General features: G+C 68.6%; 110 protein-coding genes and 1 tRNA gene (2 of these 111 running past the window's edge). 53 read left to right on the top strand and 58 right to left on the bottom strand.

Annotated features, from left to right (window positions below; genetic code table 11):
- Both ACQEU1_RS23830 and ACQEU1_RS23825 read right to left on the bottom strand, forming a co-directional pair.
- Nucleotides 1-393, bottom strand: partial view of an MFS transporter gene (locus ACQEU1_RS23830; protein ID WP_433205665.1) — the 5' portion only. It extends 1,095 nt beyond the left edge of the window; only the first 393 of its 1,488 coding nucleotides appear in the window; its start codon is at nt 391-393; its stop codon lies beyond the left edge, outside the window.
- A 4-nt stretch (nt 394-397) separates the two neighbouring features.
- Nucleotides 398-1,150 (bottom strand): glutaminyl-peptide cyclotransferase, encoded by a 753-nt coding sequence (locus ACQEU1_RS23825; RefSeq protein ID WP_433205663.1) that lies wholly within the window; start codon nt 1,148-1,150, stop codon nt 398-400.
- Nucleotides 1,151-1,208: 58 nt separating this feature from the next.
- Between ACQEU1_RS23825 and ACQEU1_RS23820 the strand changes: the two genes are divergently transcribed.
- Both ACQEU1_RS23820 and ACQEU1_RS23815 read left to right on the top strand, forming a co-directional pair.
- Nucleotides 1,209-1,982 (top strand): DUF3027 domain-containing protein, encoded by a 774-nt coding sequence (locus tag ACQEU1_RS23820; RefSeq protein ID WP_433205660.1) that lies wholly within the window; start codon nt 1,209-1,211, stop codon nt 1,980-1,982.
- Complete coding sequence (locus ACQEU1_RS23815) at nt 1,979-4,753, top strand: sacsin N-terminal ATP-binding-like domain-containing protein (protein WP_433205657.1); 2,775 nt, start codon at nt 1,979-1,981, stop codon at nt 4,751-4,753. Before ACQEU1_RS23820 ends, ACQEU1_RS23815 begins: the two co-directional genes overlap by 4 nt.
- On the opposite strand, the gene ACQEU1_RS23810 is transcribed toward ACQEU1_RS23815, so the two are convergent.
- From ACQEU1_RS23810 to ACQEU1_RS23800, 3 genes are read right to left on the bottom strand one after another with little or no spacing between them, the layout of a single operon-like run.
- Nucleotides 4,719-5,984 carry an MFS transporter gene (locus ACQEU1_RS23810; RefSeq protein ID WP_433205654.1) on the bottom strand — a complete coding sequence of 422 codons (1,266 nt, stop codon included), beginning with the start codon at nt 5,982-5,984 and terminating at the stop codon, nt 4,719-4,721. The two genes, ACQEU1_RS23815 and ACQEU1_RS23810, sit on opposite strands and share 35 nt — an antisense overlap.
- 58 nt (nt 5,985-6,042) lie before the next feature.
- Entirely contained in the window at nt 6,043-6,468 is a 426-nt protein-coding gene (locus ACQEU1_RS23805; protein ID WP_433205651.1) for a MarR family winged helix-turn-helix transcriptional regulator, read from the bottom strand.
- A gap of 40 nt (nt 6,469-6,508) precedes the next feature.
- The gene (locus ACQEU1_RS23800; RefSeq protein WP_433205648.1) at nt 6,509-7,942 is read right to left on the bottom strand and encodes an NCS2 family permease; all 1,434 of its coding nucleotides are present in this window, start codon (nt 7,940-7,942) and stop codon (nt 6,509-6,511) included.
- A gap of 16 nt (nt 7,943-7,958) precedes the next feature.
- Here ACQEU1_RS23800 and ACQEU1_RS23795 point away from each other — a divergent pair, with 16 nt between their 5' ends.
- The gene (locus tag ACQEU1_RS23795; protein ID WP_433205645.1) at nt 7,959-8,225 is read left to right on the top strand and encodes a DUF2530 domain-containing protein; all 267 of its coding nucleotides are present in this window, start codon (nt 7,959-7,961) and stop codon (nt 8,223-8,225) included.
- Here the strand turns inward: ACQEU1_RS23795 and ACQEU1_RS23790 are convergent.
- The gene (locus tag ACQEU1_RS23790) at nt 8,222-8,407 is read right to left on the bottom strand and encodes a hypothetical protein (protein ID WP_433205642.1); all 186 of its coding nucleotides are present in this window, start codon (nt 8,405-8,407) and stop codon (nt 8,222-8,224) included. The two genes, ACQEU1_RS23795 and ACQEU1_RS23790, sit on opposite strands and share 4 nt — an antisense overlap.
- A gap of 65 nt (nt 8,408-8,472) precedes the next feature.
- Entirely contained in the window at nt 8,473-8,940 is a 468-nt protein-coding gene (locus ACQEU1_RS23785) for a DUF6247 family protein (protein WP_433205639.1), read from the bottom strand.
- Between the two features lie 50 nt (nt 8,941-8,990).
- Between ACQEU1_RS23785 and ACQEU1_RS23780 the strand changes: the two genes are divergently transcribed.
- Complete coding sequence (locus ACQEU1_RS23780; protein WP_433205636.1) at nt 8,991-9,767, top strand: ABC transporter permease; 777 nt, start codon at nt 8,991-8,993, stop codon at nt 9,765-9,767.
- Between the two features lie 134 nt (nt 9,768-9,901).
- Here ACQEU1_RS23780 and ACQEU1_RS23775 read toward each other — a convergent pair whose 3' ends face one another.
- Nucleotides 9,902-10,525, bottom strand: a complete 624-nt coding sequence (locus tag ACQEU1_RS23775; protein ID WP_382442737.1) for a superoxide dismutase — start codon at nt 10,523-10,525, stop codon at nt 9,902-9,904.
- 86 nt (nt 10,526-10,611) lie between these two features.
- Here ACQEU1_RS23775 and ACQEU1_RS23770 point away from each other — a divergent pair, with 86 nt between their 5' ends.
- The 3 genes from ACQEU1_RS23770 to ACQEU1_RS23760 all read left to right on the top strand — a co-directional run bounded on the left by ACQEU1_RS23770 (nt 10,612) and on the right by ACQEU1_RS23760 (nt 13,702).
- Complete coding sequence (locus tag ACQEU1_RS23770; protein ID WP_433205632.1) at nt 10,612-12,264, top strand: ABC-F family ATP-binding cassette domain-containing protein; 1,653 nt, start codon at nt 10,612-10,614, stop codon at nt 12,262-12,264.
- Nucleotides 12,261-12,671 carry a hypothetical protein gene (locus ACQEU1_RS23765; protein WP_382442735.1) on the top strand — a complete coding sequence of 137 codons (411 nt, stop codon included), beginning with the start codon at nt 12,261-12,263 and terminating at the stop codon, nt 12,669-12,671. Before ACQEU1_RS23770 ends, ACQEU1_RS23765 begins: the two co-directional genes overlap by 4 nt.
- A 65-nt stretch (nt 12,672-12,736) precedes the next feature.
- Entirely contained in the window at nt 12,737-13,702 is a 966-nt protein-coding gene (locus ACQEU1_RS23760; RefSeq protein WP_433205629.1) for a hypothetical protein, read from the top strand.
- Between the two features lie 12 nt (nt 13,703-13,714).
- Here the strand turns inward: ACQEU1_RS23760 and ACQEU1_RS23755 are convergent, their stop codons facing one another.
- Entirely contained in the window at nt 13,715-15,211 is a 1,497-nt protein-coding gene (locus tag ACQEU1_RS23755; protein WP_433205626.1) for a glutamate--cysteine ligase, read from the bottom strand.
- Nucleotides 15,212-15,420: 209 nt separating this feature from the next.
- On the opposite strand from ACQEU1_RS23755, the gene ACQEU1_RS23750 reads away from it, so the two are divergent.
- Nucleotides 15,421-16,212 (top strand): TrmH family RNA methyltransferase, encoded by a 792-nt coding sequence (locus ACQEU1_RS23750; RefSeq protein WP_433205623.1) that lies wholly within the window; start codon nt 15,421-15,423, stop codon nt 16,210-16,212.
- A gap of 7 nt (nt 16,213-16,219) precedes the next feature.
- Here ACQEU1_RS23750 and ACQEU1_RS23745 read toward each other — a convergent pair whose 3' ends face one another.
- The 3 genes from ACQEU1_RS23745 to ACQEU1_RS23735 all read right to left on the bottom strand — a co-directional run bounded on the left by ACQEU1_RS23745 (nt 16,220) and on the right by ACQEU1_RS23735 (nt 20,979).
- Nucleotides 16,220-16,831 (bottom strand): DUF2537 domain-containing protein, encoded by a 612-nt coding sequence (locus ACQEU1_RS23745; RefSeq protein ID WP_433205620.1) that lies wholly within the window; start codon nt 16,829-16,831, stop codon nt 16,220-16,222.
- Between the two features lie 570 nt (nt 16,832-17,401).
- Nucleotides 17,402-19,243 carry an ABC transporter ATP-binding protein gene (locus ACQEU1_RS23740; protein WP_433205617.1) on the bottom strand — a complete coding sequence of 614 codons (1,842 nt, stop codon included), beginning with the start codon at nt 19,241-19,243 and terminating at the stop codon, nt 17,402-17,404.
- A complete protein-coding gene (locus ACQEU1_RS23735; RefSeq protein WP_433205614.1) occupies nt 19,240-20,979 on the bottom strand; it encodes an ABC transporter ATP-binding protein in 1,740 nt (579 codons plus the stop codon). The genes ACQEU1_RS23740 and ACQEU1_RS23735 overlap by 4 nt, the downstream gene beginning before the upstream one ends.
- 157 nt (nt 20,980-21,136) lie before the next feature.
- Here ACQEU1_RS23735 and ACQEU1_RS23730 point away from each other — a divergent pair, with 157 nt between their 5' ends.
- On the top strand, nt 21,137-21,361 hold the full coding sequence (locus ACQEU1_RS23730) for a hypothetical protein (RefSeq protein WP_382442508.1): 225 nt from the start codon (nt 21,137-21,139) through the stop codon (nt 21,359-21,361).
- Here ACQEU1_RS23730 and ACQEU1_RS23725 read toward each other — a convergent pair.
- The 8 genes from ACQEU1_RS23725 to ACQEU1_RS23690 form a co-directional block, all read right to left on the bottom strand.
- Nucleotides 21,348-21,770: a hypothetical protein gene (locus ACQEU1_RS23725; RefSeq protein ID WP_433205611.1), complete on the bottom strand. Its 423-nt coding sequence runs from the start codon at nt 21,768-21,770 to the stop codon at nt 21,348-21,350. The genes ACQEU1_RS23730 and ACQEU1_RS23725 overlap by 14 nt on opposite strands.
- 45 nt (nt 21,771-21,815) lie before the next feature.
- Complete coding sequence (locus ACQEU1_RS23720; RefSeq protein WP_433205608.1) at nt 21,816-22,214, bottom strand: hypothetical protein; 399 nt, start codon at nt 22,212-22,214, stop codon at nt 21,816-21,818.
- Nucleotides 22,208-22,618, bottom strand: a complete 411-nt coding sequence (locus ACQEU1_RS23715; protein ID WP_433205605.1) for a hypothetical protein — start codon at nt 22,616-22,618, stop codon at nt 22,208-22,210. Before ACQEU1_RS23715 ends, ACQEU1_RS23720 begins: the two co-directional genes overlap by 7 nt.
- Nucleotides 22,619-22,660: 42 nt before the next feature.
- Nucleotides 22,661-23,071 carry a hypothetical protein gene (locus tag ACQEU1_RS23710; RefSeq protein ID WP_433205602.1) on the bottom strand — a complete coding sequence of 137 codons (411 nt, stop codon included), beginning with the start codon at nt 23,069-23,071 and terminating at the stop codon, nt 22,661-22,663.
- Nucleotides 23,068-23,430, bottom strand: coding sequence for a hypothetical protein (locus ACQEU1_RS23705; RefSeq protein WP_433205599.1), 363 nt, complete (start codon nt 23,428-23,430; stop codon nt 23,068-23,070). Before ACQEU1_RS23705 ends, ACQEU1_RS23710 begins: the two co-directional genes overlap by 4 nt.
- A 16-nt stretch (nt 23,431-23,446) precedes the next feature.
- On the bottom strand, nt 23,447-24,379 hold the full coding sequence (gene sepH / locus ACQEU1_RS23700; protein ID WP_433205596.1) for a septation protein SepH: 933 nt from the start codon (nt 24,377-24,379) through the stop codon (nt 23,447-23,449).
- Between the two features lie 101 nt (nt 24,380-24,480).
- Nucleotides 24,481-25,635, bottom strand: a complete 1,155-nt coding sequence (locus tag ACQEU1_RS23695; RefSeq protein ID WP_433205593.1) for a sensor histidine kinase — start codon at nt 25,633-25,635, stop codon at nt 24,481-24,483.
- The gene (locus tag ACQEU1_RS23690) at nt 25,632-26,291 is read right to left on the bottom strand and encodes a response regulator transcription factor (RefSeq protein WP_433205590.1); all 660 of its coding nucleotides are present in this window, start codon (nt 26,289-26,291) and stop codon (nt 25,632-25,634) included. Before ACQEU1_RS23690 ends, ACQEU1_RS23695 begins: the two co-directional genes overlap by 4 nt.
- 89 nt (nt 26,292-26,380) lie before the next feature.
- On the opposite strand from ACQEU1_RS23690, the gene ACQEU1_RS23685 reads away from it, so the two are divergent.
- The 4 genes from ACQEU1_RS23685 to ACQEU1_RS23670 are packed head-to-tail and all read left to right on the top strand — an operon-like array spanning nt 26,381 to nt 29,728.
- Nucleotides 26,381-26,890: a hypothetical protein gene (locus ACQEU1_RS23685; protein ID WP_433205587.1), complete on the top strand. Its 510-nt coding sequence runs from the start codon at nt 26,381-26,383 to the stop codon at nt 26,888-26,890.
- Nucleotides 26,891-26,898: 8 nt separating this feature from the next.
- Nucleotides 26,899-27,939, top strand: coding sequence for a peptidoglycan-binding protein (locus ACQEU1_RS23680; RefSeq protein WP_433205584.1), 1,041 nt, complete (start codon nt 26,899-26,901; stop codon nt 27,937-27,939).
- The gene (locus ACQEU1_RS23675) at nt 27,936-28,586 is read left to right on the top strand and encodes an ABC transporter ATP-binding protein (RefSeq protein WP_433205581.1); all 651 of its coding nucleotides are present in this window, start codon (nt 27,936-27,938) and stop codon (nt 28,584-28,586) included. Before ACQEU1_RS23680 ends, ACQEU1_RS23675 begins: the two co-directional genes overlap by 4 nt.
- Complete coding sequence (locus tag ACQEU1_RS23670) at nt 28,583-29,728, top strand: ABC transporter permease (RefSeq protein ID WP_433205578.1); 1,146 nt, start codon at nt 28,583-28,585, stop codon at nt 29,726-29,728. The genes ACQEU1_RS23675 and ACQEU1_RS23670 overlap by 4 nt, the downstream gene beginning before the upstream one ends.
- Before the next feature lie 64 nt (nt 29,729-29,792).
- Here ACQEU1_RS23670 and serC read toward each other — a convergent pair whose 3' ends face one another.
- The 5 genes from serC to ACQEU1_RS23645 form a co-directional block, all read right to left on the bottom strand.
- Nucleotides 29,793-30,920 carry a phosphoserine transaminase gene (gene serC / locus ACQEU1_RS23665; protein ID WP_433205575.1) on the bottom strand — a complete coding sequence of 376 codons (1,128 nt, stop codon included), beginning with the start codon at nt 30,918-30,920 and terminating at the stop codon, nt 29,793-29,795.
- A 379-nt stretch (nt 30,921-31,299) separates the two neighbouring features.
- Entirely contained in the window at nt 31,300-31,902 is a 603-nt protein-coding gene (locus ACQEU1_RS23660) for a response regulator transcription factor (RefSeq protein WP_433205572.1), read from the bottom strand.
- Nucleotides 31,899-32,954 carry a sensor histidine kinase gene (locus ACQEU1_RS23655; protein ID WP_433205569.1) on the bottom strand — a complete coding sequence of 352 codons (1,056 nt, stop codon included), beginning with the start codon at nt 32,952-32,954 and terminating at the stop codon, nt 31,899-31,901. Before ACQEU1_RS23655 ends, ACQEU1_RS23660 begins: the two co-directional genes overlap by 4 nt.
- Nucleotides 32,933-33,748 carry an ABC transporter permease gene (locus ACQEU1_RS23650; protein WP_433205566.1) on the bottom strand — a complete coding sequence of 272 codons (816 nt, stop codon included), beginning with the start codon at nt 33,746-33,748 and terminating at the stop codon, nt 32,933-32,935. The genes ACQEU1_RS23655 and ACQEU1_RS23650 overlap by 22 nt, the downstream gene beginning before the upstream one ends.
- On the bottom strand, nt 33,745-34,569 hold the full coding sequence (locus ACQEU1_RS23645) for an ABC transporter ATP-binding protein (RefSeq protein WP_433205563.1): 825 nt from the start codon (nt 34,567-34,569) through the stop codon (nt 33,745-33,747). The genes ACQEU1_RS23650 and ACQEU1_RS23645 overlap by 4 nt, the downstream gene beginning before the upstream one ends.
- A 144-nt stretch (nt 34,570-34,713) precedes the next feature.
- Here ACQEU1_RS23645 and ACQEU1_RS23640 point away from each other — a divergent pair, with 144 nt between their 5' ends.
- The 8 genes from ACQEU1_RS23640 to ACQEU1_RS23605 all read left to right on the top strand — a co-directional run bounded on the left by ACQEU1_RS23640 (nt 34,714) and on the right by ACQEU1_RS23605 (nt 43,965).
- A complete protein-coding gene (locus ACQEU1_RS23640) occupies nt 34,714-35,313 on the top strand; it encodes an urease subunit gamma (protein ID WP_433205560.1) in 600 nt (199 codons plus the stop codon).
- Nucleotides 35,310-36,992 (top strand): urease subunit alpha, encoded by a 1,683-nt coding sequence (locus ACQEU1_RS23635; protein WP_433205557.1) that lies wholly within the window; start codon nt 35,310-35,312, stop codon nt 36,990-36,992. Before ACQEU1_RS23640 ends, ACQEU1_RS23635 begins: the two co-directional genes overlap by 4 nt.
- Nucleotides 36,989-37,600, top strand: a complete 612-nt coding sequence (locus tag ACQEU1_RS23630; RefSeq protein WP_433211703.1) for an urease accessory protein UreF — start codon at nt 36,989-36,991, stop codon at nt 37,598-37,600. The genes ACQEU1_RS23635 and ACQEU1_RS23630 overlap by 4 nt, the downstream gene beginning before the upstream one ends.
- Nucleotides 37,563-38,225 (top strand): urease accessory protein UreG, encoded by a 663-nt coding sequence (ureG, locus tag ACQEU1_RS23625; RefSeq protein WP_433205554.1) that lies wholly within the window; start codon nt 37,563-37,565, stop codon nt 38,223-38,225. The genes ACQEU1_RS23630 and ureG overlap by 38 nt, the downstream gene beginning before the upstream one ends.
- Before the next feature lie 53 nt (nt 38,226-38,278).
- The gene (locus tag ACQEU1_RS23620; RefSeq protein WP_433205551.1) at nt 38,279-38,980 is read left to right on the top strand and encodes an urease accessory protein UreD; all 702 of its coding nucleotides are present in this window, start codon (nt 38,279-38,281) and stop codon (nt 38,978-38,980) included.
- A 155-nt stretch (nt 38,981-39,135) separates the two neighbouring features.
- A complete protein-coding gene (gene pdxH / locus ACQEU1_RS23615) occupies nt 39,136-39,792 on the top strand; it encodes a pyridoxamine 5'-phosphate oxidase (protein WP_433205548.1) in 657 nt (218 codons plus the stop codon).
- Nucleotides 39,793-40,708: 916 nt separating this feature from the next.
- Entirely contained in the window at nt 40,709-42,643 is a 1,935-nt protein-coding gene (asnB, locus tag ACQEU1_RS23610; RefSeq protein WP_433205545.1) for an asparagine synthase (glutamine-hydrolyzing), read from the top strand.
- Nucleotides 42,644-42,702: 59 nt separating this feature from the next.
- A complete protein-coding gene (locus tag ACQEU1_RS23605) occupies nt 42,703-43,965 on the top strand; it encodes an MFS transporter (protein ID WP_433205542.1) in 1,263 nt (420 codons plus the stop codon).
- Here the strand turns inward: ACQEU1_RS23605 and ACQEU1_RS23600 are convergent.
- Nucleotides 43,949-44,743: a hypothetical protein gene (locus ACQEU1_RS23600; protein ID WP_433205539.1), complete on the bottom strand. Its 795-nt coding sequence runs from the start codon at nt 44,741-44,743 to the stop codon at nt 43,949-43,951. The genes ACQEU1_RS23605 and ACQEU1_RS23600 overlap by 17 nt on opposite strands.
- 79 nt (nt 44,744-44,822) lie before the next feature.
- Between ACQEU1_RS23600 and ACQEU1_RS23595 the strand changes: the two genes are divergently transcribed.
- Complete coding sequence (locus ACQEU1_RS23595; RefSeq protein WP_433205536.1) at nt 44,823-46,217, top strand: APC family permease; 1,395 nt, start codon at nt 44,823-44,825, stop codon at nt 46,215-46,217.
- Between the two features lie 4 nt (nt 46,218-46,221).
- Here the strand turns inward: ACQEU1_RS23595 and ACQEU1_RS23590 are convergent, their stop codons facing one another.
- A complete protein-coding gene (locus tag ACQEU1_RS23590) occupies nt 46,222-46,938 on the bottom strand; it encodes an AAA family ATPase (RefSeq protein ID WP_433205533.1) in 717 nt (238 codons plus the stop codon).
- Nucleotides 46,935-47,711 carry an MBL fold metallo-hydrolase gene (locus tag ACQEU1_RS23585; protein WP_433205530.1) on the bottom strand — a complete coding sequence of 259 codons (777 nt, stop codon included), beginning with the start codon at nt 47,709-47,711 and terminating at the stop codon, nt 46,935-46,937. Before ACQEU1_RS23585 ends, ACQEU1_RS23590 begins: the two co-directional genes overlap by 4 nt.
- Nucleotides 47,712-47,749: 38 nt before the next feature.
- Here ACQEU1_RS23585 and ACQEU1_RS23580 point away from each other — a divergent pair, with 38 nt between their 5' ends.
- Together ACQEU1_RS23580 and ACQEU1_RS23575 are read left to right on the top strand one after the other, a co-directional pair.
- Nucleotides 47,750-48,634, top strand: coding sequence for an aldose 1-epimerase family protein (locus ACQEU1_RS23580; protein WP_433205527.1), 885 nt, complete (start codon nt 47,750-47,752; stop codon nt 48,632-48,634).
- A 478-nt stretch (nt 48,635-49,112) separates the two neighbouring features.
- Nucleotides 49,113-50,321: an amidohydrolase gene (locus ACQEU1_RS23575; protein WP_433205524.1), complete on the top strand. Its 1,209-nt coding sequence runs from the start codon at nt 49,113-49,115 to the stop codon at nt 50,319-50,321.
- Here ACQEU1_RS23575 and ACQEU1_RS23570 read toward each other — a convergent pair.
- Nucleotides 50,318-51,457 carry an acyl-CoA dehydrogenase family protein gene (locus ACQEU1_RS23570; protein WP_433205521.1) on the bottom strand — a complete coding sequence of 380 codons (1,140 nt, stop codon included), beginning with the start codon at nt 51,455-51,457 and terminating at the stop codon, nt 50,318-50,320. The two genes, ACQEU1_RS23575 and ACQEU1_RS23570, sit on opposite strands and share 4 nt — an antisense overlap.
- An 83-nt stretch (nt 51,458-51,540) precedes the next feature.
- Here ACQEU1_RS23570 and ACQEU1_RS23565 point away from each other — a divergent pair, with 83 nt between their 5' ends.
- From ACQEU1_RS23565 to ACQEU1_RS23550, 4 genes are all read left to right on the top strand, one after another.
- A complete protein-coding gene (locus ACQEU1_RS23565; protein ID WP_382442474.1) occupies nt 51,541-52,131 on the top strand; it encodes a TetR/AcrR family transcriptional regulator in 591 nt (196 codons plus the stop codon).
- Between the two features lie 5 nt (nt 52,132-52,136).
- On the top strand, nt 52,137-53,069 hold the full coding sequence (locus ACQEU1_RS23560; protein ID WP_433205517.1) for a carbohydrate kinase family protein: 933 nt from the start codon (nt 52,137-52,139) through the stop codon (nt 53,067-53,069).
- Nucleotides 53,070-53,294: 225 nt separating this feature from the next.
- Complete coding sequence (locus ACQEU1_RS23555; RefSeq protein WP_382442472.1) at nt 53,295-54,608, top strand: citrate synthase; 1,314 nt, start codon at nt 53,295-53,297, stop codon at nt 54,606-54,608.
- Nucleotides 54,609-54,729: 121 nt separating this feature from the next.
- The gene (locus tag ACQEU1_RS23550; protein WP_433211700.1) at nt 54,730-55,935 is read left to right on the top strand and encodes a cryptochrome/photolyase family protein; all 1,206 of its coding nucleotides are present in this window, start codon (nt 54,730-54,732) and stop codon (nt 55,933-55,935) included.
- On the opposite strand, the gene ACQEU1_RS23545 is transcribed toward ACQEU1_RS23550, so the two are convergent.
- Together ACQEU1_RS23545 and ACQEU1_RS23540 are read right to left on the bottom strand one after the other, a co-directional pair.
- Nucleotides 55,925-57,109 (bottom strand): ABC transporter permease, encoded by a 1,185-nt coding sequence (locus ACQEU1_RS23545; RefSeq protein WP_433205513.1) that lies wholly within the window; start codon nt 57,107-57,109, stop codon nt 55,925-55,927. The two genes, ACQEU1_RS23550 and ACQEU1_RS23545, sit on opposite strands and share 11 nt — an antisense overlap.
- The gene (locus ACQEU1_RS23540; RefSeq protein WP_433205510.1) at nt 57,106-58,014 is read right to left on the bottom strand and encodes an ABC transporter ATP-binding protein; all 909 of its coding nucleotides are present in this window, start codon (nt 58,012-58,014) and stop codon (nt 57,106-57,108) included. Before ACQEU1_RS23540 ends, ACQEU1_RS23545 begins: the two co-directional genes overlap by 4 nt.
- 129 nt (nt 58,015-58,143) lie before the next feature.
- Here ACQEU1_RS23540 and ACQEU1_RS23535 point away from each other — a divergent pair, with 129 nt between their 5' ends.
- From ACQEU1_RS23535 to ACQEU1_RS23525, 3 genes are read left to right on the top strand one after another with little or no spacing between them, the layout of a single operon-like run.
- Nucleotides 58,144-58,596 carry a YbaB/EbfC family nucleoid-associated protein gene (locus ACQEU1_RS23535; protein WP_433211697.1) on the top strand — a complete coding sequence of 151 codons (453 nt, stop codon included), beginning with the start codon at nt 58,144-58,146 and terminating at the stop codon, nt 58,594-58,596.
- Between the two features lie 19 nt (nt 58,597-58,615).
- Nucleotides 58,616-58,924, top strand: a complete 309-nt coding sequence (locus tag ACQEU1_RS23530) for a type VII secretion target (protein WP_433205507.1) — start codon at nt 58,616-58,618, stop codon at nt 58,922-58,924.
- Nucleotides 58,921-60,606 (top strand): WXG100 family type VII secretion target, encoded by a 1,686-nt coding sequence (locus ACQEU1_RS23525; RefSeq protein ID WP_433205504.1) that lies wholly within the window; start codon nt 58,921-58,923, stop codon nt 60,604-60,606. The genes ACQEU1_RS23530 and ACQEU1_RS23525 overlap by 4 nt, the downstream gene beginning before the upstream one ends.
- Nucleotides 60,607-60,663: 57 nt before the next feature.
- Here the strand turns inward: ACQEU1_RS23525 and ACQEU1_RS23520 are convergent, their stop codons facing one another.
- A complete protein-coding gene (locus ACQEU1_RS23520; protein ID WP_433205501.1) occupies nt 60,664-62,049 on the bottom strand; it encodes a glycerol-3-phosphate dehydrogenase/oxidase in 1,386 nt (461 codons plus the stop codon).
- Nucleotides 62,046-62,621 carry a TetR/AcrR family transcriptional regulator gene (locus ACQEU1_RS23515; RefSeq protein ID WP_433205498.1) on the bottom strand — a complete coding sequence of 192 codons (576 nt, stop codon included), beginning with the start codon at nt 62,619-62,621 and terminating at the stop codon, nt 62,046-62,048. Before ACQEU1_RS23515 ends, ACQEU1_RS23520 begins: the two co-directional genes overlap by 4 nt.
- On the opposite strand from ACQEU1_RS23515, the gene ACQEU1_RS23510 reads away from it, so the two are divergent.
- The gene (locus tag ACQEU1_RS23510; protein WP_433205495.1) at nt 62,620-64,182 is read left to right on the top strand and encodes an FAD-binding oxidoreductase; all 1,563 of its coding nucleotides are present in this window, start codon (nt 62,620-62,622) and stop codon (nt 64,180-64,182) included. The two genes, ACQEU1_RS23515 and ACQEU1_RS23510, sit on opposite strands and share 2 nt — an antisense overlap.
- A 78-nt stretch (nt 64,183-64,260) precedes the next feature.
- Here the strand turns inward: ACQEU1_RS23510 and ACQEU1_RS23505 are convergent, their stop codons facing one another.
- The 11 genes from ACQEU1_RS23505 to ACQEU1_RS23455 all read right to left on the bottom strand — a co-directional run bounded on the left by ACQEU1_RS23505 (nt 64,261) and on the right by ACQEU1_RS23455 (nt 73,226).
- Entirely contained in the window at nt 64,261-65,268 is a 1,008-nt protein-coding gene (locus ACQEU1_RS23505) for an NADP-dependent oxidoreductase (RefSeq protein WP_433205492.1), read from the bottom strand.
- A gap of 82 nt (nt 65,269-65,350) precedes the next feature.
- Complete coding sequence (locus ACQEU1_RS23500; RefSeq protein WP_433205489.1) at nt 65,351-66,064, bottom strand: GNAT family N-acetyltransferase; 714 nt, start codon at nt 66,062-66,064, stop codon at nt 65,351-65,353.
- Entirely contained in the window at nt 66,065-66,508 is a 444-nt protein-coding gene (locus ACQEU1_RS23495; RefSeq protein ID WP_433205486.1) for a hypothetical protein, read from the bottom strand.
- On the bottom strand, nt 66,508-69,324 hold the full coding sequence (locus tag ACQEU1_RS23490) for an FtsK/SpoIIIE domain-containing protein (RefSeq protein ID WP_433205483.1): 2,817 nt from the start codon (nt 69,322-69,324) through the stop codon (nt 66,508-66,510). The genes ACQEU1_RS23495 and ACQEU1_RS23490 overlap by 1 nt, the downstream gene beginning before the upstream one ends.
- On the bottom strand, nt 69,324-69,575 hold the full coding sequence (locus tag ACQEU1_RS23485; protein WP_433205480.1) for a hypothetical protein: 252 nt from the start codon (nt 69,573-69,575) through the stop codon (nt 69,324-69,326). Before ACQEU1_RS23485 ends, ACQEU1_RS23490 begins: the two co-directional genes overlap by 1 nt.
- On the bottom strand, nt 69,575-69,835 hold the full coding sequence (locus ACQEU1_RS23480; RefSeq protein WP_382442458.1) for a hypothetical protein: 261 nt from the start codon (nt 69,833-69,835) through the stop codon (nt 69,575-69,577). Before ACQEU1_RS23480 ends, ACQEU1_RS23485 begins: the two co-directional genes overlap by 1 nt.
- A 239-nt stretch (nt 69,836-70,074) precedes the next feature.
- The gene (locus tag ACQEU1_RS23475) at nt 70,075-70,506 is read right to left on the bottom strand and encodes a hypothetical protein (protein ID WP_433205477.1); all 432 of its coding nucleotides are present in this window, start codon (nt 70,504-70,506) and stop codon (nt 70,075-70,077) included.
- A 16-nt stretch (nt 70,507-70,522) separates the two neighbouring features.
- Nucleotides 70,523-70,999, bottom strand: coding sequence for an alpha/beta hydrolase (locus tag ACQEU1_RS23470; protein ID WP_433205474.1), 477 nt, complete (start codon nt 70,997-70,999; stop codon nt 70,523-70,525).
- Nucleotides 71,000-71,602 (bottom strand): DUF4232 domain-containing protein, encoded by a 603-nt coding sequence (locus ACQEU1_RS23465; protein WP_433205471.1) that lies wholly within the window; start codon nt 71,600-71,602, stop codon nt 71,000-71,002.
- 66 nt (nt 71,603-71,668) lie between these two features.
- A complete protein-coding gene (locus ACQEU1_RS23460; RefSeq protein WP_433205468.1) occupies nt 71,669-72,613 on the bottom strand; it encodes a gamma-glutamylcyclotransferase in 945 nt (314 codons plus the stop codon).
- A gap of 268 nt (nt 72,614-72,881) precedes the next feature.
- Entirely contained in the window at nt 72,882-73,226 is a 345-nt protein-coding gene (locus ACQEU1_RS23455; protein WP_433205465.1) for a winged helix-turn-helix transcriptional regulator, read from the bottom strand.
- A gap of 74 nt (nt 73,227-73,300) precedes the next feature.
- Between ACQEU1_RS23455 and ACQEU1_RS23450 the strand changes: the two genes are divergently transcribed.
- On the top strand, nt 73,301-74,059 hold the full coding sequence (locus ACQEU1_RS23450; protein ID WP_433205462.1) for an SDR family oxidoreductase: 759 nt from the start codon (nt 73,301-73,303) through the stop codon (nt 74,057-74,059).
- A gap of 168 nt (nt 74,060-74,227) precedes the next feature.
- Here ACQEU1_RS23450 and ACQEU1_RS23445 read toward each other — a convergent pair whose 3' ends face one another.
- From ACQEU1_RS23445 to ACQEU1_RS23425, 5 genes are all read right to left on the bottom strand, one after another.
- A complete protein-coding gene (locus ACQEU1_RS23445) occupies nt 74,228-75,178 on the bottom strand; it encodes a LysR substrate-binding domain-containing protein (RefSeq protein ID WP_433205459.1) in 951 nt (316 codons plus the stop codon).
- A gap of 211 nt (nt 75,179-75,389) precedes the next feature.
- Entirely contained in the window at nt 75,390-76,664 is a 1,275-nt protein-coding gene (locus ACQEU1_RS23440) for a PhzF family phenazine biosynthesis isomerase (RefSeq protein WP_433205456.1), read from the bottom strand.
- 15 nt (nt 76,665-76,679) lie between these two features.
- On the bottom strand, nt 76,680-78,074 hold the full coding sequence (locus ACQEU1_RS23435) for a hypothetical protein (protein ID WP_433205453.1): 1,395 nt from the start codon (nt 78,072-78,074) through the stop codon (nt 76,680-76,682).
- On the bottom strand, nt 78,071-79,870 hold the full coding sequence (locus ACQEU1_RS23430) for a dynamin family protein (RefSeq protein ID WP_433211694.1): 1,800 nt from the start codon (nt 79,868-79,870) through the stop codon (nt 78,071-78,073). The genes ACQEU1_RS23435 and ACQEU1_RS23430 overlap by 4 nt, the downstream gene beginning before the upstream one ends.
- 218 nt (nt 79,871-80,088) lie before the next feature.
- A complete protein-coding gene (locus ACQEU1_RS23425; RefSeq protein WP_433205450.1) occupies nt 80,089-80,985 on the bottom strand; it encodes an IniB N-terminal domain-containing protein in 897 nt (298 codons plus the stop codon).
- A gap of 221 nt (nt 80,986-81,206) precedes the next feature.
- On the opposite strand from ACQEU1_RS23425, the gene ACQEU1_RS23420 reads away from it, so the two are divergent.
- The 3 genes from ACQEU1_RS23420 to ACQEU1_RS23410 all read left to right on the top strand — a co-directional run bounded on the left by ACQEU1_RS23420 (nt 81,207) and on the right by ACQEU1_RS23410 (nt 87,021).
- Nucleotides 81,207-82,430, top strand: coding sequence for an Hsp70 family protein (locus ACQEU1_RS23420; protein WP_433205447.1), 1,224 nt, complete (start codon nt 81,207-81,209; stop codon nt 82,428-82,430).
- A gap of 2 nt (nt 82,431-82,432) precedes the next feature.
- On the top strand, nt 82,433-84,748 hold the full coding sequence (locus ACQEU1_RS23415) for a LuxR C-terminal-related transcriptional regulator (protein WP_433205444.1): 2,316 nt from the start codon (nt 82,433-82,435) through the stop codon (nt 84,746-84,748).
- Nucleotides 84,749-84,945: 197 nt separating this feature from the next.
- The gene (locus ACQEU1_RS23410) at nt 84,946-87,021 is read left to right on the top strand and encodes an EAL domain-containing protein (protein WP_433205441.1); all 2,076 of its coding nucleotides are present in this window, start codon (nt 84,946-84,948) and stop codon (nt 87,019-87,021) included.
- Here ACQEU1_RS23410 and ACQEU1_RS23405 read toward each other — a convergent pair.
- From ACQEU1_RS23405 to ACQEU1_RS23390, 4 genes are all read right to left on the bottom strand, one after another.
- Nucleotides 86,996-87,493: a DUF2165 domain-containing protein gene (locus tag ACQEU1_RS23405; protein ID WP_433205438.1), complete on the bottom strand. Its 498-nt coding sequence runs from the start codon at nt 87,491-87,493 to the stop codon at nt 86,996-86,998. The genes ACQEU1_RS23410 and ACQEU1_RS23405 overlap by 26 nt on opposite strands.
- 61 nt (nt 87,494-87,554) lie before the next feature.
- The gene (locus ACQEU1_RS23400) at nt 87,555-91,349 is read right to left on the bottom strand and encodes a hypothetical protein (RefSeq protein ID WP_433205435.1); all 3,795 of its coding nucleotides are present in this window, start codon (nt 91,347-91,349) and stop codon (nt 87,555-87,557) included.
- 260 nt (nt 91,350-91,609) lie between these two features.
- Nucleotides 91,610-92,509 carry an LCP family protein gene (locus tag ACQEU1_RS23395; protein WP_433205432.1) on the bottom strand — a complete coding sequence of 300 codons (900 nt, stop codon included), beginning with the start codon at nt 92,507-92,509 and terminating at the stop codon, nt 91,610-91,612.
- A 46-nt stretch (nt 92,510-92,555) separates the two neighbouring features.
- A complete protein-coding gene (locus ACQEU1_RS23390) occupies nt 92,556-93,497 on the bottom strand; it encodes a nucleoside hydrolase (protein WP_433205429.1) in 942 nt (313 codons plus the stop codon).
- 60 nt (nt 93,498-93,557) lie between these two features.
- Between ACQEU1_RS23390 and ACQEU1_RS23385 the strand changes: the two genes are divergently transcribed.
- The gene (locus ACQEU1_RS23385; protein ID WP_433205426.1) at nt 93,558-94,010 is read left to right on the top strand and encodes an N-acetyltransferase family protein; all 453 of its coding nucleotides are present in this window, start codon (nt 93,558-93,560) and stop codon (nt 94,008-94,010) included.
- Nucleotides 94,011-94,030: 20 nt separating this feature from the next.
- Nucleotides 94,031-94,510: a hypothetical protein gene (locus tag ACQEU1_RS23380; protein WP_433205423.1), complete on the top strand. Its 480-nt coding sequence runs from the start codon at nt 94,031-94,033 to the stop codon at nt 94,508-94,510.
- 232 nt (nt 94,511-94,742) lie between these two features.
- Here ACQEU1_RS23380 and ACQEU1_RS23375 read toward each other — a convergent pair whose 3' ends face one another.
- On the bottom strand, nt 94,743-95,303 hold the full coding sequence (locus tag ACQEU1_RS23375; RefSeq protein ID WP_433205420.1) for a hypothetical protein: 561 nt from the start codon (nt 95,301-95,303) through the stop codon (nt 94,743-94,745).
- A 546-nt stretch (nt 95,304-95,849) separates the two neighbouring features.
- On the opposite strand from ACQEU1_RS23375, the gene ACQEU1_RS23370 reads away from it, so the two are divergent.
- The 3 genes from ACQEU1_RS23370 to ACQEU1_RS23360 are packed head-to-tail and all read left to right on the top strand — an operon-like array spanning nt 95,850 to nt 98,200.
- Nucleotides 95,850-96,458, top strand: a complete 609-nt coding sequence (locus tag ACQEU1_RS23370) for a hypothetical protein (RefSeq protein WP_433205417.1) — start codon at nt 95,850-95,852, stop codon at nt 96,456-96,458.
- Nucleotides 96,459-96,474: 16 nt separating this feature from the next.
- The gene (locus ACQEU1_RS23365; protein WP_433205414.1) at nt 96,475-97,620 is read left to right on the top strand and encodes a DUF262 domain-containing protein; all 1,146 of its coding nucleotides are present in this window, start codon (nt 96,475-96,477) and stop codon (nt 97,618-97,620) included.
- A 16-nt stretch (nt 97,621-97,636) separates the two neighbouring features.
- Nucleotides 97,637-98,200 carry an HD domain-containing protein gene (locus ACQEU1_RS23360; RefSeq protein WP_433205411.1) on the top strand — a complete coding sequence of 188 codons (564 nt, stop codon included), beginning with the start codon at nt 97,637-97,639 and terminating at the stop codon, nt 98,198-98,200.
- On the opposite strand, the gene ACQEU1_RS23355 is transcribed toward ACQEU1_RS23360, so the two are convergent.
- On the bottom strand, nt 98,185-98,655 hold the full coding sequence (locus ACQEU1_RS23355; RefSeq protein WP_433205408.1) for an NUDIX hydrolase: 471 nt from the start codon (nt 98,653-98,655) through the stop codon (nt 98,185-98,187). The genes ACQEU1_RS23360 and ACQEU1_RS23355 overlap by 16 nt on opposite strands.
- Before the next feature lie 10 nt (nt 98,656-98,665).
- On the bottom strand, nt 98,666-99,409 hold the full coding sequence (locus tag ACQEU1_RS23350; protein WP_433205405.1) for a DUF5919 domain-containing protein: 744 nt from the start codon (nt 99,407-99,409) through the stop codon (nt 98,666-98,668).
- 158 nt (nt 99,410-99,567) lie between these two features.
- Between ACQEU1_RS23350 and ACQEU1_RS23345 the strand changes: the two genes are divergently transcribed.
- The 10 genes from ACQEU1_RS23345 (at nt 99,568) to ACQEU1_RS23300 (ending at nt 107,409) form a co-directional block, all read left to right on the top strand.
- A complete protein-coding gene (locus tag ACQEU1_RS23345; RefSeq protein WP_433205402.1) occupies nt 99,568-100,023 on the top strand; it encodes a hypothetical protein in 456 nt (151 codons plus the stop codon).
- 15 nt (nt 100,024-100,038) lie between these two features.
- Nucleotides 100,039-100,227: a hypothetical protein gene (locus tag ACQEU1_RS23340; protein ID WP_433205399.1), complete on the top strand. Its 189-nt coding sequence runs from the start codon at nt 100,039-100,041 to the stop codon at nt 100,225-100,227.
- Nucleotides 100,227-100,487, top strand: a complete 261-nt coding sequence (locus tag ACQEU1_RS23335; RefSeq protein ID WP_433205396.1) for a hypothetical protein — start codon at nt 100,227-100,229, stop codon at nt 100,485-100,487. The genes ACQEU1_RS23340 and ACQEU1_RS23335 overlap by 1 nt, the downstream gene beginning before the upstream one ends.
- Nucleotides 100,474-100,734, top strand: coding sequence for an AMED_5909 family protein (locus tag ACQEU1_RS23330; protein WP_433205393.1), 261 nt, complete (start codon nt 100,474-100,476; stop codon nt 100,732-100,734). Before ACQEU1_RS23335 ends, ACQEU1_RS23330 begins: the two co-directional genes overlap by 14 nt.
- A gap of 511 nt (nt 100,735-101,245) precedes the next feature.
- Complete coding sequence (locus tag ACQEU1_RS23325) at nt 101,246-102,616, top strand: FtsK/SpoIIIE domain-containing protein (RefSeq protein ID WP_433205390.1); 1,371 nt, start codon at nt 101,246-101,248, stop codon at nt 102,614-102,616.
- 26 nt (nt 102,617-102,642) lie between these two features.
- Nucleotides 102,643-104,217, top strand: a complete 1,575-nt coding sequence (locus ACQEU1_RS23320) for a replication initiator (RefSeq protein ID WP_433211691.1) — start codon at nt 102,643-102,645, stop codon at nt 104,215-104,217.
- 12 nt (nt 104,218-104,229) lie between these two features.
- Complete coding sequence (locus ACQEU1_RS23315; protein WP_382380253.1) at nt 104,230-104,439, top strand: helix-turn-helix transcriptional regulator; 210 nt, start codon at nt 104,230-104,232, stop codon at nt 104,437-104,439.
- Nucleotides 104,436-105,095, top strand: a complete 660-nt coding sequence (locus tag ACQEU1_RS23310; RefSeq protein ID WP_433205385.1) for a hypothetical protein — start codon at nt 104,436-104,438, stop codon at nt 105,093-105,095. The genes ACQEU1_RS23315 and ACQEU1_RS23310 overlap by 4 nt, the downstream gene beginning before the upstream one ends.
- The gene (locus ACQEU1_RS23305) at nt 105,092-105,832 is read left to right on the top strand and encodes a tyrosine-type recombinase/integrase (protein ID WP_433205382.1); all 741 of its coding nucleotides are present in this window, start codon (nt 105,092-105,094) and stop codon (nt 105,830-105,832) included. Before ACQEU1_RS23310 ends, ACQEU1_RS23305 begins: the two co-directional genes overlap by 4 nt.
- A 158-nt stretch (nt 105,833-105,990) precedes the next feature.
- Nucleotides 105,991-107,409 carry a hypothetical protein gene (locus ACQEU1_RS23300; RefSeq protein ID WP_433205379.1) on the top strand — a complete coding sequence of 473 codons (1,419 nt, stop codon included), beginning with the start codon at nt 105,991-105,993 and terminating at the stop codon, nt 107,407-107,409.
- A gap of 325 nt (nt 107,410-107,734) precedes the next feature.
- On the opposite strand, the gene ACQEU1_RS23295 is transcribed toward ACQEU1_RS23300, so the two are convergent.
- Nucleotides 107,735-107,810 (bottom strand) — tRNA-Arg (locus ACQEU1_RS23295).
- Between the two features lie 271 nt (nt 107,811-108,081).
- Between ACQEU1_RS23295 and ACQEU1_RS23290 the strand changes: the two genes are divergently transcribed.
- Nucleotides 108,082-108,819, top strand: a complete 738-nt coding sequence (locus ACQEU1_RS23290; RefSeq protein WP_433205376.1) for a hypothetical protein — start codon at nt 108,082-108,084, stop codon at nt 108,817-108,819.
- 10 nt (nt 108,820-108,829) lie between these two features.
- The gene (locus tag ACQEU1_RS23285) at nt 108,830-109,567 is read left to right on the top strand and encodes an FkbM family methyltransferase (protein ID WP_433205373.1); all 738 of its coding nucleotides are present in this window, start codon (nt 108,830-108,832) and stop codon (nt 109,565-109,567) included.
- A gap of 55 nt (nt 109,568-109,622) precedes the next feature.
- On the opposite strand, the gene ACQEU1_RS23280 is transcribed toward ACQEU1_RS23285, so the two are convergent.
- Nucleotides 109,623-112,808, bottom strand: the 3' portion of a protein-coding gene (locus tag ACQEU1_RS23280; protein ID WP_433205370.1) for a penicillin acylase family protein. The gene runs 15 nt beyond the window's last position; 3,186 of the gene's 3,201 nt are visible here — the last part of the coding sequence; the start codon falls outside the window, past its right edge — the gene reads right to left on this strand; its stop codon occupies nt 109,623-109,625.

The raw sequence follows: 112,808 nt of genomic DNA, 5'->3' as shown, positions 1-112,808 counted from the left end.
CTTGGACTCGGCGGACGCGGCCGAGAAGAACAGCGTGTTCGCCAGCGCCACGGCCATCGCGGCGTCGGCGGCGTAGTTCATCATCACCGCGTAGGTGACGGAAGTCATGCCGGACTTGCCGGCGCCGTCCGCGTGCGCCGCCCGCCGGAACGCCGCCACGGCCTGCGCGGAGATCTGCTTGCTGCGGAACCACGCCACGCGCGTGACGGTGAGCTTGCGCGGCGGCTTCGGCGTCGGGGTCGTCTGCTGGTCGGAGTTGGGCAGCGGCCGGGTCTGCTGGGGCGGCGGCTGGAAACCGTGCTCGGACGGCACGCCACGGCGCTCCCGCGGCCGGTACTCGTCGTCCTGCCACGGGTAGCGCCTCGGAGGCTGGTCCTCGCGGTCGCCCGTCACACCGTCAATCCTGCCCCATCCCGTTGAACCTCACTCGGAAGATGGTCGGCCAGTTCTTGCCTGTGACCAGGAACTCGTTGGTTCCCGGGATGTGCGCGATGCCGTTCAGCACGTCCACGTCGCCCGAAGGCTTCAACGACGACAGGTCGTAGGTGTTCAGCACCTGACCGTCACCGGGGTCGATCCGCACGATCTCGTCGGTCTTCCACACGTTCGACCAGATCTTGTCCCCGACGCACTCCAGCTCGTTCAACTGCGTCAGCGGCTTCCCGTCCCGCGTGACCTGCACGCTTCCGGTCTCGGCGAACGTCTTCGGGTCGCGGAACGTCAGCTTCGCGGTGCCGTCGCTCATGACGAGCCGCTTGCCGTCGTCGCAGATGCCCCAGCCCTCGCCCTCGTAGGAGACGCGGCGCTTCTCGTCGAGCGTCTTCCGGTCGCGCTCGATGGCGACGCCGTTCTGCCACGTGATCTGCCAGATGGTGTCGCCGACGACGGTGATGCCCTCGCCGAAGAACTCGGGCGGCAGGTCGACCTCCTTCTGGACGTTCCCGGTCGCCGGATCGAGGGCGCGCATCGTCGACTCGCCCTCGAGGCCGGTGCCCTCGTAGAGGACGCCGTCGACCAGTTCCAACCCCTGGGTGAACGCCGACGTGTCATGCGGAATCTTTTGCAGAACTTCTACCTGCGGTTTTGCTGGCTCGGGAGAAGAACAGGCGGCCAAGACCGCGACGAGGACCAGCCAGACGGGTGAGCGCACCCAACGGAGGGTGGCACGAGTTTTCGTCCCGGCGAAGTCCTGCGGCACAATTCAGGTCGTGAACGCCACGCAACTGCTCGCCGACGCCGTTGACCTCGCCCGCGAAGCAGCGCAGGACGAAGCCGGGTTGGAACGCGTCGGTGCTCACGTGGGGGTGCTCGGCGAGGACGAGTACTCCGTCACGCACCTCTTCGACGCCGAGCACGCCGGCTACCGCGGCTGGACCTGGGCGGTGACCGTCGCCTACGCGGGCGAGGGCTCCCCGGTCTCGGTCAGCGAGGTCGTGCTGCTGCCCGGTCAGGACGCGCTGGTCGCCCCGGAGTGGGTCCCGTGGAGTGAACGGGTCCGCGCCGGTGACCTGGGCGTCGGCGACCTGCTGCCGCCCCGGGAGAACGACCCGCGCCTGGTCGAGGCGTACGTGCAGTCCGACGACCCCGCCGTCGAGGAGGTGGCGCTGGAGATCGGCCTCGGCCGCACCCGCGTCCTGTCCCGCGAGGGCCGCCTGGACGCCGCCGACCGCTGGGCGACCTCCGACTTCGGCCCGCGCTCCGACATGGCCCGCAGCGCCCCCGCGCACTGCGGCACCTGCGGTTTCTACACCCGCGTCGCCGGTGCGTTCGGCTCGGCGTTCGGCGTGTGCGCGAACGAGATCGCGCCCGCCGACGGCCACGTCGTGCACGTCGAGTACGGCTGCGGCGCGCACTCGCAGGTCGAGGTCGAGATGGGCTCGATCGTGCCCGTCGCGGACCTGGTCTACGACGACGCGCAGCTCGAGGTCGTGGAGGCCGAGCCGGCCGCGGAGACCGTCGACGCGGCGAGCGTCTCGGAGTGACCGATCCGTTCGGCACCGAGGTCCTGCGCGCCTCGGTCCTCGCGGCGTGGCGTGGTTCGCCCACCCGGTTCCGCGAGGACGCCAACGCCGAGGAGGACCTGCGGCTCGGCGGCTACCGCGACCGGCTGCTGGTCGAGCTCGCCCAGAACGCGGCCGACGCGGCGGGCGACGAGCCGGGTGTGTTGCGGATCACGCTGGTCGACGGTGAGCTGCGCGCCGCGAACACCGGCGCCGCGCTGACCGAGGCCGGTGTCGCCGCGCTGGCGTCGCTGCGCGCCTCGTCGAAGGAGTCCGGCGTCGGCCAGTTCGGCGTGGGCTTCGCGGCCGTGCTGGCGGTGTCCGACGCGCCCCGCGTGATCTCCACGTCCGGCGGCGTCGAGTTCTCCGCCGAACGCACCCGTGCCGAGGTGCCCGAGCTCGCCTCCGAACGCGGCGGCGACGTGCCGGTGCTGCGCCTGGTGTGGCCGGTCGCCGAGACCGTGCCGGACGGCTTCACGACCGAGGTCAGGCTGCCGCTCAAGGTCGACCTGTCGCTGGACGACCTGGCGGAGGAGGTACCCGACCTGCTGCTGGCGTTGCCCGGCCTGCGCCGCATCGAGGTCGGCGCCGAGTCCTGGGAACGCTTCGTCACCGCGGACGGCGTGGTCACCGTCGGTTCCGCGCGCTGGCTGGTCGAACGCGCGGTCGGCGAGCTGCCCGCCGAGCTGGTGCAGGGCGTCGAGCACCGTCCGCAGTGGACCGTCTCGTGGGCGTACCCGCTGGACGAGCCGCTGGGCGAGGACGTGCTGCACGCGCCGACCCCGACCGACGAACGCCTGTCGCTGCCCGCCCGCCTGATCGCCACGCTGCCGGTCGAGCCGTCGCGCCGCCGCATCTTGCCCGGCCCGGCCGCCTGGTCGGTGCTGGACGCCGCCGCCGAGGCCTACCCGGAGCTGGTCGCGCGGGTCCCGGCGATCGAACGCACCGCGCTGGTGCCGTTGCCCGGCTTCCCGCTGTCCGAAGTGGACGATCGACTCCGCGCGGCGCTGCTGCGCTCGTTGCGCGCCTCGGCCTGGCTGCCGCTCGCCTCCGGTGAGTGGATCGAACCGTCCCGGGCCCGCGTGCTCGACGTCGGTTCCGAGGAACTGGTCGACCTGGTCGAGGACGCCCTGCCGGGCCTCCTGGACGCCGAGCTCTCCGCACCCGTGCACGCGAAGGCGTTGGCAGCGCTGGAAGTTCCGCGCGTGACGACGGCCGAGGTCGTCGCCGCGCTGGCCGGTGTCTCCGGCGACCCTGGCTGGTGGCGGGACGTCTACGCCGCTTTCGCGCCGCTCGCCGAGGTCGACCCGGACGTCCGCGAGGCGTTGCAGTCGCTGCCCGTGCCGCTGGCCGACGGCCGCACGGTGACGGGCCCGCGCACCACCCTGATCGCCGACGAACCGCTGCCCGGCCTGCGCGTCGTCCACCCGGACGCCGTGCACCCGCTGCTGGTCCGCCTGGGCGCCGTCGAAGCCGGCGCCTCCGAGCTGCTGGCCGACCCTTCGTTGCGCGAGAACGTGGCGCGCTCGCTGGAGGACGCCGAGGCGGGTCTCGACGGCGAGGACCTGATCGAGACCGTGCTCCGGCTGGTGGACCGCGCGGCCGTGCGGGCGGGCGAGGAACCGTGGCTAGGGGCGTTGGCCCTGCCCGACTCGTCCGGCGAGTGGCACCGCGCCGACGAACTGCTGCTGCCCGACTCGCCGCTGGTCGGCGTGGTCGAGGCGGACGCGTTCCCGTTGCTGTCCAAGGAGATCGCCGAGACCTACCCGAGGGCCGCTCTCGTCGCCGTGGGCGTCGTCGACGGCTTCTCCCTGGTGGTCGACGACGAGCCCGCCGGTGCCGACCACGACCTGCCGGACGAGTCCGCGTGGTGGTCGTCGACCCCGGACGAGCCCCGCCGGGTCGTGGCCGTGCGCGACCTCGACCTGGTGTCCGACTGGCCGGCCGCACTCCGGCTGCTCGCCTCCGACCCGGTCACCTGGCGCGCCGTCACCGAGCCGGACGGCTACACGGGCTGGTGGATCGCCCGGCACGCGTCGCTGGCGGGCAAGGCCCCGCGCGAGTACCGGCTCGCCGACGCGACGTTGCTGGACGGGCTGTTCGACACGGTCCCTGATCTTGAGCTGGCGGAGCACGTGCTGCGCGCGGCCGGCGTCCGGTCCAGGCTGGAGATCTGGGACGACGACGATGCCGAGTTCGTGCTGGACCGCCTCGGCGACGAGGACCGCGTGATCGCGGACGCCGTCGTGCTGCGCGCCTACGCGGCGCTGCCGGAGGGCGACTTCGCGCCGCCGGAACGGGTCCGCGTGCTGTCCGGGACGGTGGCCGCGGCGGACGACGTCGTGGTGCTGGACCACCCGTGGCTGATGGGCGTCGCGCCGGCCTCGCGAGTGCTGCTGGCCGACGGCTCGGAAGAGCTGGCCGACCTGCTGGACCTGGCACTCGCGTCCGAGGAGTTCGACGGGTCACCGGACCACGTCGGCGAGGTCGTGCAGTGGCGTGATCTCGGGGCCGTGCGCAAGGCGTGCGAGCTGCTGGAGGTCGAGCTGCCGGACGGTGTCGTCGTCGTGCACGACTCGTTGTTCGTGGACGGTCAGCGGGTCGAGTGGTGGATGGTCGACGGCGTCCCGCACGCCGCGGACACGCCGGAGGGGCTCTCGCGGGCGCTGGCGTGGGTGGCGGAGCGGTGGGACGACCGGCACGCGTTCGCCGCGCTGATCACCGATCCGACGGCTGCAACTCTGCTGGGCTGATCTCGGCGGGTTCCGCCACGCGCCTGCGCAGGCGCGGCTTCGCGATGTCGCCGCGCCGCACCAGGATGATCCACGCGGTGATCGTCACGAGCATCGACACGGCACCGCCGATGATGATCGGCGCACGGCCGTTGATCTCGCCGAGCCACCCCATCAACGGCCCGCCGACGGGGTTCCCGCCTAGGAACACCAGCATGTAGATGCCCATGACCCTGCCGCGCATCTCCGGCTCGACGGCCAGCTGGATGGTGGCGTTGGCGGTCGTGTTGAACGTCATCATCGCGACACCGACCGGGATCATCATCAACCCGGTGAGCAGCATCGTCGGCATCATCCCGGAGATGATCTCCAGCACGCCGAACACCACACCGGACCCGATGAACACGGTCATCTTCGGCGTCTTCCGCTTGGCCGCCAGCGTGGCGCCGGCCAGCGTGCCCACGGCGATCAGCGTCGACAGGAGCCCGTACGCGTCGGCGTCGCCGCCGAACACGTTGCGCGCCACGATCGCCAGCGTCATGTAGAAGTTCATGCCGAACGTGGCGATGAAGAACACCAGCAGCATGACCGTCAGCAGGTCCGGGCGGCTGCGCACGTAGCGCAGGCCGGACAGCAGCTGGCCCTTCTCGCGGGGCAGGGGATCGGAGCGCATCAGCTGCTTCGTGCGCATCAGCCAGATGCCGCCGACCACGCCCACGAAGCTGATGGCGTTGGCGAGGAAGACCCAGCCGGTGCCGATGGCCACGATCGTCACGCCCGCGATGGCCGGGCCGATGATCCGCGCGAGGTTGAACATCATCGAGTTGATCGCCACGGCGTTGGTCAGCTGATCACGCCCGACCATCTCGACGACGAACGACTGCCGCACAGGTGTCTCGACGGCCGAAAAGGCGCCGAGCAACAGGCACAGCAGGTAGACGTGCCACAGTTCGACAACCCCGAAGACGTCCAACAAGCCCAACGCCAGCGCGCAGAGTCCGAGCGCGGACTCCAGCCAGAGCAGGAGCTTGCGCTTGTCCATGCGGTCGGCGAGGACGCCGCCCCACATCGAGAGCAGCAGGACGGGCAGGAACTGGAGCGAGGCCGCGAAGCCGAGAGCGACGGGGGAGCCGTTGGACAGTTCCAGGACCAGCCAGTCCTGGGCCACGCGCTGCATCCACACGCCGACCAGCGAGATGATCTGGCCGGAGGCGTACAGGCGATAGTTGTATATGCCTAACGATCCGAACATTCCGGTACGACGAGGTGGCGGACTTGCTGCTCCACCACCCGCGTAACCCGTCACGTTCTTACTGACCCGCCATCCTGTCGATGATGTCGGCGGCCCGTGTGAGCAGTTCCCGTTCCTCCGGGTCCAGCTCGGCCAGCCGCTTGTCCAGCCACGCTTCGCGGGCCGTGATCTCGTCCTCCAGGTACGACAAGCCTTCGCGCGTCAGCTCGACGATGGCTTGACGGCCGTCGGTGGGGTGCGGGCTGCGCGTGGCGAACCCGAACTCCTCCAGGGCGGCGATCACGCGCGTCATCGACGGCGGCTGCACGCCTTCCTTGGCCGCTAGTTCCCCTGGGGTCAGCGGTCCGCACTTGTGCAGGGTGGACAGCGCTGACACCTGTGTGAGCGACACCGACGAGTTGGTGCGCTGCGCCCGCAGGCGACGGTTGAGGCGAACGACGGCAAGCCTGAGCCTGCTCGCCAGTCCGTGCTGATCGGTCGCCACGTAGTTAGCATACCTCACGAAATAGTTTCCTGCCGAAAGGTCAGCTCAGCAGGCTCTGGATCGGGCCCAACGAGAAGTAGACGACGAAAGCGGCCGCCACGATCCACATGAGCGCGTGAATTTCGCGAGCTTTGCCCGTCAGCGCCTTGAGCAGCACGTAGCTGACGAAGCCGGCGCCGATGCCGTTGGCGATCGAGTACGTGAACGGCATGACGACGATCGTGAGGAACGCCGGCAGGGCGATGGTGAAGTCGGTGAAGTCGATCTCGCGGACCTGCATCATCATCAACGCGCCGACGATGACCAGCGCCGGTGCGGCCGCCTCGATCGGCACGACCTCGTAGAGCGGCGTGAAGAACATCGCCAGCAGGAACAACACGCCCGTGACGACGTTGGCCAGACCGGTCCGCGCGCCCTCCGCGATGCCGGACGCCGACTCGATGTAGACGGTGTTGGACGAGCTCGACGCGGCGCCACCGGCGACGGCGCCGAGGCCGTCCACGAACAACGCCTTGCTGACGTTCGGCAGCTGACCATCTTTGTCGATCAGCCCGCCCTCCTTGCCGAGACCGGTCATCGTGCCGACGGTGTCGAAGAAGTCGGTCAGGACCAGCGTGAAGACGATGAGGGCTGCCGCCAGCGCCGGGATCCGCGTCCACGCGCCGAACGACACCTCGCCGAGCAGGCTGAGGTCCGGCACGCCGAAGACCTGGTCGGGCAGCGCGGGGTAGCCGAGGTTCCAGCCCTTGGCGTTGACGCCCGCCGACGGCCCGGCCTTGACCAGCGCTTCGAGCACGATCGCGAAGATCGCCGTGGCGACGATGCCGATGAGGATCGCGCCCTTGACCCGCCGCGCGAACAGCACGCCCGTGAGCACCAGGCCGACCACGAACACCAGCGTCGGCCAGCTCGCGATCGACCCGTTGATGCCGAGCCCGACCGGCACGGTGGTGTTGGCGGCGTCGGGCAGGCGGCGCACGAACCCGGCGTCCACGAGCCCGATGAAGCAGATGAACAGGCCGATGCCGACGGCGATCGCGGCCTTCAGCTCGTTCGGCACGGCGTTGAACACCGCGGTCCGCACGCCCGTGACGACCAGCAGCAGCACGACCAGGCCGTTGACGAGGATCAGGCCCATCGCCTCGGGCCAGGTCACCTTGGCGGCGACGCTGACCGCGACGAACGAGTTGATGCCGAGCCCAGTGGCCAGCGCGAACGGGTAGTTGGCGATCAGTCCGAAGAGGATGGTCATCACGCCGGCGACCAGCGCCGTCACCGCCGCGACCTGCCCGACGGGGAGGATGTTGCCGAGCACGTCGGGGTGCGAACCGGGACCCGACGGCGCGAAGCTGCCGATGATCAACGGGTTCAGCACGACGATGTAGGCCATCGTGAAGAACGTCACGACACCACCGCGGACCTCGCGCGCCACGGTCGACCCGCGCTCGGAAATCTTGAAGAACCCGTCCAGCATCTGGTCTCCTATCGATGTGTCCGAACGCGACTCCACCCCACCGCACCCGCCGGCGCTGCCGCACAGGCTGGCAGACCCCGTGCCCGTCGTGCTGGGTGGTACCGCGCTGTGGTTCCTCGGTTTCCTGGTCGTGCTGATCTTCGACCGCGAGGACGGCACCCTGCTCTGGACGACCCTGTCCGGCGGCCTGCTCGGGATCATCGGGTACGGAGTCTTCTACTGGCAACGCCGGGCAGCGAGGCGAGGGTCACGCGGGGCCCAGCAGGGCCTCGAAGACGCCTAGTCCGTCAGCTTCGGGTGACCGGTACCAGCACGGGTGACCCACACGGTCTTCCGTTCTTCTAGGACGACGAACCAGATGCGTCCGCCGGCGGTGACCTCGTACTGCCACTGGTCGCGCTCGACGCCGTCCACGTCCAGCCGAGCCAGATCGCCCTTGAGGCGATGGTGGCGAGTGGTGTTCACCTTGGGAGAGGTAGGGCTCTCCATGAGGTGGCGCGACACGATCGCCGCGTATGGCTGGCAAATGTTCACTCGTCTTCTGACGGGGGGACGGAGTCGAGGTCCCGGGTGGTGATCGGGGTGGTGAGTGCGCGGTGCAGGTCCGGGTCGGCGTGCACGATCGCGGTGTTGGCCCACTCGTGCACGGTCTGTCCGAGCAAGGACCATTGACCGAGATCAGCAGACGCTTGGATGGCCTGCACGAACTCCCGCACGAACTCTGCTCGATCAGACTCGGGCAGCACGGCGGTCCAGGGGAACTCGTCCTTCAGCGCGTCCGCGATGACATCAGGCCCGACGTGGCGGAACACCGAGCGCAAGGCGCGAGCGGCCATGAGTGCTCCGCTGTGCCGATTGGCGTGTTGGTCGGCGCGCACCAGGAGGAGGTCGGCTCCGTCCCGTCGTTTGACCCGCACCTCATGCTGCTCTGCGATGGCCGCGACGCTCTTCGGGTCGCGTTGCAGTTCGCTCCACTGCACTTCGCTGACAATGCTCACTTCAACAAGTCTGAACTTAGTCTGAATTGAAGGCAACTGCACGATCGGGTGTGATCACGACCATGGTTCTCGTCGCCGACTGGGTCCGGCTGCTGATCGTCTGCGTCGCCTTCGTGGCCGCCGCGGCCGCGATCACCCACTTCACCGGCCTCACCAGCCCGAAGCCGTTCCTCGGCGCCGCCGCCCGAGGCGTCCTGCAGCTCGCGGCCGTGTCCGCCGTGATCACGTTCGTGCTGACCCACCTGGGCCTCACCTGGGCGTTCCTGGTGCTGATGGCCGTGGTCGCCACGGCGACGTCCGCGAGCAGGACGGGCACCGGCCGCAGGGGCGTCTGGGTGGCCGCCGCGATCCTCGTGGGCACGGTCCCGGCGCTGGGGTTGCTGCTCGGCATCGGTCTGCTGCCCGTCCAGGGCATCGCGCTCATCCCGGTCGGCGGCATCCTCATCGGCGGTGCGATGACCGCCACCACGTTGTCTGCCCGCAGAGCCCTCGACTCGCTGCACGATCGGTACGGCGAGTACGAGGCCGCGCGCGCGTTGGGCTTCCACGAACGCGATGCGGTCTGCCTGATCATCCGCAAGCCGGCCGCCGAGGCGTTGATCCCGGCGCTCGACCAGACCAGGACGGTCGGGCTGGTCACCCTTCCGGGTGCTTTCGTCGGCATGCTGCTCGGCGGCGCGCCAGTCTGGCAGGCCGGTGCCCTGCAGATCGTGGTGCTCCTGGCGTTGCTGGCGGTCGAGGCGGCCGCCGTGGCGACCGTGGTCGAACTGATCGCGAGACGTCTGGTCAGGAGGACTTCCCAAGGAAGCGAAGTTAGGCTAACCTAAGTCTCGTCGCTTCGTGGTGGGAGCGGCAGTCAGTTCGGGAACGGACGAGGCCCCCCTCTGGGCAGAGGGGGGCCTCGTCGTGTTCGGCAGCGGGAGCTTGTCGGAGCATCCACCGCCGAAGCATCAGTGCCGCATCAGGGCAGCAGCAGGCCGTTCTGGCCGCCGCGCGCCGCCTCGAAGCGGGCGGAGACGTCCTCCCAGTTGACGACGTTCCACAGCGCCGAGATGTAGTCGGCCTTCAGGTTGCGGTACTGCAGGTAGTACGCGTGCTCCCAGATGTCGAACGCGAGCAGCGGCGTGACCGCGATCGACAGGTTCGAGTGGTGGTCCTTCAGCTGCAGCGTGATCAGCTTCTGCGCGATCGGCTCCCAGGCGAGGATGCCCCAGCCGGAACCCTGGATCGACGACGCGGCGGCGTTGAGCTGGCCGCGGAACTTGTCGAACGAGCCGAAGTGCTCGTCGATCGCGGCCGCGAGCTCGCCGACCGGCTTGTCGCCGCCGTTGGGCGAGAGGTTCTTCCACCACACCTGGTGCAGCGCGTGGCCCGCGAGGTGGAACGCCAGCGTGGTCTCCAGGCCGACGATCGAGCCGAAGGACTCCTTGTCGCGGGCCTCCGCGATCTGCTCGATCGTGTCGTTCGCGCCCTTGACGTACGCGGCGTGGTGCTTGCCGTGGTGCAGCTCGTTGATCTCACCGATGATCGCCGGCTCGAGGTCGCCGTAGTCGTAGTCGAGATCCGGCAGCACGTACTGGCCCATGACAACTCCTGCAATCTCTTGGTACTTGCAACTTACTAGCAATAAGCGTCAGTAAACCAGTTGCGGGCGTCCGTAGCGTCGTAGGCGTGTCCGTGCTGACAGCCAGGAACATTTCGCTGTCGTTCGGTCCGAGGACCGTGATCTCGGAGGTTGATTTCGATGTTTCGCCTGGTGACCGCGTCGGCCTGATCGCGCCCAACGGCGTCGGCAAGTCCACGTTGCTCCGTCTGCTCTCCGGTGAGCTGCCGCCGGAAACCGGATCTGTCTCAAGCACCGGGACCGTCGCGCACCTGACGCAGGAGACCCTCCACGTTGGTGGAGAGTCGCTGCGCGACCACCTCGCCCGCCGCACCGGCGTCGCCGAGGCCGAGCAGTGGCTGCAACGTGAGGCCGAAGCCCTGGCAGACGGGGGCGGTGCCGGGTACTCCGACGCCTTCGACCACTGGACCGTCATCGGTGCCGGTGACTTCGACGAACGCGCCGAGGTCGTCTGCCAGCGCCTCGGCCTGCCCGCCGACCTGCTGGACGGCCGGGCTCCCGACGAGCTGTCCGGCGGCCAGCAGGCGCGGCTGCGCCTCGCGGCCGTGCTGCTCACCCGCGCCGACGTGCTGCTGCTGGACGAGCCGACCAACGACCTCGACGCGGCCGGGCTCGACCTGCTGGAGTCCCACGTCACCGGCTACCAGGGCGCGATCGTGCTGGTCAGCCACGACCGGGAGTTCCTCGCGCGCACCACGACCGCCATCGCCGAGCTCGACGAGTTCAGCCACCGGATCACCGTGTTCGGTGGCGGCTGGGACGCCTACGTCGAGGAGAAGGCGAACGCGGACCGCCGCGCGCACGAGGAGTACGAGGCGTACGAGACCAAGCGCTCCGAACTCGTCCAGCGCAGCCGTCAGGTCAGGGAGTGGTCGCGCAAGGGCGTGCGCCGGGCCAAGAGCGCCAAGATGCTCAACGACGAACCCGACCGCAACGTCCGCGCGGGCCACCAGCGCGGTGCCGAGAGCCTGACCGCCAAAGCGTCCGTTGTGGACCGTCAGCTGGCGCGGCTGGAGGAGGTCGGCGAGCCGCGCGAGGCGTGGGAGCTCCGGCTCACCCTGCCGTCCGCCGGCCGGGGCAGCTCGGTCGCGTTCACGTTGCGCGGGGCCGTGGTCAGCCGCGGCGACGTCACGCTCGGGCCGGTCGACCTCACGATCGGCGCGGGCGAGCGGTGGCGGATCGTCGGTCCCAACGGCACGGGCAAGTCCACGTTGCTCGGGGCGTTGCTCGGCCGGATTCCCCTGCTGGAGGGCGACAGGTCCATCGGGCCGGGCGTCGTCGTCGGCGAGGTGGACCAGCTCAGGGCCGAGTTCGCGAGCGACGCCAGCGCTTTGCGGATCGTGGCGGACGCGACCGGTCTCCAGGACGTGGAGGTGCGCACGCTGCTGGCGAAGTTCCGGCTCGGCGCCGACGCGGTGCTGCGGCCTGCCCGCGAGCTGTCACCGGGCGAACGCACCCGCGCAGGCTTGGCCTTGTTGCAAGCAAAAGGCACGACCTGTTTGGTCCTCGACGAACCGACCAACCACCTCGACCTGCCGGCCATCGAACAGCTCGAACAGGCCTTGGAAACCTACGAAGGCACGTTGTTGCTGGTCACACACGACCGGCGGCTCGCTTCGGCCGTGCGGGTGGATCATGAGGTCGACGTCCGCGACCTTCTCACGTTTCCTCGTGTGAAGGGTGGAAGATATGACGCATGACCACCGAGGAGGACTGGCCGGTCGAACAGACCTGGTCGATGCGCAACACCCACTGGCACGCCTATGTGGAGCACACGTCACTCGATCACGCCTCTCCTCGGCAGGTTCGGCTCGAACGCACCCCTGAGGAAGTCCTGACGTCGCCGGACGAGGTCGCCGCGTGGCTGGAGGTCAACCTCCGCAGCGCCACGCGGCCGGAGGAGACCGGCAAGAAGCGGGTCAAGGACGAACGCGACTTCACCGACTCCAACCGCGTGCACGCGTCGCTGGCGTCACGGGGCGAGTCGATCTACACGGGAGTGAAGGGCGAGCTGACGCTGGCGGTCGAGGCCGTCACGCCGGACGAGTGCCGCACCTCCCACGACGGCGCGGACGTCGCCCCGCTGAAGTCGGGACGCCGCCGCTAGGGGCACGAGGGCTGGACGGGACCGCTAGATTCGAAACCCTGGGGGAGTTTCGCGCTGGGGGTTCGATGAAGCGGTTCCTGCCCGTTCTGGGCGCTCTGGTCCTTCTCGCGGCGATCGTCGGAGCCGTTGTGTGGCAACGACCTGGCTCGTCACCGGAAGCCATCGCCGCCGGTGACGTCGTCGTGCAGCACGCGGACGGCTCGATCCTGTGGCGGTCCGGTCAGCCCGACACGCCGCTGGTGCGGCAGGTGGTCCGGGAGCTCGGGACCATCGGGACGCCGCTCGACCGGCTCCGCGACGCGGGCGGTGCGCTGGTGGTCACCACGATCGACTCGAAGGCGCAGGCCGCCGCGACGGAGGTGCTTCGCCGGCAGGCCACCGGGCGTCCGGCGTCCATCACGGCGGTCGACCCGTCCAACGGCGGCGTGCGCGCGTACGCACCCGGTACGGACCCCGCCGTGGACTACGCGGGCGGGGTGGTCAGGGAAGCCGGTGCGGCGGCGCGGCCGTTCGGGTCCGTGGCGCTCATGCGGGCCGCAGGGGTGCCGGAGAGCGCGGAGGTCGAGGGGCGCGGCACCGAGCTGCTCGGCACCGAGGCCGCGCTGCTGAGGCCGCTCGACGTGGCGGCCGCCTACGCGACGTTCGGGGCGGAGGGTGTGCGCCACGACGCGCACTTCGTCACCCACGTCACCGAGTCCGGCGGCAAGACGCTGTACCGGTGGGCGGCCTCCGGCAAGCCGGCGCTGGGGCTGGATCCAGCGCGCAGCAAGGAGTTCGCGGCACGGGTCAACGAGGAGCTGCGCGCCGATCCGTTGTGCGGCAACGACCCGACGGCGGCCTGCCTGCCCGTCGAGGTGAAGGACGGAGACGTGGTCCGGCACGCGTGGATGATCGGGTACACGCCGGAGCTGTCGATCGCGGTGTTCGTGGGCGGGGAGTCGAGGCCCGACGTGCAGGGCAGGCCGGTCACGGGGACGGGCCTGCCCAACGAGATGCTGCAGTCGTTCCGGGAGGAGCTGCTGACCTGGTGACGTCCGGCGCGGCTAGCCGACGTGCCAGGTGTGCACGGGCTCGCCCGCGTGCATCAGCTCCATGTACCGCTTGAGCATGCCGGACAGGGCGGCGTCCCTCGACATGCCCCGTTCCTCCAGCAGCGCAACGGTTTCCCGCTGCCACGACGATCCCGTGCGCCGCGCGAGGCAGCGCTGCTCGATCACGCCGAGGTAGCGTTCGCGGGCCTCGTCGGAGACACCGCAGTCGCGCAGGCCGTCGTGCGCCATCGGCAGCAGGCGGCGCAGCACCAGCTCGTCCGGCGGGATCCAGCCGATGCCCGGCCAGTACAGCTGGGCGTTCATGCCGTGCCTGGCCCCGGTGTAGAGGTTCTCCTCCGCCGCCTGGAACGACATCTGCGTCCACAGTGGACGTTCCTGGGAGGTGAGGGCGCGCTGGGCGCCGTAGAAGAAGGCGGCGTTGGCCATCGTGTCGAGCACCGTGGGCCCGGCGGGCAGGACCCGGTTCTCGACGCGCAGGTGCGGCACTCCGTCGACGACGTCGTAGACGGGGCGGTTCCAGCGCCAGATCGTGCCGTTGTGCAGGCGCAGCTCGGAAAGCCTCGGCGCACCACCGGCTTCGAGGACCTCCAACGGGTCCTCGTCGTCGGTTTCCGGCAGCAGGCTGGGGAAGTAGCGCACGTTCTCCTCGAACAGGTCGAAGATCGACGTGATCCACCGCTCCCCGAACCACACGCGCGGCCGGACGCCCTGGTTCTTGAGCTCGTCCGGACGGGTGTCGGTGGCCTGCTCGAACAGCGGGATGCGGGTCTCGTGCCAGAGCGCCTTTCCCAGAAGGAAAGCCGAGTTCGCGGCGATCGCGACCTGCACACCTGCGAGGCACTGGGCGGCGTTCCAGTGCGCGGCGAAGTGCGTCGGCTCGACCTGCAGGTGCAGCTGCACCGAGGTGCACGCGGCCTCCGGCAGGATCGACTCCGCGTAGCTCAGCAGCTTCTCCGGTGTCTTGCCCGGCATCGCCGGGCCTTCCATGCGCAGCACCATCTCCTCGCCGCGGGCCTTGAAGATGGTGTCGTTGAGCAACGCGTACCGCGGCGCCTCGGAGAGCCATTTGCGGTCGAAGTGCCGCTCCCGCAACGTGGGCAGCACCCCGATCATGGCGAGGTTGGCGCCGACGTCGTTGGCCTTGGAGTCCGCGTTGTCGAGCGACAGCCTGAGCTCTTCCTCCAGGCCGAGCATCTCACCCCCCGCGAGCTCACGAGGGGGAACGTTGATCTCCAGGTTCTGCTGACCCAGTTCCAGCGTGTAGGACGGGTCGTCGATCTTCTCCAGCACCTCGGAGTTCGCCATCGCCGGCCGCATCGCGTCGTCGACGAGGTTCAACTCGATCTCGAGCCCCATCTGCCGACGGGGAAAGGAAAACGTGTCTTCGGCCAGCATCGTGGCCAGTGCGTCGAGACTCCGCTGCATCTTCTCCCGATAACGCTGGCGGTCGTCTCTGGTGAAAGTGCGGCTGGACACTTCACTTCCCATGCCGCTACCCCTTCGCTCGGCGCCGGTGGGCGCGGGCCAGGCGGAACGACCAACGTGACACAGCCGAAACCTCCTTTACATCGCCCAAATCGGTGCTCTCTGTCACGTCGGGGTAACAACCAGCGATCATCCGCTGGTCGGGCGTGTGCGGTTCCGCCCTCCGGACTACCTCGCCTGTTCCACCTCGGCCCGGATGCGAAACTTCCGGCGTGGCAGACGTGATCGAGATCAACGACCCGGCCGACCCCCGGCTGGACGACTTCCGCGACCTCTCGACGGCCGACCGCAGGCCGGACCGCCCAGGCGGGCGGGGCCTCGTCATCGCCGAGGGCGTGGTCGTCGTGGAACGTCTGCTGGCGTCGCCGTACCCGGTGCGCGGGCTGCTCGGGGTACGACGCAGAATCGAGGCTCTGGACCTTTCTGACCTGGACGTTCCCGCCTACGTGACCTCCGCAGAGGTTATGGCGTCGGTCGTAGGTTTCCACTTGAACCGGGGTGTACTGGCCGCTGCCGACCGAGCCCCGGCCGTCGACTTCGACGCGTTGGTGTCCGGCGCTCAACGGCTCGCGGTCCTGGAGGGCGTGGGCGACCACGAGAACCTCGGATCGATCTTCCGCAACGCCGCCGCACTGGGCGTCGACGGCGTGGTTCTGGGCCCCGGCTGCAGCGATCCGCTCTACCGGCGCAGCGTGCGCGTCTCGATGGGCCACGTGCTGCGCGTGCCGTTCGCTACCACGGATGAGTGGCCCGCGGCGCTGAACCTGTTGCGGCAAAAGGGTTACACCATTGCCGCTCTCACGCCTCGGCCCTCGGCCCTGCACCTCGCCGACGCGGGCCTGCGCGGCCGCCGCGTGGCCGTGCTGCTGGGCTCCGAGGGGCCGGGCCTGAGCGAGGAGGCGATCGCCGCCGCCGACCTGGCGGTGCGCATTCCGATGTCGTCCGGGGTGGATTCGCTGAACGTGGCGACGGCCGGCGCAGTCGCGTTCTACGCGTTGCTGTGAAGGCTTTCTAGAGCAGCGTGAGGATCAGCGCGAGCCAGGCGACCAGAACCCCCGTCACGACGCCGTAAGCGACCCAGCGCCACACCGGCACCCGACGGCCGAGCCAGACGCTCGGCGCCAGGCCACCGACCACCAGGACGTTCGCGACCAGCGCCAGCCAGCTGCTCGTCTCGCCCAGGCCCAGGGAGAGCGACACCACCGTCACCGTGACGATGGCCGCCGTGATGAGGCTGACCGTCAGGCCCGTGCCCCACGGGGTGGGCTCGGGCGCGTCGTCCGGTACCGGCTGCGCGGCTTCGGTTTCCGGCGCCGCCGCCGGCTGGTCGGGCGCGTCGACGCTCACGAGCTCGCCGCTCACCGGGTCGGTGTAGCTGACCTGGGAGTTCATCACCGTGGCGATCCTGATGGCCAGCTGCTTGCCGCGGCGGGCCACCAGGGCGTTCGCGACGCCGTCCTGCGGGGTCTCGGTGCGGGTGACCGCGTCGGCCACCTTCGCCCACTCGTGGAGGGCTTCGGCCAGGTCGGCGCCCAGCGGCAGGCTGTGCGGGTCGACCTCGCGTTCGCCGGACTCGTCTTCGCCGGCGAGCACGGCGCGGCCGTCCCGGACTCGCAACTCCACTGGGCCCTCCTCGGTCTGGAGCTTTCGTGCCAGAACCTATCGGATGGGGGTGGGGCGGGTCGGCACCGAAGACCGGGAGTCGGGAGACCTGGGGCCAAGAGCGTGACGAGCCAAGAGCCAAGAGCATGACGAGCGTGGTTCAGTCATCGCCGCTGACGCGTCGACAGAGGTTGGGGCTTGACTTCGGGGCCCTTGCGAGGCGCTGGTCGGACCGGAAAAGGCCGGGCTGAAAAGCGCCCGGCCGAGCCACAAGTGGTAGCACCTCGCACCCAAAGTCAAGCCCCAACCTCAAGCGTGCGTGGCTGAGTTGCGCAGGAACGTCACCACACCGCTTTCACGGCGCGGAGAGGTAAGGACGCCTCGCCTTCGGCATTGCGCTCGGGTCTTGGGTGGGCTCGGCTGTGCTTGCGCTCGGACGGGCTCGCCTTCGCGCCCACCCGAGCCATCCTCGACCCGGCTCGCCTCACGCCGCCGTCTTGCCGCGCCCGTACCGCTCGCCCTCGCGGCCCTCGGTGAGCGTGAGGTCGCGTTCGCGCCAGATCCCCATTGGCGCGAACGCGACCTGCCGGCCTAGGCGAGCGAGTCGCGCCAGGCCGTGTGCAAGGCCGCGAAGCGGCCCCGCTCACCGATCAGCTCCGCTGGGGAGCCGTCTTCCACCACAATGCCACCATCCAGCACCAGCACGCGGTCCGCGATCAGGACCGTCGACAGGCGGTGGGCGATGATGAACGCCGTCCGGTCCGCCAGCACCGTTTCCAGTGCCGCCTGGACCGCGCGTTCGGTGGGCACGTCCAAGGACGATGTTGCCTCATCGAGGACCAGTACGGCTGGGTCTGCGAGGAATGCGCGGGCGAATGCGACCATTTGGCGTTGGCCCGCGGAGAGGCGGCCGCCTCGTTTGCGGACGTCCGTGTCGTAGCCGTCGGGCAGGGCGCTGATGAAGCCGTGGGCGCCCACCTCGGTCGCCGCCGCCTCGATCTCCGCGCGGGTGGCGGCAGGGCGGCCCAGGGCGATGTTGTCCGCCACCGAGCCGGAGAACAGGAAGTTCTCCTGGGTGACCATCACGACCGCTCGGCGCAGGTCGGTGTCGGCCACGGAACGCAGGTCCGTGCCGTCCAGCTGGACCGAACCCGTTGACGGGTCGTAGAAGCGGGCCACGAGCTTCGCGACCGTCGTCTTGCCCGCCCCGGTGGCGCCCACCAGCGCCACGGTCTGGCCCGCCGGGACGTCCAGGGAGAAGCGGGGGAGCACCAGGCGGGTGGTGCCGGGGTACTGGAACTCCACGTCGGTGAAGCGGACCGCGCCCCTGGCCTCGCCCAGCGGCACCGGCGACGTGGGTTCGGGGACCGAGGGCTTCTCCTCGAGGACGCCCGAGATCTTCTCCAGGGCCGCGGTGGCCGAGGAGTACGAGTTGGCGAACATCGCCAGTTCGTCGAACGGGTCGTAGAAGCGGCGGATGTAGACCGTGAACGCCGTCAGCACGCCCAGTTCGAGCGAGCCGTTCGCCACCCGGTAGGCGCCCCAGGCGAGGATCACGGCCAGCGAGACGTTGCCGATGGCCCTGACCGTCGAGACGAACATCGCCATGACGCCCAGTGCGTCGGTGTTGGCGTCGCGGAACTGGCCGTTGAAGCCCCTCATGATCTGTTCGTTGCGGGGCTGGCGGCGGAACGCCTGCACGGCGCGGATGCCGTTCATCGACTCGACGAACTGCACGATGATCTTGGCGATGGCACCGCGCGTGCCCCGGTAGGCGTCCATCGAGCGGCGGCGGAACCAGCGCCAGATGAAGTAGATCGGGATGAAGCCCGCGATCACGACCAACGCCAGCGGCACGTCCAGGTACAGCAGGATGATCGCGATGCCGGTCACCGACAGCGCCGCGTTGAACAGGCTGTCGAGGCCCTCCTCCAGCAGGTCCTGCAACGAGTCGACGTCGCTCGTCAGGCGGGCGATGACCTTGCCCGACGTGTACGACTCGTGGAAGCCCACGGACAGGCCCTGCGAGTGGCGGAAGATGCGGCCGCGCAGGTCCAGCAGGACGTCCTGGCCGACCCGGCCGGAGATCCGCAGGAACGCCCAGCGCAGGAACGTCATCAGCACGGCCGAGACCGCGTAGCCGATCACGCACCACACCAGGGTCGACGCGCTGCCGCCGATCGCCGACGGGATGCCGTTGTCGATCGCGACGGCGATCAGCAGCGGACCGGCCAGCGCGGCCAGGTTGCCGCAGACCACCGCGGCGATCGCCAGTGCCGTCAGGCCGAGGTGCGGGCGCAGCAACGACCCCAGCAGTCGCCGCGACCGGGCCTGCAGGCGCAGGCCCGTCGAGTGCGAGAGCTCCTCGATCTCCTCGGCGGCGACGCCGCGCCACTCCTCTTCCGCCGCGACGGGTGCGGTCACCTCGCTCACGACGCCACCTCCTCTTCGACCAGCTCGTCGTCCAGGCTGGACAGCAGGTGCCGGTATTCCTCGTTGGTGTCCAACAACTCCCGGTGCGAACCGACCGCGGCGATCCTGCCGTCGACCAGCAGCGCCACGCGGTCCGCGAGCTGCACCGTCGACGAGCGGTGCGCCACGACCAGCGCCGTGGTCTCGCTCAGCACGCGGCGCAGCGCGGCCTCCACCTCGGCCTCGGTGTGCACGTCCAGCGCCGACAGCGGGTCGTCCAGCACCAGCACGGCCGGCTTGCCGACGACCGCGCGGGCGAGCGCCAGCCGTTGCCGCTGACCACCGGACAGCGACAGGCCCTGCTCGCCGATGCGGGTCGCGAGACCCCACGGGAGCGCTTCCACGAACTCCTCGGCCTTCGCCACCCGCAACGCCTCGCGCACGGCCGCCTCGGTCACGTCCGGCACGCCCAGGCCGACGTTCTCGGTCACGGAGGCCGAGAACAGCACGGGTTCCTCGAACGCCGTGCCCACGACGGTCCGCAGGTCCTCCAGCGACAGGTCCCGCACGTCCACGCCGTCGATCGTGATCCGCCCGCCCGTCACGTCCGCGAGCCGGGGCACCAGCGCGGTCAGCGTCGTCTTGCCGGAACCCGTCGCGCCGACCAGCGCGACCGTCTCGCCGGGACGCAGGTCGAGGTCGACGCCCGCCAGCACCTCGCGGCCGTCCTCGAACGCGAACCGCACGCCCTCGAACCGCACGTGCCCGCGCAACGGCTTGGGCAGCGGCACGGGCGAGGCGGGATCGGTGATCGTGACGGGGGAGTCGATGACCTCCCAGTAGCGCTCCAGCGCCGACGCGGCCTGGTTCGTCTCCGCCAGCAGCCAGCCGATGGAGTCGATCGGCCACCTCAGGTAGGCGCTCACCGCGACGGCCGCGACCAGCGTGCCGACCGTCATCCAGCCCTGCACGATGCCGATCGCGCCGACGCCGAGCATGCCCGCGATGGACAGTTCGGGCAGGACGATCAGCACCGACCACAGCGCGGCCAGGATCGAGATCTTGTTCAGCTCCGTCGACCGCAGGTCACGCGCCTGCGCCAGGAACCGCTTCGACAGCTCGGGCCCGCGCCCGAACGCCTTCAGCACCCGGATGCCGAGCACCGACTCCTCGACCGTCGTGGTCAGGTCACCCGCCTGGTCCTGCGCCTTGCGCGCCACGAGCTTGAACTTCGCCTCGAAGAAGTACGAGATGACGATCAACGGCAGCGCGCCGCACAACGACACGATGAACAGCCACGGCGAAAGCGACGCGATGATGCCCATCCCGATCACGATCACCAGGCTGTTGACGATCAGGAACACCACGGCGAACGCCACGAACCGCCGCACAGTCGTGAGGTCGTTCGTGGCGCGCGAGAGCAGCTGACCCGACTGCCAGCGGTCGTGAAACGCGACCGGCAGCCGTTGCAGGTGCTTGTAGAGGTCGAACCGCATCCGCGCCTCGACCTCGGCGGCGGGCCGCGCCACGACCTTGCGCCGGATGTAGAACAGCAGCGCCTCACCGACGCCGAGCGCGAGCACGCCCGCGATCAGCCACGGCAGCGGACCGGTCTCCTTGTGCTGAATAGGACCGTCGACGATGCGCTGCGTGAGCAGCGGGATGCCGAGACCGCACAGCATCGCGAGCATCGTCGCCGACAGCACGACAGTCATCCGTGCGCGGTGCGGCCGCACGTACGGCCACAACCTCCGCAAGGTCTGAATTGTCGAGTTACGTTGATCGCTCACGCGATGAGCCCCCTCCAGGTCCCCTCCAAAGTACGAAGGAGGACCGACACTCAGCATCCGGTTTTTCTCCCCACCGGAGCCTGCTGTCTCGACTTAGGTCGAGGTCAAGGGCACGATGACCACCATGACGCGGTTTCTGCGAACCGAGCAGACCATGGCGTTTCCACACGGACGGCTCATCGCGTCACGCGATGGAGCGAACTTCGTGCTCGCCCCCGACGGCTGGGACCACCTGGCGGGCCCGCGGCCGCGGCACGCGATGCTCGTGTCCCGCGAGGACGCCGAGGACTGGTGCGAACGAGAGGGCTGGGACCTGAACCTGCTCGACGAGGTGCCTACGACCTCTTGAACGTGACCAGCCCGACGAGTCCGTAGGCGACGGCCGCGAGCAACGCCTCGGCGTGGTGCCTGTTGGCGAACCACCCGATGACGGGTTCGTGCACCTTGAAGTAGAGCCCGATGCCCAGCACGATCGGCCCGAGCAGGATGATCGGCCACACCGGCCGCACCCCGAAGACCCACAGGACCGGCCCGGCCAGCACCAGCGACGACACCAGCGCCAGCGGCAACCCGATCAGCACGAGCAGCAGGAACGTCGACATCGACGTGCTGTCGAGCCACGACTTGAGGAAGCCCGACTCGTAGGCCCACGTCCACCCGAGCACCAGCCCGGCGCCGACGGCCATCGACAGCACGACCCGGAAGAGAAGCCGGCGTCCCGTCCTACCCGTCTTGCCTGCGGTGCTCTGCTCCGTCACGCCGTCCACCGTAACCAGCGCCCGCCACGAGAGCCAAGGGCTCGGTCACAGGCCGTTGCGCCCGAACCCGGTGAGCACGCCGGCCAGCGCGAACGACGCCGAGGGCACGAGGGCCAGCCCGACCACCCCGGTGAGCGTGCCGAAGAACGTGAACACGAGCACCAGCCCGATGCCCGGCGCCACCACCGACAACGGCCTCGGCTGCCCGCGCAGCCGCAACAACCACACGTGCAGCAACGCCGTCCCGGCCAGCCCGCCCAGCAGCACGACCGGGATCAACCACAACCCGTACTCGGCGTAGTCGCCGACGAGGCACCGCTCGTCCGACCACGGCCGCGGCTTCTCGAACCCGCAGAACCCGATGACCAGCCCGAAACCGGCGAGACCGGTAGCCAGCAACCCCACGAGCCCGGCGATCGCACCGGTGACCGCACGCGTCAGCATCGCCGCGCCCGACCGGCACCCGCCGTGGCGACCGCATAGGCGACGCAGGGCACGACCACCGCCGCGGCCGCGAGGAAGAGGCGCCGGTCCTCCGGGTAGATCTCCAGGTGGCTGATCTCGACCCAGACGACCGCCACGACCAGCACGAGCCAGAGCCCGCTGCCGATCCCGGTCGCGAGCCACCCGCGCTCCTGTCGTCCGATCCGGAACCCGCCCAGGACCAGGGCGGCCGCGACGGCCATCCAGAGCGCGAACACCGGCGGGTAGACCAGAGGCAGCCCGGCACCGCACCCGGTGCGGCCGGGACTCGAGTAGCAGTACCGGGAGAAGCCGTCGAGCGTCAGCCAGAACCCGGTGCCGGCGACGGCTCCGGCGACCGCCCCCACGACAGTGCGCAAGACCATGCGCCCACAGCTACCCGATCAAGGGCTGCCCGGAGCGAGCCTTCACGGACCCTCCACAACACCTTCACCGCGGGCACGAGTCACCACGGCCGCCAAGGCGTAACCGCACGCGGTCCCGAACGCCACCACGAGGCTTCCGCTCCACTCCGGCAGCTGGACCTGCACGAACCGCAGCCCGAACGAACTGAGGATCACCAGCAGCACCGCCCCCGCCGTCCCCAGCGCGGCGGTCCGTCCCGCGCCAGCGAACCGCACGAGCCGCAGCAGCCCCCACCCCACGAGACCCCAGACGACCACGAGCGCCGGCAGCACGATGAACAAGGCGAAGAGCGCGCACCCGATACCGCTCTCCGAGCAGGGAAGGTTCCCGGCGGGCTCGACCGAAGCGAACCAGCCTGCCCCGCACAACGCTCCGGCGGCAGCCGCGACCCACACCCGGAAGCGGTCGATCACGGCGATTCGCGGCGGGCCTCGGCCGATCCCGTCAGCACCGCGATCAACGCGTACAGCGCCGCGAACACCGCGAACGACAGGAAGGTCATCCCCAGCAACAACACCATCGCGACCACCGCCATGAGGGTCGCGGGCACGGCCACCAGCCACGCCCGCGACACCTTCAGCGATCGCAGTCCCAGAGCACCCACGACCGACCCCGCCACGGCGAAGATCGGTATCGAGGTCACGAAGGCCCCGAGACAGCCCCACTCGTCCTTCGAGCAGACCGTTCCCGAGGCGAGGAGCTCGAACATTCCCCACCAGGCCAGGCCGAGGAGTGCACCCACTCCGGCAGCCAGCGCGACACGACGTCCCACGGCGTCAGCTTCTCACTCAGCGGTTCGACCGCACGCCCAGTAAAACGTCTTCCCACGACGGCACGATGGGGTGGTTCTTCTTCCCCCGCTTCGGAGGAGGGTCCTTGCGGACCGGCTTCTCCGCGGCGGGCTCCTGCTCCTTCACCGGGGGCGGCGGCGGAGCAGGGGCGGGCTCGGGTTCCGGCGTCTTCTCCTGGACCGGCTTCTCGGCCACGACGGGAGCAGGTGCCGCCACGGGGGCGGGCGCCTGCGCCGGGACCTGGACCGGCTCCTCGGCAACGGGGATCGGGGGCAGGACCGGAGTCGCCTCCAGGGCCTGCCGCGCCAGCTGCGTCACCGGCCGCACCGTGCGCAGCGTGCGGTTCGGGTTCGGGTCCATCAGGTCCACGGCCGCGTCGTCGAGCGCCGTGACCGTGCCGCCCTGCGCACCGGGGTGGAACGCCCAGTGCGCGCGGTTGTCCGAGCGCCCCGTCTTCCAGTGCAGCTGCACGATCCAGCGGCCGTCGTCGCCCTTCCACGAGTCCCACTTGGTGTCGGACAGGTCGTGTCCGCGCAGGCCGAACGAGTGCGCGACGACCTCGCCGAGCGTCTGCACGTCCGGACCGTCCTCACGGACCGGGTGCGCGCGCTGCGCGAGGTCCGCGGTGCGCGAACGCTCCAGCAGGACCGGGTAGGCGAAGCGCTCGATGCGGTGCGTCGGCATCCCGGACGCGGCGGCGACCTGGTCGATCGACTCGCCGGCACGGATGCGCGCCTGGATCTCGCGCGGCCGCATCTGGGCCTCGCCGGACTCGATCTGCATCTGGCCGAGGCGCGCGAGGTCACCTCGCAGGGCCGCTCGAAGACGCTCGTCCGCGGGGAGCGTGAAGCGCTCGCCGCGGTTTTCGGGGTCTTCGAGGATGACGGACTTACCGTCCTCGTCGAGCCCGATGACTCGCAGCGCTCGCATCGTGGCCTCCCTGAATTCGCACCTCGCCAGCAGACAACGTTAGGACAACGAGCGGTCCACGAGTGGGAGGCTCGCCGATATCTCTACGTGATCTTGCCAGTTCACGAGGCCTGTCGCACGCCCGTTTCCGGAAGGTTCACCTGGACCACCAGCCCGCCTCCCCCGTTCGGACGAGCCTTCGCGGAGCCCTGATGAGCGCGCGCGACGGACTGCACGATCGACAGCCCGAGGCCCGATCCGGCGGTTCCGGTGCGATCGCGGAGACGTCGAAAGGGTTCGAACAAGCCGGGTACTGCCTGGGCAGGCACGGTGGGACCGGTGTTGGAAACGATCAACTCTTGATCAAGTTCTACTGTCACCGTTCCGCCAGGTTCGTTGTAGAGAACCGCGTTGCGCAACAGGTTGCCGACGAGCTGGGCAAGTAAGACCGGATCACCGTCCACCAGATACCTGCGAGTCCGAACCTCAAACGTGACCTTTTTCTCCGAGGCCAACGCGCGACACGACTCCACTTCGTCCTCGACGACCTCGTCCAGCCACACGAGCTCACGCGTGGCGAGCCCCCGGTCACTGCGAGCGAGCAGCAACAGCCCGTCGATGAGCTTCTCGCTTCGCTCGTTCGTGTCGAGCAGGTGCGCTCCGAGACGGCGGATCTCGTCGGTCGCGTCCGGCGAGGCCACCGCCACCTCGATCAAGGTCCGCTGCACGGCCAGCGGCGTGCGCAGCTCGTGCGAGGCGTTCGCGACGAACCGCTTCTGGCTGTCGAACGACGACGCGAGCCGGTCGAGCATGCCGTCGAAGGTGTCCGCGAGCTCCTTCAGCTCGTCCGGCGGCCCGTCCAGCTCGATCCGCTGGTCCAGGCGCTCGGCCTCGAGCCGGTGCGCGGTCGAGGTGATCGAGTGCAACGGCTCCAGCACCCGCCCGGCCACGACCCAGCCGAGCCAGACCGCGAACACCGCCGCCACCAGCAACGCGGTGATCGACCCCCACAGGACCGTGCTCATCACCTCGCTCTTGGCCTCCGCACCGGACACCACCAGCGTGTCGCTCGGCAGCTCACTGGCCGGAACAGCGGAGAAATCCGTGTAGGCCGGGTACATCTCCAGCTCGGCGGACGGGAGCGCCCGCGAGACGGCGATGCCCGCGTCCACCGGAGCGAACGACGCGAGCAGCCAGTAGTTGAGGCCGATCAGCGCGACGCCCGCGATCAGGAACACCCCCGCGTACCAGGCCGTCAGCCTGGTCCTGAGCTTCACGACCCGAACCGGTAGCCGGCGCCGGGCACGGTCTGGATGACCTGCGGCGCGCCCAGCTTGCGGCGCAGCGTCATCACCGCCACCCGCACGGCGTTCGTGAACGGGTCCGCGTGCTCGTCCCAGGCCTTCTCCAGCAGCTCCTCGGGACTCACCACGGTGCCCTCCGCCCGCATCAGCACCTCCAGCACGGCGAACTCCTTGGGGGACAGCGGCAGGAACGTCCCGTCGCGGGACGCCTGGTGGCGCGGCAGGTCGAGCGTCACGCCCGCGCGTTCGAGCACCGGCGGCAAGGCCGGACGAGCCCGCCGGCCCAGCGCCTGCACGCGGGCCACGAGCTCGGCGAACGCGAACGGCTTGGTCAGGTAGTCGTCGGCGCCGAGCCCGAGCCCGGCCACCCTGTCGTCCACCTCGGCCGCCGCCGTCAGCATCAGCACCCGCGCCTCGCCGCCGGTCGCGTGCACCGCCTTGCACACCTCGTCACCGTGCACGAGGGGCAGGTCGCGGTCGAGCACCACGACGTCGTACGCGTGCACCCCGACGCGTTCCAACGCCGCCTCGCCGTCGTAGCAGACGTCGACCGCCATCGAGAACCTGCGCAGTCCCTCGGCGATCGTGTCCGCGAGCAGCTGTTCGTCCTCGACCACCAGCACACGCATGACGCCCATTTTCCGCGCGGAGGGCATAAGCGCCGGATAAGGGCTTTCGCTTAACGCGGTCGAATGAGCGCCTCCGTAGACCTGTCCCCATGAAATCCACCATCGCAGTGCTGCTGGGCCTGCTGCTGGCGCTCACCGCCTGCGGGTCGAAGGACCAGGCGGCGGACGCCAAGAAGGACGAAAAAGGCGACATGCTCGCGTTCGCCAAGTGCATGCGGGAGAACGGCGTGAACATGCCGGACCCCAAGGAGGACGGCAGCGGCGGCATCATGATCGAGGCCATGCCCGCGGACGGCGGCGGCGAGGGCGGCGCCCCGGACATGGACAAGATGAACGCGGCCAACGAGGCCTGCAAGAAGCACCTGCCCAACGGCGGCGAGTTCAAGCCGCCGTCGCCGGAGGAGCAGGACAAGATGCGTCAGCAGGCGAAGTGCATGCGGGACAAGGGACACGACTGGCCCGACCCGAACTTCGACGGCGGCGCCGGCAGCACCTCAGAGGCGATCCAGCTGCCCGACATGTCCGACGACAAGGTCAAGCAGGACATGAAGGACTGCGGCATGGGCGAGGGCATGGTCGCGGTGAGGCCCGCAGGATGAAGCGCCGCGTGAATCGGAAGATCATCGTCGCGGCCCTCGTCGCCGCCGTCGTGCTCGGCACCGGCGGGGTCGTGGTCCTCACCAGGATCGCGTCCAACCAGGCGAGCGCCGCCCCGTTGCAGAACGACCCGGCCAAGACCGCGGCCGTGAAGAAGACCGACCTCGCCGACCAGCAGTCCGTCACCGGCCAGCTCGGCTTCGGCGCGGAACGAGCGCTGGCCAGCCGGAAAAGCGGCACCGTCACCGCGCTGCCCAAGCAGGGCGACGTCATCGAGCGGGGTAGACCGGTGTTCCACTCGGACGCCAAGCCGGTGCCGCTGTTCTACGCCGACATGCCGCTCTACCGCGACCTCGAAGCGGGCATGTCGAACGGACCGGACGTCAAGGTGGTGGAGGAGAACCTGGCCGCTCTGGGGTTCAAGGACTTCGGCACCCCCGACGAGAAGTTCACCTCCTACACCGCCTCGGCGCTGAAGAAGTGGCAGAAGTCCCTGGGCCTCGAACAGACCGGCAAGCTCGGCGTCGGCGACGTGATCGTCCAAAGTGGAGCGATCCGCGTCTCGTCGCTGACCGCCCAGCTCGGCGCGCCCGCCGGCGGCGACCTGATGAAGGTCACCGGCACCGAACGCGCGGTGACCGTCGAACTGGAGCAGTCCAAGCAGCGCCTCGCCAAGCAGGGCGAGAAGGTCGAGCTGTCGATCTCCGGCGGCAAGCCCGCCACCGGCACCATCACCGGCATCTCCCGCACCACCGGCGACCCGAACCAGGGCTCCAAGCCGAAGATCGTGCTGACGATCTCCGTCGACGACCCCAAGGCCGCCGAGGGCGTCGAGAGCGGCAACGTCACCGCGCTCTTCACCGTGGCGAAGAAGCAGAACGTGCTGGCCGTGCCGATCGGCGCGCTGCTGGCGTTGAACGAGGGCGGCTACGGAGTGGTGGCGGAGGACGGGAAGACCATCCCGGTCACCGTCGGCATCTTCGCCAAGGGCCAGGTCGAGGTGCAGGGCGAAGGCCTGCGCGAGGGCATGAAGGTGGTGACCACCGAGTGATCACCGTCGACCACGCGAGCAGAACGTATCCCGGTGGCGTGCAGGCGTTGCGCGACGTCTCCCTGACCGTCGGGGGCGGGGAGATGCTCGCGATCGTGGGACCGTCCGGCTCGGGGAAGTCGACGCTGCTGCACCTGATGGGCACGCTCGACAAGCCGACCGCGGGCAAGGTCGAGATCGACGGCAACGACATCTCCACCATGTCCGACAACGCCCTGTCGGCCCTGCGCGCCCGCACGATCGGGTTCGTGTTCCAGCAGTTCTTCCTGACCGACGGGCTGTCCGCGATCGAGAACGTGGCCGCGGGCCTCGTCTACGCGGGTGTGCCCCGATCGAAGCGGCGCGCGCTCGCGATGTCCGCCCTGGACCGGGTGGGCCTGATCCACCGCGCACTGCACAAGCCGCACGAGCTGTCCGGCGGCGAACGCCAGCGCGTGGCGATCGCTCGTGCCGTGGTGAACTCGCCGGGCATCCTGCTCGCCGACGAGCCGACCGGGAACCTGGACACGAAGAACGGCGCCGGGGTGCTGGAGCTGCTGGAAAGCCTCAACTCCGACGGCACCACGATCGTGATGATCACGCACGACCGGGACATCGCGGCGTGGGCGCCCCGCCGCGTCGAGGTCCGCGACGGGGTGATCGTGTGATCGACCTGCTGCGCCTCGGGTTCTTCGGCATGAAGACCCGCCCGATCCGGGCGATCCTCTCGGCGCTGGGCATCGCGATCGGCATCGCCGCCGTGGTCGCCGTCGTCGGCATTCCCGCCTCCAGCGCGGCGGCGTTGCAGGAGAAGATGTCCAAGCTGGGCACCAACCTCCTGACCGCGGCGCCCGGCCAGGACTTCTTCGGCCAGGACGCGAAGCTGCCGGAGACCGCCGTGCCGATGGCCAAGCGGATCGGGGCGGTGTCGGCGGCCAGCGCCACCGGCAAGCTCAACGCGAGCGTCCGCAAGAACGACCTCGTGCCGTCCAGCGACACGCTCGGCCTGCAGGTGCAGGCCGCCGAGCATGACCTGCTGAAGGTGCTGAACGCCGAGGTCCGCGCCGGCCGGTGGTTGTCTCCGGGGGAGAAGTCGGTGGTGCTCGGGGGCACCGCGGCGGCACGGCTCGGGATCGACAAGCCCGGTGTGCAGCTGTGGATCGACGGGCAGTGGTTCACCGTCGTCGGCATCCTCGGTCCGCTGCCGCTCTCGCCGGAGATCGACAGGTCGGCGCTGGTCGGCTGGGAGGCGGCGAAGGAGGCGTTCGGGTTCGAGGGCAACGCGAACACGGTCTACGTGCGCACGTCGCCGGACCAGGTGGACAACGTCCGCGACCTGCTCGGCCCGACGCTGAACCCGCAGAAGTCCAACGAGGTCAAGGTTTCCCGGCCGTCTGAGGCGCTGGAGGCGCAGCAGCTGGCCGAGAGTTCCTACAACGCGCTGTTCCTGGGTTTGGGCGGGGTCGCGTTGTTGGTGGGTGGCGTCGGCGTGGCGAACACGATGGTGATCTCGGTGCTGGAACGCCGCCGCGAGATCGGTCTGCGGCGGGCGCTCGGGGCGACCCGGCGGCAGATCAGGTGGCAGTTCCTGACCGAGTCGGTGCTGCTGTCGGGCCTGGGCGGGCTGGTCGGCGTGATCGTGGGAATCGCGGTCACGGCCGGATATTCGATCAGTCAGCAATGGCCTGCGGCACTGCCGTGGCCGGCCCTGCTCGGGGGAGTGGGCTCGGCGATCCTCATCGGCGCCATCGCCGGCGTCTATCCCGCGGTGCGGGCGGCGCGTCAGTCGCCCACGGAAGCACTTGCCTGAAAAGCCCTGGGGCGCACCGAGAACTGCATTCGGTGCGCCCCAGGTCGCTGCTTTCTCGGCTGCGTCAGAGCTGGCCGACGACCCAGTCGATCGCCTGCGTGAGGATCGTGACGTCGTTCGGCTCGATGGCCGGGAACATCGCGACGCGCAGCTGGTTCTTGCCGAGCTTGCGGTACGGCTCGACGTCCACGACGCCGTTGGCGCGCAACACCTTCGCCACCGTGGCGGCGTCGACGTCGTCGGAGAAGTTGATCGTGCCGACGACCTGCGAGCGGTCAGCGGCCTTCTCGACGTACGGCGTGGTGTACGCGGTCTTCTCGGCCCAGGAGTACAGGCGGTCGCTGCTGTCCTTGGTGCGCGCGACCGACCAGTCGAGGCCGCCGTTGCCGTTGATCCAGTCGATCTGGTGCGCCAGCAGGAAGAGCGTGGCGACCGACGGCGTGTTGTACGTCTGGTCCTTGGTGGAGTTGTCGAGCGCGGTCGGCAGCGACAGGAACTCCGGCACCCAGCGGTCCTTGAGCTCGTCGACGCGCTGCAGCGCCGCGGGCGACATGAGCGCGAGCCACAGACCACCGTCGGACGCGAACGACTTCTGCGGCGCGAAGTAGTAGACGTCGAAGTCCTCGGCCTTGACCGGCAGACCACCCGCACCCGACGTGGCGTCGATCGCGATGAGCGCATCGCCGGAACCCTCGATGCGCGTCACCGGCATCGCGACACCGGTCGACGTCTCGTTCTGCGCCCACCCGACCAGGTCGGCGCCCTCGGCGTGGAACAGCTCCGGCGCCGTACCCGGCTCGGCCTTGGTGACCAGCGAGTCCTTCAGGAACGGCGCGGTCTGCGTGACCTTCGCGAACTTGGACGAGAACTCGCCGTTCGTGAAGTGCTGGGCCGTCTCGCGCACGAGCCCGAAGCTGGCCGCGTCCCAGAACGCCGTGGTGCCACCGTTGCCGAGCACGACCTCGTACCCGTCCGGCAGCTGGAACAGCTCGCGCAGACCGGACCGCACGCGGCCGACGAGGTTCTTGACGGGCTTCTGCCGGTGCGAGGTGCCGAGCAGCGCCGCACCCTCGGACGCGAGGGCCGCGACGGCCTCGGGACGCACCTTGGACGGTCCACAGCCGAAGCGGCCGTCAGACGGCTTGAGCTCGGCGGGAAGCACCAACGAGGTCGGATCGGCGGTCTGGGTCATGTGGTCACGCCTCCGGGGCGATTGACGAGCTTCAGGGACCTGACCGGCGCCGTTGCCGGAGTTCACAGTGTTGCAGGCCGGTGTACCGAAGGTGACAACCGGGTGTCCTGGGTCACTCCCGGCCCGCTCGACCGCGGCTACAGCGGTGCTGTGCGGCTGGACACCTCTGAATGCGCGGCGTTGTTCCGGGAGTTCCGCCGATCGGCAGGTTGCGCACGGTCAATTTGACGCTGCGTTGGTAGCGTGCGGGTTGAGTCCAGCTCTGGCTGATTTCACGAGCAGAGTCGAAAACAGATTGTTGCGCTGTTTCCGGGTGCTCCATCGGCGGTACGCGAACGGCCGCATCCAATTCACCTTTGTGCACCAGCTCACTGGTGCGTTACTGCAGCATGCCGCGATCCATCGCCGTGGTGACCGCCGCGGTCCGGTCGGACACGCCCAGTTTGTTGAACACCCGCAACAAGTGCGTCTTCACCGTCGCCTCGGAAATGAACAGACTCCGCCCGATCTCAACATTGGACATGCCTTTGGCGACCAGTTTCAGCACCTCGGCCTCGCGCGCCGACAACGGCGGCGTCCGCACCTGCCCCACCACCTTCGCCACCATCGACGGAGCCAGCACGGTCTCCCCGCGAGCAGCCGCCCGAATGGCAGCGATCAGGTCCTCGGTGGTCGAGTCCTTCAACAGGTACCCGGACGCCCCGGCCTCAACGGCGCGCAGGATGTCCGAGTCCGTCTCGTAGGTCGTCAGCACCAGCACGCGCGGCCCGGTTCCGACGATCCGGGCGGTCGCGGCCACACCGTCCATTTCGGGCATCCGCAGGTCCATCAGCACGACGTCCGGTTTCAACAAGGCGGCCGCGGCGATCGCCTCCTGGCCCGAGCCCGCGTCCCCGACGACCTCGAGATCGTCGCCCACGAGCATCCCGCGCAGGCCCTGACGCACCACGGGGTGGTCGTCCACCAGCAGAATCCTGATCACAGCGGTACCTCCACCAGCACTGACGCCCCGTCGTCGGACGACAACGAGAGCGTCCCACCCACCTGTTCCAGCCGCGCACGCATGCCCCGCAGGCCGAAGCCCTCTGGTGCGTCGCCGAAGCCGCGGCCGTCGTCGCGCACCTCCAGCGAGATGCCGTCGGCGTCGAACCTCATCGTCACGTCCACGCGGGACGCCCTCGAGTGCCGCGCCACGTTGTTCAGCGCCTCCTGCACGGTTCGCAGCAGCACCACCTCGACCGACGTGGCCAGCGGCACAGCGTCTCCGATCACCCGGAACGACGACGGCAACGCTGCCCCGGAGACCAAGCGCCGCAACGCGTCCTCCAGTGACGAACCGTCCAAAGGCGACGGTGCGTTGGCGGCCACCAGGGCGCGGGCCTCGCGGAGGTTCTCGCGTGCGGTCTGCAGCGCCAGGTCCACGTTCGGCTGTGCGCCCTGCAGCAGCGTGATGATCGAGGTGAAGCCCTGGGCGAGCGTGTCGTGGATCTCGGCCGCCCAGCGGGCCCGTTCGGCCTCCAGGGTCAGCGCCTCGATCTTGTCGAGCAGTTCCGCGCGTTGCCTGCTCTGGTCGGACATGCGGCCGATGGCCCAGCCGAACGCCTGCGAGAAGCCCGCGATCAGCATCGCCGCCGGCCACTCCAGCGCGGGTACGGCGCCGGCGAACCAGGTCAGCACCTGCGGCGTGAAGACGAAGACGACCATCGGCACGAACGCCCACGCGACCGGCAGCACCATGTAGATCTGCGGGACCAGGCCGAACAGGGCGAACGTCGCGTTGCCGCTGAACCACACCGCCGGCGCGAAGGTGGCCAGGGAGCCCGCCGCGTAGACGAAGCCGCGCCAGTCGTCCTGGCTGCGGCGGACGAGCTTCATGCCGTAGAGCAGGAACCACAAGGCGTTCAGGCACAACAGCCCCGCCGCCGAGAGCCGGTCGGCGAGGGTGTTGTTGTCGATCAGGATCAGCACGAGCGCGGTGACCTGGGTGACCGCGAACAGCACGTACCAGGTGATCAGCGACTGGTGTTGCTCCACCTGAAAGTCCTGCTGACGAGAACCAGGCCCACGATCGTCCACGCGCCCAGCACCAGCGCGATCCTGCCGAGCTCCCATGATCCCGCCGCCTCCATGACCGCGTAGTCGTCGTTCAGTGCGAACACCGAGCGGAAACCCTGGCACACCCACTTGAGCGGGAAGATCGACCCCACCGTGCGCAGGGAGTCGGGCAGCGCCGACTGCATGATGAACACACCGCTGAGGAACTGCAGCACGATGTACGGCAGGTTCAGCACACCGGCGGCGTTGCGGGTGGACTTCGCGATCGAGCTCAGCGCCACGCCGATGAGCGAGCACGAGATCACGCCGAGCACGAACACCCAGCCGAACGTGAACCACTTGTCCAAGCTCGTCGGCAGCTCGACGTCGAAGCGCAGGATGCCGACGACCAGCAGCAGCACGGCCTCGAAGAGGCTCGACACGAAGACCAGGACGATCTTGCCGAGGAAGTAGGACGAGAACGGCATCGGCGTGCCGCGCAGGCGCTTCAGCGTGCCGTCCTCGCGGTCGGCCACGACGCTCATGCCGAGCCCGACGAACGACGTCGAGATGATGCCGGCGCCGATCATGCTGGCCGCGAACATCTGCGCGGCGGCGGGTTCCTTCACGTACACGGTGCCGAGCAGCAGCATTAAGAGTGCCGGCAACGAGATCGTGAAGATGAGATTTTCCTTCTGCCGGAAGAACTCCCGCAGTTCGGTGCCGCCCCGTGCGAAGCCCAGCGCCACAGCGGAAGGGAGAGCGGAGGCCTTGGACAGCGTTGCGGTGGTCACTTGATCAGCTCCAGGTAGATGTCTTCCAGCGACGGGCGGGTGACGGTGAGCTCGGCCAGTTCGCCGTGCCGCGAGAGGTCGGCGATCACCTTGGTGGGCTCGGAGGTGAGGACCTCCTGGTAGCCCGAGTCGGACAGCCAGCGGACCGTGGCCTCGGCGTGGGCGCGGCCGCCCAGCGTCTGCGGCGTGCCCTCGGCGACGATGACGCCGCCGGCGAGCACGGCGACGCGGTCGGCGAGCGCCTCCGCCTCGTCGAGGTAGTGCGTGGTCAGCAGGATCGTGGTGCCCTCGGCGGCGAGCAGCTTGATGAGGCCCCAGAACTGGCGCCGCGCCTCGGGGTCGAACCCGGTCGTCGGTTCGTCCAGGAACACGAGCTCGGGGCGTCCGATGATGCCGAGCGCCACGTCGAGCCGGCGCCGCTGACCGCCGGAGAGCGTGCCGGCGCGGGACTTCGCCTTCTCGGTGAGCCCGACGAGGTCGATGACCTCCTCCGGGTCGCGCGGGTTCCCGTAGTACCTCGCGTAGTGCTGCACGGCTTCGCGGACGGACAGCGTCGCGGCGTCGGTCGCGCTCTGCAGGACGATGCCGAGCTTCGACCGCCACTCGCGGCCGCCCTTGGCCGGGTCGACGCCGAGCACGCTGACCTCGCCCGCGTCCCGGTCGCGGTGCCCCTCCATGATCTCGACGCTGGTGGTCTTGCCGGCGCCGTTCGGGCCGAGCACCGCGAAGACCTCCCCGCGGGCGACGTCGAGGTCCACCCCTGCCACCGCCTGGTGGTCCTTGTAGGCCTTCCGCAGGCCCCTCACTCGGATCGCGTTCATGTCGTAAATCCTGCGTTTTCGAGGGGGCTCCGCGGGACGACCGCAACGCTGACCCCGGCTGTCAACCGGTCGGTGGACACGCGGTCGTGTTTCGGCCGTGTTTCCACTCCGCGATAGCGCGCTTTCGCGTGTTAGAACAGGCCGGTGCATCTGACGCCGCATGAACGCGACAAGCTCCTCGTGCACGTCGCCGCCGACGTGGCGCGCCGCCGGCTCGAACGCGGGGTGCTGCTCAACTACCCGGAGGCCGTCGCGTTGATCACCGACCACGTGCTGGAGGGCGCGCGGGACGGACGGACGGTCAGCGAGCTCATGGAGAGCGGACGCGCGGTGCTCGCTCCCGAGCAGGTCATGCGCGGCGTGCCGGAGATGATCGACTCGGTGCAGGCGGAGGCGACGTTCCCGGACGGCACCAAGCTCGTCACCGTCCACCACCCGATCGCGCCGTCCGCGGGGCCCGCGCCGGGGGAGGTGGTCGTCGGCGCCGAACCGGTCGAGCTCAACCCCGGACGGCCGCGGGTGACGCTGGTCGTCGTCAACGTCGCGGACCGGCCCGTGCAGGTCGGATCGCACTTCCACTTCGCCTCGGTGAACACGGGGCTGTCGTTCGACCGGGAAGCCGCGTTCGGGTACCGGCTCGACATCGCGGCGGGGACGGCCGTGCGGTTCGAGCCGGGCGTGGAACGCGAGGTCACGCTGGTTCCGTTGGCAGGACTGCGCATCGTGCGGGGGTTGCGGCGATGATCGATCGTGAGCGGTACGCGGAACTGCTGGGGCCGACGGTCGGCGACCGGATCCGGCTCGCCGACACCGACCTGTTCATCGAGGTCACCGAGGACCGCTCGCGCGGCGCCGGCTCCGGCGACGAGGTGATCTTCGGCGGCGGCAAGGTCGTCCGCGAGTCGATGGGGCAGGGGATCGCGACCCGTGCCGAGGGCGCTCCCGACCTGGTCATCACGGGCGCGGTGATCCTCGACCACTGGGGTGTGGTCAAGGCCGACGTCGGCGTGCGGGACGGGCGGGTCGTCGGCATCGGCAAGGCGGGCAACCCGGACACGATGGACGGGGTCGACCCCGCGCTGGTGATCGGGCCGTCCACGGAGATCCTGTCCGGCAACGGGAAGATCCTGACGGCAGGCGGCATCGACTGCCACGTGCACTTCATCTGCCCGCAGATCGTCGACGAGGCGCTGGCGTCCGGGCTGACGACGTTGATCGGCGGCGGCACCGGCCCTGCCGAGGGCACCAAGGCCACGACGGTCACGCCCGGCGCCTGGTACCTCGACCGGATGCTGACGTCGATGGACCACATGCCGGTCAACGTCCTGTTGCTGGGCAAGGGGAACACGGTCTCGCTGGAGGGCTTGCGCGAGCAGCTCGCCGGCGGCGCCGGCGGGTTCAAGCTGCACGAGGACTGGGGCACGACGCCCGCGGCGATCGACGCGTGCCTGCGGGTGGCCGACGAGTCCGGGGTGCAGGTCGCGATCCACACGGACACGTTGAACGAGGCCGGGTTCCTGGAATCCACTGTGGACGCCATCGGTGGCAGGTCGATCAACGCCTACCACTCCGAGGGCGCCGGTGGCGGGCACGCGCCGGACATCATCCGCGTGGTGTCGCTGCCGAACGTGCTGCCGTCGTCGACGAACCCGACGCGCCCGCACACCGTGAACACGCTGGAAGAGCACCTCGACATGCTGATGGTGTGCCACCACCTCAACCCGTCGGTGCCGGAGGACCTCGCCTTCGCGGAGTCGCGGATCCGGCCCACGACCATCGCGGCCGAGGACCTGCTGCACGACCTGGGCGCGATCTCGATGATCTCCTCGGACTCGCAGGCGATGGGACGCGTCGGCGAGGTGATCATCCGGACCTGGCAGACCGCGCACGTGATGTCGTCGCGTCGGAGCTTGGACGCCAACCTGCGGGCGCAGCGGTACGTCGCCAAGTACACGATCAACCCTGCTGTGGCGCACGGGATCGCCTCCGAGGTCGGGTCGGTGGAGGTCGGCAAGCTCGCCGACCTGGTGTTGTGGGAGCCCAAGTTCTTCGGGGTGCGGCCGTCGGTGGTGCTGAAGGGCGGGTTCATCGCCTGGGGGCAGATGGGCGACGCGAACGCGTCGATCCCGACGCCGCAACCGGTGTGGGCGCGGCCGATGTTCGGCGCGACGGCCGGTGCCGCCTCGTCGGTGTTCTTCGTTTCGCCAGAAGCGGTCGAGGCCGGGATCGGGTCGCGGTACGCGCGCCGGGTCTTGCCGGTGGAGTCGACCCGGGCTGTGTCGAAGGCCGACATGGTGCTGAACTCCGCCATGCCCGACGTCCAGGTCGACCCGGACAGCTTCGCGGTGCACGTCGACGGCGACCTGGTGGAGCCGTCACCGGTGGCGGAACTGCCGATGGCGCAACGGTACTTCCTGTTCTGATGCTGACCGCGCTGATCCTCTCCGACTCCCGGTTCCCCGGCGGCGGGCACGTGCACTCCGGCGGGCTGGAGGAGGCCGCCGCGCGCGGGCTGGTCGTCGACGAGCCGTCGCTGCGGTCGTTCCTGCACGGGCGGCTGGCCGGGGCCGGGTTGCTGGCGGCGGGGTTCGCCGCGGCGGCCGCCCGCGGTGAGGACCTTGACGTGCTGGACGCCGAGTTGGACGCCCGGACGCCCTCGCCTGCTCAGCGGGAGGCCTCGCGGGCGCAGGGACGCGGGATGTTGCGGGCGGCTCGGCGGGCCTGGCCCTCCGCGCGGCTGGACGCGCTGTCTGCTGCCCCGCACCAGCCGTTGGTGATCGGGGTGCTGGTCGGTGATGCGTTCGAGGCGGCGCTGACCTGCGCTTATCTGGCGGTGAGCGGTCCGGCCTCCGCGGCGGTGCGGCTGCTGGGGCTCGATCCGTTCGGCGTCAACGCGATCGTGGCCGGGCTGCCGGTCGAGGACGTGGCTTCGCGCGCCTGCGCCGCGTTGCCCGCTTTGGGTTCGCCTGCCTTGGATCTGCTGGCCGAGGCACATGTTCGACGTGAAGGGGTGCGTCTCTTTGGGAGCTAACCACGGACCCGATCCGCACGGGCACCACCACGGGGTCGCGCCGCGCATCGGCATCGGCGGTCCGGTCGGCAGCGGCAAGACCGCGCTGACCGCGGCTCTGTGCCGCGCGCTGGGGTCGCAGCTGTCGCTCGCGGTCGTGACGAACGACATCTACACGACCGAGGACGCGGACTTCCTGCGCCGGGCCGGGGTGCTGGACCCGTCGCGGATCGAGGCGGTGCAGACCGGCTGCTGCCCGCACACGGCGATCCGCGACGACATCACGGCGAACCTGGACGCGGTGGAGCGGTTGGAGCACCGGTTCGAGGGGCTTGATCTGGTGATCATCGAAAGCGGCGGGGACAACCTGACGGCGGTGTTCTCGCGCGGCCTGGTCGACCGGCAGATCTTCGTCGTGGACGTCGCGGGTGGCGACAAGGTGCCGCGCAAGGGCGGGCCGGGCGTGACGACCGCGGACCTGTTGGTGATCAACAAGATCGACCTGGCGCCGTACGTCGGCGCGGACATGGACGTGATGGTCTCCGACGCGCACCGGATGCGCGGGTCGCTGCCCGTCATCGCGCAGTCGCTGGTGGAGACGCCGGACGCGCCCGAGGTCGCGAAGTGGGTGCTGGCGGGGCTGTGAAGGCGTTCTCGGTGAAGGCGTTTCGATGAGGGTGTTCCGGTGAGGGTGTTCCGGTGAAAGCCTCGGCACGGCTCGTGGTCGCGTTGGACTCGCACGGCAACAGCGTCGTGCGGGTCCTGCGGTCGATGACACCGTTGACATTGGTGCCGGCCCGGCGCGTGGGCCCGGTCGCGTTGGTGCACCTGGTTTCCTCGGTCACCGCGCCGCTGGGCGGCGATTCGTTGTCCCTGACCGTCGAAGTCGGTCCCGGGGCGTCCTTGGACCTTCGAGGCGTTGCGGCAACCCTGGTCCTGCCCGGTTCGTCTGGTGAGCCTTCTTCGTCTCTTGTGCGGTTTCGCCTGGAGGGGAGCGTTTCCTACCTGCCAGAACCGACGGTGGTCACCGCCCGCGCGCGCCACACCGCAGTGGTGGAAGCCGAATTGGACGGTCACGCAGAGTTGCGCCTGCGCGAGGTCCTGGTGCTGGGCCGCTCCGGCGAAAAGGCCGGCTCGCTGTCGTCCACGATGCGCGCAACCCGTTGCGGGAAGCCGTTGTTGCACCAACAGCTGGTCGTGGGCGACCCGGTGGTCGACGGTTCCCCGGCCGGGCTGGCGGGTCGCCGGGTCGTCGGAAGTTCGGTGGTGCTGGACGCCGTGGAGCGACCCGCGGACGGCGGTGAGTGGTGGAGCGTCGTTCCGTTGGCAGCGGGCGGAACCCTTGCTACCGCACTGGGTGACGACGTGGTCACCGTCACACGTGTGCTCGACGCCATCTGACTCGATCACGGACTCGATCCAGAACTGTTCTTTGCACGGACAGTCACCGTTCAGGTGGTGGTCATCACCGCGCAGGCGGTTTCGGTATCGGCACGCCGTGCGTATGGTCGCGAGTCCAGGGACCACGAGTTCTGCCGCCGCTTGGAGGTTCGCCGATGACGGAGACCACGAACATCGCACTACCGGCGATGCGCGTGTCATACGAGCAGGGCTCGCTCGCCGAGGCCGAGCTCGCCGCCACCTGGCACGAGCAGCTCCAGCTGTGGCTGGACCAGGCCTCGGGCGCCGGGCTCCCCGAGCCGAACGCGATGGTGCTCGCCACGACCGACGTGAAGGGCCGCCCGTCGTCCCGCACGGTCCTGGCCAAGGGCCTCGACGCACGCGGGTTGGTGTTCTTCACCAACTACACGTCCAACAAGTCGCACGACCTGATGGCGACCCGGTACGCGTCGGCCACCTTCCCGTGGTTCGCGATGCAGCGCCAGGCGCACGTGCGCGGGACCGTCGAGAAGGTCGGGCCCGTGGAGACCGCCGAGTACTGGAACTCGCGGCCGCGCGGGTCGCAGATCGGTGCCTGGGCCTCGCCGCAGTCGCGGGTGGTGACCGGTCGGTCCACTTTGGATTCGGCGTTGCACAAGATCGAGCGGCAGTTCGCGGAGACCGAGAAGATCCCTGTGCCGCCGCACTGGGGTGGGTGGCGGATTCGGCCTGAGGAGGTCGAGTTCTGGCAGGGGCGGCGGGATCGGATGCACGATCGGCTGCGGTTCCGGCTCGGGCGGGATGGATGGGCTTTGGAGCGAGTAGCTCCGTAGGTTCGGGCTTTTCGAGTGGGGCGTCTTCCTGTGGGCGGGGAGGCGCCCCTGTTTTGTTCGCTTGGGGTGCCGGTTCGTTGGTGTGGTTCCTGTTGTGGCGGGGGTTGGTCTCGTTCTGTTGGTTGGGCTGCGGTTGCGAGGGTGTTCGCGCGGGTCTAGACGAAGCGCGTGGGTGGCGATTGGGGCTTGACTTCGGGGCCCTTGCGAGGTGCTTGTCGGACCGGAAAAGGCCGGGCTGAAAAGAGGCCCGGCCGAGCCACTAGTGGTAGCACCTCGCACCCAAAGTCAAGCCCCAATCGCAATCGGTGGGTTGTACCGCTGACCAGCCGCGCATCAGCCCGTTCGGGCTCGCTCCGCTTCGCCACGCCAGGATTCGTAGGCGGTTGGCTTTGTGTCGTCGGCTATCTGGTTGAGAGCGCGCGCCGGGCTTGCGTGCGTGGTCGGCCTGCGTTGACGAGTGCGGTTCAGTGCGCCTGCTGAAGATCCATCCGGACTGTCAGACCCTCTCGGTACGTTGGGTCGCGGGGGAGCTCGAATCGAAGGGGACCCCCGCGGGAGCCTGCTCTCGCCTCGCCTCAGGCCTGCCGGCCTCCGCCCCGCCCGCCCTGTCTTGCCCCGCCTACCACCAGCCTCCGGTTCCGCCTCGCCTCCGGCCCCGCCCTCGCCAGCCCGCCCCTCGCCTTGACCGCCCGTCGTCGCCTGCCTCACCTCGCCTTGCCCGCCGTGCCTCGCCTCGCGCCCGCCGGCCTACCGCGCCAACTCACCTCGCCTGCCCCGTCCCCACCCCACCTCCCCTGCCAGGCCCTCGCGGAACCTGACCTGGGGGTCGGGCGTCCTTCGGGTGGCGAGAATGTCCGGATCCCCGCTTCGGCATACTGGGATTTCAGCAACAGCTAGCTACGAGGTGCGATTTCACGTGTGCGGAGTGCTCGGACTCATCTGTTCTACGGAAGCCGGTGCGGCCTCCGCGCGTGACTCCGTCGCTGCGGCTCTGCGCTGCCAGCGGCACCGTGGGCCCGACGAGCAGGACACCTGGGCTGACGCTGAGGTCATCTACGGGTTCAACCGGCTGGGCTTCATCGACCTCGAGCACTCGCACCAGCCGCTGGTGTGGGGGCCGCCGGAGAACCCCACGCGGTACACGCTGAACTTCAACGGCGAGATCTACAACTACAAGGAGCTCCGGGCCGAGCTCATGCGGAAGTTCGGGGCCCAGTTCCGCACCAACGGCGATGGTGAGTCGATCGTCGCCGGGTACCACTACCTCGGGGCCGACTGGGTCAAGATGTTGCGCGGCATGTTCGCGTTCATGATCTGGGACGCGCAGGAGCGGGTGGTCTTCGGGGCGCGGGATCCGTTTGGGATCAAGCCTTTGTACTGGGCCGCCGGGCCCGGTGGGGTCGGGTTCTCGTCGGAGAAGAAGAGCTTGCTGCAGTTGACCGGCGTGCTGGGGATCAGCCAGGAGCTGGACCAGACGGCGTTGCAGCACTACCTGGTGTTGCAGTACGTGCCTGAGCCCGAGTCGTTGCACAAGGCGATCCGGCGGATTGAGTCCGGCACGTCGTTCAAGGTGTCGCCGGGTGGGCAGGTGCTGTTCAACCGGTACTTCAAGCCCGTGTTCAACCCGCGGCCGGTCAACGGGGCGCACGAGGCCGAGGCGCTGCACGAGCGCATCGCCGACGTGATGCGGGACTCCGTCGCCAAGCACATGATCTCGGACCCCGACGTGACGGTCGGTGCGTTCCTGTCCGGCGGTATCGACTCGACGGCCACGGCGACGCTGGCCAAGCAGCACAACCCCAACCTGATCGCCTTCACCAGTGGTTTCGATCGGGACGGGTACTCGGAGGTCGACGTCGCCGCGGAGACGGCGGCGGCGATCGGGGTGCGGCACGTGGTCCGGACGGTGTCGGCGGACGAGATGATGAACGAGCTGCCGCTCATCCTCTGGTACCTCGACGACCCGGTGGCGGACCCGGCGTTGGTGCCGTTGTACTTCATCGCGAAGGAAGCTCGTAAGTACGTCAAGGCCGTGTTGTCGGGTGAGGGTGCCGACGAGCTGTTCGGCGGCTATGTGATCTACCACGAGCCGTTGTCGTTGGCGCCCTTCGAGAAGGTGCCCGGCGGCGTGCGCAAGTTGATGGGCGCCGTGTCGAAGTCCATTCCGGAGGGTGTGCGCGGCAAGGACCTGCTGCGGCGCGGTGCGCTGCGGCTGGAGGACCGGTACTACGGGAACGCCCGCAACTTCAGCGACGACCAGGTGCGCGCGGTGTTCCCGGGGTACGTCGAGGGCATCGGCTTCAAGGACGTCACGGCGCCCTGGTACCGCGAGTCCGAGGACTGGGACCCGGTGGCCCGCATGCAGCACATCGACCTGTTCACGTGGCTGCGCGGGGACATCCTCGTCAAGGCCGACAAGGTGACGATGGCCAACTCGATCGAGCTGCGCGTGCCGTTCCTCGACCCCGAGGTGTTCCGGGTCGCGGCCGAGGTTCCGCTCGACCAGAAGCTGACCGAGGGCACGACCAAGTACGCGCTGCGCAAGGCGTTGGCGAAGATCATTCCGGCGCACGTCCTCAACCGGCCCAAGCTCGGGTTCCCGGTGCCGATCCGGCACTGGCTGCGCGCCGAGATGTACGACTGGACGCGCGGGATCATCAACGACTCGCAGACCGGGCACCTGCTCGACAAGAACGCGGTGCTGGACCTGCTGGCCGAGCACAAGTCGGAGCAGTTCGACAGGTCCAGGCAGCTGTGGAGCGTGCTCTGCTTCATGATCTGGCACGGGATCTTCGTCGAGGGCCGGATCACGCCCAAGGTGCCGGAGCCGGTGTACCCCGTCCGCCTCTGACGAGTGGTCTTGGCGACACATCACCGTAAAGGGCTTGTTAGTTGCCATAGGCTAACCAAGTGGCCACTGTGGGGAGAAGCGCGCGCTCGACGTTCGTGATCGACACTCGACCGTTGAAGATCGTCGCGTATCGCCGGCTGTGGCTCTCCACGATCGTGACGGCGGTGGGCTCCCAGCTCACCGCCGTCGCCGTGCCCAAGCAGGTGTACGACCTCACCGGCTCGTCGGCGTGGGTCGGCATCGCCGCCGGCGTGGCGCTCGTGCCGCTGCTGGTCTTCGGGCTCTGGGGCGGCGCCATCGCGGACACCGTCGACCGGCGCAAGTTGCTGCTCGCCACCAACATCGGCATCGCCGTCTCGTCAGTGCTGCTGTGGGCGCAGGCGGCGATGAACGTCGGGTCGGTGTGGCTCGTGATCGCGCTGCTCGGCCTCCAGCAGGTGTTCTTCGCGGCCAACGCTCCGGCCCGGTCCGCCTCCATCGCCCGGCTGGTGCCTGCCGAGCTGCTGCCGTCCGCCGGCGCGCTCGGGTCGACGGTCATGCAGTTCGGCGCGGTGCTCGGGCCGTTGCTCGCCGGTGCGTTCATGCCGATCGTCGGGCTCTCGACGCTCTACCTGGTGGACGCGATCGCGCTGGTCGTGACGGTCTACGCGGTGTGGAAGCTGCCTCCGATGCCCCCGCTGGACGGTGTGATCCGGCGGGCGGGGCTGCGGGACGTGCTCGACGGGTTCGTGTACCTGTGGGCGCAGAAAGTGCTGATGGCGAGCATGTTGCTGGACATCATCGCGATGGTGTTCGGCATGCCGAGGGCGCTCTTCCCGGAGATGGCCCAGCACACGTTCGGCGACCCGGCCGGGGGTGGGTTCGCGCTCGGCGTGCTGTTCGCGGCCATCCCGGTCGGCGCGGTGATCTGCGGGCTCACGTCCGGGTGGATCTCCAACATCAACCGCCACGGCGTTGCGCTCACGCTGGCCGTCGTGGGCTGGGGCGTCGCGATCGCGGGCTTCGGGCTCGCCGGGTCGCTGTGGGTCGCGGCCGCGTTCCTCGCGCTCGCGGGTGCCGCCGACATGGTGTCGATGGCGTTCCGCGGCGCGATCCTCCAGTCCGCCGCGACGGACGAGATGCGCGGACGGATGCAGGGCGTGTTCATCGTCGTCGTCGCCGGCGGGCCGCGCATCGCCGACCTGCTGCACGGCACGGGTGGCGCCGCGTTCGGCACGGCCGCCGCGGTCACCGCCGGTGGCGTGCTGGTGGTCCTCGCCAGCGTCGCGATGGTGGCGGCGTTGCCGGCGATCTGGCGCTACAAGGTCAACCCCTCGGGCTGACCTCGGCCGGGTTCGGGTCGGCGATCGTGACGGCGCCGCCCCAGTCGGAGAAGCGGGTGGCGTCGACGATCCGCTGGCCCTGGAAGTCCGTGTAGAAGCCGATGCGGCTGGGCAGGCCGCTCCCGTCCAGCTCGACCTCGGCGGTCGCGCCGGCGACCTGCTGGTCCAGTGCGAGCTTGACCTCGGCGCGCAGGGCCTCGTCCTCGAGGGTGTCGTAGGCCTTCCGGTAGTCGACGGAGATCGTGTAGCGGGTGGCGCCACCGGCCTCCGTGGTCAGCTTGAGCTCGCCGCCCGCCTCGATCACCGGCAGGTGGTACGTCGTGAAGACGGCCTGCTGGTAGACGACGTCGTGGAAGCCCAGCACGGTCGTCGTGAACTCGTCGTCGGCCTTGCGGTCGAGCCGCACCCACGGCTTGTCGGCGGGCAGCCCGAAGACGTCGGCCGGCAGCCGCACGAACGCGGTGTCCTTCATCGTCGAGACCAGCCTGAGCTCCACGGCGTTGCCGCCGGTCTGCACGGCACGGGTCGTGGTCGCGTCCATCGCCGGGACCTCGCCGCCCAGCCGCACGCTCCCGTTCGCCGGTGCCCGGCCGGACGTCCCGGCCAGCGGCGGGTCGATGGTGAAGCGGTAGGAACCCTTGTCGTTCACCGACTTCTTGACCGCGGCCACGAGGCTCGGCACGTCGCGCAGCCGGGAGCCGGTGTCGCTCGCGGGTTCGGACGAGGAGCAGGCGGTCAGCGCCAGGCCGGCGATGATCGCGGTCGCCGCGAGTCTCATCCGGCGATTGTTACACCAATTGGGTGAGGTCATCGTTCGTTCCCGCAGGTAGCGGGCAAAAGGTGCAGAATCTTCGGGCATGGCTGAAGCGACTCCACAAACGGAGCAACCAGAGCTACATCGGGCAATCGGCCCGAAGCTGCTGCTGTTCTTCGTCGTCGGCGACATCCTCGGCACCGGTATCTACGCCCTCACCGGCAACGTGGCAGGCAAGATCGGCGGCGCGCTCTGGCTGCCCTTCCTGCTCGCGTTCGTGGTGGCGTTCCTGACCGCGTTCAGCTATCTGGAACTGGTCGGGAAGTACCCCAAGGCGGCAGGCGCGGCGCTGTACACGAACAGAGCGTTCAAGATCCACTTCTTGACGTTCATGGTCGCGTTCGCGGTCATGTGCTCGGGCATCACCTCGGCGTCGTCGGCCGCGCTGGCGTTCGGCCGCACGTACCTGCGGCAGCTGCTGGTGGAGTTCTTCGACGTGACGCTCACGGCCGAGTCGCTCGTGTTCACCGGGCTCGCGGTCGTGTTCATCGCGGGCCTCGCCCTGATCAACTTCCGCGGTGTGTCGGAGTCCGTCAAGGCCAACGTGGTCCTGACCTGCATCGAGCTGTCCGGTCTGCTGATCATCATCGCGATCGGCGCGTACGCGGTGGTCGTCGGCGACGGCGAACCCTCGCGGCTCACCGAGATCCACGTGCCGTCCGGGTCCAACATCATGCTCGCGGTCACCTCGGCGACGGCGCTCGCGTTCTTCGCGATGGTCGGCTTCGAGGACTCGGTCAACATGGCAGAGGAGTGCAAGAACCCGGCCAAGATCTTCCCGCGCGCGATGCTGATCGGCATGGGCGTCGCGGCCCTGATCTACGTGCTGGTCGCGATCACGTCGTCGCTGCTGATCCCGTCCGACGAGCTCGCGAAGGCGAGCAGCGGCGCGTTGCTGAAGGTCGTCACCGTTGGTGCGCCGGGCTTCCCGCTGTGGATCTTCGCGTTGATCGGTCTGCTGGCCGTCATCAACTCGGCGCTGATCAACATGCTGATGGCGTCGAGGTTGTTGTACGGCATGGCGAACGAGAAGATCATCCCGTCGTTCTTCGGCACCGTGCACCCGTTCCGCCGCACGCCGTGGATCTCGATCGTCTTCACGACGGGCGTCGCGGTGATCCTGGTGTCCACAGCGGACATCGGCAAGCTCGGTGGCACCACGTCGTTGCTGCTGCTGATCGTCTTCACCATCGTCAACGTCGCGTGCCTGGTGCTGCGGCGGGAGAAGGCCGAGCACAAGCACTTCCGGGCGCCCACCTGGGCACCGGTGCTCGGCGCGATCACGTGCGCGTACCTCGCGATCCCCGGCCTGTCCGGCCGGCCGATCGACGACTACAAGATCGCGGGTTACCTGCTGCTCGCCGGACTCGTGCTGTGGGGCATCAACCGCGTGCTGCACGGCAAGGTGGAGACGCACCCCGAGAACATCGGCAAGTGAGGCTCTAGTCCAGCAGGTGCTTCAGGAACCGGTCGGGATCGCCCAGGAAGTTGCGGGTGAGCCTGACCGGTTCCGCCGTGTCGTAGGAGATCTCGTCGATCGTGTCGGTGATCTCCAGGATCGTCGCGCCGGGTGCGGCGAGCAGGATCGGCGAGTGCGTGGCGATGATGAACTGCGAGCCCTCTTCGACGAGCTCGTGGATGCGCCGCAGGACCGTCAGGCAGCCTTTGACCGACAGCGCGGCCTCCGGTTCGTCCAGCAGGTAGAGGCCCCTGGCGCCGAAGCGGTGGTTCATCAGGTCGATGAAGCTCTCGCCGTGTGAGCGTTCGTGCAACGACTTCCCGCCGTACGACGCGTGAATGCCCTCGCCGATCCGGTCGATCTCCGTGGCGACGTTGTAGAACGACTCGGCCCGCAGGAAGAACCCGGTGCGCGGCTTCCTGGTGCCCCAGCTGAGGATCAGGTGATCACCGAGCGACGACTCGGTGGCCTTCGTCGCGAACCGGAACGACTGCGTGCCGCCCTCCGCGTTGAACCCGGCGGCCACCGCGATCGCCTCGACCAGCGTCGACTTGCCGGCGCCGTTGTCCCCGGTGAGGAACGTGACGGGCCCGCGGAAGTGCAGCGGGGTGCCGAACAGGTGCCGCACCGCCGGCAACGTGAACGGGTACCGGTGCGTGTCGCTGCCCTGGTCGAGGCGGACCTGGTGGATGAACGTCACGCGAGCCGGGCCAGCTCGACCGGGTCGTGCGCGCAGAACACCTCGGCCTCGCCGGACTCCTTGAGCTCCTTCAACCGTTCCACATTGGACAGACGCTGCTCGCGGATCGTCTCGGTCTGCCGGGCGGTGAGCTTCAACGCGAAGATGTTGCTCGGCGGCGTCTCGATCTCGCCGCGGTAGAAGTAGGCGTCCCCGGCGTGCAGCAACCAGCCGTCGTCGGACCGCACCGCGATGCCGGTGTGCCCGCGCGTGTGCCCGACCAACGGCACCATGAGGATGTCGTCCGGCAGCCCGTCGACGTCCCTGACGGCCTCGAACCCGTTCCAGGTCTCACCCTCGGCCTGGTGCGTCCGGAACGTGACCCCGTCGCGCTGCGCCTTCGGGTACCGGGCCTTCTCCTTGGTGCCCTTGGCGTTGGTCGCTGCCTCCAGCTCCGCGTCCAGCACGTGCACCGTGGCCTTGGGGAAGTCGCGCAGCCCACCGGCGTGATCGAGGTCGAGGTGCGTCAGCAGCACGTGCCGCACGTCGTCCGCCGTGTACCCGCGCTTCTCGACGTGGCTGATCGCCGTCTCGGTGATGTCGAGCACCGGCCGCAACAGCCGGCGGCTCATCGGGTCGATCGTCCCCTTGGGGTTCGTCACCTCGTTCATGCCGAACCCCGTGTCGACCAGCACCAGCCCCTGGTCGGACTCGATCAGCAGGCAGTGCGCCACCAGCCCGCCCGCCACCAGGGGCGGCCGGAACGTCGCGCAGTTGAGGTGATGAACCTTCATGGGCAAATCCTTCCGCAGGCCCCGTAGGCTTCAGCCTCATGTTGGGGATCTCGTACGAGGGTGCCACCGCCGTGATCACGACTGTAGGGGCGGGCCTGCGCTCCTTCGAGGTCGACGACGTCCCATATGTGGAAACATTCGGCGCCGACGAGAAACCTCCGATGAGCGCGGGCGCCGTCCTCGTCCCGTGGCCCAACCGGACCGCGGGCGCGTCCTGGGTGCTGGACGGCTCGGTGCAGCACCTGGAGGTCACCGAACCGGCCAGGGGCAACGCCATCCACGGCCTGGTCCGCCGCCGTCCCTGGTCCGTGCTCGAACACACCGGCTCCCTCGTGTCGCTGCGAGCCCTGATCGAACCCCAGCCGGGCTGGCCGGCCGCCCTGGACGTGACCGTCTCCTACGCCCTGGACGACAACGGCCTGACCGTCACCCACGGCGTCAAGAACGTGGGCGACGTCCCCACCCCGTTCGGCGTGGGCACCCACCCGTACCCGCGGGCGGGCAACGCCACGACCGATTCGTGCACTCTGACGCTGGCCGCGACCACCGTGCTGCCGCTGGACACCGACCGCATGGTCCCGTCCGGCCCGGCCACCCCGGTGGAGGGCACGTGGTTCGACTTCCGCGAGGGCCGTTCGCTGGAGGGCGCGAAGCTGGACACGCCGTTCGGCGGCTGCGAGCCCTCGCCCGACGGCCTGGTCCACCACACCCTGACCTCGGCGGACAGCGGCGTGGAGGTGTGGGCGGACCCGGCGTTCCGCTGGGTGCAGGTCTACACCCCGGACTCGTACCCGGGCCGGGGCCGCGCGGTGGCGATCGAGCCGATGACGTGCCCGCCGGACGCGCTCAACTCCGGGGTGGACCTGATCTGGGTCTCGCCGGGGGAGTCGTGGGGCGCGAGGTGGGGCATCCGCCCGCTCTGACGGCAGGCTCTCGCAGGCGTCCCCTCGTGCCCAGGACCCCCCGCGACCCAACGTACTCAGAGGGTCCGACAGTGCGACCGGGCGAGACGCGGTGGGGCAAGGCGCGGCCGGGCGAGACGCGGTGGGGCAAGGCGCGGCCGGGCAGGACGGGTCTCGGGCGAGACGAGGCGCGCCCCGCCGGGCGCAAGCATCGGCATCGCGATGGCGCAGCTGGGCCCGGCCGAGACGAGGCGCGCCCCGCCGGGCGTGAGCATCGCGATGGCGCAGCCGGGCTCGGCTGAGAGGCGAGCGCAATGCCGGAGGCGAGGCGTCCGTCCCTCTTCGCGCCGTCACAGCGGTACCGGGTGACGTGCCCGCCCGGCTCGGCAGCGCTCGTCCCAGCCCTCGCACCCACCCCTCGCACCCCGAACCCAGCAGGCCACCCAAAGGTGACGGACCGGGTGGCCACCAGCCGGAAATACCGTTAGCGTCGCTAACCATGAACCTCGCGATCACCGGTGGCTACGTCGTCCCCGTGGACGGCGCCCCGATCGAAGGCGGCACCGTCCTCATCCAAGACGGCAAGATCGCAGCGGTCGGCGCAGACGTCGACATCCCGGACGGCACGAAGACGGTCGACGCCGACGGCGCCTGGGTCCTGCCCGGCTTCGTCGAGGCGCACGGCCACATCGGCGTCCACGAGGAGGCCGAGGGCTGGGCCGGCCAGGACACCAACGAGATGACCGACCCGGTCGGTGCCAGGATGCGTGCCCTGGACGCCATCAACCCCGCTGACCTGGGCTTCGCGGACGCCCTGAGCGGTGGTGTCACGACCGCGGTGATCAAGCCGGGCAGCGGCAACCCCATCGGTGGCCAGACCGTGGCGATCAAGTGCTGGGGGCGCACGGTCGACGAGATGCTCGTCAAGGAGCCCGTGAGCGTCAAGAGCGCGCTCGGTGAGAACCCCAAGCGCGTCTACGGCGACAAGGGCAAGCTGCCGTCCACCCGGCAGGGCGTGGCCGCGGTCATCCGCGACCAGCTGACCAAGGCGCAGGACTACGCGAAGAAGAAGGCCGAGGCCGAGAAGGACGGCAAGGCGTTCGACCGCGACAACACCATGGAGATCCTCGGCAAGGTGCTCTCCGGCGAGCTGGGCTGGTGCCAGCACGCGCACCGGGCCGACGACATCGCCACGGCGATCCGCCTGTCCGAGGAGTTCGGCTACCGGCTGATCCTCAACCACGGCACCGAAGGCCATCTGATCGCGGACGTCATCGCGGACAAGCAGATCCCGGTCATCATCGGCCCGCTGTTCACCAGCAGGTCCAAAGTGGAGCTTCGCAACCGCGGCCTGCGCAACCCGGGCATCCTCGCGCGCGCAGGCGTCGAGCTGGCGATCACGACCGACCACCCGGTGGTCCCGATCCACTTCCTGGTGCACCAGGCCACGCTGGCGGTGAAGGAAGGCCTCGACAGCGACACCGCGCTGAGGTCCATCACCACCAACCCCGCCAGGATCATGGGTCTGGACGACCGGGTCGGCTCGCTGAAGCCCGGCCTGGACGGCGACGTCGTGATCTGGTCGGGCGACCCGCTCGACGTCATGAGCCGCGCGCTGCACGTCTTCGTCCAGGGCCGCGAGGTCTACACCTGGAACGAGGACAAGGGCGAAGGGGTCGTGGCCGACCCCTTCTACCGGGAGGGCTAGCGCAGGCCGCGGCCGATCACGAGGCGCTGGATCTGGTTGGTGCCCTCGAAGATCTGCAGCACCTTGGCCTCGCGCATGTACCGCTCGACCGGGAAGTCACGGGTGTACCCGGCCCCGCCGAGCACCTGCACGGCGTCGGTCGTCACCTTCATCGCCGCATCGGTGGCGATGAGCTTGGCGATCGACGCCTGCTGCCGGAACGGCAACCCGCGGTCACGACGGCGAGCGGCCGAGATGTAGGTCGCCCGCGCGGACTCCACGGCCGCCGCCATGTCGGCGAGCAGGAACTCCAGGCCCTGGAACTCGATGATCGGACGGCCGAACTGCGTGCGCGTCTTGGCGTACGCCACGGCCTCGTCGAGCGCGGCCTGCGCCAGACCCACAGCGCACGCGGCGATCCCGAGCCGGCCGGAGTCCAAAGCGGACAGTGCGATCTTCAGGCCGTCGCCCTCGTTGCCGATCAACCGGTCCGCCCCGAACCGCACGTCGTCGAACGCCAGCTGCGCGGTGATGGAACCGGTGAGGCCCATCTTCCGCTCCGGCGAGGCGGCCACGAGCCCGGACGTCTCGCCCGGCGCGAGGAAGCACGAGATGCCGCGGCCCGCGTCGGGGGACGTGCGGGCCATCAGCGTGTAGAAGTCGGCGGCGCCGGCGTGCGTGATCCACGCCTTGGTGCCGTTCACGACGTACTCGGAGCCCTTGCGGACGGCGCGGGTCGACATGGCGGCCGGGTCGGAGCCCGCCTGGACCTCGGACAGGGCGTAGCCGCCGAGCAGGTCGCCCTCCAGCATCTCCGGGAGCCAGCGCTCCTGCTGTTCGCGGGTGCCGAACTGCGCCAGGCCGTAGCAGGACATGACGTGCACGGAGAGGCCGACGGCGACCGTCATCCACGCGGAGGCGACCTCTTCGAGCGCCTGCAGGTACACCTCGTAGGGCTGCTCGCCGCCACCGAACTCCTCGGCGTACGGCAGACCCAGCAGACCCGCCCTGCCCAACAGGCGGAACGCGTCGCGGGGGAACTTCTCGTTCTCCTCGGCGTCCGCGGCGTGGGGCTTGAGCTCGTCCCGCGCGATCTCCCTGACCAGCGCGATCAGGTCTTCTGCCTCTTGGGTGGGGAGCAGCCGCTCGGCGGGCATCGTCGACCTCCGGTGGTGTACTGGTAGCTGTACTCTAGTGCGTTGTGCAGTACAGCAGCCAGTGAATGTGGCAAGGTCCTCATATGACGCGGGCTCTCACGCAGCGGCAGGCCGAGCTGCTCACCCGGTTGGAGGCGTTGTTCCTCACCGAGGGCTTCGGGCATCTCACGCTGGATGACATCGCGGGCAGGCTGCACTGCTCGAAATCCACGCTGTACGCGCTCGCCGGCAGCAAGGAGCAGCTGGCCGTCCGCGTCGTCGGCCGGTACTTCAAGGGCGCGGCCGAACGCATCGAGAAGCGCATCGCGGGCCTCAACGACGTGCGCAAACGCATCGGCAGCTACCTCGCGGGCGCCGCGGAGGAGCTGAACAAGGCGTCAGCGGCGTTCATCGCGGACGTGTCCGACTTCCCGCCGACGAGGGCGACGTACGAACGCAACGCGCGCGCTGCGGCCGAGCGCATCAAGGCGTTCATCCAGGACGGTGTGGAGCGGCACGTGTTCCGCGAGGTGCACGCCACGCTGTTCGCCGAGATGGCCGGGCTGCTCATCGAGAGCATCCAGACCGGGGTCCTCACGAAGCGGGCAGGCGTTTCGGACGCCGAGGCGTTCACCGCCCTGGGCGAACTGTTGTTGGATGGGCTCCAGAGGAACGGGGTCTCCCAGAAGGAGTAGAGCGCGTGATCGTGGTTGCCGGTGAGGCTCTGGTCGACATGGTTCCGGTCGGGGAGGACGAGCTCACGCCGCTCGCCCCGAAGCTGGGCGGCGGGCCGTACAACGTCGCCGTGGCGCTCGGGCGGCTGGACGTGCCGACGGCGTTCCTGTCGCGGGTGTCGACCGACCACTTCGGCGAGCAGCTGGTCAAGCGGCTGCACGCGTCGAACGTGACGACGGACCTGGTCCAACGTGGACCGGAGAACACCACGCTCGCCGTCGTGGGCCTCGCCGACGACGGATCGGCGCGCTACGCGTTCTACGTCGATGGCACGGCCGACCGGCTCGTCGAGGACCCGGGTCCGTTGCCCGAGCAGGCGAAGGCGGTGTCGTTCGGCACGCTCAGCCTCGTGCTCGAACCCGGCGCCTCGGTCTACGAGACGGTGCTGCGGCGCGAGAGCAAGCGCTTGCTCACGGCGCTCGACCCCAACATCCGGGCCGGCCTGATCCACGATCCGGGCGCCTACCGGGCGCGGTTCCGGTCGTGGCTGCCGGACGTCGGCCTGCTCAAGCTCTCGGTCGAGGACGCCCAGTGGCTCGCCGAAGAGGACGACGTGATCGAGATCGCAAGGACGTGGATTTCACAGGGACCGGCCGCCGTCGTCCTGACGAAAGGTGGCGACGGTCTGTCAGTGATCACGGCCACCGGGCAGGTCGACGTGCCACCCGTGAAGGTGGACGTGGTCGACACGATCGGGGCCGGCGACACGGTGCAGGGCGCCCTGCTCGCGTGGCTGCACGACCACGACGCGTTGAGCGTGGAGAAGATCCGCGGCCTCGGTGACGAGGAATGGACCACCGCATTGACGTACGCCGGCGCGGCCGCGGCGATCACATGTTCCCGTGCGGGTGCCGAACCGCCCTTTGCGAGCGAACTCACCGCCGCGTTGGGTGGATAAAACGGAGGATCGGACTACCGTGGGGTAGCCGCGCTAGAAACTGGCATTACGGATGTGATGCCGGTCCCATCTCACAGAATCGGTTCACACCGCTGCTGCGAGGCGGGCCTTCCGCCGACTAGCGTGAGTGGACTTGAAGACTCAGATCCCAACGGGGTGGTCCGAGACGACGGCAGGCCCGGCGTGGCCTGCCGCCACCCCGTCCGAGCGTTGAGAGGGACTTGAATGCCCGACGCGACGACTGCGCCGACCGACCCACAGACCGTCGCGCTGCGCCACGGGGACGCAGAGCTCGAGATGAAGGTGGTGCGGGCGTCCGAAGGCGCGTCCGGCATCGATCTCGGCAAGCTGCTGTCGACCACCGGTCTGGTAACCCTGGACACCGGTTTCGTCAACACGGCCTCCTGCTCCTCCGAGATCACCTACATCGACGGTGACGCCGGAATTCTGCGTTACCGCGGGTACCCGATCGAGCAGTTGGCCGCGCGCTCGAACTTTGCGGAGGTCTCGTACCTCCTGATCTACGGCGAGCTGCCGACCGCGGCTCAGCTCGAGGACTTCAACAAGAAGATCAGCAGGCACACCCTGCTGCACGAGGACCTCAAGCGCTTCTTCGACGGCTTCCCGCGCGACGCGCACCCCATGCCGGTGCTGTCGTCCGCGGTCTCCGCGCTGTCGACCTTCTACCAGGACTCGCTGTCGCCGTTCGACGCGAACCAGGTGGAGATCTCCACGATCCGCCTGCTCGCCAAGCTGCCGACCATCGCGGCCTACGCGTACAAGAAGTCGGTCGGCCAGCCGTTCCTCTACCCGGACAACTCGCTGGGCCTGGTGGAGAACTTCCTGCGGATGACCTTCGGGTTCCCGGCCGAGGCCTACGACCTCGACCCGGACCTGGTCCGCGCGCTCGACCTGCTCTTCATCCTGCACGCCGACCACGAGCAGAACTGCTCCACGTCGACCGTGCGCCTGGTCGGCTCCTCCGAGGCGAACCTCTTCGCGTCCATCTCCGCGGGCATCAACGCCCTGTTCGGCCCGCTGCACGGCGGCGCGAACAGCGCGGTGCTGGAGATGCTGGAGAAGATCAAGAACGACGGCGGCGACGTGCAGTCGTTCGTGAACAAGGTGAAGAACAAGGAGGACGGCGTCCGCCTGATGGGCTTCGGCCACCGGGTCTACAAGAACTACGACCCGCGCGCCGCGATCATCAAGAAGACCGCCGACGAGATCCTCGGCAAGCTCGGCGCCGACGACCAGCTGCTCGACATCGCGAAGCAGCTGGAAGAGGCCGCCCTGAGCGACGAGTACTTCATCTCCCGCAAGCTCTACCCGAACGTCGACTTCTACACGGGTCTGATCTACCGGGCGATGGGCTTCCCGACGAAGTTCTTCACCGTGCTGTTCGCGCTCGGCCGTCTCCCCGGCTGGATCGCGCACTGGCGCGAGATGATCAACGACCCGGCCACCAAGATCGGCCGCCCGCGGCAGATCTACACCGGCCCGACCGAGCGCGACTTCATCGCGATGGAGAACCGCTGATCACGGCCTAGCCGCAAGCAGCTTCACCCGTGCGGGGCCCGCCTGTCATGCAGGCGGGCCCCGTTCGTCTTAGCGTCGACGGGTGAGTTCTTCCCCGTCACTCGTCTGGTTCCGCCGGGATGTGCGGACATCCGATCATCCCGCCATTCTCGCCGCGGCGGAAAGATCGCCTCGCGCACTCGCGTTGTTCGTTCTCGACGACCGGCTGTTGAAACCGTCGGGACAACCGCGAATCGATTTCCTGCACAGCTGTTTGCACGCCCTGAACGACGAACTCGGCGGCCGGTTGATGGTCGTGCACGGCGATCCGGTGAAGACCGTTCCGCGCATCGCGAAGGAGATCGGCGCGGAGAGCGTGCACATCTCCGCGGACTACGCGCCGTACGGCCGCAAGCGCGACGAGGCCGTCGAAGAGGCGTTGGGGGACATCGAGCTCGTCCGGTCCGGCTCGCCGTACGCCGTCGCGCCGGGACGGGTGCGCAAGCAGGACGGCACACCGTTCAAGGTCTTCACGCCGTTCCGCAACGCCTGGCTGGAACACGGCTGGCGCAAGCCGGCGGACACCGACGCGTCCACCCTGGACTGGATCGAACCGCCGCACAGCACGAAGATCCCGCAGGCCAAGGAAAAACTCGAGGACGCTCAAGCGCTTTGGGAGAAGTTCCGCGACGAACGGCTGCACGACTACGACAAGACGCGCGACCGCCCCGACATGGACGCGACCAGTCGCATGTCGGCGTTCCTGCGGTGGGGCGTCCTGCACCCCCGCACGCTCCTGCAGGACTGTGACGGAACGTACCGGTCCGAGCTCGCCTGGCGGGAGTTCTACGCCGACGTGCTGTGGCACAAGCCGGAGACCGCGCGCGAGAACTACGACCGCAAGTTCGACCGCATGGAGCTCGACGACGACAAGGAGCTCTTCGAGGCCTGGAAGGAAGGTCGCACGGGGTTCCCGATCGTCGACGCCGGCATGCGGCAGCTCCTGCGGGAAGGCTTCATGCACAACCGGGTGCGCATGATCGTGGCCAGCTTCCTGGTCAAGGACCTGCACCTGCCGTGGTGGTGGGGCGCGCGGCACTTCATGAACCACCTGATCGACGGCGACATCGCCTCGAACCAGCACAACTGGCAGTGGGTCGCGGGCTGCGGCACGGACGCGGCGCCGTTCTTCCGCGTCTTCAACCCGACGACGCAGGCCAAGAAGTTCGACCCGGACGGCGTGTACGTGAAGAGGTACGCTCCGGACTCCCACACCATCACGCCGATCGTGGACCACGCGGTCGAACGCCAGATCGCGCTCGACCGCTACCAGGCGATCAGGTCCTGAGGGCCTCGCGGAGCTTGACGCGAGCGCCGGTCCGCAGCACGGCGTTCGCGTAGACCTTGCCGCCCAGCCACGTGATCGCCGCGATCGCCAGCAACGCCAGCACCACCGCCAGGAGCACCTGCCAGGTCGGCGCGACGCCCAGCGCCATGCGGCCCGGCATCAGGATCGGGGCGAACGGCGGCAGCAGCGACAGCACGGTGACCGTGGAGCCGGACGGGCTGCCGATCATCAGGTTGATGCCCGCCACGAACGCCACGATGATCGTCATGCTGATCGGCGTCAGCACCGACTGCAGCTCCTCCTGCCGCGACACCAGGGACGCGGCGGCCGCGAACACCGTGGCGTACAGGAAGAAGCCGAGCAGGTACCAGAGCACGCCGGTCAGCAGGACCGCGCCGCCGAACGCGCTGACGTCGATCACGTCGAACGCCGACGACAGCCCGAGGCCGACCGTCGAGATCACCAGCAGCTGCAGCAGTCCCACCGCGCCGAGGCCGATCACCTTGCCCAGCAACAGCTGCCACGGTCTCAACGTGGCGAGCAGGAGCTCCACGACCCGGCTGGACTTCTCCTCGACCACGCCCTGCGCGACCATCGTTCCGTAGACCAGCAACGAGTAGTAGAGCAGCGCGGCCACGATCAACCCGATCGCGAGGCGCTGACCTCGTTGCGGGTCAACGGGTTCCAGCGCGGTGACGTCCACGGTGACCTTCGCGAGGTTCTCCGCGATCTCCTGCGGGGTCGTGGTGCCGGTCTCGGCGAGCTGCGCGATCAGCACCTGCTGGCGCAGCACGTCGTTCAGCGCCGTCGTCAGCACCTGGTCGCCGGAGTCCTTGACGATCATCCGCAGCACCGGCGGCGCGCCGGTCACCAGCGCGTCCAGCGAGCCGTCGCGGACCTGCGCCTCCGGGTCGCCCCCGGTGGTGACGTCGCGCGTCTCCAGGTCGATGCCGAACGCCTTCGCCTTGTCCCGCAACGGATCGGCGAGCTGCGTGGCCTGCCCGGACAGACCCACCACGCTGCGCTGCTGGTCGTTGAACAGGAACGACTGGAGCACCACGTACCCGGCGAGCACGGCGATGATCACCGCGGTGCCGACGAGGAACGACCTGGTGCGCACCTTCGTGACGAACTCGCGCTTCGCCACCAGCGAGACCGCTCGGGCCGACGTCATCCAGTCCTGCCCTCGGTGGTCACGACGTTGCGGAACAGCTCGGTCAGCGAGGGGCGCTGCCGGGAGAACTCGTGCACGGGACCGGCGGCGAGCGCCGCGTGCAGCACGACCTGGTCGTCGACGCCGTCGGCGAGGTCGAGGACGCACCGCGTCCCGTTCCTCTCGATCACCCGCACACCGTCCAGCGTGGCAGCCCAGTCGGTCGTTGGCGACTCCACGACGAGGCGAGGTGTGCCACCCGACCTGAGTTCATCCACTGTTCCGCTCGCGACCATCGAACCGGCACTCACGATGCCGACCCGGTCGCACAGCCGTTCCACCAGGTCGAGCTGGTGGCTGGAGAAGACCACGGGCACGCCGGAGGACGCCTTCTCGCGCAGCACCTGGCTCATCACGTCCACGGCGACCGGGTCGAGGCCGGAGAACGGCTCGTCGAGCACCAGCACGTCCGGTTCGTGCACCAGGGCGGCGGCGAGCTGGACGCGCTGCTGGTTGCCGAGGCTCAGCCGCTGCACCTCGTCGGAACGGCGGTCGCGCAGGCCGAGGCGCGCGATCCAGCTCTCCGCGTTCGTGTGGGCCTCGTTGGTGCCCATGCCGTGCAGCTCGGCGAGGTAGACGAGCTGGTCGAGCACCCTCATCCGGGGGTACAGCCCGCGCTCCTCCGGCATGTAGCCGATGCGGCGCCGGGTGTCGAGGTCGACGGCTCTGCCGTTCCACCGCACCTCGCCGGAGTCGGCCGCGAGCACGCCCAGCGCGATGCGCATGGCCGTGGTCTTCCCGGCGCCGTTGCTGCCGACGAACCCGAAGAGCTCGCCGGCGCGCACGTCGAAGGACATGTCCCGCAGGGCGACGACCTCTCCGTAGCGCTTGGAGATCCGGTCGATCTCCAGCACTCCCTCAGGCACGGTGAACCCCTTCGTTAGCCCGGATGGCGGTAATCGCACTGAAAGTATCGGTGAGCAGGGAACGGGTGAAACGATACGGGCGTCTACGGCGAATCGAACGAACGACCAATTCACTCAACGGGGGTGACCATGCAGCCCATTGACCCGGATCAGTGGCTCAAGCAGTACGGGGCCAAGATCGAGCAGGCCAAGCAGCACGCCGAACAGGCCCGCGACCAGCTCGGTGGTGTGGGAGGCAGCGCCAGCTCGCCAGACGGCCTGATCACGGTGACAGTTAACGCGACAGGCGTGTTGACCGATCTCCAGATCAAGCCGGAAGCCCGCGGCATGGACCCCAGCGAGATCGCCTCCGCAGTGCTCACTGCCTCGGCAAAGGCCCAGCGCGACGCCTCCGGCGCAGTGGTGCAGATCATGACGGACTTCGTCGGGGACAGCCCCGCCCTCGAGTTCGTGAAGGCGCAGATGCCGAACGGATACAAGGGCGACGGAACCGACGAGGACGAACCGAAGTCGGAGTTGGAGCGCAAGGACGTGCGGCCCGACGACGAGTACTTCACCAACCCGCCCGACGTCATGGCCTGAGTGCAGGAGGGGGTTAGGCATGCAGCAGCACTTCAACATCGACCTGGACGAGCTGAGAACCCACGCCGCCAGCGTGGACCGGCTCATGGACCGGATGCGCAAGGCCACCGAGACGTGCGACCCGGGTGCTCTCACCACCGAGGCGTTCGGCGTCTTCCTGGGGTTCCTGGCCTCGAAGGTCCTCCAGGAGGCGGGCCTGTCGCAGGACATGCTCGGCAAGGCCGCGAACTCGCTGATGGACATGGGCAACGGGCTCAAGAAGACCGTTGAGCAGTACGAGCAGGTCGACCTCGACAACATGTTCGGCTTCAAGGGAGGCCGGGGATGAACGCCCCTGCGACGCAGTCGAGCAGCGGCGACACCGCGCAGCTGTTCAACAACATCTCGAGTGCCTACAAGTCCATCGAGAGCGGTGACTGGGTCAGCGGCGGCCTCGGCATCGCGAACGCGGCCATGGGCATGGTCGGCAACGCCTCGAACCCCCTCAGCGGCTTCCTGTCCGCGGGCTTCAGCTGGGCGATCCAGCACGTCGACTTCCTGCGCGAACCGTTCGACATCCTGCTCGGCAGCCCCGAGTCGATCGCCAAGATGTCCGAGTCGTTCAAGAACGCGGGCAAGCAGGTCAAGGACATCGCGACCGAGTACGAGAAGATCTGCGTCTCGCAGACCCGCGAGTGGCAGGGCAGGGCGGCCGACGGCTACCGCGCCGCCGCCAAGCGGCACGCGACCGGCCTGGAGACCCTCGCGAAGTCGGTCGACGGCATCTCGGGCGCGGTCAAGGGCGCTGGCGAGCTCGTCGGCACCGTCCGCAAGATGATCATGGACCTGATCAGCCAGGCCGTGTCCGACATGGTCATGAAGATCATCCAGTGGCTCGCGGCGTCGTTCCTGACGTTCGGCGCGGCCATCGCGGGCGCGATCGCGGACATCGTCACGACCGCCGTCAACTACGCGAAGAAGCTCTCCGACTTCCTGCAGAAGCTCGTCGGCTCCGTGCAGAAGCTGCTGAAGCTGATCCAGTCGGTCTCGCAGATCGCGAAGGCCGCCGAGTCGATCATCGACGCGATCTCGTCGATGGCGAACCAGGGCAAGGGCGGCGGTGGCGGCGGTTCGGTCCGCAACACCGCCGGTGGCTTCGACGGCATCCGCGGCGGCGACCAGGACCGTGCTTCCACGGGCGCGGGCGGCACGTTCACGAGCGGCGCCGGCGGCGGCTACGCCGGTGGCGCGCCGACCGCCGGTGACGGCGTCAGCAACGTGCGTCCCGGCTACCAGGGCGGCAACACCGACGGCTACCAGGGCCCCTACCAGGGTGGCGGCGTCGGCTCCGGCCCCGCCGTGCGGCCCGTCTACACGCCTCCTGGCGGTCAGGGCGGCTACACCGGCGGTGGCGCGGGTTCCGGCTCCGGTGGCGTCTCCGGCCCCGGCTACGTGCCGCCCGGCACCGGTACGGGTGCGGGCACGTCCGGCCCCGGCCGCTGGGTGCCCGGTCACTGGGAGCCCGACACCACGACGACGGCCGGTGGCAACACCGGGACCAAGCCGCCGACGTTCGGAGCGACCCCGAGCGTGCCGAACACCGACTGGTACCGGCCGACGACCACCGACCACGCCGCGACGGCGTCGGCGGGTGGCGCCGGTGGCGGTGGCGGCGGCGGTGTGCCGAAGGGCATGGGCGGCGGCGGAGGTGGCGGCATGCCCGCCGGCTTCGGTGGCGGTCCCGCCGGTGGCGCCGGTGCCGGTGGCACCTCGGCCACGCAGTTCGGTGGCGCGGCCGGCGTGATGGCGTCCGGTAGCGGTGCTCCCGCCGCGGCCGGTGCCGCCGCGGCCGCCGGTGCCGCGAAGGGCGGCCCCGGTGGTGGCATGGGCGCGGGCATGATGGGTGGAGCCCCGATGGCCGGTGCGGGTGGCCAGCAGGGCGGCAGCAACGAGCACAAGCGGAAGGTGCGGATCGAGGGCGAGTCCCTGGTCGAGCCGCCCAAGGCCGCGAAGCCGGTCATCGGCGAGTGATCCTGCTGTCCTTGCGCTGATCTTCGACGGGGCGTCCCTTGCGGGGCGCCCCGTTTTTCATGCGTTGGCCAGGATTTCGGCGATCGCCGGTTCGGCCTTCGCGCGGTCCTGCGGGACCAGGCCGGTGCGGGTGCGGCGGTCCAGGACGTCGTCCGGGGTGAGCGCGCCTTCGTGCGTGACGGCGTGCAGGACGTCGGCCTCGGTGATGCCCGGTGCGATCGGGGTGGTCGGCGCCGGCTGGTCGTCGACCAGGCGGATGTCCTTGGTGCGGCAGGGGATCGCGGTGATGCCGGTGGCGTCGACCGCGTCCGCCGCCATCTTCCGGTACGTGGTGAGCTTGCCGCCGACGATCGTGATCACGCCGTTCGGTGCCTTGATCGTGGCGTGGTGGCGGGACAGGTCCGCGGTCGTGCCTTCGGCTTCCAGCAACGGGCGCAGCCCGGCGTAGCTGCCGATCACGTCGTCCTGGGTGAGTTTCCGTTGCAGGAAGCGGGAAGCCGTGCCGAGCAGGAAGTCCACATCGGACTGCGGAACCTCGGGGACGTCCGGGATCTCGTCCACCGGTTCGTCGGTGAGACCCAGGTAGGCGCGGCCGTTGCGTTGGGGCAGAAGGAACGCGTACCGGTTGCGCTCGCCGGGGACCGGGATGGTGAGCGCGGTGCCGGTGATCCCCGCCTGCCGGGCGTCGATCACCAGGTGCGAGCCCCGGGACGGGCGCAGGCTGACCGGGGCCAGCGTGCCAGCCCAGACGCCGGTCGCGTTGATCACCGCCCTGGCCCTGATCGTGAACCTCGTGCCGGTGAGCGCGTCTTCCGCCTCGGCGCCATCGCCTTGCAGGGTCAGGACCTTCGCCCTGGTGATGATCCTGGCGCCGTGGCCGGCCGCAGTCCTGGCCAGTGCGACGACGAGCTTGGCGTCGTCGAGCAGCTGGCCGTCGTAGCTGAGCAGGCCGCCGGTGAGCTGCTCCGTGGCGAGGCCGGGGACGAGCGCGAGGGCTTCGTGCCGGGAGACCCGGCGGGGTGGCGGGAGGACGTCGGCCGGGGTGCGGGCGGCGACGCGCAGGGCGTTGCCGGCGCGGAAGCCCGACATGACGAAGTGGCCGGCGGTGCCGTGCAGCGGGAACAGCATCGGCAGCGTGCGGGTCAGGTGGGGTGCTGTCCTGGTCATCAGGATGCCGCGTTCGACCGCGCTCTCGTGGGCGAGCTTCACGTCGCCCTTGGCCAGGTAGCGCAGGCCGCCGTGGACGAGCTTGCTGGACCACCGCGAGGTCCCGAACGCCAGGTCGTGCGCCTCCAGCAGCACCGTCTTCAGGCCTCGCGACGCCGCGTCCAGCGCGACGCCCGCGCCCGTGACGCCACCGCCGACGACGAGGACGTCGACGACTTCCTGCTGTGCTGCTTCGAGGTCCTGCGCGCGCCTGCCGGCGTTCAGGGACGTGTTCACGGCTTCAGGGCTCCGTCCAGCTGCTTGGCGAGCTCGTCCAGCAGGGCGCCGAAGTCGAGCCCTGAGGTAGCGGGTTTCGTGGACAGCACCATCGACTGCGTGCTGAGCAGCACGATCCGCGCCTGCGTCTTGGCGTCCCCGAACCGGATCGAGCCGTCGAGGTGGCCTGCCTCGACCTGCGCGACGAGGAACTGCTCGACCAGCCGTTGCGTGCTGCCCAGCCGGTCGGTCAGGTACGGCAGCATCAGGTCGGCGTCGAGCTGCAGCACCCGCTGCATCAACGGGTTGCCCTCGAGCAGCCGGATGGCGTCGGTGGCGCGCCGGACGAGCTGCTGCCGGGCGTTGCCGTGGCCGGCGCTGTGCTCGACCTCCGCCAGGATCGCGGCGAACTCCCTGGTCATCAGGGCCCTGACGAGGTGGTCCACGTCCGGGTAGCGCCGGTACAGCGTCATCCGGCTCACGCCGGCGCGCTTGGCCACGTCGGTGAGGGTCGTCCGGCGCACCCCCACCTCCAGAACACACTCACGGGTGGCGTCGAGCAGGGCGTCGTGGGTGTGACGTTGAGACGTCATGTGTAACACTGTAGCAGTGACCAGAGCCCGATGGACCGCTGAAACCGTCCCACTGCCGCCGCACGCCCTCACCTGGCTGAGCCGGCGGATCGGCCTGGGCACGCCCTCCGCCGAGGTGCCGCTGACCGCACCTGATCCGGCCCTGTCGGCCGACGCCTTCACGGCGTTGGAGGCGGTGTGCGCGGTGTCGCTGGACGCCGCCGACCGGCTCGGGCACGCCGGCGGCCTGTCGTACCTCGACCTGCTGGGCCGCCGCGGCCACGGCGCGCCCGCCGTGCCGGACGCCGTCGTGTCGCCGGGGTCGCACGACGAGGTCGCCGAGGTGCTGCGGGTCTGCGTCGAGTACGACGTGGCCGTGGTGCCGTTCGGTGGTGGGACGTCGGTGGTCGGCGGGGTCGAGGCCCTGCGCGGCACCAAGGCCGCCGTGGTGGCGTTGGACCTGTCAGGGCTGTCGCGGCTCGTGTCCGTGGACCCCGTGTCTCGGGTGGCCGTGCTGGAGGCGGGCCTGACCGGGCCTGAGGCCGAGAAGTCGTTGGGGGAACACGGGTTCACGTTGGGGCACGTGCCGCAGTCGTTCGAGCGGGCGACCATCGGCGGGTTCGCCGCCACTCGGTCCGCAGGGCAGGCGTCCTCCGGTTACGGCCGGTTCGAGGACATGGTCGAGTCGGTGCGCGTCGCCACGCCCGTCGGGGAGTGGGTCGTCGGTGCCGCGCCCGCATCCGCCGCCGGGCCGGACCTGAAGCAGCTGGTGCTGGGATCCGAGGGCCTCTTCGGTGTGATCACCGAGGTCTCTGTCCGGGTGCGGCCGAAGCCCGTTTCACCTCGCTACGAAGGCTTTGTGGTCGACGGCTGGGAGGCCGGGGTCGCCCTGGTGCGCGATCTTGCCCAGGCCGGGGCGCTGGCCGACATCACCCGTCTGTCCGATGTGGACGAGACCGAGGTCGCCCTGGAACTGGCCGGTGGCAAGGCCGACATCGTGAAGAAGTACCTGCGGGCCCGCCGGGTCTCCCAGCCGTGTCTGGTGATCCTGGGGTGGGAGTGCCGGGACCGGCTCGCCACGCTGAAGGTGCTGCGGCGACACAAGGTCGTCCGGCTCGGGAAGGCCATGGGCGAGTCGTGGCGGCACGGGCGGTTCAACGGGCCCCGGCAGCGGGACGCCCTGCTGGACGCCGGGGTGTGCGTGGAGACGCTGGAGACCGCGACCCACTGGTCCAAGGTCTCCGAACTGCGCGAGGCCGTGCGGGACGCGGTGGTCGCCGAACTCGGGAACCCCGTGGTGATGTGCCACGTTTCGCACGCCTACGAGACCGGGGCGTCGCTGTACTTCACCGTGCTGGTGCCGCAGGACGGTGCGGATCCCGTTGGGCAGTGGGCGAAAGCCAAGATCGCCGCCTCGGACGCGATCTCCCGGCTGGGCACGATCACCCACCACCACGCGGTCGGCCGCGACCACCTGCCGTGGCTGGAGAAGGAGATCGGCGGGGTCGGGGTGTCGGTGCTGCGGGCCGTGAAGGACCGGCTGGACCCGACCGGGATCCTCAACCCCGGCAAGCTGATCTGACCGCATTCCTCAATCACGGCAAACCGATCCAGCCGGGAGCGGGCCCGCAGACGCGGGCCCGCTCACTCGGTTCTGCGGTCAGAACCTGACCAGCATCTTGCCGGTGTTCTCGCCCCGCAACATGCCCAGGAACGCCGCCGGCGCCTGGCGCGAGCCGCCCTCGACCACCGTCTCGGAGTACTTCAGCTCGCCCGACGCGATCCAGGCGGCGACCTCCTTGATGAACTCCGGCTGCAACGCCTTGTGGTCGCCCACCAGCATGCCGCGCAGCGTGAGGCGCTTCGCCAGGATCTGGATCATGTTGCCGGGGCCGGCCGGCTTCTCGGCCGCGTTGTACTGGGAGATGGCGCCGCACATGGTGATCCGGCCGTTGAGCTTCATGACCTCGATCGCCGCTTCGAGGTGCTCGCCGCCGACGTTGTCGAAGTAGACGTCGATGCCGTCGGGGGCCGCGGCGGCCAGCTGCTTCAGGACGGGGCCGTCCTTGTAGTTGAACGCGGCGTCGAAGCCCAGTTCCTCGGTCAGGTACTTGACCTTGTCGGCCGAGCCGGCCGAACCGATGACGCGGGCGGCGCCCTTGAGGCGGGCGATCTGGCCCACGATCTGGCCCACGGCACCGGCCGCGCCGGAGACGAAGACGGTGTCGCCCGGCTTGAACTCCGCGGTGGCGAGCAGGCCCGCGTAGGCGGTGAGGCCCGGCATGCCGAGCACGCCGAGGTACGTGGAGAGCGGGGCGAGGTCGCCGTCCACCTTCACGGCGTGGCCGGCGTTCACGACGGCGTAGTCGCGCCAGCCGAGGCCGTGCAGGACGTGGTCGCCCGCCTTGAACTCGGGGGAGTTGGAGGTCACGACCTCGCCGACCGCGCCGCCGTCGAGCGGAGCGCCCACCTGGAACGGCGGGACGTACGACTTGACGTCGTTCATGCGGCCCCGCATGTACGGGTCGACGCTCATGACCACGTTGCGCACGAGGATCTGGCCGTCGCCCGGGGTGGGGACCTCGACCTCGGCGATCTCGAAGTTCTCGTCGGTCGGCCAGCCGGTCGGGCGGGACGCCAGGCGGACCTCGAGTGCGGTGCTGGTCATGATCGGACCATCTCCCTCTGGGTGTTGCGGATCAGTTATCCGTTTCAACCGGCCTTCGGGTCTGACTGTTCCGCACTGTGACTCAGACCGCAGGTAGAAGTGTGGTGACGTCGCGGTACTCGAAGCCCAGTTTCCGGTAAACGGCGATGGCGGCGGCGTTGGAGTTCTCCACGAACAGCGCGCAACACCCGTACAGGCTGAGCAGCGAGGACGTGACGAACTGGCAGACGCGCTGCCCCAGGCCCTGGCCGGTGTGCGACGGGTGGACGGCGACGCCCATCATGAAGCCGACGTCCGCGGACGACCAGGCCTCGGCCGCGGTGGCCACGAGGTCGTCACCGGCGCGGATGCCCGCCCAGCGGGTCACGCCCTTCTCGCCGGGCCACGCCCACGAGTCCGGGTTCGCCGAGCGCAGCAGCGGTTCGACGCCGTCCAGCGACGAGAGCCACGAGACGTCCTCCGGCAGGTCGAGCGTGCCGCCGCGGTCCATCCAGCCGAACGGCTTGTCCTCGATCCACGGCGTCGGCATCAGCGGCTCGACCACCGAGGCCAACTGGCGTTCCATCAACGGCCGCAGGTCCACGCCACGGCCGTGCGCTGCTAACAGCGAGGCCACGCCCTCAGCAGGGCCGGACAGGACCAGACGGCGGCGGCGCGTCAGGCACGGGGCGTGCACCGCCACAGCGCCGTTGTGCTCCCAGGCGGCACCGCCGGCCGACAGCGCCTGGGCCGCCCAGCGGACCAACGGGTCCGTGCTGGCGTCCTGCACGTCGGCGGGGGTGCGTAAGCGGCGCACTCAGTCCTTCTGCTTGCGGCGCAACAGGGTCCGCTTCTGCAGGGACTCCTCCAGCTCCTGGTACGCGAGGTCCATCGCCCGGTTGTACTCGCCCTGCGGACGCGGGGGGACGGACTCGTCGGGCTGCGGGGGAGTGACCATCTGGAGCCAGCGCTCGTTCCAGAGCTGCTCGACCGCCGCCTCCCAGTGCAGCGCGGCGCCCATCCGCACGACCCGCTCGCGATCGCGCACCTCGGCGATCTCGTGCTGGATCGACGCGATCCGCTCGGCGAGCTCGGTGCACCTGACCTCGTCCAGCTTGCGCTGGCGGGCCGCCGCGTCGGTGGCGATGGCGATGATCTCCTTGTAGCGCTCAACGGCGGAGACGGTCGGCACCTCGATCACCTCCTCGCTCTGACGTTGCGATGGGACCGACTCGAACATCGAGGTCATCATCGGGTTCATCACGCTTCTCCTGTGTCGAACGGGATGATCACTTGCGGTCGCGAGTGCTCGAACCTGTCGAAGAACAGGCCGCGGCGCGGCCTCGGCGACCACGACATCACCTGCTCCGGTCCGAGCGACAGCAGTTCCTTGCCCTGGACGTCGAACGCCACCCAGGCGCCGATGTCGTCGTACACGCCGGGCGGGAGGCTCGCCTTCAGCCTCGTCACGCCGCGCCACCAGCCCAGCACGTGCGTGCGGTTCTCCGGGCCGTGCTTCAGCACCGTGCGCAGACTGTCCACACCGGACGTTCGCGTCGCCGGATCCTTCTGCTCCAGCAACGTCTGCGCGGCGTCGACGCCGTACAGCACCAGGTAGTGCGGCTTCAGCGGCGCGTCGGCCTGGCCCGTGTTGATCGACTGCAGCCGGGCGGCCGCCTCGTCCAGCACCCCGCGGATGCGGTCGATCTGCACCACATCCGCATCATGCCCGTCGTTGTTCAGGCGTTTCATCAGATGCAGTGCCGAGGGCATCGCTTCCTCGACCAGGCAGGCGAGCGTGAACACCGCCTCGTGCGGGTGGTGCTGCCTGCCCAGCGACGCGGCCGCTCCGCCGAGCACCGCGGCCGCGTCCTGGACCACGGAACCGATCACCGCGATGTTGCGGCCCGGTGTGCGGGCGAACCGCACCCGTGCCGCGCTGCCCGCGACGTCGATCACCTGTCCGAGAAGCACGGTAGGCGATGCCTCGCCGGGGCGCAGATCGAGGAAGTCCGGCGTGGCGTCGAGCAGCGGGATCTTGCTGCCGTCGAACAGGCCCGGCGCCTGGCCGGGCTCGCGCCGCCACAGCTCGTTCTGCAGGAAGTCCATGGTGCCCTTGGACGTCGAGTCAGGGACGCGGCAGATCTCGTTGCCGGGCTTGACCCCCGACTCGTGGTTGATCACCGCGTGCCAGCGGGGGAGCTCCACGGCGGCGTCGTTCTGCGGCTCCGCCAGCACCCGGCGGGCCTTGGGCAGCGCGATCCTGACCGTGAACTGCTCGAAGATCGCCGACTTGCCCCAGAAGCCCTCGATGCCGGAGACGTCCTGGGACGACAGCACGAGGTGGATGCCCTGCGAACGGCCGCGGCGCGCCACGTCCTCCAGCAGCTGCGTGGCGGCGGCGGTGACCTGGTCGCGTTCGCCGAACAGGTACTGGAACTCGTCGATCACCGCGACGATCCGCGGCCAGCGGCCCGACGGGTCCTCCGCGCGCAGGTCCTGCAGCTTGGTGACCTCGTGCTGCTTGGCCGCGTCCGCCCGCCGGCGCATCTCGTCGGACAGGTACCGCAGCAGCGCCACGCCGAACTCGCGGTCGGTGTTGACGTTCACGCCGACCAGGCGTGCGTGCGGCAGCCACGACGGGTCCTTGCGGCCCGGCGCGAACTGCGCGAACGACACGCCCTCCTTGAAGTCCAGCAGGTACAGCTCCAGCTCGTCTGGCGAGTAGCGCGCGCACAACGAACCGAGCATCGCGTAGAGGAAGTTCGTCTTACCGGAGCCGGACGGCCCACCGATCAACGCGTGCGGCGACGTGTCGCCGAGCTGCACGCAGACCTGCTCGCCGTCGTCGAACCCCACGGGCGCAACGACTCCGGCCGCCGAGTTCTCCGTCCACGGCCGGTCCGGCAGCAGGTCGCCAAACGTGCCCATGCGCGACCGGCGTTCCTCGCGCTTCTCCGCGATCGCCGCACACGCGCGCGGCACCAGTGTGCGCGGCAGCGGGGGATCCAGCGTCACGTTCACGTGCTTGCCGGTCATCGTGCAGGTCGCGGAACCGTCGCCGCGCAGGGACACCGTCTCGACCGGCGAGTTGATCGTGATCGGGATGTCCACGATGAACAGCTGCACGCCGCACGCCAAACCGTTGCGCGCCACGCGTTGCAGCTGCTGTTGCTGGTCTTCCTTCAACGCCTTGCGGTTGCCGAACAGCACGGCGATCCGCCACGGTTCGGTGCGCCTGCCCTCACCGCTGACCGCACGAACGGTCAGATGGCCGTCGACGAGAACCTTGGTGTGCACCTGGCGGATGTGCTCGGACAGCTCGTCCAGCAGCTCGTGCAGGCGCGCCGGGTCGTGCACCGTCAGCAGGTTCGCGCGGGTCAGCGGGTACAGCCCCGGCAACGACCCGGTCAGCTGGCCGATGTCCCACACGTGCACGTGCACGAGACCGGGCTGGAAGTGCGAGAGCACTCGCAGCAGCAACGACTCGACCAGCGTGTCGGCCTGCTGGCGGGTGTCCGAAGTGGACGAGATGTGCAGGTGCGCCTGGTCCAGCAGCGGCACGGCCACGGGGAACGGCACGGGCTCCGGCGCCGACGTCACCACGCCGGTGCCGATCCGCCACAGCTCCGGCACGCCCTCGCTGCCGTCGTGCGTGCCGGGGTGCCCGAGCCACGACTCGTGCGGCCACGACGCCGGCCCGGCGGCGACCGAGCTCACCAGCTCGGTCAGCTGGGCGGGACCCGATGACGTCCACTCGTGGAACGACTGCTGCCAGTCGTAGCGGATCTGGTCGAGCCGTTCCTGGAACTGCGCCATCGACAATGGCGCCTGGCGCGGGTTCTTCGCGCGCTTCTCGTCCACGACGAGGAACGGGGTGACGTCGCGCAGCGCGACGTCCTGCAGCGCCTTGTCGATGCCCATGCCGCGCACGGTGAACTCGAACATGTCCTTGGCGTGCTCGGTGGCGAGCGCCCGGTGCTCGCGCGCCACGGAGCCCAGCGCGGCCGAAACGGCGCGCTGGAACTCCGCGAAGGCGTTCTCGATCTTCGCCCGCCGGTCGTCCCGCCTGCTCATCACAGCTCCACGGTGAGTCGTTGGATGCGCTCTAGGGTTCCCACCATCAGCTCCAGCTGATCGGGGAATCTTTCCTTCGCGCGCACGAACTCGACTGGAAGCAGCGACTCGTGGTGGTTCTCGCTCGACTCGGCGAGGATGGCGACCGCCTCGTCGAGGTCCTCCTGCGCGGTGCGCACGCTGCGGTACGACTCCCGCAGGATCTCGCTCGCCTGCTCGAGCGCGGCACGAACCTCGCCGATGGACGCCATCAAAGCCTGCTGTTGATGCCCTCGGCCCCGGAGATGCCGGCGCCGAGGAAGTTCTGCAGCTCGCTCACACCGGACACGACCTGGGCGAACTGGGCGTTCGTCGTCTCGACGTCCGCCTGCACGGATCCCTGCGTGACCGATGTCAGCAACTGCTGCGCGTCCTCGGCGAGCTCAGCCGCCTGCTGGAGGGCCGACTGGCTTTGAGCCGCCTTGTCGATCGCCTGGGCAATTGCGGCACGGACCTCTTCGATGCTGGCCATGTCGGCTCCCGAACCCTCCGGAACAAGATGGTCTGACGACCACCCTTAGTAGAGATTGTGCCCAGATTTTCACAGTTGAGAGCGAAGATCGGCTAACCGGGTGGATGCCTGAATCCACTCGAACGGGCCTTGATTTAATGATCAGTTGAGCGCGCTGCTGGCCCCTTGCTCACGCGTGTCATGACTCTCACAATGCCGCCTACAGCCTGTCGTGGAATCCTGCCGACCGGCCGGGTGAATCAAGACGGCCTGCTGGGCGAGTTGTCACGCGGAGTGCCTGCACCGAACGGGTCATCTCCGGCCCACACCTCCACCAGCACGCGTTCGGCGCCGGGGACGAGCTTGCTGATCAGCGCGGGTTCGTCCAGCACGGTCCACGCCGTCGGAGGCTCGCACGCCACCCTCGGCGTGCCGAAGTCGTCACCCAGTCCGCGCACGAAGGTGCGAACGGCCCGCGCGAGCGCCGCGGCGACGTTGTGGGTGGCCTTCTCGGTGCTCGGCCGCGTGATGACGACGGCCCAGCAGCCCGGCTCCTCGTCGGAGCAGTCCCTGGCGTCCACGATCTGGGCACCCGCACGGGTGAGGAGCGCGTCGCACGCGGCACGCGCCTGGGGCTCGTTCGCCGCCTCGACCACCACGGTGATCAGCAGCACGAGGTCGTCTTGGTCCATGGCACCCGAAATGGTGTCAGATGACCTTTCGGGCGAACTCCAGCACCCGAGTGACAGCCTCGCCGTCGCTCAGGAGCCCCTCGGCGACGTGCTCCTCGAACGCCGACCCGCGGATGCGGTCGGTGCCCGCGCGGGTGTCGGAGATCGGCACGATCTCGTCGTCCGAGCCGTGCAGCCACAACGTCGGCAGGTCGCCCAGCGAGGGCCCGAAGCCGACCTCGTCCATGAGGTCCGCGAGGTCGGCGGACGCGCCGTCCCACATGCCGAGCACGGGGGAGATCAACACGAGCGCGGCGAGCCCGGCGTGCGTCTGCGCGAACCGCACCGCGGCGGGTGCGCCGGTGAAGTGTCCAATGAGGACGACGGGCCGGTCGGCGGCTTTCACCACCGCCTCGATGTCGTCGGTCACGGTCGTGGGCACACCGGCCGAGCGCAACGACAAGGCGATGCGCTCGCCGTGCGGCAGCACGGCGAGCCATCCAGGTGCGTCCATCTACGAAGCGTAGAAGGCGCTGATCTCGATCCGGCCACCGGAACAGACGGGGCCAAGCGTCCACGGCACGGTGAGCGGTGCCGTCTCGTCAGGTGGAATCGCCGCCGCCTTCGACGGCTCCGGCTGGCACGGTCCCTCCACGGGTTCGTCGCCGGACGGCACGACACCCCAGTGCAGGTTCGCCGACGCCTTGCCGCCCGGTGCGAGCGTCATCTGCACGGGCCCGGGGTCTGCCTTGCGCTCCAGCTTCGTCGGCACCGCGCCGGTCGCGTTCTCCAGCTGGAAACCGCTGTAACCGCTGAGCGTGCACGGCATCGTGGCGGAGTTCGTGACGACGAACTTGCCGTACCGGTTGCCCGCGCCGGCGTCCGTGGGCGCGACCTCGCCCTTCAGGACGGTCGAGTCGCACCGCTTCACGGCGGGCACGACCGCTCCCGAGTTGCCCTCGGTCGGGGTGGCGGGCGACGGGGCGGTCGAAGACGACGTCGGCGTCGTGGTCGGCAACGTCTGCGCCGAGCCGCTGCCCGAGGTTCTCTCGCCGCAGGCCGTCACGGAAGCGAGCACCAGCAGTCCGAGTCCGCAGCCGATCAACCGTCGATTCATGGGTGCACCTCCTACCACCGAAGGATGTGCCCAAATATCAACCAGCCCACACAACGTGCCGGAAATTCACCGGATCTGGTGGACGTCCCATCCGTCCGGAAGTTCGGACATGCCCTGCACCTCGGCGGTCCAGATGTACGTCCAGGCGATGCGCCCGTCCGGCAGCACGACGCGCACGCGCCGGTAGTCGTCGCCCTCGTACTCGTCGAGCAGCGGCAGCGAGTCCTCCGGGGACTTCAGTCGCAGCACGTGCCCCGGCACCCCGAGGCCGGCGCCGGGCCGCAGCGCGGGATACCCCAGCCCGGTGTCGAACAACGTGCCGGGCAGGTGCGTCTCCTCGGTCTCTACGACGTGCGGCTCCATCAGGTGCCAAGCGCTTGCGCCGGGCTTGAGCGTGCCGTAGACGAACAGCAGCTCTGGCCAGTCGTCCGCGCTCGGGTCGCCGTGGACCTCGGTCACGTCCAGTCCGTCGTTCATGGCAGGCCTCTCGCCCAGCACGCGCGCACCACGTTGCGACACGTCCGCGCACCGGACCATACGGCCGTTGAAGAGCACGGGCATCCGCTTCTTGCTGCCCGCCGTGTACGCCAGAACGCTGTCGATGACGCCACCGTTGTAGAGCACCACACGGCCGGTGTGGACACGCACGAGCCGATACCGCAGCCCGCGACCCTCGCACCGATCAAGCACCCGCAGCTGCTCGGGCGTCGCGAACCAGATGGAGTGCTCCTCCACCACGCCGGGCGCACCGGCCAACGTCGCCGGACGCTGTCCGTCGCGCTTGCGCAACCCCGAGGCCCAGACAGCAGAAAGGCCCTCGCACCGTGCGCGCAGCACGACCGCGGGGCCCTCAAGTCCGAGCTCTTCACGAAGCCAGGTCAGCTTGCTCGGATTCGCGTTGCTGCCATAACCCAGCACCGGCATCCGGCCCGCCAGCGGCGGCTCACCAAGGTCAGCGAGCCATTGGTCTAGATCGACGTTCTCCGGCTCAACTCGCCACCCCGACTCCATCGTGAGGTCCGGGCGCACTGGCCAGCCGGTTTCGTCGACGTGGACGAAACAGTGGTCTGGACGTGTACCCGGATAGGGCTCAGCCGGATGGCTTTCGTCGGTGAACGGTTGGGCCATTGGTCCATAATGCCAGCCACGGGGGCCAGATCGCGCCCCCTAATCGTGACCCATCCGACCTTTATCCCCGAAAACCAGCGTTCAAGTGAGAACTTTCACTGCGCAAACGAGTGACTGACCCGACCTCTGACTGCCCGGTCTCCGGCCAACCTCAGGACGCGTCATAGGTGAGCTGCGCGTCGGCGACCTCGACCTGGTGCGCGGCGATCCACTCGGCCAGCGCCACGAGGTGCGAGGCGGCCCCCTTGCCGAGCGGCGTCAGCGTGTACTCCACGTGCGGCGGGATGACGGGCAGCACCTCCCGGTGCACGAACCCGTCCCGCTCCAGCGTCCGCAACGTCTGCGTCAGCATCTTCTCGCTGGCGAGCGCCAGCTCCCGCTTGAGCGCGCTGAACCGCCAGGCCTCCCCGTCCGACAGGGCCTGCAGCACCAGCACACCCCACCGGCTTGTGACGTGCTCCATGATCGCCCGCTCGGGACACATGACGACCTGCATGCTCACCTCCAGGTAAGTACCCGACTTCAAAGTGGGTACTTACCAAAAGTTAGCACTAACCCCACTCTTGCCGCATGACGATCCTCATCACCGGAGCCACCGGCCAACTCGGCAACGCAGCAGTCCGCCACACCCTCAAGCGCACCACCGAGCCGGTGATCGTCTCGGTCCGCACCCCGTCGAACTTCACCCTCGAAGGCGTCGAGGTCCGCCAGGGCGACTTCAACGACCCCGAGTCCCTGAACTTCCGCGGCGCCGACAAGCTCCTGATCGTCTCCGCGGACGACCACGACAGCAGCCTCCGCATCCAGCAGCACAAGAACGCCATCGCCAAGGCCGTCGAACACGGCGTGGGCCACATCTTCTACACGAGCCTCACCGACGCGACCACGTCCCCGTCCCTCGCCGCCGAGGTCCACAAGGCCACCGAGGAGGCCATCAAGGCCACCGGCCTCCCGTACACCTTCCTGCGCAACGGCATGTACCACGAGAACTACCTCGGAGCCCTCGCCCAGGACACCGTCGCCATCTCGACCAAGGACGGCCGAGTGGCCAGCGCCTCCCGCGAGGACTTCGCCGAGGGCGCGGCCGCGGCCCTCACCACCCCGGGCCACGAGAACCAGACCTACGAGCTCACCGGCTCGACGAGCTGGTCGTTCCCGGAACTGGCGGGCGACAGGTACCAGGACGTCAGCGACGAGGACCTGATCGCGGCAGGGGTGCCGGCCTTCCTGGTGGACTTCTTCAAGAACATCCGCAACGGCACCTTCGCCGAGGTGCGCCCGGACCTCGAAAAGCTCCTGGGCCGCCCGACCACGCCGATCAAGGTCTGAACCGCACCCAAACCGCAGTCGTCAACGCAGGCCGGCCACGCACGCAGGCCAGGCGCGCGCTCTCAACCGGACTTGTGGCTCGGCCGGGCACTCTCAGCCCGGCCGCTCCGGTCCGACCAGTGCCTCGCAACGGCGCCGAAGCCACGGCCCAAACAGCACCCCAGCACGTCAGTTGAACTCCGGATGCGCCTCCGGATGCGCGTCCCACCACTTCCGGTACTCCGGATTCCGGTCCAACACCGACCGATAAGCCTCAGCCGCGCAAGCGAAAACCTCATGCGCTCGCCCCGCCACCGGCGAGTCCCGCCGCGTGGCCACGAAGATGTCGGTCATCAACGGCATCCCCCGCAACCGCCGGATCACGATCCCCTCCCCACCACGGGAAGGCGCGGCAGCGAACGAGACACACCCACCCGCCACCAGCCCGCGAGCCATGCTCGCCTCCCCGGTGTGGTGGGTGAGCCGGGGCACGAACCCGGCATCGGCACACACCTGGAACATCTGCGTCCGCGACCCGATCTGCTGCTTCGGCGGAGTGACCCAGTCCCGATCGGCCAGAGCGGCCAGGTCCACCTCGTCGGAGACGGCCAGCGGATCCGTCTCCGGCAACGCCACGAACGCGGGCTCCGTGACGAGCTTCCGCAGCTCGATCCCGGCCAGGTCCCTGGCCTGCATCCCGTCGAAGAACTCGAACAGCGCCACGTGGACCTGCCCGCCCTCCAGCATGTCCACGATCTCGGCGGACGAGGGCCGCACCTCGGCCCGCACGTCGGCGTTCAACGTCCGCAGCTCCGAGACGAGCGCGGCGAAGTAGAGGATCGGGATGCACCCGAAGATCAGGGGCCCGCGCCGGTCCACGGCCTGGGTGGTCGACATCAGCTGGGCCATCTCGTCCAGCACCAGCCGCGCCGTGCCCAGCACGCGCCGCCCCAGGTCGGTGGGCACGCAGCCGCTGCGCGTCCGGTCGAACAGCTGACCTCCGACCAGCCGCTCCACCGTCCGCAGCTGCGCGGACAGCGCCGGTTGGGTGAGGCCTAGGCGCGTGGCGGCCTTGGTGACGCTGCCTTCCTCGGCGATGGTCCGTACCGCACGGAGGTGGCGAAGCTCCAGCTCGGGCATAAAGACCTTGTATCCCCCTTCTGAATGCGCCACCACCCTTCGATCGGGGCATAGTGGCAATCGATCGATCTTCCGGCCCGGCGCTTGCGGCAGCGCTCAACGGGTCCGGCGCGGGAGGGTGCGCACCCCTCGGTTCGACGCTGCTGCCGCGTACCCTGCGCTGCGGGGCAGCGGCGTCGAGCCCAAGGAGATCCGAGGAGCCAGGGGAAACCTAGGGGATCACGACGGCCGCGCCCGTCACCGACACCCGGCGATCCGGCCGTGTCGCGTCGACCTCGAGCCGCGACGGCCTGCCCATGTCCTCGCCCTGCGAGATCACGAACCGCTGTGGCCCTTCGAGATCCCGCAGATACCCGCCGAACGCCGCCGCGGCGGCCCCGGTGGCCGCGTCCTCGACCACCCCGCCCACGGGGAACGGGTCGCGCGCGTGCACCAAGCCACCTGACTCGCGCCAGAACAGGTGCACAGTCGTCAGGTCGTGCGCCAACATCAAGTCGCGCAACGCGTCGAAGTCGTAGGACAACGCGCGCAACTGGTCCCGGTCCCGCAACGGCACCACCAGATGCCGCGCCCCACCGAACGCGACGTGCACCGGCAGATCCCCGATCTCGGTGTACCCCAACGCCTCCAGGGCAGCGGACACCAGCGCGGGATCAGCGGGCGAACTGCTGGTCGGCACGCTCACCAGAGAAGCCGTCCCGTCGGCCGTGGCCACGCTGATCTCCCCGGCCGGCGTGTGGAACGTGAACGGCCCGTCCCCGAGCCGTTCCGCCAGCGCGACGGCGGTCGCGATCGTCGCGTGCCCGCAGAACGGCACCTCGGCCACCGGGCTGAAGTACCGGACGCCGAACTCCCGCGGGCCGCGCGGCAGCACGAACGCCGTCTCCGAGTACCCGACGCGCGCGGCGATCCCCAGCATCTCGGCATCGCTCAGCTCGGACGCGTCCAGCACCACCCCTGCCGGGTTCCCGCCGGCGGGATCGGTGGTGAAAGCGCTGTACCGCAGCACACCCTTGTCGCTCATACCCCGCTCCAACGCGAAGCAGTGCTGAAGCCTTCCATCGATCATCTTGCTGGTGAAGTACCGCAGCCCGGCCTTCTCCAGCACCCGCTGCGACGCCGCGTTGCGCGCGTCGGTCCCCGCCACCACCCGGTCGGCGATCGCCAGCGCCTTGTCCCGCAGTTCGACGGCCACCTCGGTGGCCAGGCCGCGCCCCCACCAGCCGGGGTCGATCCAGTACCCGATCTCGATCTCCCCGAGATCCCCGTCGAGCATCTGCGCGAGCCCGGCCACCACCCCGTCCACCACGACGACGTGCAGCCCGAACCCGTGCACCTCCCAGTGCTCCAACGCCTGCGCGTGCCGCGAGGACACGTAGTCGGGGGTCCACGGCATCCCGTTGCCGACGTACACGGTCATCCGCGGATCGGAGGCCCACCGGAGCAGGTAGCCGAAGTGCGAGTCCTCCCAGCGCACGAGTTCCATGTGATCCATCGTGCCTCAGGAGAACTGCGGCAGCAGGCCCTCACAGGTGCGCACGACGATCTGGGCGGCCTTGCGGTGGTCGAACGAGGCGTGCACGTCCGCCGCCTGCGCCTGCCACCGCAGCAGGGCGTCCAGCAACGCCTCCCGCAGCTCACCGGCGTCGGCCTCGTACTCGAACCCGAGCCGGGCGGCCGGCGCGACCCCCTCGGCGCCGACCAGCCGCAACGCCTCGGTCTGCAGCTCGGCGGGCAGCTTCGTCCTGCCGGACTGCAGCGCCGCCACCAGCCGCAGCTCGCGGAAGTCGTGCGCGGAGGCCACGACCCGTTCCAGGTCGGCCATCAGCTTGCGGGAGTTCTGCCGCGGTTCCATCCGGAACAGCACGTCCAGCGCCAGCAGCGCCGACCGCGCCTTCAGCACCTCGCGGCGTTCGACGAAGTGGATTGCGATCGAGTCCCGCAGCTCGCCGAGCCCGCTGCGCTGCACCAGCTGCCCGGTCAGCTTCACCTGCGAGTCGAAGCCCTGCCTGATCAACGCGGTGATCAGCCGGACGCCGAAGATCCCGAACCGCTCCAGCAACGCCTGCCGCACAACGGGTTCCATGACCACCGGGAACTGCTCCCCGACGAACCGGTCCGCCGACAGCAGGTGGTCCTCGAGCTCCTCGCGCCCAAGGGAGGAGAGCGTCCGCAACGCGGCGAACTCGTCCTCCCGCAACGTCTTCGCGGCCACCGCGAGCAGCCCGGCGACCGAGACCACGTTCTGGCACAACGGTTGCACGGCCGGGTCACGCCGGTAGCGGCGGGCGATCTGCTTGGCCGACGACAGCGCGTCGATCCGGCCCGCCCCGATCTCGTCCGCCCGCGCCAGCACCGCGACCGTGTGCACCGCGGCGGTCCGCGCGATCGGGTGGTCGTTGGCGGACTGCAGGAACTTGAGGTCCTCGTCCTGCACGTGCCGCATCAGGTACAGCAACGCGTCCGCGTCCCCGAGCACCTGCTCCGGTGTCGCCTCGGCGGGCGTGTCGATCAGCACGACGTCGCGCAACGTCCGCGCGGGCCAGTCCACGACGACCCGGTCGGACCGGTCGAACTGGCCGGTCTCCACGTGGTTGCGGCTGCCGCGCCGACCGATCGCGACCTCGTGCGGCCGGCCGGGCCCGGCGAACACGTGCGCCCGCGGTTCCACCCCACCGCGGTACCAGACGAACGTGCCCTGCGGCGTGAACTCGTCGCCGACCAAAGCGTTGACCACGGTGGACTTGCCGATCCGCGACCGCCCGGCCACCGCGATCCGCACGGGCTCGGTGTAGCGCTCGACGTGCGAGCGCAGCCAGGCCGTGGCGCGCGGGCTGTCGCGGTAGACGCCGAGCGCCTCCTGGAGCATCGACCAGACGACGCGGTCCAATGTCACGCGGTGAGCTCCATAGCGGGACCCCCGAGTGCCTGCACCCTCTTGTAGAGCAGGACGAGCCGGTCGAGCTCCTTGCGCCCCTCGCGCAGCCTGCGCTCGCGTTCGGTCTGGTCGTCCTGCACCGCGCGCTTGGCGCTGCGGGCCGACTCCAGCAACGTCTCCTGCAGCTCCTCGGCGAGGGTGCTGAAGTGGTTGCGCAGCGACCGCTGGATGTGCCGGCCGGAGTCGCGGACGTCCTTGGAGAACTTCATGAAGAAGTCGTCCACGTGCCGTTGCGCGGCGGCCTTCGCCGCTGCCTGACGGCGCTTCAGCCGTTGGTCGGACTCGTCCAGAATGGACTTCCCGCCGAACAGCGCGCCGGCGCCCAGCGAGATCACGTTGATCAGCGGCATGCCGGCCAGCGAGGTCACCAGACCGAACATCAGCACGCCGCCGTACGAGCCGCGCAGACCCGTGAAGAGCTTCTGCGGCACCGAGAACGGCTCGATCTTCGGCTTCTCCAGCTTGCTCGCCGGCTCCAGCAGGTCGTCCGGCAGCACCGAACCGGGGATCAGGTCCTCGCGGTAGACCGGGAAGTTGCGGGCGACCTTCGCGGCGACCCACTCCGCGCGTTCCATCAGCCAGGCGAAGTTCGTGGTGGCGGCCTCGTTGAGGTTGTCCTCCAGCCACTGCTCGAACTTGTCCCAGCCGATCGCGGGGTCGGCCTCGTCGTAGGTCTTGTCGACCTCGCGCAGGATCTTGCGGGTCCGGTCGCGCAGGTCGTACTCGACGTCTGAGATCAGGTCGGCCATCTCGTCGTTGAGCACGTTCTGCCAGCGCGCCGACCGCCGCCGCAGCTCGTCCACGCGCCGCTGGGCCTCCTGCAGCGTCGAGATCGTGGCGACGGTGTGCGACGAGTCGTGGGCCGTCAGCTCCTCGCGCAACGGCGTGACGAGCTGCGTGATCGCCGACGACGCGACCATGGCCACGGCACGGCGGGCCAGCAGGTCGGCGCTCGCCACGATGTCGCTCTGCACGCACGTCACCAGCTCCGGGAACCCGGACTCGGTGTTGAGACGCTGGTCGCCGGTCTTCGCCGCCCGCAACCGCAGCGCCGAGGACACCGGGATGAGCTTCGCGCGGACGCCGGCGCGGGCGAGCAGCGCCCGGTTGCGTTCCACGACGGCACGCCACGACGGCACGAGGTCGATCTTGGTGACGACCACCGTGACGTTCGGGCAGGCCTCCATGACCTTCTTGAGCAGCGTCATCTCCGCGGACGTCAGCTCGCCGGTCGCGTCGGAGACCATCAGCACGGCGTCGGCCTGCATGAGCGTCGCGAACGTGCTGGCGGTGTGCGCGGACCGGGTGTCGCCGACGCCGGGGGTGTCGATCAGGACCAGGCCGCTGTCGAGCAGCGCGCGCGGGATGCCGATCTCGGCCCGCACGACGTGCTGCGCGGTCGCCTGTTTCGTCACCTGGTCGATCGGCACGGCGATGCGCTCGGTCGGGGTGTGGAAGATCGATCCGCCGGCCGAGGCGTTGCGGACCAGAGCCGCCGACGGCGTGTCGGCGTGCTGGACGAAGGTCGGCACAGTCGTCGTGATGTCGTCGCCCACCGCGCACACAGGCGCGTTGAGCAACGCGTTCACGAGCTGGCTCTTGCCTTGTTTGGACTCGCCGACGACGAGAACGCGCAACTTGGGGTCGAGTTGCTGTGCCCGCTTTTCCCGCAGCCGGGCCTCCAGATCGGGCCTCCGGTGCGTGACGCAGGCCCCGATCGTCTCGTCGAGCACGTCGAGCCAGGGCGGTGCCATCACCTGACTCATAGTGCCGTGTTCACCCCCTTGGGTGAAAGCCTCGAACGCAATACCGGTTTTGTTCGGGCGGATGGGGCAGTTCGGGAGGACGGTGACGTTGCTCACCGAGCAGGACGTGAACCGTTTTCAACGTTTTGTCAGGCGGCGAAACGGCGGAGACGACGAACCGGCCCTGTCCGGAAGAGACAGGGCCGGTCCGCGTTGGGGAGGGTGGCTCAGCCGAGCAGGCCCAGGTCCAGGTCGCCGACGACCGGGACGTTGTGGGTCACGTCGGTGACGTTGCCGAGGAGACCGCCGACGGGCGAGTGGTCGACCAGGCCGGTCGCGGTGCCGGTGAGGCCGGTGGCGGTGTCGACGACGCCGGTCGCGGTGCTGGTGACCTGCGTGATGGTGTCGTGGGACTGGACGCCCAGGTCGCCGGTGGCGAGGTCGCCGAGACCGGAGACGTTGACGGCGCCGAGGTTGGCGTCGGCGCCACCCAGCACGCCCAGCGCGTCGTGGGCGAGGCCCGTCACGCCGCCGAGGTGGCCGAGGACGCCGTCGAGGCCGGGAACCGTCGAGGTCACGCCGTCGAGGGGCGCGTCCACGGTCGCGGTCGCGGTGTCGGCCACGTCGAGGACGGTGCCGGTCAGCGGGGACGCGGTCTGGTCGAGGACCGAGGTCACGTCGGTGACGGCGGAGAAGTCGCCGCCCAGGCCCAGACCGGCGGAGGTGAGCTCGCCGAGGGTGTTGTTGGCGATGAGCAGGTTCAGGCCGTCCGCGTCCGCGGCGAGCACGCCGGCCGACGAGGTGTGGAGGTCGCTGAGGCTCACGCCCGACGAGGTCAGCTGCGACGCGACCGCCTGCAGCTGGCTGATGGCGCCGAGCGGGCCTTCGGCGAGCAGGTCGTCGGCCGGGAGGTTCAGGTCCAGGCTCTCGACGGTGGGCAGACCGTCGACGGCGGGGACCAGGTCCAGCACCAGCGGGATGACTTCCTGCACGTCGAGCGCGGTGATGTCAGCCAGGCCAGCCTGCTCCAGGGTGCCCTGGGCGTCGTTCGCGAACGCGGCCTTCAGGCTCGGGTCGCTCAGGAGGTTGAGCACGAAGTCGTGGAGGTTGCTGGGCTGGGTCATCGAAGGAACTCCTGTTGAGGCACGTCGTATCAGTTGGGGTGTGCGGCCAGAAAGTTATGGGAATCAGGTTTGCGCCTGCATCGGGGATCACTCCCAGTCAATCCCCGTTCCCCAGACGGGTGACGCTCGTTGACCCCCTAGGGGATTAGGGGCCGCGCTTGAGCGTCTCTTGTTCACCCGTGTAGGTACTGGTCGCTGCTGCGAACAGGTGAGGAAGAGCTTTGGCGTACGTACTCGGAGTCGATGTCGGGACCACCCGCACGACGGCTGCCGTGTGCCGCCTCGACGGTGCCAGGGATGCCGAGATCGTCCTGGTGGTGCCGTCGTCGTTGCAGCTCACGGACGCGGGAACGTTCTCGGTGGGCGAGCGCGGCGTGCCCGGCTGGAGCGCCACCGGTTTCGCTCGCCGGGTCGGTGACGCGGTGCCGTTCTCGCTGGGTCCCGAGCTGTGCCCGGCCGAGGAGCTCACCGCGCTGCTGGTCATGTGGGTGGTCGGCGAGGTCGTCGCCCGGGAGGGTGAACAGCCCCGTCACCTGGCCGTGAGCCACCCGGCCGGGTGGGGCCCCTACCGCCGGGGCCAGCTCTACGCCGCGCTCCGGGCCGTCGGACTGCCCGACGTGACGCTCGTGTCCGAGCCGCTGGCGGCCGCGGAGAACCACGCCGTGCGGGCCCGCGTGACGCCGGACGCGTCGCTCGCGGTGTTCTCGCTGGGCAGCCACGCGTTCGCCGCCTCCGTGGTGAAGCGCGCGCAGAACCGGACGTTCGAGCTGGTCAACCACGTCGACGGGATCGACCACCACACCGGCGCCGACTTCGACGACCTGCTGCTCGGTCTCGTCCGCGGGCGGGCGGGCAAGGACGCCCGCGTGTCGGCGGCCGAGTGCGAGGCGGCGAAGCGGGCGTTCGGCCCGGCCGGCCAGTCGGTGGTGGTCAGCGGGGTGGAGATCGGGCGCGACGAGTTCGTCGACGAGGTCCGTCCCGCCGTCGAGCACCTGGCCGCCACGTTCGTCCGCGCGGTCGGGGCGGTGCAACCGGACGCCGTGCTGCTGGTCGGCGGCGGCTGCCGGATGACGGTGATCGGCGACGTGCTGTCGTCCACCGTCGACTGCCGGGTGCTGGCAGAGGCCGCGCCGGAGCACTCCGTCGCCAAGGGCCTCGCCGTCGCGGCGCGGCTCGTCCTGCTGGGCCCCGAGGTCGAACCCGAACCGCTCGACACGTCGGTCCTGGTGCACACCCGTGAATCCGCACTGCGTTTCCCCGTCGGCGAGGCACCGAGGCCCGACGACGACGATTTCTCCGCTCCACCGCCCCGCCCGCCGGTGGACGTGTCCCCGCTGGAGCTGCCGCCGAGGCGGGTGAAGCGCGTGACGAACGTGCTGAAGCCCGTCGGGCGCCGTTCGAGCTCCAGCTCCCGATCCCGAGATGACGATGAGGACGGCCGTTGAGCGTGACCACGCGAGCCAGGTTGGTGCTGGACGCCTCCGTGCGAGGTGTGCTCGACCGGATCAACGACGCGGAACCGGGCACAAGCCTGCGCGTTGTCGTTGCGGCGCCTGGTGGTTACGGCAAGACAGCGCTGCTTTCGGAGATCACCAACACAGCCGTGCGCGTCGTCGACGACGCGCACCTGCTGGACGATGCCGCTCTGCGCGCGCTTTCTGCCGAACCGCTGTTGGTGCTGGCCTATCGGCCGTGGCCGCGTCGTGCGGCGTTGGCCGAGTTGACCCGTGGCGCTGTCGTCGTGCCGTTGGCACCGTTGACGCGCGACCAGGTCCGTGAGGTGCTGAACGCTCCTAAGCCCGTGGCGGACTTCGTGTTCGCACAGACCGGTGGCGTTCCTCTGTTCGTGGAACGTCTTGGGGCCGTGTCCGAGGTTTCCGCCGATGTGCTCGGTGCGTTCCGTGCCGACCTCGACTGGCTGGACTCCGACCTGCAGCGGTTCCTGCTGGCCGCCGAGGCCGGTGCGGCCCAGCGGCTGGACCTGCTGTCGGCGTTGCTGGACAAGGACTTCGACGAGGTCAGCGACATCATCGAGGCCGCGCGGGCGACCGGGCTGCTGGCGGAGGACGGCACGCTGCTGCCGCTCGCGCACCGCGCGGTCGGGGCGTTGACCAGGGCCGAGCGGCGGATCGCGGTGCGGCAGAAGCTGGCGCGGCTGCAGCTGGAACGCGGCGGGCCGGTGCTCGACCTGGTCCGGCCGTTGCTGGACAGCGGGATCGGCGGGCCCGTCTTCGTCGCGGCCGCCCGTGAGGCGTTGCCGTCCGATCCCGCGCTGGCCGCGCGGCTGTTCAAGGCCTCGACCGGTGGCGGCACGCCGTCCGCCGAGACCGCGGCCTCGTGGGCGACGGCGTCCGCGATGGCGGGCGACCTCGACGGCGCGTTGCGGCTCGCCGACCAGGTCATCAGCGTGCCCGACTCGCCGCACCGGCGGACCGCGGCCGAGGTGGCGGCGGTCGCGCTGGCCCACCGCGGTCAGCTGGCGCGCAGCACCGAGCTGTTCCGGTGGGCCGCGACGCCGTACGCGTCGGCGTTCGCCGGGATCGGGCTGATCGGCACCGGGCACCTGTTCGAGGAGAACCCGCCGCAGCCGCCGACGATGCTCGGCGGGTCGGCTTCCCTGATGCTGCAGGGTGTTCGCCAGTCCGTCGTTGGCGCGGACACCACCGCACTGTCCACTTTGGTGCGTGCTTCGTCGATGCTCGAACCGGCAGGGGGAGCGGTCCTGCTGCCGGACAGCCCCGCCGTGCTCGCCGCGTTGGTCGCGGTGCACTGCGGTGAGCCGAACGTGGCCGAGTCCGTGCTGGACCGGGCCGTGGAGACCGGGACCGGCGGCGTGCTGATGTCCGTGCGGCACCGGTTGTTGCAGGCCTGGCTGCACATGCTGCGCGGGAACCTGGCCGTGGCGCGCGAGACGTTGATGTCGGTGCGCGGCGCGTTCGAGCCCCGTGACTGGATCTTCGCGGTGGCGCTGGAGGTCGGCGTGGCCCGGCGCAACAGCGACCTCGCCACGTTGCGGCGCACGTGGGAGCAGGCGTGCGAGGCCGTGCTGCGGCACCCCGTCGACCTGTTCAGCCTGCTGCCGCTGGGGGAGTTCGCCGCCGCCGCGGCCCGGTTGCGCGACCAGGAACGCCTGGCGCCGCACCTCGCCCAGGCCTCTGCCCTGTTGCGGTCGCTGGGAAATCCGCCGCTGTGGGCGACGCAGCTGCACTGGAGCCTGCTGCACGCGGCGATCATCGACGAGAACACCGCGGCCGCGGAGGAGCACGCCGGCGCGTTGAGCGCCGTGCGCGACCGCAGCCGGTACTGCGCGATCCTGTCCGCCGCCGCCGAGTGCTGGCTGGACGTGGTGGCCGGGGAGGTCGACGCCGACCGGGTCGAGGAGGCCGCGCGCAGCCTGCACGCCGTCGGCCTGTGGTGGGACGCGTCGAGGCTGGCCGGCCAGGCCGCGATCCGCACGGCCGACCGCCAGGCGATGGTCCGGCTGCTCGACTGCGCCCGCCTGCTGCAGGGCCGTCCGGTGTCCGCCCGCCGCGCCACCGAGGCCGACGTCGTTCCCGTGGTGGAGGACGCCGGCAAGCTGAGCGACCGCGAACGCGAGGTCGCGCAGCTCGTGCTGGAGGGCATGACCTACAAGCAGGTCGGCGACCGGCTCTTCATCTCGGCCAAGACCGTCGAGCACCACATGGCCCGGATGCGGCAGCGCCTCGGTTCCACCTCGCGCTCGGACCTGCTGGCGCAGCTGCGGCACATCATCGGCTCCTGACGCCCGCTCACCGTCGCCAACCCTCCGCTGACCGCCTGTCCCTCGATGGAGAGATGAGGGTTTGGCGTGGTCATGAGAAAATTCGTTCGATCGAGCGCAAGGAACTTGTAACGCTACGAGGTGGCTATGCCCCCGTTGGGGGGAACGAGGCCGTGCAAGGGGACGGTGCGGGTTGCTGGCTGTAGGCTTCCCCACCGTTGCTCGCCGAGCAGGTCAGGTGGATCGATTTGCCGAGCCAGGACGACGCGAGACCGTCACGCCCGCTGGGCCGTGACGAGCTGGCGCGCGACTGGGCGCACAAGGTCAGCCGCACCGCGTACATCCCCTTGTCGGCAGCCAAGCTGACCGAGGAACTGCACGAGCTCCTCAACGTCGTCGCCGAGGCCCTGACCGAGGAACCCGGCGTGGCCTCCCTCGCGGGCAGGCGCCTGGTGGAGATCCACTGCGTGGGCGCGGAAAGCCTCACCGTCTCCCTCGACGTGCTGGCCCGGTTCGTGGTGCAGGAAGGCGCCGACGCCTCGTCCGCCGCACTGGTGATCGCCGCCGTCTCCTCCGCGTACACGGCGGCGATCCAGGCGTTCGTCCTGGAACAGCAGGAAAGCGTCAGCCAGGCCCTGCTCCGCGCGAACCGCGCCGTCCAGCTGGACCTCCAGGCCAGCGAGGAGCGCTTCGAGGACATCTTCGCCCACTCGTCCACGGGCATCGCGATGGTCAGCCTCGACGGCGACCTGGTGCGCGCCAACGAGGCGCTCTGCACGATCCTGCGGCGCGAGGACGTGGACGGCATGACGCTGACCGACCTGATCGCGCCGGCCGACCTGCCGTTGATCAACGACGCTCTCGCGGGCCTGCGCTACGGCCGGATGCGCCGGGTGGAGGAACGCCCCCGCCTGATCGACCGGGACGGCGAGCACTTCCGCGTCCTGCTGGCCGCCACCGTCCAGAAGGACGCCGACGACAACCCGCGCCACTACGTGGTGATGATCGACGACGACAGCCAGCTCACGTTGCTCGGCGGCCGCCTGCAGTACCAGTCGCTGCACGACGCCCTGACCGGTCTGCCCAACCGCCAGTACCTCACCACCAGGCTCGAGTCGTTGCTGCACAGCGACATCGAGCACGGCGTGACCCTCTACCACCTGGACCTGGACGCGTTCGCCGTGATCACGGACGGCCTGGGCAGGGAGATCGGCGACAAGGTCCTCAAACTGGTGGCCGAACGCCTGAGCGCGGTCTTCGCCGGCGAGAAGGCGATGGTCGCCCGCCTGGAGGGCGACGAGTTCGCCGTGCTGGTGGAGAACGGCCCGGAGACCCCGGACGTGGACACCACGATCCGGACGATCGAGCACGAACTGGCCGAACCGGTCTACTTCGGCGACCAGGGCGTCGCGGTGTCCGCCACCATCGGCGTCCTCCCGCGCCTGCACCCCGGCGACCACCCGGCCGAAGTCCTCCGCGCCTCCGACATGACGTTGAGGAGGGCCAAGCGCAGCGGCCGCCGTCAGTGGGGCCTGCACGACGCGACCCAGGACAAGCGCGAGCAGGAGGACTTCGCGCTGGCCGCCGTGATGCCCGGCGCCTGGGAGAGCGGCGAGATCGAGGTGGTCTTCAACCCGGTGATGCGCCTGGACGGCACGGCGCGCGTCTGCGTGGAGGCCGAGCTCAACTGGCGCCACCGCGACGCGGGCCTGATCCCGCACGAGAAGTGCGTCTCCATGGCCGAGCACACCGGCCTGATGCTCCCGCTGGGCGAGTGGATGCTCAGAACAGCGGCCGAGTCCGCCTGCTCCCAGGACGAGATGCTGGCCGTCTGCCTGACCGAGAGCATGGCCAACAGCCCGGACCTGGTCCGCGACGTGCGTCGCGTCCTGGCCGACACCGGCCTGCAGGCGAGCAGGCTCCTGCTCGGCTTCCCGGTGCACGTTCTGGCGTCGGAGGACAGCGAGGCCGCGGACAACCTGGACCTGCTGTCCGACATGGGCATCCACATCGGCGCACGAGACTTCAAGGGGTCCACCGCGGAGATCGAACTGGTCCGCTCCCTGGGCGTCCGCGCGGTCCGCGTGAAGGGCCGCTGCCAGAAGCCGGACGACCTGGTCTCGCACGTGCTCAGCGACCTCATCGGCTTCGTCCACGAGGCAGGAGGCCTGGTGGTCGTCGACGCGGTCGAGGACGCCGAGCAACGCGACTGGTGGACCGAACTGGGAGCGGACGCGGGCGTGGGCCCGGTCTTCTGCCTGGAACCGACTACGGAGTGGCCCTCGCGGGCCTGAGGTGCACCAGCACCAACGCGAACCCGGCGATGGTCACCATCCGCAGCGCGGCCGTGATCCCGTTCCAGTCCTTCGACTGCCACATGGCGAACCACTCACCACCGATGGTGATGAACCCGCCCAGGAACAACGCGACGATCATCATCAGTCCGGCGGAGGCGAACTTGCGCGCGCTGTCCTCCTTGTCGCGGGCGTACGCGATGGTGCCCGCGGTGAGGAGCACCGCGGCGATCGCCTCCCAGAGGATGATCGCGAGGTAGACGATCGTCACCACGGCAGAACTGGTGATGGCCCGCCACTTCAGCCCCTCGCCGAACGTGGTGTCCATGGCGAGGACGTGCCGCACGAACGCCTCGTTGGTGCCGTAGTCCGTGACGTTGCCGAGGACCACCAGAATCATGTTGAGGGCGACGAACCCGACGGTCACCGCCACGACCGCGCGCAAGCTGCCGACCCGAGCAAGAAGACGCATGCTGCGGACAGTAACGGACAGGGCGCACCGAGTGAGACAGTTGCCCGCGAAGCCCGAACCGTCAGCAGGGAGAGCGGAACTCGACCTGGGGCAACCGGCTCTGCCACAGCTCCTCGGTCAACGCTCCTGTCGTCGTGGCGCAGATCCGGGCGGCCTGCTGCTCGGCGTCGATGTCCCACAGCCGCAGCACTCCGTCGCCTCCGCTGGTCAGCAGCACCCGGCTGCCGGGTCTGAAGTGGACGGACGGCTCGGCCCCTGACGGCAGCGCCATCTGCTGGCCGAGCGGCCTGGCGTTCGCCGGGGTGCTGATGTCCCACAACCGGAACGTCTTGTCGGCGCTGCCACTGGCGAGCGTCCTCCCGTCGGACGTGATCGACAGCGAACTGACCTGCTGGCCGTGCCCGCGCAGCACGGTCAGCTCCCGCGGCCGCTCCCGGTCCCGGACGTCGAAGATCCGGATCGTCCTGTCCGTCCCGCCGGTGATCACGGTGTTGCCGTCCGGCGTGAACAGCACGCGCTGCACCGGCTCGACGTTCCCGCTCACCGGCTGACCGATCGGCCGGGCTCTCGACGGATCACCGATGTCCCACAACCGGAAGGTCCGATCGGTGCTGGCCGTCGCCAGTGTCTTCCCGTCCGGGCTGAACGCGACGTCGTTCACGTACTCCCGATGGCCGGCCAACGGCTCGCCGAGCGCCTTCGGACGCGCCGGATCGCTGACGTCCCACAGCCGCACCGACTTGTCGTCGTTGCCCGTGACCATGATCCGCCCGTCCGGCGAGAACCCGAGCGTGGAGCTGAACCGCGTGCCGAGCACGAGCGGAGCCCCGAGCGGGGTGATGGCAGCAGGGTTGCGCAGATCCCACAACCGCACCGACTGGTCCGTCAGCCCGTTGGCGGTGGCGAGCACCCCTCCGTCGGGCCGCAGCCTGGGCCGGATGGTCCCCCGATCAGGCCCGACCTCGATCGTGCCCAGCGAGGTGACCCCGTCCCGCACGCTCCACAACCGGGCGGTCCGCACGCCGTCCCCTGCCACCAGCAGCCCGCCGTCCGCGCTGAACGCGGGCTGCGACAGGTTCGTGGCCCGGACCAGGACCATGTTCTGCGGCAACGACCACAGCCGCACGGCGTTCTCGCCGGCCCCGGTGGCGAGCGCCCGCCCGTCCGGCGTGAACCCGACCGCGAACACCCCGCCGCTGGGCGCCGTCAGCGGTCCGCCGACCGGGGTCGGGGAGGCCGGGTCGCTCAGGTTCCACAGCCGCACGGTGCCGTCGGCCGAGCCCGAGGCGAGCACCTGCCCGTTGGGGCTGAACTTCACCGACCACACGCCGCCGGTGTGCCCGACCAGCGCGTCACCGATCGGTTGCTGGGTCGCCGGATCCCAGAGGCGCACCGTCGTGTCGTCGCTGCCCGAGGCGAGCAGCCTGCCGTCCGGGCTGAACGCCACCGAGTGCAGGCCGTCGGTGTGGCCGGTCATCGGGGTGCCGATCGGAGTCCTGGAAGCGACGTCGTACAACCGGATCGCGCGATCGTCCCCTGAGGTGGCGAGAGTCCTGCCGTCCGGGCTGAACGACAGCGTCCGCACCGCGGCGGTGGCACCGCTCAGCGGCTCACCGAGCGGTTTCAGGCCGGCCGGATCGGAGACGTCCCACAACCGGGCGGTCTTGTCGTCGTTCGCCGCGGCCAGCGTCCGCCCGTCCGGGCTGAACTCCAGGAGGTAGGTGATGCCGTTCCCGGTGTCGACCGTCCCGAGGTGCCGCGGATGCGCCCGATCGCTGACGTCCCAGAGCCGGATGGTCCGGTCCTCGCCGGTGGTGGCGAGCAACCGGTCGTCCGGCGAGAACACCGCAGAGCTGAGCCAGCCCTCGTGCCCGGTGATCACCGCGAGCGGCTTCGGGTGCGACCGGTCGCGCACGTCCCACAGCCGTGCGGTGCGGTCGTAGCTCGCGGTCGCGAGCACCGTGCCGTCCCTGGTGAACGACGTCAGGTAGACCGCCCCGGTGTGCCCGGGAAGCGGTACGGCCAGCGGCGTCTGCTGGGTGGCGAGCAGCTTCGAGCCGACGTCCAGGTCGTCCGGCCGCATCCGGTGGGCGGCGAGCAGCAACTGGGCGGCGACCGACGGGTCGGTGTCGGTGAGCCGGTCCGCCTCGGCCACGACCTGGCGGAACACCGCGTCGTTGCGCTGCCGGACGGCGATCACCGCGGCGGTCGCGGCGATCAGCGCGAACACCACCACGAGCGACACGGCGCTGCGCCGCAGCCACACGCTCTTGCGGTGCTGGCGTTCGGACGTCCGCACGAACTCCTTGGCGACCGCGGTGACGTCCTGCTGCTGGCGCACGCCCTCCAGCCGTGCGCCGCGGTAGAGCAACGACGAGTCGTGGCCGTGTTCGGACCACGCCGCCGCGTCCTCCTCCAGCCGCTGCCGGGTGAGGTTGCCCGCGCGGTCCTCGTCGATCCAGCCCCGCAGCCGCGGCCAGGCCTGCAGCAACGCTTCGTGCGTGATCTCCACCGAACCGGCGTCCGCGGTGATCAGCCTGGCGTGCGTGAGGACCTCGAGCGCGCGTTCCGCGGCGGACAGGGTGGTGGCGGCCTCCAACAGGCTGTGCCGGCTTCCCCTGCGGCGGGTGTCCTGCGTGTCGTCACCCACCCTGACCAGGCGCAGGAGCAGCTGCCGAGCGGCGGCGCGGGCCGGTTCGTCGAGGTCGGACCAGGCACGTTCGGCGGTCGCCGCGACGGCGCCCTGGATGCCGCCCGCAGCCCGGTAGCCCGCGGTCGTGAGCCTGCCCGCCTGCCTGCGTTGCCACGTGACCAGCAGCGCGTGGCCGAGCAGGGGGAGCGCGCCCGCGTCGTAGGCGTCCTTGCCGCGGCGGTTGTGCGTGCCGAGGTCGCGCAGCATCACCTCGACCAGCCCGGCCTCCAGCTGCAGGCCGGCGGCCTTGGCCGGGTTCGTCACGGCGTCGCGCAGCTCGGCCGCGGACATCGCGCCGAGCACCATCTGCCTGGTCTGCAGGGCCTCGGAGAGCTCGGGGAAGTCGAGGCAGCGGGCGTAGAAGTCGGCGCGGACGCCGAGCACGACCGCCGTCCGTTCCGCGGCCGCGTGCAGGGCCTGCACGAAGATCCGCAGCCGGTCCTCGTCGCCGCCGAGGGTGAACGCCTCCTCGAACTGGTCGATGATCACCACGCGGTCGCCGACCGCCGCCTGAACCTCCTGTTTGAAGGTGTCGGCGTTCTCCAGCGCGGGGACCAGGTCCGGCACCTGGAGCGTGAGCTCCTTCAACGGGTCGGTGCCCGGCGAAATGACGATCGTCTCTTTACCCAGCCGGGGCAGCACGCCCGCTTTCAGCAAACTCGACTTACCGGCACCGGACGCGCCGACGAGCATTGTGATGCCGTTGTCGTTCAGTTTTTCGAGAAGCGCGTTCGTCGCCCGTTCGCGGCCGAAGAACCAATTCGCGTCGTCCGGCCCGAACGCGCTCAGGCCCATGTACGGGCAGACGGCGTTGTCCTCTTCCGGCGGCGGTCCGGGATCGGTGACGGGGCTCGCGAGCGCCTCTTCCCAGAGCACGCGCCACGCGTCGACCTCGTACAGGCCGTCGATCGCCGGCTGCGGCCTGCGCTTGCGGGCCTCGCCGATCAGCACCTCGAGGACGGCGCTCAGACCGCTGAACCGGGCGGGTACGTTGCGCCCGCGCCGCCAGTCGCTCACCCGTTGCGCGGGCACCCGCAGCGGCCGGCCCTGGTCGTCCGTCCGGCGGGCACGCGCGACCGACTCCGTGACTCGTTTCAGCGGCGGGTCGCCTGCCTCCGCGTAGAGCAGCGCGAACCGCTCCGCGAAGACGCCCCGGGGTCCCAAGCAGCCTCCTCCTCGTCCGGACCGGAAAACTCCGACCGCACGTCTGAGCTGCGGCGCACGCACCGGACAGGCGGTCGAAGACCCACCATAACGAGGTGGTCTGACAACCTCGACCGGACGTGCTTTCAACCGGCGGGAGACCGTGGGGGTGGCAGTGATCGACTGGGGCAGAGCGTCCACGGCTGAGGAGCGCTGGGGGTCTCCTCAGCCGTGGTCAGCAGGGCAGGTTCCGGACGACTGGCAGGGCGCCGCCTGCTAGGTCAGGCCGCCTGCCAGAGCGCGTCGGCCTCGGGCTGCTTGGGCTGGACCCGGTTCGGGTCCGGCAGGTAGGTCTCGGTCGGCAGCGTCACGTAGGTGATCGCGTCCGGTTTCAACGCGGTGAGCTTGCCCGCGAGATCGGCCAGTTTCGCGATCGAGCCGATTTCGGAGTCCGTCACGATGGACTTCGTCAGGATGTCGGCGAGTTCCAGTGTTTTCTGCGGGCTCGCGAGCCAGTTCTCGTTCGCGAGTTTCTCGCTCAACGCGCGCATGAACAGCTGCTGGTTCTTGATGCGGTTAAGGTCGCTGCCGTCCCCGATGCTGTACCGGGTGCGCACGAATGCGAGCGCCTGCGTTCCGTCGAGCTTCGTGGGCCCGGCCGGCACGTGCAGGCCGCTCTTCTCGTCGTCGATCGCCTCGGGCATGGTGACGTCGATGCCGCCGAGCCTGTCGATGACGTCGCGGAAGCCGTTGAAGTCGATCTGCACGAAGTGGTCGATCCGCAGGCCGCTCATCTGCTCGACCGTCGCGACCGTGCAGGCGGCGCCGCCCGTGGAGAAGGCGCTGTTGAACATGGCGAGCGAGGCGGGCGGGTTGGCCCCGCACTGGGGCCTCGGCACCATGGTGTCGCGCGGAATGCTGATCACGCGGGCCGTGTCGCCCTTCGCGTTCAGCTGGACGACCATGGCGGTGTCGGACCGGCCGTCGTCCTTGCCGATGAGGAGGATGTTGAGGGGGCGGCCCGGCGTCGACGGAGGCCGGGGGTGGGTGATCTCCTTCGCGAGATCGACGGTCTGGAGATTGCTCTCGAGCCGCCAGTACGAGCCCCCGACCACGACGCCCGTCGCGATGACCACGGCGGCCCCCGAGACCACGAGCCATCGTTTCAAGTGGACGTTCATGTCTTCCACGGTCCCCGGCGTTTGTTCGGTTCCCGTAGGCGAATTGTCATGGTTGTGTCACAGCGTGCCTCAGCTGGTCGAGGAAGGTGGCGTGGTCCGCCTCCGTGGCGTACTTGGCAGGCGTGCGTTCGGGCGTGACGTCACGGCCGAACGGACTGCCCGGCGCCAGGAACCGTTGGTCGGCAACGATCTTGCCCCGCGTGTACCGCCCGGTGAGCTCGATCGCGAACCGGTCCTCGTGGTAGCTCGCGAGCTCGGGCCGCGTGAGGATCGCGGCCGCCAGCGGGTCGTGCGGCACGAACCCCTTCTTGCCGAGGAAGCTGCCGTAGAAATCCGCGTAGAACCCGAGGATCTGCCGCGGGTAGCAGTCCTGCGGGAGCGCGTCCAGCCACTCCTGCGGCGCGTGGCTCGCCATGGTGACGTCGAGCCCGACGATGGTGAGGTCCTCGAACCCGGCCGCGAGGACGAGGTCCGCCGCCTCGGGGTCGTGCCAGAAGTTGGCCTCGGCGTGCGAGGTGATGTTGCCGGGCACGTTCAACGCCCCGCCCATGACCACGACCTTGCCGAGCAGCTCCGGCAACCGGGGCTCGATCTGCAGCGCCAGCGCGACGTTCGTGAGCGGCCCGATGGCCAGAAGGCTGAGCGTTCCGGGGTTCCGGCGCGCAAGGCCGGCGATCTGCTCCGCGGCGCTCTCGTCAGTGCGAACGACCTCGGCCTCGTCGCCCGCGTACCCGCCGAGTCCGTCCTGCCCGTGCACGTCCTCCGCGGTCCTGAGCGGCTGAGCCAGCGGTTTGGCCGCCCCCATGGCCACGGGCACGTCGAGGCCCAGCCGCTCGACCAGCCGAAGCGCGTTGGCGGTCGCCTGCTCGACCGGCACGTTCCCGTGCACCGTGCCGATGGCGACAATCTCGGTATCGGCCTGAGCGCGCAGGTAGTACAAAGCGAGGGCATCATCGATGCCGGGGTCCGCGTCGACGATGATCCGCATGCGTCGATCCTGGGGGATGCCGTGACAGTCCGTCCAGCAGTTGCAGGTGACGCGCCCGCCGTGGCGTTCGTGCACGTCCAGGCCTGGAAGGACGCCTACCGAGGCCTGGTCCCGGACGCGGTGCTCGACGGCCGCTCCGTCGAGCGCAGCAAAGAGATGTGGGAGCGCGACATCCCCCACGGCGGCGTGTGGGTGGGCCTGTCCGGCGACGAGGTGGTCGGCTTCGCCTGCGTGGGCCCGTCCCGCGAACCAGACGCAGAACACGAGCTGTACGCGATCTACGTCCTCGCCTCCGCCTACAACACCGGCCTGGGCTTCGCACTGGCGTCAGCGGCGCTGGCCGGAAAGACCGACGTGGGCCTCTGGGTCTTCGAGGACAACCCGCGAGCCCGCCGCTTCTACGAACGCTTCGGCTTCCACACCACCGGCCAGGCGAAAACCGAGACCATCGGCGGCACCACCCTCAACGAACTCCGCTACCGCCTCACCACCGGCCTACCATCACACCAGTAGCCGAGCCGGGAGCCGCAACGATGTTCCGACCAGCCTTCCGCCGCAACCTGGAGTCCACCGAGATCTCGCTGGCCCACAAGGTGTTCGGCGACGCCCTGGACCTGAGCGCCCTGACCCTCGCCGAAGGCGGCCTCCTGGGCAGCTTCGGCGTAGCCAGAACCCTCCCGAAACTGGTCACCTTCCCCAAAGGCGTCCTGACCACCCCACAACACCAAGCGCGCTACGAACGCTGGCTGGTCCACGAACTGACCCACGCCTACCAGTACCAGCACGGCCGCAGCATCCTGAGCCTGCTCCCCACCGCCATGGCGGGCTTCTTCAACAAGAACCTCTACAACTACGGCGGCCCAGAAGGCCTGCGCGACAAGACGTTCGCAGACTTCAACACCGAACAACAGGCCAACATAATCGCCGACTACTACTACCTCAGCACCTACGAACCACACCAAGACCTGACGCCCTACGAGCCCTACATCGCGCACGTCCGCGCAGGCGCCTAACACCACACCACGGCCAAAAAGATCAAGCTCCGACCGCGTTGCCGCTGGTCAGAGCTTGATTTCACCCGGCGAAAGGTGGTGCCCCAGGCAGGATTCGAACCTGCGACACACGGTTTAGGAAGGGACGACGGGCTCAGACCCCGTCATGTCCGCTGACCTGCGGCTACGGCTGCATCCGTTGTGGCGCTTGGGTTCTGCGTTTCGCGATGGTTTCGCGGTTCACGGGTGCCGCCTAACTCTTGTCTGGGGGCGTCACGTCGGGCTTGCGCGACGTCTTCTGCCTTCTCTCCTGCTCCCACTCTTCATGCTGCCGTGCCATCTCGTCATGTCCGGAGTCATAGGCGGTACGGAGCTTCTGCAATTGCTCCGAGGGAGGCTGCGATGGCTCGTCTCGCAGGTACCTGCCGAGCACCTCAAGGCCCTCACGGCATGCGACCCAAACCATGATGGCGGGACTTGCGTAGTCGTGTTGGCCGAATCGGTCGGCCACAAAGTTGTCTGTGATGACGTTGTGCACCAGCTCGACCTGATTGCGCGCTTCGTCGTCTGTCAGGAAGACGACGGCCTGGCCGAGCCGTTCTAGCTGCTCTTGCGTATCGCTGAGATCTCCTGGGGGAGCAGACATCAACCAGTTGACGACCTCGTCGTTGTGGCGTTGAAGGAACCGAAGCGCGGCGACAGCTTCTTTGGCCTTTTCTCGCCCCTGCTCGTCGACCGCCTTACGTCGATCGAACCGGTGTTGGCGCTTCTGTGTGCCTCGGGCGTATCCACCGCCGATCAAGCCTCCGACCACGGTCCCGAGCAGGGTGCCCGCTGGAGCTAGCCATTCCCAAGCCAAACGACACCTCCAGAGGTGACAGGCATCCTGACGACAAGGGTAGGAGTCTGAGCCGTATGGCTATACGTATCAAGCGGTGGCAAGGCGGCGTAGCCGTCGCGGCAGCCGAGCGCCATGACCAGCAAGTCCGCGGTGACCCTGACGGCGCTCGTCAGGAGTTGCGGGCCGGCATGGCGTTGTGAGTGGGTTCGTAGGTTGGGCGACGCCAGAGGACGGCGCGCAGCGCCGCCCGGCCGACCGGCGCAGCGAAGCGGATGCCGGGAGTGCCGGGATGGAAGGTGTTCGCCGTACGCGCGGAGCGTGCCGCCAGCGGCGGCCTTGATCCCGTAGAGCCAAATTCGGCAGTACAGCGGCACGATGGCGTCGGCAGGACGTGCGACGTCGGGCTGGTAGGGCGGGAACTGCGTTGCGGTGGTGAGTAGGATCTCTCCAACGGCGCTGAAATGCTCTGCTGTGCCCGAGGCGGCATAACCTGACAACCAGGCAGTGAGGTCGACAAGCTTGTCTGACTGGGTAGACATCAGCGTCGCGGACTTCGAAGAGTTGGCGAAGGCTGACGACAAGGTCAGCGTGTTGGTTGGCCGCCTTGTCATTGACCGCCTCCCATTCACCTTTGAGAGCAAAGAGCAGTATTTTACGTGGCGGAATATTCTTGCTTCAGGTCTCGATGTGGACGATCGGGACATTGTTATTGTTGGCAGTGCTGCAACGGGCCGGAGTATTAACCCGGGTAAGAAGTTCAGGATCTTCCATAAGAAGTCCGATGTGGACATTGCTGTTATCTCGTCGGTCTACTTCGAGCGAGCGTGGACTTGGTTTCGTAGGACAAATCCGACCCTTCTTGGCTTAAATGAAGAAGGGCTTGATCTTTTTGATCAGCACAAGAAGCATTACATCTTCGATGGTGTTATTGCGACGAATTATTTTCTGAGCTACCTTCCTTTCGGTTCAGACTGGGCTAAACACCTCCAAATCTCAGAAGCCTACCTTCCTAGGGTCCTTAAGGGTAGGCAGCTCAACACGCGGATTTATAAGGATTCGGAGGCACTGAGGAAGGATCAGGAGCGTGGTCTCATCTTGTACCGCCGGTCTCTAGGTATCAATAACTGACGTGAAAGGGGTTGTAGTGACCGGAACAATCGCGCTAAACACCAGCCATCAGACGATCAGCTGGTTTCAGGATCTGTATCAATCGGGCCGACTGGTGCTGCGTCCCTCCTTTCAGCGTCGCCCGGTTTGGACAAACGAGGAGCGCTCCTTCCTTGTTGACACGATCTTGCGCGGCTTCCCCGTGCCTGAGATTTATGTTTACGAAGTCCCAGGTGATGGCGACGAGGGAGACAAGTACGCGATCGTCGACGGCCAGCAACGCTTGAGTGCTTGTCTGGAGTTCATGGACGATGCGTACCCGGTTTCTTTTGACGTTAGCAAGCTGGGGCATCTTTTTGATCCGAGCGAGACGCCGTGGTTGAACAAGCGGTACTCGGAGATGGAAAAGGAACATCGCGACCGATTTCGTCGGTACAAGCTGATCGTTCGTCAGCTTGAAGGTGTTGACGACGATGAGCTAAGGCATATGTTTCATCGGCTAAATCAGTCGAATCTTGTTCTCAATGCTCAAGAGTTGCGCTACTCGATGTACGAAGGTGGAATGCTTCGAGTAGTGGAAGACCTCGCCGAGGTTGAGGCTTGGGAGCACTTCAGGATATTCACCAAAGTTCAACGGCGCCGCATGTTGGACTCGGAATTCATTGGCGAGCTGGTGATCGGATATCTTCACTGGCCGCAAAATAAGAAGGACAATCTCGATCACTACTATCAGAGGTACGCCCTCGATTTCCCATTTGATCGAGATGTTCGCGGGGCTTTTGATGACGTCCTTGGCTTGCTGGTTGAGATTTTCCCTGAGCCTCGATTCCTTGGATCAAGGTGGTATAAGAAGTCAGACTTCTATACGCTTTTCTTGGCGCTGGCGCGTGGCCAGGTCGATATGTCTAAGCTTGAACATCATTCTCTGCGTGAACTATTGATTCAATTCTCCGACGCAATCGGTGGGGCTGCGACCTACCCCGAAGGTAGTCCTGTTGAAGTGTATCGATCCGCCGTAGAGAGGGCGGCCACAGACCGCGCGCGAAGGGTTCGCCGCGAAGAAGCTCTTGTTGCTTTCTTGGCGGGCAGGGAGACGGTGGAGGCTGATGAAGTTGAAGTTGAGATCGACGAAGAAGATGAGGAATTTGGCGAGGAGCAAGACGAGGAGTATGTGGATCGCTGACTAGGATCTCGCTGACATGCTAAGTTCGTGGGCGTTCTCTCTCGCGGGTCAGCACTTGAGCGGTCGACTGCCTAGACGGTGGTCTCATGTTCAAGGGGTGGCAAACAGGGCTGCGATCTCTTCTCCTATTCTAACGGTCGATGAACTGACGCTGCTGCAGGATGCGGCAGTACTGCATGACATCGGCTATGCGACCGACCTGGCTACTAGTGGTTTTCATCCATTGGACGGGGCCAGGTATCTGCGAAAAATTGGCGTCTCTCGGCGCTTGTGTGCACTGGTGGCGCATCACTCTTGCGCATACAGAGAAGCCGAGTTGCGTGGTCTTTCCGCTGAATTAGCAGAGTGGGAAGACGAACGGTCGATCGTGCGTGATCTGCTCTGGTGGGCCGACATGACTACTACGCCAGACGGCGAGCCCACGAGCGTGCACGACCGGATCGAGGAGATCCAGAAACGCTACGGCCCAGAAGACCTGGTGACCTTCTTCATCCGGCAGGCTAAGCCTGAGCTGGTCGGCGCGGTCGAGCGCGCCGAGGAACGGCTACGCGCGGCGGGTGTCGACTACATCGCGAAGTAGGGCGTGCGCCCCTGGAACCCGTGCTCGATCCGAAGTCGGATGGACGGGTGGATGTTGAGCGCGTCGAGGTCTCCGCGGCGTACCCAGTGAACTTCGCTGGACTCGTTGCTAGTCCTCAGCTCGCCGCCGATCAGTCGCGCCCGGAAGCAGATGGAGAACTGCTGTCGCACCTCGCCGTCCGTGTAGGCGATGACGTGGGCGGGGTCGGAGTACACGCCGATGATGTCGACGGGCTCGACGTCGGTCCCGGTCTCTTCTTTAACTTCGCGTACGACGGTGTGGCCGATTGTCTCGCCGACGTCCTGCGCTCCGCCGGGGATCGAGTACAGGTCGTTGTCGGTCCGCCGGATCATCAACAGCCGGCCTTGCTCGTCCTGCACGAACGCCGTCACCGCCACGACGATGTTGGTCGCCTTCGGGGCGTTCGGGTCGTTGTAGTGATCAGTGCGAGCCATGCCTACCTGCCTACCACTTCGGCGGCTTCGCGCCATCCCAGACGCCCTGGAAGCTCTCGGCGTAGGTCTCGAACAAGTCGCCCCCGGACAACCGCCGCAGGTGCAGGACCGGCGCGTGAGCTGCCATGAAGCCGTGCACATGCGTGTTCACGAGCATCTCGTCATCGAACCGGTAGATCGAGTTGTAGAGCGTCGTCCCGTGCACCCGGATCTCCACGCCAGGCACCTCGGCCAATGGCTTGTAGACCGCAAGTGCGTTCCGGATCTTCGCGCCAAGCGTCGTCTTGCCGATGCCCTCTTCTTCGCTGCGACGCGCGACCTCACGGCTCGCCGGGTCTCCGAGCAGCAACCGGATCCGGACGCCGCTCTCCGCCTTCTGGCGCAGCGTCCTGATCAGGGCTGGGTTGTCCACAAGGAACATGCCGGCGTAGACCAGGATCGAGATGCTGATCTTCGACTGCTCGATCAGGTGTCCCCAGATGTCGTGCGATACCGCGTGGCGGTGCGCGTAGACCTGGACGACCTCGGACTCGTTGATCTCTTTCTTCTTCTCCGGCACGACGGCGTCCGGCCAGAGGTAGGCCTCTGACTCGCGAACCATCGTGGCGATGGCATGCCGGTGACGCGGGTACGGCGTCCGGTCCTGCGTAATCCACCGTTCGACGGTCTTCGGGTCTACGCCGGTCGCCTTAGCGACTTCATCGAGGCCCAAAGTGTTGCGCAGCAACGCATCCCGCAGGCGTTGGTTTGGCATGGCCCATCCTCCGTACAACTAGGGACGACTTCAATGTAGCGAAGACGTCTGTAGTTGTCCTGTTGTGTGGTGTTGACGTCCTCTCGATTCGTCGAAAGTCGTAGGTGTCGAGATGTCGGGGAGCGACCCCGACCGGCATAAACGTCAGGAGGACGACGATGGCGATCACAGGTGGGAGCAGGTTCCCGGCGGGTCACGACTTCGTGTTCCCGAGGGGCGCGCTCGTGATGGGCGCAGAGCCCGTGCTCAAGTTCCAGTCGGCTGAGGAGCGCGCCAAGGGCCTCCCCGCGGAACAGGAGAAGGACAAGGAGACCGGTCAGCTCGTGTGGTCCGTCCTGGTGATCGATCAGGCTGCGGAGCGCAAGGCGGACGCTGCGGTCACGGTCAAGATCTCGGCACCTCACCAGCCGGTGCCACCGGAGGCGATTCCGGGTACGGACATCCGCCCGGCGATGTTCGAGGGTCTGACGGTGACGCCGTGGATCGATGACAAGGGTTGCCGTGGTGGCCATGTCGGTGAGCGTCACCGCTGCCGGGCGAAGCTGGGCTACAGCCTGCGCGCCACCGGCATGAAGGCCATCGTCGCGGCCAAGCCCGCACCCAAGGCGGCGTGATCCGTGCCTGACTTGATGCGTCTGCACCTGACGGCGAACCTGCCGATTCGGGTGGAACCGCTCGTCTTCGCTGGACGGGTTGAGTTCCGGCTGGGCAACGCGTTTCCGGCCGTCCTGGTGGTCGACGCGGAAGCGCTGCCCCGGCTTGCTGAGGCTGTGGCTGAGGGACAGACGGCTCTCGATGCGGCGCGGGGTGATCAGTGATGGGGTTCAACGCCACCTGCACGCCCGGTCAAGACGCGGGCGCGGCCATGATCCGAGTGACGCCCGAGGTTCCGGCGCTGGCCATCTACCTCGACCCGGTCAACATCGCGATCCAAATCCCGCCCTTCCCCGGCGGCTCGGACGTGCTGATGCGGTTCTGTCGGGAGTTGTCGCGTGAGGCTTCGAAGCTGGCAGATCACCTCAGCAGCCAGGAAGGCCGGCACGCCCTCGCGGAGGGAGATCCTGATGTCTGCGGTTGAGGCGATGCACTGGGGCCTTGCTGAGCAGGCCCGGACGCTGAGCGAAGCACACGACGTGCTGAGCAAGCTCCTCCCCAATCCCAAGTCTGCGCCCGCCGTGCTGAAGGACTACTACCTCCGCTCGGCCGCCATCTACGCGCGGATCGCTGAGACCGATCGCAGCCACCACCACGAGGCCATGTACTGGGCGAACCGTGAGCGCGAGAAGGGGGAGGCAATCAAGGTCACCAAGACGGCGAAGAAGTAGCGAAAGTCCTGTTTGGACAGAGCACGTGATTCTGCTGGGTCACGTGGCGATGCCGCACGTCTTGTTGCGGCGCAAAGAGAACGTAAGACGCAGGAGCGGAACCCGGCTACCAACCTCGCCGCTCCTGCGTTGCCCACCCAACTCAGGAGTGAACAACGATGAGCGTAGAGCCTGAGCGCATTCGTGCGCTAGACGGGGATCGGATGATCTCTTCCAGGCAGACCGTTTCCAGCTACGTCGTGATGCTCGATGGCGGCTCGTTGGAGACGATGGAACTCACAGCGGCGCAGGCTCGGGGCTTTGAATGCCTGACTTGTCGGGCGCAGCACACCGCCGCTTCGGGAGCGTTCCAGCCTGTTGGGCGCATCCCCAGCGTGGGCAGCGTCTTCCAGTGCCTCAAGTGCACTGGCGGTGCGCGATGAAGGGCAACCGGTGGGTTGATCCCGCGCCGTTCGAGGGTGCACGTCCGCAGGTTCCTTGGTGGGTATGGCTTCCCGGCTGGGTCAAGCTCGTGCTCGCGCCCGTTGCCCTGCTGTGGCTCGCCGTCCGCCTGGTCGTGCGGTTGGTCGGTCTGGCTGTTCGGTACCCGGTCACGGTCACTGCCGGCCTGGGTGGCTACGTCGCCCATCACCAGTTCGGGCTTTCGCCGCTGGTGCTCGCGTTGCTGTCGCTCGTGTGTGCCCTGGCGGTCTGGTACGGCCTCGACCGAGACTCGTTCCTGCGGCATGGCTGGTATCGCGTGCTGACCGAGTGGCGGCGGCTCATGGTGTACGTGCCGCAGTGGCGAACAGTGGTGCGGCTTGCTGAGCTGACGAAGGAAGTCCGCGGGAAGGAGTACCTCCCGAAGCTGCGCCGTATCCGGTCGGAGGGCTGGCGGGACAAGGTTCGGATTCGCATGATCCCGGCGCAGTCTCCGGAGCAGTGGGAGGCTCGGCGGGACAACCTGGCGCACTCGTTCAACGCTCGGTCCTGCCGGGTGCGGGTGCTGAAGCCTCGCGTCCTGGAGCTCGACTTCATCCACGCTGACCCGTTGGCGCGTTCGGTCGCGGTGCCGCAGCTCGCCGACCCCGGAGAGGTCGACCTCAAGCGCATCGTCGTCGGTCGTACGGAGACCGGTAAGCCCTGGCGGCTGAGGTTGCTCGGGTCGCAGGTCCTCGTGGTCGGCGTTCCCGGTGCTGGCAAAGGTTCGGTGTTGTGGTCGATCGTCTGGCAGCTCGCCCCAGCCATCAAGGCCGGCATGGTCCGGCTCGTCGGGATCGACCCCAAGGGCGGGATGGAGCTGGGGCAGTGCCCGGACGCGTTTGAGAAGGTTGTCTACGACAACGGGCCTGAAGCTGTTGCCCTGCTTGAAGAAATCGCCGCAGAGGTGAAGGAGCGGGCCACCCGCTACCGGGGTGTTCGGAGGCTCTGGGCTCGGAGCACGGGTGAGCCGTTCACGGTCCTGATCGTGGATGAGCTAGCGGACCTGATCGCCTACCAGTCGGACCGGAACCTGCGAGAGCGTGCGACGCGAGCTATCCAGACGATCACCTCTCAGGGGCGTGCTCCGGGCTACGCCGTCGTCGGCCTGGTCCAAGACCCGCGCAAGGAGATCGTGGGCTTCCGGCACCTGTTCACCACTCGCGTGGCTCTGCGCCTCGATGAGCCGGTGCAGGTGGACATGGTCTTGGGCGACGGCGTTCGGCAACGTGGCGCGGCTGCTCACGAGATCAGCGAGAACACGCCCGGTGTCGCCTGGGGCAAGGAGGACGGGCAGCGCGAACCCGAGAGGGCGCGGGCCTTCAACGTCACGGATGCGGACCTGGTCGAGCTTGGTGCGTACCTCGCCCCGGCCACCGTGCACGAGTTCCCCGAGCTGACAGACGGGAGGGCGGCGGCGTGACTGAGTACCTGACTCGATCGGAGCGGATGAAGCAGCCGGCCGCGCTCGACGTTGTCCGTGCCGTGGCTGAGGAGCACGGCGTCTGTGTCCGGCCGTTGGCCAAGGAGCGGATTGACCTCGACACCGGGCGCGTGGACATCGTGCCTGTGCCGTGCGGCTCGACGGTCGCGAGTGTCTGCCCTACCTGTGCGGAGAAGAACCGGCGTCTGCGGATGGCGCAGTGCCGTGAGGGTTGGCACCTGAGTGAGGAACCGGACTTCACTCCAGACGCTCCGAGCGACGAACAGCGGGAGCTGACCGAGTACCGGGCTGACCTGGTCAAGGCGTTCCGCCTGGCTCTCAGTGAGGGCGACGAAGTGGGCGCGGAGGAGGTGCGGGAAGAGGTCGCGGAGGTTGACGCCGAACTTCGGCAACTTGGAGTCCGCGGTTCGCTTCCCTCTCTGGAAGTCCCGATCAAGGCAGCGCGGAAGCGGTCCACCAGGCGTCGGCAGGATGCGCCAAACCTGCCTCGGCGGCCTGTCAGCAAGCGCACCGTGGGCAAGGTGTTCGGGGGCAAGTACCAGCCCTCGACCTTCCTCACGCTGACGCTCGACACCTACGGCAAGGTGCGCAGCGACGGCACTCCGGTTGATCCGACGAAGTACGACTACCGGCGGGCTGCTCGGGACGCGGTGCACTTCGCCGCGCTGCTCGATCGGTTCGTCCAGAACCTCCGGCGCTGTGTGGGCTGGGAGGTCCAGTACTTCTCGGCGGTCGAGCCACAGCGTCGGCTTGCTCCGCACTGGCACGCGGCGGTTCGGGGCTCGATCTCGCGGGCGGAGCTGAAGGCGGTCACCGAGGCCACGTACCACCAGGTCTGGTGGCCTGAGCATGACGAGATCAAGTACGGCGGCGACAACCTGCCCTTCTGGGATGTGCAGGCTAAGGGCTTCGTTGATCCGCAGACGCGAAGGGCCTTGCCTACCTGGGAAGAAGCCCTTGATGAGGTCGAGCGTCCGGCCCATGTGGCGCGGTTCGGGGTGCAGGTGCACTCCAAGGGGATCTTGGGTGGCACTGAAGAGGCCGGCCGTCACATCGGCTACCTGACGAAGTACCTCACCAAGAGCATCAACGAGTGCTTCGACGCCCAGACGGCACGGCAGGAGGACCACGCCGAACGGCTGTGCGCGGAGCTGGCTGTGACGCCCTGTTCGCCGCAGTGTGCGGTGTGGCTGCTCTACGGCGTCCAGCCTCGCGGGGCTCGGGTGTCCACGTTGCCTGGGAAGTGCAAAGGCAAGGCGCACAAGCGATCCACACTCGGGGTGGCTGGTCGTCGGGTGCTCGTGTCGCGGAAGTGGTCGGGGAAGTCGCTCGCGGACCACAAGCACGACCGGAAGACGTTCGTTCGGCAACTGCTGGCCGATGTCGGGATCAAGCCCGAGGACCAGGCGCAGCGCGCCGTCTGGAACAACGTCCAGCCCGGAGACCCGAACGTGCCGCCACGCGCTCACCTGCTGTTGAGCGCTGTCGCTGAGCGGCGGAGGTGGAAGGCCGAATACACGGCCGCGCTGCTCGCATCTGCCGGACCGCCAGAAAGTTCGGCAACTGATCTAGCTGCGTAAACGGGGGGAATCATGAACGGCAAGGCGCGTGAGATAGCTGAACTGATGTCTGTTCCGGAGATGCTGGAGGCGCTCGGCGGGGACGTCTCTCGGGACACGTTCTACAAGTGGCGGCAGACGGGGAAGGGGCCTCGTTGCTTCCCTCTCCCGAACGGGGAGTTGCGGTGTCGGCGCTCGGACTTCCTGGACTGGATGGACGACCTCTACGGGCGGGCCGCATGAGCGAGACGACGCTGAAGGTCACCTTCTGGGAGATCGCCGACTGGACGAAGAAGAAGACGGCGAAGGGCAAGAAGCGGCCGAAGCCGTGGGGCGTCCGGTGGGTGACGGAGAAGAAGAGCCACTCGGAGTGGTTCGCGAACAAGGCGCAGGCGATCAACCGGCGTTCCGACCTGATGAAGGCGGCGCGGCTCGGTGAAGAGTTCGATGTGGAGACTGGGCTTCCGCTTTCGGAGTTGAAGCGGAAGAACTCCTTCTCGTTCTTGGAGTTCGCACAGTCCTACGTGGACATGAAGTGGCCCGACTCGGCTGCAAAGACGCGGAGCAGCACGGTGGATGCGCTTGCTACTGCGTGTGCTGCGTTTGTGAAGAGCGGGCCTGGCCGGCCGGAGTTGACGGAGCTGCGTGGGGTGCTGACGCGGCATCTGTTGCCGCCGACTACTCGTGATGGTCAGCTCGACCGCGAACAGCAGGAGGTCGTGGACTGGCTGGTTCGGTACTCGCGTCCGTTGTACGACATGACGGACGCTGTGGCGGTTCGAGAGGTCTTGGACGCGCTGGCGACGAAGCTCGATGGGAAGTCCGCGGCTGCAACCGTGTATTCGCGGAAGCGGGCGGTGCTCTTCAACCTGCTGGCGTTGGCCGTTGAGCGGAGTTGATCCCGGACAACCCGTTGAACCGGATCAAGCGCAAGGTCGCGAAGCTGGTGGAGCAGGTTGATCCGCGTGTGGTGGCGAATCCTCGGCAGATCGAGGAGCTGCTTACTGCGGTGTCATACGTTGGACGACGAAACGCTGATCGGGGCGCGCACCTCGTAGCGTTCTTTGCTACCTGCTATTACGCGGCTGCTCGGCCGGCTGAAGGGCTCGGGCTCAAGTTGGACGACTGCACGCTTCCCGAGGAGGGCTGGGGGCTGCTGATGCTTGGCGAGTCTCGGCCGTCTGCGGGGAAGCGGTGGACGGACTCGGGGGAGGTGCACGACCAACGCGGGCTGAAGCATCGGGGCGCGAAGGATGTACGGCCTGTGCCCATCCCGCCGGTGCTGGTGCGGCGGATTCGGAACCATGTCGACCGTTTTGGAGTTGCGTCAGATGGTCGGCTCTTCTGGACACCGAACGGTGGGGTCGTGTCGTCATCGACCTATTACAGGGTGTGGCAGGACGCGCGACCCTACGCGCTTACATCTGCTCAGGTCGCTTCGCCGCTGGCTGCCCGGCCTTATGACCTGCGACATGCGGCCGTGTCGCTCTGGCTCAATGGAGGAGTACCCGCTACAGAGGTAGCGGAACGAGCCGGACACTCGGTTGAAGTGCTTCTCAAGATCTACGCGAAGTGCATCGATGGGCAGCGCGAGACGATCAACGCGACGATCGAGCGCTTGTTCGATGCGGCGTAGCTGCGCGGTTCCGTGGCGTGCTAGACACGGTTGCAAATGTGTTGGCGGTCCTCGCATCCAAGGTCGAGAATCATGGCTTGGCCAGCATGAGGCTGGCGGGCGCTGCACCTGTGCGTGGGCAACTTGGCATAGTGCGATCGTAGAGAGGCTGTCTATCAGTGTTTAAGAAGAAGTCATCTCGTGCGATCAATGAGTTGCCGCGTCCGCGTGTTCTTGTTTACGGTGTCGAAGACGAGGCACTTATGGCGACCCTCTCTGCGAATGTTGAGTCTTCTTTTGAGCTGAATCACTCCTCGTCCGTTTCCTTTGATGAGTGGGACTGTGTGATCACGGGCCGCTCATACACTTCTTATGAGGAGAGCGATGAGGCTCAGGATCGCTATTCTGATCCGGAGGTAAAGTACACATGGGAGCAGAATTATCCGCCCCATATCTCGATCATCCACTTCGCGCCCGTTGAATGGTCGAGTCGAAGCTTCCTTGATTTTATTCCTCCTAAGGGTGACTCGTACGAGGCTCCTCGTAGCGTGGTTGCTGCGGAGAGGGGTATTAGTGGTCGCCATCTTTCTTATGTCGAAGGTCTTCCTGGCTATATAGATGAGCTGGTAAAAGAGTCTTTGGTTCCTGTGGTCAACCTGCGGGATCGGCACATCGTATTCTATCCGGCCTCCGCTGATGGCGTGGATGTTGAGCTGGCGGACATTCGACCTTTTCTGTATGGGCCAAGTGATAACGTCCTGGCTGGAAGCTATCAGAGAGCTGGCGGTAAGGGATCTGTCTGGCTCCTTCCAGGCGATTTGGAGAATAAGGCCGACTGGGTGCTCGCGGCTTTCAAGGAGTGGAATAGTCTCTATCCGGATAGGTTTCCTGGGGATGTTTCGTGGAAGTCGAGCCCGCTTTGGCGCAGTGTGGAAGAGTCTGGTGTTCATGCGGAGATCTTGGCTAATGACCAGCTGCTAAAGGAGGCGCAAGAGCTGCATAAGGCTAGGAATGACGAGTTGAAAGACCGTCTTTCTGAGGCCTCGGCGAAGGCGGATAGATACGAGCGGGCGCTGGTTGCCACTCAGGATGACCTCTTTCAGAGCGCGGTTTACCAAGGTCTGGTTGACCTTGGGTTTCGCGTGAGGGACATGGATCTGGAGTGGCCGTCAGACGCTCGAAAGGAAGACTACCGGATTTCTGATGATGACGATGAGGGTTGGATCTGTATTGGTGAGGCGAAGGGCTTCGGCAAGGGAGTGTCTGAGGTTGGGCTTGCGAGCTTGAATCGGTGGGTTGAGTTTTACCTGGCAGAAACTGGCGGAACCCGACCCTCTGCGCGGTGGTACATCGCCAACCATCAGATAAATCGAGACCCGCTTAGGCGGCAGAAGATTTTCCCTGGGCGCACTGATGTTGTCGATATGTTCGGCGCGGGAGGAGGTCTCATTATCGAGGGCAGGGCACTTCTGGAACTTGTGAGGTGCGTGCATGTGAAGCAGGAGCTGAAAACTGAGATCAGAAGCGCTCTGAGGTCGATGACTGGGCTTCTTGACGCTGATCGCGCTGCTGAGCTGATAGCAGGGGTGTCGTCATGAGTTCGAGGGCTGGTGGCGGTCCAAGGGTTTCGGGCCTGCCGAGCCTGAGGTTGCGGTACGCCCTGGTCTATGGCCGGCGCCAGGTCTCTGTCTCCTCGCGTTGCCGTCCAGCGTGCATATGCGAGTCCTCCCTCCGGGCTCCCGGGCCCTGCGCGGACGTTGCGGCCACTCACCTGGCGCTCATGTTGATCAAGCCACCGTGTTTCGCGGTGGTTTCGCAGATGGCGGCAAACAGGGGCAGATTCCCGCTGACGCTGACTGACCAAAAAGATCAAGCTCCGACCGCGTTGCCGCTGGTCAGAGCTTGATTTCACCCGGCGAAAGGTGGTGCCCCAGGCAGGATTCGAACCTGCGACACACGGTTTAGGAAACCGATGCTCTATCCCCTGAGCTACTAGGGCTGGCGGTAGCAGTCTAGCGGGGTGGCGCTACCTAGTTGACCAGTGCCCCCGTCTAGCGGCTGGGACGGGCTGCTCACGCACTGTGAGGCGGGTGGGCTTGGGGGTGCGGCCGTTGGAGGGAAGTGAGGCAGGCCACCTTCTGCCGGGCACAAACGTCAGGTAGGGAGGGCGTGTGAGCAGACCTTGGCCCGACTTCCGTCCTGGACCCCTTGGCGCCCTCCGGGCCTGGTGGCGGCGGCGGGTGCCCAGCAGGGCTGACGACTTCACGTTCGTGCCGCCGGCGAGCAGTCATCAGCAGGAGTTCGAGACGCCGTTGGCCAGTGCGGTCTACGGGTTGGACTTCCAGGTGAAGTTCACGGTGGTCTGGCGGTTGGATCTGGCTACCGGGCTTCGGCACAACTCGCCGAAGAGTGCTGCCATCCATCACGTTTTGCAGCGGGCCGGGGAGATCAGTGGCAAGGCGATGCTGGTGCATCACGCTGCCCTGCAGGTGCGGTTGGGGGATGAGCTCGCCACTGAGCGGCAGGTGCCTGGGACGCACGTGTGGGCTCGGGCGGAGCAGGTCAAGGTCGCGGTGCAGGACGATGACCTGGAGATGGCCAAGAAGCACGTCGAGCTGCTGCGGAACTCCACGTTCAAGTTGGCCGAGCGGGATGTTGAGCGTGCTGAGATCCGGTACCTGCGGGACGAGGTGTTGACGGATGTCGGGACTGCGACGATCTGGTGGTTGCAGCGCAACGGGTATCAGGTCGAGGAGGCCGTGAAGTTGGCTGACCACCTGGCTGAGCTGGTGCGGATCGCTCAGCGGGAGCCGCAGACGCATTGGGCCGAGTCGTTGGTCAGCAGTGTGGAACGGGCGATGCCTGAGCTCGAGGATGCTCATCGGCGAGATCTCAAGCAGCACCTGGTGAAGGCCCTTGGTGTTTATGGGGGAGCCAGGGTGGCCGCGGAGTTCGCCGATCAGGTCGGGTTGCCTGCGGGCGAACGGCATGCGAACGGGCACGTCTAGGCTGCGTGGGGTGTTGACCCAACTTCGCAGTGCCGCGGTTGTCGCCGGGTTGCGGGCTCTTGCCCGGCTCACGCCCTATGCCGAGGCGGAGCTCATCGGGCTCCGCAAGGTGGTCAAGGCTGGAGACGTCTGCGTGGACGTCGGGGCCGCGCTGGGGCTGTACACGGTGACGCTGTCCAGACTGGTCGGTCCACTTGGGACTGTGCACAGCGTGGAGCCGCTGGTGTTCGCGCATCCTGCCCTTTCGTACGTCCTGCGGCCGCGCGAAGGTGCCAACATCAGGCGGCACTCCGTTGCTCTGGGGGCCGAGAAGCAGGGGCGCGAGGTCATGTCCGTGCCGGTGCGGCACGGGAGTCCGGTGACCGGGCGGTCGTTCCTCACGGTCGGGGCCAACGGGTTGGGGTCCAACGAGGAGTTCGACCAGCACCTGGACGTTCTGGTCAAGACGGACACGCTCGACCACTTCGTCGAGGAGCAGGGGATCACGAAGCTCGACTTCGTGAAGGCCGACGTCGAGGGGGCCGAGCTGAAGGTGCTGGAGGGGGCCGTCGAGACGATCGCCCGGCTCAAGCCCGCGTTCCTGCTGGAGATCGAGGAACGGCACGTGGAACGCTTCGGCTACCACGCCAAGGACGTCGCGGACTTCCTGACCGGCCGCGGGTACCGGATGAGCACGTGGCACGGCAGCGAGTGGGTGCCGACGCACAACATCGGCGACGAGGTCAGGAACTACCTGTTCAGGGCCTGACATAAGTAGAGGACGCCGACCCCTGGGGGTGGATCGGCGTCCTCATCTCGAAGGCCTACGAGACGTAGACCTCAAGCTCGTACAGGGAGTATCCGTACTGCCCGGCTCGTTGGGTGCCGGTCATCCGGAGGTATCTCGCGTCCTGTGGTGTGAACGCTACGACATCCTCGCCGCCATCGCCACTACTTGTGGAGAAAACGTTCCGCCAGTTCGTGCCGTCATTGGAAATCTCGATGCGGTACCCCTTGCCGAACGCCGACTCCCAGCGCAACACGGTGCGACCGATCCGTTGCACTGAGCCGAGGTCGACCTGGATCCATTGGTCGTCGTTCCAGTCGCTCGCCCAGCGAGAGGTCGGATTTCCATCCACGGCCTGAGACGGCGGCAGGTTGTTCCAGCCCGACTCGTGCGACGACGCGGTGGCCGCGCGTCCTGCCGCCAGGTTGGCGATGTTCTGGCCGCGGCGGGACGGGAACTGCACGACCTGCTGGTACGTCGGGCGGTTCTGCCAGTGGATCTTGTCCTGGGTGATGCCTCCCATGGCGCGGTGGATGATCGTGTCCGCGCACCACTGGTCGCCCGCGGCGCAGTCGGCATCGCCCGGGTAGACCGCGTTCGCCGGCTTGGCGACGGCCGCGGACAGCGACGACACCAGGGCCGTGCGGCAGCCCGCCAGGGTGCCGCCACCGCAGTACGTCTGCGGGAACGCGCCCTGCACCGGGTCGCCCAGGACCTTGCGCAGGTCCTTGTCCACGTAGCCCCACCAGCCGTACTGGAACGAGGAACCCTTGTGCGGCGCGGCACCGTGCGTGTCGGACGGCGACTCGTCGACCTGCTGGGCCGCCACCACGGCGTTGTAGAGGCCGTCCCCGAGCGACGGCTTGAACTGCGCCTCGACCAGCAACGGCCACCAGGCATCGAGAATCCGGATGGCTTCGGCGTGCGCGTACGCCTTGCTGCCCTTCGCGGTCTCCTTGCGCAACGAGCCGGAGGTCTGCCAGGCCTTCAACGCCGCCACGGCCGGGGCGAGGGAAGCGTCGACCGGCGCCGACTCCACGACCCTGAGCAACTCGGGCAACACTTGCTCAGCCCGCAGGTCTGCCACGGCCGCCTCGGCCATCACGCGCGTCAGCGACGCCCGCGTCACCTTCTGGCCGGAAGCCAGCAGCGCACGCACCCGGCGGTCCAGCAGGTCACCGCGGTGCACGGCGCTGTGGCCGAACCCGCCGAACGTGAAGTCCTTGGCCTGCTTGTTGTTCCACGAGACGTAGTAGTCCTGGTTGATCGAGTTCGGGTGCCCGGCGAACGGCAGCACGGCGCTCACGTTCGTGTCGGCGTTCCAGTCCACCCACTCGTACTCGGCACGGCCCCACACCGGCAGGTTCGGGTCCACAGTGGACCTGCGCGTCGGGTTCAGGCCCGAGTTGAAGTACGCGCTGTCCCGCGAGTCCACGTAAAACCAGTTGAACGCGTACCCGATCTTGTTGGCCGCCCGCTGGAAGTCCGCGGCCGAACGGATCGCACCAGGGTCGTTGAGCTCCTGGAACCCGATGATCGAGTCGACCTCGTGCATGTACGTCGACCGCAACGTCGTGTAGGCCACGACCTTGCCGCCCACGGTCGCCCGCGACGTCACCAGCCCGTACTTGGTCCGGTACATCACCAGCGTGTACGACCCGGCGGGCGTCCCGTCCGCAACGGTCGGCTTCCAGGCGTTACGACGTTCCAACCGCTCCATCGGCAGACAGGCACCGTGGAACCGGTAGGAAGTAGAGGCGGCAGAAGCAGGAGAACCGTCCACGTTGCACAGCTCGACGGCGTAGGTGTCGATGATGTCCTGCGCGGAAGAAGTAGCGCTCCACGAGTAGTCGACGCCACGGCCGAGCTGCACGTACATCGACACGCCCGCGAACGACACACCGCGCGAACGGATGCCGGGCCCGTTGAGCTCCTGCAGCATCAGCAGCTGCGGCGCGAAGTACCCGGTCTGCGGCCCCCACACGGCGATCGGGTTGCCCGAGTCGGTCGCAGCACCCGACACCGCGAGAGCGTTCGACATGCCGTGCTTCTTGTTCAGCAGGTCGGGCGGCAGCACGCCGTCCTCGAAGATCCCGCGCGCCTTGGCCACCTCGGGAGAAGCAGGAACGGCGACGGGTGCACCCGTCCCGCCCACCTCGTCGTAGACCATCCGCTCCGGCGTCACCGCACCGCCGTCCGGCAGAGCCACGCCCTGGGGAGAGGCAGGCGAGGCCGAGTACGGGAACGACTGTCCGTCGTGGAGGGTCAGCACGGCCTCGGGGTCGTTCTGCGCCCGGAACGCCTGCCACACCTGCTCACCGACCGCGGCGCCGTACCGGTTCTGCGCGGCCAGCTTCACCAGCGCCGACTGCACCTCACCGCCACCGCCCGCGCCGAACAGACCGCCGACCACCGCGGCGATCGCCACCATGTCGGTCGACTTGAACGGCTGGATGTCGTTCCAGTTCGTGATCGCGTCGGCGTGCCCGGTCAGCACGTACTCGCCGGGGAAGTTGCGCGCCGAGATCGACTGCGTCAGGTACGCGTTGATGCCGGCGATGTAGTCGTTGACGTCGGCCAACGCCTGCCGGCCACGCTCACCGCCGTTCGCCGCCGCCGAGTCGATCTGCCGCTGCAGGTCCTCCTCGGTGTACGGGATCTGGTTGTAGAAGCTCTGCTCCAGCACCCGGTTGGACGGCGCGCCGCCCGCGAACCCGGTCAGCTGGCCGCGGCCGAGGTGCCGGAACAGGTCCATCAGCCACAGCCGGTCCTGGCCGGCCGCGTAGCCGGCGCCGAACATCGTCCCGGACCGCGTGGTGCCGGTGATGTGCGGCATGCCGATCTTCTTGTCCCGCACGATCGTCACGTCGGACCGCGGTCGAACGGTGCTCTCCACCTGGTCCGACGGCACCCCGAACGACGCGTCGTTGAAGAAGTCCGTCAGCTGGGAGTTGGTGAGGCCGGAATAGCCGGACACCAGCGCGTCGTACTTGCCGAGCTGGTCGGCGGAGTGCGCGGGCCTGGTCCCGAACGCCTTGTGCGTCAGGATCTCGGCCAGCGTCGCGTTGCCGTTGGTACCGGGCGGCACGATGTCGCCGCACTGCCCGAGGCAGTAGTCGTCGGCGGCGAACGCGGCCGCGCGTGGCGGCTCCTCGGCGGCAGCGGCGGGAACGATCAGAAGGGAGGCGGTGACGGCGGCGATCGCCAGCAGGGACGTCACCGG

This window comes from Lentzea sp. CA-135723 (assembly GCF_050936595.1).
In the GTDB taxonomy this organism is placed as follows: domain Bacteria; phylum Actinomycetota; class Actinomycetes; order Mycobacteriales; family Pseudonocardiaceae; genus Lentzea.
This window is presented reverse-complemented; position numbering and strand designations above follow the sequence as displayed.

Excerpts from the sequence above, each read along its gene's own strand:
- ACQEU1_RS23810 (WP_433205654.1), bottom strand. The coding sequence starts at position 5,984 with ATGTTCGGATCGTTAGGCATATACAACTATCGCCTGTACGCCTCCGGC.
- ACQEU1_RS23800 (WP_433205648.1), bottom strand. The coding sequence starts at position 7,942 with ATGCTGGACGGGTTCTTCAAGATTTCCGAGCGCGGGTCGACCGTGGCG.
- ACQEU1_RS23775 (WP_382442737.1), bottom strand. The coding sequence starts at position 10,525 with ATGGGCCAGTACGTGCTGCCGGATCTCGACTACGACTACGGCGACCTC.
- ACQEU1_RS23765 (WP_382442735.1), top strand. The coding sequence starts at position 12,261 with ATGACCACCGAGGAGGACTGGCCGGTCGAACAGACCTGGTCGATGCGC.
- ACQEU1_RS23760 (WP_433205629.1), top strand. The coding sequence starts at position 12,737 with ATGAAGCGGTTCCTGCCCGTTCTGGGCGCTCTGGTCCTTCTCGCGGCG.
- ACQEU1_RS23755 (WP_433205626.1), bottom strand. The coding sequence starts at position 15,211 with ATGGGAAGTGAAGTGTCCAGCCGCACTTTCACCAGAGACGACCGCCAG.
- ACQEU1_RS23730 (WP_382442508.1), top strand. The coding sequence starts at position 21,137 with ATGACGCGGTTTCTGCGAACCGAGCAGACCATGGCGTTTCCACACGGA.
- ACQEU1_RS23720 (WP_433205608.1), bottom strand. The coding sequence starts at position 22,214 with ATGCTGACGCGTGCGGTCACCGGTGCGATCGCCGGGCTCGTGGGGTTG.
- ACQEU1_RS23715 (WP_433205605.1), bottom strand. The coding sequence starts at position 22,618 with ATGGTCTTGCGCACTGTCGTGGGGGCGGTCGCCGGAGCCGTCGCCGGC.
- sepH (WP_433205596.1), bottom strand. The coding sequence starts at position 24,379 with ATGCGAGCGCTGCGAGTCATCGGGCTCGACGAGGACGGTAAGTCCGTC.
- ACQEU1_RS23690 (WP_433205590.1), bottom strand. The coding sequence starts at position 26,291 with ATGCGTGTGCTGGTGGTCGAGGACGAACAGCTGCTCGCGGACACGATC.
- ACQEU1_RS23685 (WP_433205587.1), top strand. The coding sequence starts at position 26,381 with ATGAAATCCACCATCGCAGTGCTGCTGGGCCTGCTGCTGGCGCTCACC.
- serC (WP_433205575.1), bottom strand. The coding sequence starts at position 30,920 with ATGACCCAGACCGCCGATCCGACCTCGTTGGTGCTTCCCGCCGAGCTC.
- ACQEU1_RS23645 (WP_433205563.1), bottom strand. The coding sequence starts at position 34,569 with ATGAACGCGATCCGAGTGAGGGGCCTGCGGAAGGCCTACAAGGACCAC.
- ACQEU1_RS23635 (WP_433205557.1), top strand. The coding sequence starts at position 35,310 with ATGATCGATCGTGAGCGGTACGCGGAACTGCTGGGGCCGACGGTCGGC.
- ureG (WP_433205554.1), top strand. The coding sequence starts at position 37,563 with ATGTTCGACGTGAAGGGGTGCGTCTCTTTGGGAGCTAACCACGGACCC.
- pdxH (WP_433205548.1), top strand. The coding sequence starts at position 39,136 with ATGACGGAGACCACGAACATCGCACTACCGGCGATGCGCGTGTCATAC.
- ACQEU1_RS23600 (WP_433205539.1), bottom strand. The coding sequence starts at position 44,743 with ATGAGACTCGCGGCGACCGCGATCATCGCCGGCCTGGCGCTGACCGCC.
- ACQEU1_RS23595 (WP_433205536.1), top strand. The coding sequence starts at position 44,823 with ATGGCTGAAGCGACTCCACAAACGGAGCAACCAGAGCTACATCGGGCA.
- ACQEU1_RS23585 (WP_433205530.1), bottom strand. The coding sequence starts at position 47,711 with ATGAAGGTTCATCACCTCAACTGCGCGACGTTCCGGCCGCCCCTGGTG.
- ACQEU1_RS23580 (WP_433205527.1), top strand. The coding sequence starts at position 47,750 with ATGTTGGGGATCTCGTACGAGGGTGCCACCGCCGTGATCACGACTGTA.
- ACQEU1_RS23575 (WP_433205524.1), top strand. The coding sequence starts at position 49,113 with ATGAACCTCGCGATCACCGGTGGCTACGTCGTCCCCGTGGACGGCGCC.
- ACQEU1_RS23570 (WP_433205521.1), bottom strand. The coding sequence starts at position 51,457 with ATGCCCGCCGAGCGGCTGCTCCCCACCCAAGAGGCAGAAGACCTGATC.
- ACQEU1_RS23565 (WP_382442474.1), top strand. The coding sequence starts at position 51,541 with ATGACGCGGGCTCTCACGCAGCGGCAGGCCGAGCTGCTCACCCGGTTG.
- ACQEU1_RS23555 (WP_382442472.1), top strand. The coding sequence starts at position 53,295 with ATGCCCGACGCGACGACTGCGCCGACCGACCCACAGACCGTCGCGCTG.
- ACQEU1_RS23545 (WP_433205513.1), bottom strand. The coding sequence starts at position 57,109 with ATGACGTCGGCCCGAGCGGTCTCGCTGGTGGCGAAGCGCGAGTTCGTC.
- ACQEU1_RS23535 (WP_433211697.1), top strand. The coding sequence starts at position 58,144 with ATGCAGCCCATTGACCCGGATCAGTGGCTCAAGCAGTACGGGGCCAAG.
- ACQEU1_RS23530 (WP_433205507.1), top strand. The coding sequence starts at position 58,616 with ATGCAGCAGCACTTCAACATCGACCTGGACGAGCTGAGAACCCACGCC.
- ACQEU1_RS23525 (WP_433205504.1), top strand. The coding sequence starts at position 58,921 with ATGAACGCCCCTGCGACGCAGTCGAGCAGCGGCGACACCGCGCAGCTG.
- ACQEU1_RS23510 (WP_433205495.1), top strand. The coding sequence starts at position 62,620 with ATGTGTAACACTGTAGCAGTGACCAGAGCCCGATGGACCGCTGAAACC.
- ACQEU1_RS23515 (WP_433205498.1), bottom strand. The coding sequence starts at position 62,621 with ATGACGTCTCAACGTCACACCCACGACGCCCTGCTCGACGCCACCCGT.
- ACQEU1_RS23505 (WP_433205492.1), bottom strand. The coding sequence starts at position 65,268 with ATGACCAGCACCGCACTCGAGGTCCGCCTGGCGTCCCGCCCGACCGGC.
- ACQEU1_RS23495 (WP_433205486.1), bottom strand. The coding sequence starts at position 66,508 with ATGAACCCGATGATGACCTCGATGTTCGAGTCGGTCCCATCGCAACGT.
- ACQEU1_RS23490 (WP_433205483.1), bottom strand. The coding sequence starts at position 69,324 with ATGAGCAGGCGGGACGACCGGCGGGCGAAGATCGAGAACGCCTTCGCG.
- ACQEU1_RS23485 (WP_433205480.1), bottom strand. The coding sequence starts at position 69,575 with ATGGCGTCCATCGGCGAGGTTCGTGCCGCGCTCGAGCAGGCGAGCGAG.
- ACQEU1_RS23480 (WP_382442458.1), bottom strand. The coding sequence starts at position 69,835 with ATGGCCAGCATCGAAGAGGTCCGTGCCGCAATTGCCCAGGCGATCGAC.
- ACQEU1_RS23475 (WP_433205477.1), bottom strand. The coding sequence starts at position 70,506 with ATGGACCAAGACGACCTCGTGCTGCTGATCACCGTGGTGGTCGAGGCG.
- ACQEU1_RS23470 (WP_433205474.1), bottom strand. The coding sequence starts at position 70,999 with ATGGACGCACCTGGATGGCTCGCCGTGCTGCCGCACGGCGAGCGCATC.
- ACQEU1_RS23465 (WP_433205471.1), bottom strand. The coding sequence starts at position 71,602 with ATGAATCGACGGTTGATCGGCTGCGGACTCGGACTGCTGGTGCTCGCT.
- ACQEU1_RS23460 (WP_433205468.1), bottom strand. The coding sequence starts at position 72,613 with ATGGAGTCGGGGTGGCGAGTTGAGCCGGAGAACGTCGATCTAGACCAA.
- ACQEU1_RS23455 (WP_433205465.1), bottom strand. The coding sequence starts at position 73,226 with ATGCAGGTCGTCATGTGTCCCGAGCGGGCGATCATGGAGCACGTCACA.
- ACQEU1_RS23450 (WP_433205462.1), top strand. The coding sequence starts at position 73,301 with ATGACGATCCTCATCACCGGAGCCACCGGCCAACTCGGCAACGCAGCA.
- ACQEU1_RS23445 (WP_433205459.1), bottom strand. The coding sequence starts at position 75,178 with ATGCCCGAGCTGGAGCTTCGCCACCTCCGTGCGGTACGGACCATCGCC.
- ACQEU1_RS23440 (WP_433205456.1), bottom strand. The coding sequence starts at position 76,664 with ATGGAACTCGTGCGCTGGGAGGACTCGCACTTCGGCTACCTGCTCCGG.
- ACQEU1_RS23430 (WP_433211694.1), bottom strand. The coding sequence starts at position 79,870 with ATGGCACCGCCCTGGCTCGACGTGCTCGACGAGACGATCGGGGCCTGC.
- ACQEU1_RS23425 (WP_433205450.1), bottom strand. The coding sequence starts at position 80,985 with ATGACCCAGCCCAGCAACCTCCACGACTTCGTGCTCAACCTCCTGAGC.
- ACQEU1_RS23405 (WP_433205438.1), bottom strand. The coding sequence starts at position 87,493 with ATGCGTCTTCTTGCTCGGGTCGGCAGCTTGCGCGCGGTCGTGGCGGTG.
- ACQEU1_RS23395 (WP_433205432.1), bottom strand. The coding sequence starts at position 92,509 with ATGAACGTCCACTTGAAACGATGGCTCGTGGTCTCGGGGGCCGCCGTG.
- ACQEU1_RS23390 (WP_433205429.1), bottom strand. The coding sequence starts at position 93,497 with ATGCGGATCATCGTCGACGCGGACCCCGGCATCGATGATGCCCTCGCT.
- ACQEU1_RS23380 (WP_433205423.1), top strand. The coding sequence starts at position 94,031 with ATGTTCCGACCAGCCTTCCGCCGCAACCTGGAGTCCACCGAGATCTCG.
- ACQEU1_RS23360 (WP_433205411.1), top strand. The coding sequence starts at position 97,637 with ATGCTAAGTTCGTGGGCGTTCTCTCTCGCGGGTCAGCACTTGAGCGGT.
- ACQEU1_RS23355 (WP_433205408.1), bottom strand. The coding sequence starts at position 98,655 with ATGGCTCGCACTGATCACTACAACGACCCGAACGCCCCGAAGGCGACC.
- ACQEU1_RS23350 (WP_433205405.1), bottom strand. The coding sequence starts at position 99,409 with ATGCCAAACCAACGCCTGCGGGATGCGTTGCTGCGCAACACTTTGGGC.
- ACQEU1_RS23345 (WP_433205402.1), top strand. The coding sequence starts at position 99,568 with ATGGCGATCACAGGTGGGAGCAGGTTCCCGGCGGGTCACGACTTCGTG.
- ACQEU1_RS23340 (WP_433205399.1), top strand. The coding sequence starts at position 100,039 with ATGCGTCTGCACCTGACGGCGAACCTGCCGATTCGGGTGGAACCGCTC.
- ACQEU1_RS23335 (WP_433205396.1), top strand. The coding sequence starts at position 100,227 with ATGGGGTTCAACGCCACCTGCACGCCCGGTCAAGACGCGGGCGCGGCC.
- ACQEU1_RS23330 (WP_433205393.1), top strand. The coding sequence starts at position 100,474 with ATGTCTGCGGTTGAGGCGATGCACTGGGGCCTTGCTGAGCAGGCCCGG.
- ACQEU1_RS23320 (WP_433211691.1), top strand. The coding sequence starts at position 102,643 with ATGAAGCAGCCGGCCGCGCTCGACGTTGTCCGTGCCGTGGCTGAGGAG.
- ACQEU1_RS23315 (WP_382380253.1), top strand. The coding sequence starts at position 104,230 with ATGAACGGCAAGGCGCGTGAGATAGCTGAACTGATGTCTGTTCCGGAG.
- ACQEU1_RS23310 (WP_433205385.1), top strand. The coding sequence starts at position 104,436 with ATGAGCGAGACGACGCTGAAGGTCACCTTCTGGGAGATCGCCGACTGG.